General features: G+C 66.9%; 80 protein-coding genes and 2 pseudogenes (1 of these 82 running past the window's edge). 38 read left to right on the top strand and 44 right to left on the bottom strand.

What is annotated here, in order from left to right; genetic code table 11:
• Together ligA and ASF60_RS18670 are read left to right on the top strand one after the other, a co-directional pair.
• On the top strand, positions 1-541 hold the final stretch of the coding sequence (gene ligA, locus ASF60_RS18675) for an NAD-dependent DNA ligase LigA (protein WP_056188544.1). The gene continues 1,913 nt to the left of window position 1, outside the view; only the last 541 of its 2,454 coding nucleotides appear in the window; its start codon lies beyond the left edge, outside the window; its stop codon occupies positions 539-541.
• 88 nt (positions 542-629) lie between these two features.
• Positions 630-1,505 (top strand): 3'-5' exonuclease, encoded by an 876-nt coding sequence (locus tag ASF60_RS18670; protein WP_056188541.1) that lies wholly within the window; start codon positions 630-632, stop codon positions 1,503-1,505.
• A 65-nt stretch (positions 1,506-1,570) separates the two neighbouring features.
• Here ASF60_RS18670 and ASF60_RS18665 read toward each other — a convergent pair whose 3' ends face one another.
• On the bottom strand, positions 1,571-3,775 hold the full coding sequence (locus ASF60_RS18665) for a 3-hydroxyacyl-CoA dehydrogenase NAD-binding domain-containing protein (protein ID WP_056188536.1): 2,205 nt from the start codon (positions 3,773-3,775) through the stop codon (positions 1,571-1,573).
• A 119-nt stretch (positions 3,776-3,894) separates the two neighbouring features.
• Here ASF60_RS18665 and ASF60_RS18660 point away from each other — a divergent pair, with 119 nt between their 5' ends.
• Complete coding sequence (locus ASF60_RS18660) at positions 3,895-4,680, top strand: EAL domain-containing protein (protein WP_056188951.1); 786 nt, start codon at positions 3,895-3,897, stop codon at positions 4,678-4,680.
• A 104-nt stretch (positions 4,681-4,784) separates the two neighbouring features.
• Here ASF60_RS18660 and ASF60_RS18655 read toward each other — a convergent pair whose 3' ends face one another.
• The 3 genes from ASF60_RS18655 to ASF60_RS18645 form a co-directional block, all read right to left on the bottom strand.
• Positions 4,785-5,276 (bottom strand): hypothetical protein, encoded by a 492-nt coding sequence (locus tag ASF60_RS18655; protein ID WP_056188533.1) that lies wholly within the window; start codon positions 5,274-5,276, stop codon positions 4,785-4,787.
• A gap of 173 nt (positions 5,277-5,449) precedes the next feature.
• Positions 5,450-6,658 carry an acetyl-CoA C-acetyltransferase gene (locus ASF60_RS18650; protein WP_056188531.1) on the bottom strand — a complete coding sequence of 403 codons (1,209 nt, stop codon included), beginning with the start codon at positions 6,656-6,658 and terminating at the stop codon, positions 5,450-5,452.
• Between the two features lie 205 nt (positions 6,659-6,863).
• Positions 6,864-8,651 (bottom strand): acyl-CoA dehydrogenase C-terminal domain-containing protein, encoded by a 1,788-nt coding sequence (locus ASF60_RS18645; protein ID WP_056188529.1) that lies wholly within the window; start codon positions 8,649-8,651, stop codon positions 6,864-6,866.
• A gap of 307 nt (positions 8,652-8,958) precedes the next feature.
• Here ASF60_RS18645 and ASF60_RS18640 point away from each other — a divergent pair, with 307 nt between their 5' ends.
• Entirely contained in the window at positions 8,959-12,258 is a 3,300-nt protein-coding gene (locus ASF60_RS18640) for an SEL1-like repeat protein (RefSeq protein ID WP_156634291.1), read from the top strand.
• Between the two features lie 294 nt (positions 12,259-12,552).
• Complete coding sequence (locus ASF60_RS18635; RefSeq protein WP_056188523.1) at positions 12,553-12,990, top strand: DUF3429 domain-containing protein; 438 nt, start codon at positions 12,553-12,555, stop codon at positions 12,988-12,990.
• A gap of 16 nt (positions 12,991-13,006) precedes the next feature.
• Here the strand turns inward: ASF60_RS18635 and pdeM are convergent, their stop codons facing one another.
• Genes pdeM through ASF60_RS18620 form a run of 3 tightly spaced genes read right to left on the bottom strand, consistent with a single transcriptional unit; the run spans position 13,007 to position 17,362 of the window.
• Positions 13,007-13,720: a ligase-associated DNA damage response endonuclease PdeM gene (gene pdeM, locus ASF60_RS18630; protein ID WP_056188519.1), complete on the bottom strand. Its 714-nt coding sequence runs from the start codon at positions 13,718-13,720 to the stop codon at positions 13,007-13,009.
• Positions 13,721-13,760: 40 nt separating this feature from the next.
• Positions 13,761-16,484, bottom strand: a complete 2,724-nt coding sequence (locus ASF60_RS18625) for a ligase-associated DNA damage response DEXH box helicase (RefSeq protein ID WP_082508070.1) — start codon at positions 16,482-16,484, stop codon at positions 13,761-13,763.
• Positions 16,400-17,362 (bottom strand): alpha/beta hydrolase, encoded by a 963-nt coding sequence (locus ASF60_RS18620; RefSeq protein WP_056188515.1) that lies wholly within the window; start codon positions 17,360-17,362, stop codon positions 16,400-16,402. Before ASF60_RS18620 ends, ASF60_RS18625 begins: the two co-directional genes overlap by 85 nt.
• A gap of 214 nt (positions 17,363-17,576) precedes the next feature.
• On the opposite strand from ASF60_RS18620, the gene ASF60_RS18615 reads away from it, so the two are divergent.
• Positions 17,577-17,924: a DUF6460 domain-containing protein gene (locus ASF60_RS18615; RefSeq protein ID WP_056188512.1), complete on the top strand. Its 348-nt coding sequence runs from the start codon at positions 17,577-17,579 to the stop codon at positions 17,922-17,924.
• Between the two features lie 93 nt (positions 17,925-18,017).
• On the opposite strand, the gene ASF60_RS18610 is transcribed toward ASF60_RS18615, so the two are convergent.
• The 6 genes from ASF60_RS18610 to ASF60_RS18585 all read right to left on the bottom strand — a co-directional run bounded on the left by ASF60_RS18610 (position 18,018) and on the right by ASF60_RS18585 (position 24,263).
• Positions 18,018-18,680, bottom strand: a complete 663-nt coding sequence (locus ASF60_RS18610) for a L,D-transpeptidase (protein ID WP_056188509.1) — start codon at positions 18,678-18,680, stop codon at positions 18,018-18,020.
• Positions 18,681-18,873: 193 nt separating this feature from the next.
• Complete coding sequence (gene nadC / locus ASF60_RS18605) at positions 18,874-19,752, bottom strand: carboxylating nicotinate-nucleotide diphosphorylase (protein ID WP_056188506.1); 879 nt, start codon at positions 19,750-19,752, stop codon at positions 18,874-18,876.
• Positions 19,753-19,821: 69 nt separating this feature from the next.
• Positions 19,822-21,366: an L-aspartate oxidase gene (locus ASF60_RS18600; protein WP_056188503.1), complete on the bottom strand. Its 1,545-nt coding sequence runs from the start codon at positions 21,364-21,366 to the stop codon at positions 19,822-19,824.
• Entirely contained in the window at positions 21,363-22,424 is a 1,062-nt protein-coding gene (nadA, locus tag ASF60_RS18595) for a quinolinate synthase NadA (protein ID WP_244478503.1), read from the bottom strand. The genes ASF60_RS18600 and nadA overlap by 4 nt, the downstream gene beginning before the upstream one ends.
• A 151-nt stretch (positions 22,425-22,575) precedes the next feature.
• Positions 22,576-23,574: an NUDIX hydrolase gene (locus ASF60_RS18590; protein WP_056188500.1), complete on the bottom strand. Its 999-nt coding sequence runs from the start codon at positions 23,572-23,574 to the stop codon at positions 22,576-22,578.
• A gap of 125 nt (positions 23,575-23,699) precedes the next feature.
• Positions 23,700-24,263, bottom strand: a complete 564-nt coding sequence (locus ASF60_RS18585) for a sugar O-acetyltransferase (protein ID WP_056188496.1) — start codon at positions 24,261-24,263, stop codon at positions 23,700-23,702.
• Positions 24,264-24,406: 143 nt separating this feature from the next.
• On the opposite strand from ASF60_RS18585, the gene thiE reads away from it, so the two are divergent.
• The 3 genes from thiE to ASF60_RS18570 all read left to right on the top strand — a co-directional run bounded on the left by thiE (position 24,407) and on the right by ASF60_RS18570 (position 26,677).
• Positions 24,407-25,117 carry a thiamine phosphate synthase gene (gene thiE / locus ASF60_RS18580; RefSeq protein WP_056188941.1) on the top strand — a complete coding sequence of 237 codons (711 nt, stop codon included), beginning with the start codon at positions 24,407-24,409 and terminating at the stop codon, positions 25,115-25,117.
• Between the two features lie 25 nt (positions 25,118-25,142).
• Entirely contained in the window at positions 25,143-25,949 is an 807-nt protein-coding gene (thiD, locus tag ASF60_RS18575; RefSeq protein WP_056188493.1) for a bifunctional hydroxymethylpyrimidine kinase/phosphomethylpyrimidine kinase, read from the top strand.
• 98 nt (positions 25,950-26,047) lie between these two features.
• Positions 26,048-26,677 (top strand): helix-turn-helix domain-containing protein, encoded by a 630-nt coding sequence (locus tag ASF60_RS18570; protein ID WP_056188490.1) that lies wholly within the window; start codon positions 26,048-26,050, stop codon positions 26,675-26,677.
• A gap of 30 nt (positions 26,678-26,707) precedes the next feature.
• Here ASF60_RS18570 and ASF60_RS18565 read toward each other — a convergent pair whose 3' ends face one another.
• The 5 genes from ASF60_RS18565 to ASF60_RS18545 form a co-directional block, all read right to left on the bottom strand.
• Positions 26,708-27,328, bottom strand: a complete 621-nt coding sequence (locus tag ASF60_RS18565) for an ABC-type transport auxiliary lipoprotein family protein (protein WP_056188488.1) — start codon at positions 27,326-27,328, stop codon at positions 26,708-26,710.
• Between the two features lie 110 nt (positions 27,329-27,438).
• Positions 27,439-28,521: an MlaD family protein gene (locus tag ASF60_RS18560; RefSeq protein ID WP_056188485.1), complete on the bottom strand. Its 1,083-nt coding sequence runs from the start codon at positions 28,519-28,521 to the stop codon at positions 27,439-27,441.
• Positions 28,522-28,589: 68 nt separating this feature from the next.
• Complete coding sequence (locus tag ASF60_RS18555; protein WP_348528145.1) at positions 28,590-29,312, bottom strand: ABC transporter ATP-binding protein; 723 nt, start codon at positions 29,310-29,312, stop codon at positions 28,590-28,592.
• A 136-nt stretch (positions 29,313-29,448) separates the two neighbouring features.
• A complete protein-coding gene (locus ASF60_RS18550; protein ID WP_244477034.1) occupies positions 29,449-30,558 on the bottom strand; it encodes an ABC transporter permease in 1,110 nt (369 codons plus the stop codon).
• An 88-nt stretch (positions 30,559-30,646) separates the two neighbouring features.
• On the bottom strand, positions 30,647-31,894 hold the full coding sequence (locus ASF60_RS18545) for an MFS transporter (protein WP_082504209.1): 1,248 nt from the start codon (positions 31,892-31,894) through the stop codon (positions 30,647-30,649).
• A gap of 149 nt (positions 31,895-32,043) precedes the next feature.
• On the opposite strand from ASF60_RS18545, the gene ASF60_RS18540 reads away from it, so the two are divergent.
• Both ASF60_RS18540 and ASF60_RS18535 read left to right on the top strand, forming a co-directional pair.
• The gene (locus tag ASF60_RS18540) at positions 32,044-33,228 is read left to right on the top strand and encodes a hypothetical protein (RefSeq protein ID WP_056188479.1); all 1,185 of its coding nucleotides are present in this window, start codon (positions 32,044-32,046) and stop codon (positions 33,226-33,228) included.
• Between the two features lie 81 nt (positions 33,229-33,309).
• The gene (locus ASF60_RS18535) at positions 33,310-33,762 is read left to right on the top strand and encodes a DUF1489 family protein (RefSeq protein WP_056188475.1); all 453 of its coding nucleotides are present in this window, start codon (positions 33,310-33,312) and stop codon (positions 33,760-33,762) included.
• 94 nt (positions 33,763-33,856) lie between these two features.
• Here ASF60_RS18535 and ASF60_RS18530 read toward each other — a convergent pair whose 3' ends face one another.
• On the bottom strand, positions 33,857-41,467 hold the full coding sequence (locus tag ASF60_RS18530) for a hypothetical protein (RefSeq protein WP_056188472.1): 7,611 nt from the start codon (positions 41,465-41,467) through the stop codon (positions 33,857-33,859).
• A gap of 320 nt (positions 41,468-41,787) precedes the next feature.
• Between ASF60_RS18530 and ASF60_RS18525 the strand changes: the two genes are divergently transcribed.
• On the top strand, positions 41,788-42,102 hold the full coding sequence (locus ASF60_RS18525; RefSeq protein ID WP_056188470.1) for an Hpt domain-containing protein: 315 nt from the start codon (positions 41,788-41,790) through the stop codon (positions 42,100-42,102).
• A gap of 180 nt (positions 42,103-42,282) precedes the next feature.
• On the top strand, positions 42,283-42,603 hold the full coding sequence (locus tag ASF60_RS18520; RefSeq protein WP_056188467.1) for a 2Fe-2S iron-sulfur cluster-binding protein: 321 nt from the start codon (positions 42,283-42,285) through the stop codon (positions 42,601-42,603).
• Here the strand turns inward: ASF60_RS18520 and ASF60_RS18515 are convergent.
• Positions 42,572-43,030, bottom strand: coding sequence for a bleomycin resistance protein (locus ASF60_RS18515; protein ID WP_056188463.1), 459 nt, complete (start codon positions 43,028-43,030; stop codon positions 42,572-42,574). The genes ASF60_RS18520 and ASF60_RS18515 overlap by 32 nt on opposite strands.
• A 45-nt stretch (positions 43,031-43,075) precedes the next feature.
• The gene (locus ASF60_RS18510; RefSeq protein WP_056188461.1) at positions 43,076-44,251 is read right to left on the bottom strand and encodes a vWA domain-containing protein; all 1,176 of its coding nucleotides are present in this window, start codon (positions 44,249-44,251) and stop codon (positions 43,076-43,078) included.
• A 240-nt stretch (positions 44,252-44,491) separates the two neighbouring features.
• Here ASF60_RS18510 and ASF60_RS26300 point away from each other — a divergent pair, with 240 nt between their 5' ends.
• Positions 44,492-45,022 (top strand): hypothetical protein, encoded by a 531-nt coding sequence (locus ASF60_RS26300; RefSeq protein ID WP_244478502.1) that lies wholly within the window; start codon positions 44,492-44,494, stop codon positions 45,020-45,022.
• A 24-nt stretch (positions 45,023-45,046) separates the two neighbouring features.
• On the opposite strand, the gene ASF60_RS18500 is transcribed toward ASF60_RS26300, so the two are convergent.
• Positions 45,047-46,897 carry a cation:proton antiporter domain-containing protein gene (locus tag ASF60_RS18500; RefSeq protein ID WP_056188458.1) on the bottom strand — a complete coding sequence of 617 codons (1,851 nt, stop codon included), beginning with the start codon at positions 46,895-46,897 and terminating at the stop codon, positions 45,047-45,049.
• Between the two features lie 331 nt (positions 46,898-47,228).
• On the opposite strand from ASF60_RS18500, the gene ASF60_RS18495 reads away from it, so the two are divergent.
• The 7 genes from ASF60_RS18495 (at position 47,229) to ASF60_RS18465 (ending at position 54,875) form a co-directional block, all read left to right on the top strand.
• Positions 47,229-48,482: a hypothetical protein gene (locus ASF60_RS18495; RefSeq protein WP_056188455.1), complete on the top strand. Its 1,254-nt coding sequence runs from the start codon at positions 47,229-47,231 to the stop codon at positions 48,480-48,482.
• Positions 48,479-49,129, top strand: a complete 651-nt coding sequence (locus ASF60_RS18490; RefSeq protein ID WP_056188449.1) for a hypothetical protein — start codon at positions 48,479-48,481, stop codon at positions 49,127-49,129. The genes ASF60_RS18495 and ASF60_RS18490 overlap by 4 nt, the downstream gene beginning before the upstream one ends.
• 228 nt (positions 49,130-49,357) lie before the next feature.
• On the top strand, positions 49,358-50,209 hold the full coding sequence (locus ASF60_RS18485) for an AAA family ATPase (RefSeq protein WP_056188445.1): 852 nt from the start codon (positions 49,358-49,360) through the stop codon (positions 50,207-50,209).
• Between the two features lie 112 nt (positions 50,210-50,321).
• Positions 50,322-50,840 carry a SixA phosphatase family protein gene (locus ASF60_RS18480; protein ID WP_056188441.1) on the top strand — a complete coding sequence of 173 codons (519 nt, stop codon included), beginning with the start codon at positions 50,322-50,324 and terminating at the stop codon, positions 50,838-50,840.
• 217 nt (positions 50,841-51,057) lie between these two features.
• The gene (locus ASF60_RS18475; protein WP_056188439.1) at positions 51,058-52,260 is read left to right on the top strand and encodes a hypothetical protein; all 1,203 of its coding nucleotides are present in this window, start codon (positions 51,058-51,060) and stop codon (positions 52,258-52,260) included.
• A 134-nt stretch (positions 52,261-52,394) separates the two neighbouring features.
• Positions 52,395-53,834: a YcjX family protein gene (locus ASF60_RS18470; RefSeq protein WP_056188436.1), complete on the top strand. Its 1,440-nt coding sequence runs from the start codon at positions 52,395-52,397 to the stop codon at positions 53,832-53,834.
• Between the two features lie 21 nt (positions 53,835-53,855).
• Positions 53,856-54,875 carry a YcjF family protein gene (locus ASF60_RS18465; RefSeq protein ID WP_056188433.1) on the top strand — a complete coding sequence of 340 codons (1,020 nt, stop codon included), beginning with the start codon at positions 53,856-53,858 and terminating at the stop codon, positions 54,873-54,875.
• 3 nt (positions 54,876-54,878) lie between these two features.
• On the opposite strand, the gene ASF60_RS18460 is transcribed toward ASF60_RS18465, so the two are convergent.
• The 5 genes from ASF60_RS18460 to ASF60_RS18440 all read right to left on the bottom strand — a co-directional run bounded on the left by ASF60_RS18460 (position 54,879) and on the right by ASF60_RS18440 (position 57,653).
• Positions 54,879-55,430 carry an RBBP9/YdeN family alpha/beta hydrolase gene (locus ASF60_RS18460; protein WP_056188430.1) on the bottom strand — a complete coding sequence of 184 codons (552 nt, stop codon included), beginning with the start codon at positions 55,428-55,430 and terminating at the stop codon, positions 54,879-54,881.
• Positions 55,431-55,578: 148 nt separating this feature from the next.
• Positions 55,579-56,286 (bottom strand): DUF883 family protein, encoded by a 708-nt coding sequence (locus ASF60_RS24015; protein WP_082504224.1) that lies wholly within the window; start codon positions 56,284-56,286, stop codon positions 55,579-55,581.
• Between the two features lie 89 nt (positions 56,287-56,375).
• A complete protein-coding gene (locus ASF60_RS18450; RefSeq protein ID WP_056188424.1) occupies positions 56,376-56,768 on the bottom strand; it encodes a DUF3618 domain-containing protein in 393 nt (130 codons plus the stop codon).
• Complete coding sequence (locus ASF60_RS18445; protein ID WP_056188421.1) at positions 56,765-57,160, bottom strand: phage holin family protein; 396 nt, start codon at positions 57,158-57,160, stop codon at positions 56,765-56,767. The genes ASF60_RS18450 and ASF60_RS18445 overlap by 4 nt, the downstream gene beginning before the upstream one ends.
• A 10-nt stretch (positions 57,161-57,170) precedes the next feature.
• Positions 57,171-57,653, bottom strand: coding sequence for a hypothetical protein (locus ASF60_RS18440; RefSeq protein ID WP_056188418.1), 483 nt, complete (start codon positions 57,651-57,653; stop codon positions 57,171-57,173).
• A gap of 389 nt (positions 57,654-58,042) precedes the next feature.
• On the opposite strand from ASF60_RS18440, the gene ASF60_RS18435 reads away from it, so the two are divergent.
• The 7 genes from ASF60_RS18435 (at position 58,043) to glgB (ending at position 78,043) form a co-directional block, all read left to right on the top strand.
• Complete coding sequence (locus ASF60_RS18435) at positions 58,043-59,464, top strand: alpha,alpha-trehalose-phosphate synthase (UDP-forming) (protein ID WP_056188935.1); 1,422 nt, start codon at positions 58,043-58,045, stop codon at positions 59,462-59,464.
• A 68-nt stretch (positions 59,465-59,532) separates the two neighbouring features.
• Positions 59,533-61,632: a glycogen debranching protein GlgX gene (gene glgX, locus ASF60_RS18430; protein WP_056188415.1), complete on the top strand. Its 2,100-nt coding sequence runs from the start codon at positions 59,533-59,535 to the stop codon at positions 61,630-61,632.
• A 417-nt stretch (positions 61,633-62,049) separates the two neighbouring features.
• The gene (treZ, locus tag ASF60_RS18425; protein WP_056188412.1) at positions 62,050-63,852 is read left to right on the top strand and encodes a malto-oligosyltrehalose trehalohydrolase; all 1,803 of its coding nucleotides are present in this window, start codon (positions 62,050-62,052) and stop codon (positions 63,850-63,852) included.
• The gene (locus ASF60_RS18420) at positions 63,852-68,753 is read left to right on the top strand and encodes a malto-oligosyltrehalose synthase (RefSeq protein WP_056188409.1); all 4,902 of its coding nucleotides are present in this window, start codon (positions 63,852-63,854) and stop codon (positions 68,751-68,753) included. Before treZ ends, ASF60_RS18420 begins: the two co-directional genes overlap by 1 nt.
• A 172-nt stretch (positions 68,754-68,925) precedes the next feature.
• The gene (locus ASF60_RS18415) at positions 68,926-72,306 is read left to right on the top strand and encodes a maltotransferase domain-containing protein (RefSeq protein WP_056188404.1); all 3,381 of its coding nucleotides are present in this window, start codon (positions 68,926-68,928) and stop codon (positions 72,304-72,306) included.
• A 172-nt stretch (positions 72,307-72,478) separates the two neighbouring features.
• The gene (gene treS / locus ASF60_RS18410; protein WP_056188401.1) at positions 72,479-75,736 is read left to right on the top strand and encodes a maltose alpha-D-glucosyltransferase; all 3,258 of its coding nucleotides are present in this window, start codon (positions 72,479-72,481) and stop codon (positions 75,734-75,736) included.
• A complete protein-coding gene (glgB, locus tag ASF60_RS18405) occupies positions 75,737-78,043 on the top strand; it encodes a 1,4-alpha-glucan branching protein GlgB (protein WP_056188400.1) in 2,307 nt (768 codons plus the stop codon). It begins immediately after the preceding gene.
• Positions 78,044-78,258: 215 nt separating this feature from the next.
• Here the strand turns inward: glgB and glgA are convergent, their stop codons facing one another.
• Complete coding sequence (gene glgA / locus ASF60_RS18400) at positions 78,259-79,764, bottom strand: glycogen synthase GlgA (protein ID WP_056188396.1); 1,506 nt, start codon at positions 79,762-79,764, stop codon at positions 78,259-78,261.
• Positions 79,765-80,712: 948 nt separating this feature from the next.
• On the opposite strand from glgA, the gene ASF60_RS18395 reads away from it, so the two are divergent.
• A complete protein-coding gene (locus ASF60_RS18395; protein WP_056188393.1) occupies positions 80,713-83,190 on the top strand; it encodes a glycogen/starch/alpha-glucan phosphorylase in 2,478 nt (825 codons plus the stop codon).
• 144 nt (positions 83,191-83,334) lie between these two features.
• On the opposite strand, the gene ASF60_RS18390 is transcribed toward ASF60_RS18395, so the two are convergent.
• The 14 genes from ASF60_RS18390 to coxB all read right to left on the bottom strand — a co-directional run bounded on the left by ASF60_RS18390 (position 83,335) and on the right by coxB (position 97,963).
• Positions 83,335-84,279: a hypothetical protein gene (locus tag ASF60_RS18390; protein WP_056188389.1), complete on the bottom strand. Its 945-nt coding sequence runs from the start codon at positions 84,277-84,279 to the stop codon at positions 83,335-83,337.
• Between the two features lie 62 nt (positions 84,280-84,341).
• The gene (locus ASF60_RS18385) at positions 84,342-84,731 is read right to left on the bottom strand and encodes a hypothetical protein (RefSeq protein WP_056486648.1); all 390 of its coding nucleotides are present in this window, start codon (positions 84,729-84,731) and stop codon (positions 84,342-84,344) included.
• Positions 84,732-84,817: 86 nt separating this feature from the next.
• On the bottom strand, positions 84,818-87,715 hold the full coding sequence (locus tag ASF60_RS18380; RefSeq protein ID WP_056188383.1) for a sensor domain-containing phosphodiesterase: 2,898 nt from the start codon (positions 87,713-87,715) through the stop codon (positions 84,818-84,820).
• Between the two features lie 208 nt (positions 87,716-87,923).
• Positions 87,924-89,219, bottom strand: a complete 1,296-nt coding sequence (locus ASF60_RS18375; protein ID WP_056188381.1) for a M16 family metallopeptidase — start codon at positions 89,217-89,219, stop codon at positions 87,924-87,926.
• Positions 89,220-89,225: 6 nt separating this feature from the next.
• On the bottom strand, positions 89,226-90,638 hold the full coding sequence (thrC, locus tag ASF60_RS18370; protein WP_056188378.1) for a threonine synthase: 1,413 nt from the start codon (positions 90,636-90,638) through the stop codon (positions 89,226-89,228).
• Positions 90,639-90,704: 66 nt separating this feature from the next.
• Entirely contained in the window at positions 90,705-91,121 is a 417-nt protein-coding gene (locus ASF60_RS18365) for a DUF4864 domain-containing protein (RefSeq protein ID WP_056188375.1), read from the bottom strand.
• Between the two features lie 84 nt (positions 91,122-91,205).
• Entirely contained in the window at positions 91,206-91,970 is a 765-nt protein-coding gene (locus ASF60_RS18360; RefSeq protein ID WP_056188372.1) for an SURF1 family protein, read from the bottom strand.
• Positions 91,971-91,972: 2 nt separating this feature from the next.
• Positions 91,973-92,341: a DUF983 domain-containing protein gene (locus tag ASF60_RS18355; protein WP_056188367.1), complete on the bottom strand. Its 369-nt coding sequence runs from the start codon at positions 92,339-92,341 to the stop codon at positions 91,973-91,975.
• A 145-nt stretch (positions 92,342-92,486) separates the two neighbouring features.
• Positions 92,487-93,344 (bottom strand): cytochrome c oxidase subunit 3, encoded by an 858-nt coding sequence (locus ASF60_RS18350; protein WP_056188364.1) that lies wholly within the window; start codon positions 93,342-93,344, stop codon positions 92,487-92,489.
• A 136-nt stretch (positions 93,345-93,480) separates the two neighbouring features.
• Entirely contained in the window at positions 93,481-94,092 is a 612-nt protein-coding gene (locus ASF60_RS18345; protein ID WP_056188361.1) for a cytochrome c oxidase assembly protein, read from the bottom strand.
• 26 nt (positions 94,093-94,118) lie between these two features.
• Positions 94,119-94,292 (bottom strand): hypothetical protein, encoded by a 174-nt coding sequence (locus ASF60_RS25220; protein WP_056188357.1) that lies wholly within the window; start codon positions 94,290-94,292, stop codon positions 94,119-94,121.
• Entirely contained in the window at positions 94,289-95,239 is a 951-nt protein-coding gene (locus ASF60_RS18335) for a heme o synthase (protein ID WP_056188354.1), read from the bottom strand. Before ASF60_RS18335 ends, ASF60_RS25220 begins: the two co-directional genes overlap by 4 nt.
• A gap of 164 nt (positions 95,240-95,403) precedes the next feature.
• On the bottom strand, positions 95,404-97,035 hold the full coding sequence (gene ctaD / locus ASF60_RS18330) for a cytochrome c oxidase subunit I (RefSeq protein WP_056188350.1): 1,632 nt from the start codon (positions 97,033-97,035) through the stop codon (positions 95,404-95,406).
• 88 nt (positions 97,036-97,123) lie between these two features.
• A complete protein-coding gene (gene coxB, locus ASF60_RS18325) occupies positions 97,124-97,963 on the bottom strand; it encodes a cytochrome c oxidase subunit II (protein WP_056188348.1) in 840 nt (279 codons plus the stop codon).
• A 314-nt stretch (positions 97,964-98,277) separates the two neighbouring features.
• Here coxB and ASF60_RS18320 point away from each other — a divergent pair, with 314 nt between their 5' ends.
• The 6 genes from ASF60_RS18320 (at position 98,278) to ASF60_RS18295 (ending at position 105,495) form a co-directional block, all read left to right on the top strand.
• Complete coding sequence (locus ASF60_RS18320) at positions 98,278-99,186, top strand: LysR family transcriptional regulator (RefSeq protein WP_056188346.1); 909 nt, start codon at positions 98,278-98,280, stop codon at positions 99,184-99,186.
• A gap of 165 nt (positions 99,187-99,351) precedes the next feature.
• On the top strand, positions 99,352-99,825 hold the full coding sequence (locus ASF60_RS18315; protein WP_056188344.1) for a formate dehydrogenase subunit gamma: 474 nt from the start codon (positions 99,352-99,354) through the stop codon (positions 99,823-99,825).
• The gene (locus ASF60_RS18310; RefSeq protein ID WP_056188341.1) at positions 99,822-101,381 is read left to right on the top strand and encodes a formate dehydrogenase beta subunit; all 1,560 of its coding nucleotides are present in this window, start codon (positions 99,822-99,824) and stop codon (positions 101,379-101,381) included. The genes ASF60_RS18315 and ASF60_RS18310 overlap by 4 nt, the downstream gene beginning before the upstream one ends.
• 13 nt (positions 101,382-101,394) lie before the next feature.
• A complete protein-coding gene (gene fdhF / locus ASF60_RS18305) occupies positions 101,395-104,256 on the top strand; it encodes a formate dehydrogenase subunit alpha (RefSeq protein ID WP_056188338.1) in 2,862 nt (953 codons plus the stop codon).
• On the top strand, positions 104,243-105,112 hold the full coding sequence (gene fdhD / locus ASF60_RS18300) for a formate dehydrogenase accessory sulfurtransferase FdhD (RefSeq protein WP_056188335.1): 870 nt from the start codon (positions 104,243-104,245) through the stop codon (positions 105,110-105,112). Before fdhF ends, fdhD begins: the two co-directional genes overlap by 14 nt.
• Positions 105,113-105,204: 92 nt before the next feature.
• Positions 105,205-105,495 (top strand): formate dehydrogenase subunit delta, encoded by a 291-nt coding sequence (locus ASF60_RS18295; protein WP_056188332.1) that lies wholly within the window; start codon positions 105,205-105,207, stop codon positions 105,493-105,495.
• A 57-nt stretch (positions 105,496-105,552) separates the two neighbouring features.
• Here the strand turns inward: ASF60_RS18295 and ASF60_RS18290 are convergent, their stop codons facing one another.
• Entirely contained in the window at positions 105,553-106,446 is an 894-nt protein-coding gene (locus tag ASF60_RS18290) for a hypothetical protein (protein ID WP_244478501.1), read from the bottom strand.
• Positions 106,447-107,068: 622 nt separating this feature from the next.
• On the opposite strand from ASF60_RS18290, the gene gltB reads away from it, so the two are divergent.
• The 3 genes and pseudogenes from gltB to ASF60_RS26295 form a co-directional block, all read left to right on the top strand.
• Positions 107,069-111,784 (top strand): glutamate synthase large subunit, encoded by a 4,716-nt coding sequence (gene gltB, locus ASF60_RS18285; protein WP_056188326.1) that lies wholly within the window; start codon positions 107,069-107,071, stop codon positions 111,782-111,784.
• A 210-nt stretch (positions 111,785-111,994) separates the two neighbouring features.
• Positions 111,995-113,425: a glutamate synthase subunit beta gene (locus tag ASF60_RS18280; RefSeq protein WP_056188322.1), complete on the top strand. Its 1,431-nt coding sequence runs from the start codon at positions 111,995-111,997 to the stop codon at positions 113,423-113,425.
• Between the two features lie 306 nt (positions 113,426-113,731).
• Positions 113,732-113,839 (top strand): annotated as a pseudogene (locus tag ASF60_RS26295) (IS481 family transposase); the annotation flags it as partial.
• A 17-nt stretch (positions 113,840-113,856) separates the two neighbouring features.
• Here ASF60_RS26295 and ASF60_RS18275 read toward each other — a convergent pair.
• Positions 113,857-115,186 (bottom strand): annotated as a pseudogene (locus tag ASF60_RS18275) (IS701 family transposase).
• Positions 115,187-115,343: the final 157 nt, after the last annotated feature.

Here is a 115,343-nt window from a genome sequence, read left to right as displayed (position 1 = left end):
CGGGACGGTGGTTGACGCGGTCGAGGGGGACGAGGCGCAGCCGCAAGGCCATGTCCGCCTCTCCGCCCCCCAGCGCGCCAGCCTTGTGACCCATTACGGCGACGCGGATGCCATCGCGGCGGGCTTGGCGCGGGCGGCCGGGCAGCGCCCCGGCGATGCGTATCGCCACTTCGCCGACGATGGCGAGATCGGCCCGGTGGCGACGGATTCGCTGATCGCTTTCTTCGCCGAGCCCCACAACGACGCGGCAGTCCGGGCCCTGCTCGCCGAAGTGAAGACCGAGCCGATGGCGGCCCCGGCCTCCGCCACGGCCTTCGCTGGCAAGACGGTGGTGTTCACCGGAAGCCTCGAACAGATGACCCGCTCCGAGGCGAAGGCCACCGCCGAGCGCCTGGGTGCCAAGGTTTCGGGTTCGGTCTCGGCCAAGACCGACCTCGTGGTGGCGGGCCCGGGCGCGGGCTCCAAGTTGAAGGACGCCCAGAAGCACGGCGTCGAGGTCATCAGCGAGGAGGCATGGCTGGCGCTCGTCGCCAGCGCTTGAGCCGGGAATTGCGGGCGCCTAGACTCCGGTGATCATCTTTCCGAGAGCCTGGCTGCGTTCGGCCGGGACAGGCCCCCGCGACCCCCGCATGACCGTCATCGCCATCGATTTCGAGACCGCCAACGAGCGGCGCGACAGCGCCTGTGCCGTTGGGCTCGCCTGGATCGCCGGCGGCCGGGTGGTGCGGCGGGAATCCCGCCTGATCCGTCCGCCAGAGCTGCGCTTCTCGCCCGGCAACATCCGGGTCCACGGAATCGTGCCGGCCGACGTGCGCCACCGGCCGGACTTCCCCACCGTGATGGCGGAGTTTTTGCCCGACCTCGCCTCCGGCCTGATCCTCGCGCACAATGCCGGATTCGACATGGGCGTGCTGCGCGCCTCGCTCGCGGCTTATGGCGTGCAGCCGCCGGCCTTCGCCTATCTCTGCACCCTGCAGATCGCCCGGCGGGTATTTCCGGCGGAGGAGGGCTGCGGCCTCGGCAAGGTGGCGGCGCGCCTCGGCATCCGCTTCGAGCACCACGATGCCGGCGAGGATGCCTATGCCTGTGCCGAGATCGCGCTTGCCGCCGCGCGGCAGACCGGCGCGCCGGACGTGCCCGCCCTGGCGCGGGCGATCCACCTGCCGATCACTCGGTTGCCGGAAGGGCCCGATGCGGCTGCGCGCGCCCCGAGCCGCCCGGGCTCGCTCACGGACCGCGCCCGAATGGCGGCGGGTGCGCGCTCCGCTTCGTCGCCAGGCCTGCACTTCGCGGTACGCGGCAGCAGCGGCAACCGCTACGCCGTCACCCTCGAGGATCGCAGCACCGGGCCGCACCTGCGCTGCACTTGCATGGCCGGGCGCTACGGCACTCGCTGCCGCCACGTGAAGGCCCTGCTCGATGGCGACATCACCGACCTTCTGTCGAGCAACCACGACGACGTCGCAGTGCTGCGGGTTCGGATGACGGCAACTTCATCGGGGTGAGGCGCGGCGGCCGCCTGACCCGTCGTGGGGTCCGCCCGGAGACATGCCGGGCGGTAGTCTGCGGCCTACGCCGCCTTCTTCGCCGCCGCGTCGCCATAGAACGTGCCGCCCCGGGCGGCCATGTCCAGGAGGTTTTGCGGCACGGCGAAGCGCGGGCCGTGCTTGGCTTCCAGCCCCTGCGCCAGCGTCACGAAGGCCTGCGCGCCCATGAAGTCGATGTAGGACAGGGCGCCGCCGGTGAAGGGGGCGAAGCCGAAGCCCAAAATCGAGCCGACATCCGCTTCGCGCGGATCGGTGACCACGCCCTCGCCGACGGTGCGGGCGGCTTCCAGCGCTTGCACCACCAGCAGGCGCTGCTTCAGCTCCGTGAAATCCACCGCGTCGGGATCGACCTTGGTCGCCTGCAGGGCGGCGAGCCCGGGCCACAGGCGCTTCGGCGCGCCCTCGGGGTAATCGTAGAACCCCTTCTTGTTCTTGCGCCCCAATCGTCCCTCGCCCTCGACGAGGGTGGTGAGCAGCGCCTTCTGGGCCGGGTCGATGCTGCCGGCGCCGAGCTGCGCCTCCGTCGCCTTGACGATCTTCAGGGCGAGATCGACCGCGACCTCGTCGGTCAGCGAGAGCGGGCCGACCGGCATGCCCGCCTGGCGGCCGGCATTCTCGATCATTGCCGCCGGGATGCCCTCGTTGAGCATGGTGTGGCCCTCGAGCAGGTAGGCGCCGACGCACCGGTTGGCGAAGAAGCCGCGCGCGTCGTTGACGACGATCGGGGTCTTCTTGATCGCCCGGACGTAATCGAGGGCGGTGGCCAGCGCGGCGTCGCCGGTCTGGTCACCCTTGATGATCTCGACCAGCATCATCTTCTCCACCGGCGAGAAGAAATGGATGCCGACGAACTGCTCCGGCCGGGACGACGTCTTGGCAAGCCCGGTGATCGGCAGGGTCGAAGTGTTCGAGGCGAAGATCGTCTCCGGCCGGATCGCGGCCTCGACCTTGGCGATGACCTCGGCCTTGACCTTCGGGTCCTCGAACACTGCCTCGATGACGAGGTCGCAGGCGCCGAGATCCGCATAGTCGGCGCTGGTGCGGATGCGACCCAACAGGGCGTCGCGGTCGGCGGTCTTGGTCCGGCCCTTGTTGATCTGGTCGGTGACCAGCTTGTGGGCATAGGCCTTGCCCTTCTCGGCTGCCTCGATCGACTGGTCGACGAGCACCACCTCCATCCCGGCATTGGCGGAGACATAGGCGACGCCCGCGCCCATGAAGCCGGCGCCGACGACGCCGACGGTCTTCACCACCGTGGCGGGCACGTCCTTCGGGCGGCGCGCGCCCTTGTTCAATTCACCCATCGAGAGGAACAGCGTGCGGATCATCGCCGCCGCTTCCTTGGTGCGCAGAATATGGGCGAAGTAGCGGCTCTCGACGCGCAGGGCCTGATCCATCGGCAGCTGCAAGCCCTCGTAGACCGAGGCCAGGATCGCCTTCGCGGCTGGGTAGTTGTCGTGCGTCTCGCGCCGATAGATGGCGTTGGCCGGGGGCCAGATCATCATGCCGGCCGGCGAGTAGACCTTGCCGGAGGGCGCCTTGAACTTCGGCTGGTCCCAGGGGGCTACGGCCGAGCCACCGGCGGCGATCCAGGCCTTGGCCCTGGCGACGATCTCGTCCCTGGGCGCGACCTCCTGCGCGAGGCCCATGTTCTTGGCCATCGCGGGGCGGATCTGCTCGCCCTTGAACAGCATCTGCAGGGCGTCCCCGGTCTGCATCAGGCGGGCCACCCGCTGGGTGCCGCCGCCGCCCGGGAACAACCCGACCTTGATTTCCGGCAGGCCGACGCGGGTCTTCGGGTCGTCCGAGAGCACGCGGTGATGGCAGGCCAATGCCAGTTCGAAAGCGCCGCCGAGACAGATGCCGTTCACCGCAGCTGCGAAGGGTTTGCCGCAGGTTTCCAGCTTTCGGAATACCAGGGTGAGCTTGCGCGACTCGTCGAAGAAGTGGCGCATCGCCGCCTCCTCGCCACGTTCGGCCTTCAGCGCCTCGTAGGCGCGGCCGAGGCCCTGCAGCATCGTCAGGTCGGCGCCGCCCGAGAAGTTGTCCTTGCCCGAGACGATGACGCAGCCCTTGATGGCGGCATCCGCCACCACGGCGTCGATGATCTGACCCAATTCATCCATCACCGCGTCGGTGAAGACGTTCATGGAGCGGCCCGGCATGTCCCAGGTCGCCAGCGCGATTCCATCGGCATCGGTTTCGAGACGGAAATTGGTGAGATTCATCGCTGATCCTCGGATTCGTGACCGGTGGGCGGCTTTGGCTTGCGCGCTTAAGCCAATGTCAAAACTTGCGGATGCATGCCGAATTGCCGGGGGGCATGCTGCTGGGACAGGACAAGACCATGACCGCTCGGATCGGCTGCAAGGGCTGCAGCGAAGGAGCCGAACTCGACTTCAGCTTTACCATGGCGTTCCAGCCGATCCTCGACCTCGCCGAACAGCGCGTCTGGGGCTACGAGGCCCTGGTGCGTGGCGCGGGCGGAGAATCCGCCGCCTCGATTCTCGGACGGGTGACGCCCGAGACCGTCTACCGCTTCGATCAGGCGGCGCGGGTGAAGGCGATCGAACTGGCCGGGCGTCTGTTCCCGGCCGACGACGCGACCCGGCTGTCGATCAACTTCATGCCGAACGCGGTCTACGAGCCGGCGGCCTGCATTCGTTCGTCCCTGGAGGCGGCGCGCAAGGCCGGCTTCGCCCATGACCGGATCATGTTCGAGTTCACCGAGAACGAGAAGTTCCGCGACACCGCCCATGTCACCCGCATCGTGGCCGAGTACCGCCGCCAGGGCTTCCTGACCGCCCTGGATGATTTCGGCGCCGGCTTCGCCGGGCTGAACCTGCTGGCGAATTTTCAGCCCGACCTGATCAAGATCGACATGGACCTCCTGCGCGGCATCGACAGCGATCAGCGCCGCCAGATCATCGTGGCGGGCATCATCGGCATCGCCCGCTCGCTGGGCATTGCGGTGATCGCCGAGGGTGTCGAGACGGCGGGCGAACTCGACACCCTGCGGAGCCTCGGAGCGAATCTGTTCCAGGGCTACCATTTCGCCAAGCCCCATCTCGAAGCGCTGCCGCAGGTGTCCGGCTTCCCGGTGGCAGGCACCCCGAGACCCGCTTTGCAATGACCGGTTTGGCAATGACCGGTTTGGCAATGACCGGCTCTTCCGGGGGCGGGCTCCCCCGCGCGCAAGTGGCTTGAGCCGGCCATCGGGACGCCCGCCTTTCCGCCTCAGCGCGCCGGCATCGGCATCGGCGCGCCCGGCGCACCGGTGCCTTGCGAATCCCCGGCCGACGCGATCGCCAGCATGTTAAGGAGCTTCGTGACCGAAGCCTGCGAGACCGCCGTCACGGTGGAGGCCGGATCGGCGTTCACCGCCTGGAACTTCTGGTAGGTCTTGTTGCCGTAGATCTCGGAGAGGTGCTTCAACTCGTCGAGGCTGAACTTCTCCGCATAGGCCTTCGACAGGCCATCGAGCATGGTCTCGCGCTGCTTGTCGAACTCGGCGCGGATCTCCTTGCGGACCGCCTCGGCCTTGTCTTCCTTCATCGGCGCCACGGTCTTTTCGAGGGCCGCCGAGAAACCGACTTCCAGGTTCTTGAGCGTGGTCTTCTGAACCAGGTCCTTGGCAGCGGCGACCCGATCGGCCGCATCATCGGCGCGGGCGGCGATCGGCAGGCACAGGGCCGTGGTCAGGCAGAGGGTGGCGAGCAGGCGCGTCATCGTGGCGTGTCCTCGGAATTTCTCGGAAGCTTCTTGCTTGTGAGCCCATCGTCGAGCGACGGCGGGCGCCGCCGTCTAACCCACTTGGCCCCCCTTGGGGAGGCGACTCCCGCATCCGCATGGTCACGGCACGGTGTTCGCCAAACCCGCCGCATCCCGGATCGCCGCCCCGCTCACACCCGTTCGATGATGGTCGCGGTGCCCATGCCGGCGCCGATGCAAAGCGTGACCAGGGCGCGCTCCTTGCCGGTGCGCTCCAGTTCGTCGAGGACGGTGCCGAGGATCATGGCGCCGGTGGCGCCCAGCGGATGGCCCATCGCGATGGCGCCGCCGCAGACATTGATCCGTGCCGGATCGACATCGAAGGCCTGCTGGAAGCGCAGCACCACTGCGGCGAAGGCCTCGTTGACCTCGAACAGGTCGATGTCGGACAGGCTCATGCCGGCGCGGGCCAGGACCTTCTTGGTCACGTCCACCGGCCCCGTGAGCATCAGGGCGGGGTCCGAGCCGATATTGGCGAAGGCGCGGATGCGGGCGCGGGGCTTCAGGCCAGCCGCGCTGCCGGCTTCAGCCGAGCCGATCAGCACCGCGGCCGCGCCGTCGACGATGCCGGACGAATTGCCGGCGTGGTGGACGTGGTTGACGGTCTCGACATCGGGATGCGCATCGACCGCGACCGCGTCGAAGCCGCCCATCTGTCCCATCTGGACAAAGGACGCCTTGAGCTGGCCGAGAGACTGCATGTCGGTCGAGGGCCGCATGTGCTCGTCGGTGGCGAGCAAGGTGATGCCGTTGATGTCGCGCACCGGCACCACGGCATCGGCGAAGCGGCCCTCGGCCCAGGAGGCGGCGGAGCGCTTCTGCGACTCGACCGCGTAGGCGTCGCAATCGTCCCGGCTGAAACCGTATTTCGAGGCGATGAGATCGGCCGACACGCCCTGGGGCATGAACCACGACTTGATCGCGATGGCGGGATCCACCGGCCAGGCGCCGCCGGAGGCACCGAGGCCGACGCGGCTCATGGATTCGACACCGCCGCCGATGGTCATGTCGTGCTGCCCGGCCATGACCTGCGCGGCGGCGAAGTTCACCGCGTCGAGGCCCGAGGCGCAGAACCGGTTGATCTGCACGCCCGGAACGTGATCGCCGTAATCGGCCACCAGGGCGGACGCGCGGGCGATGTCGCCGCCGGCCTCACCCACGGGATCGACGCAGCCCAGGATCACGTCGTCGACGCGCCGGGTGTCGAGATCGTTGCGCTCCTTGAGCGCCCGCAGGGCCACTTCGGCGAGGCGCAGGGCGGTCACCTCGTGCAGCGAGCCATCGGGCTTGCCGCGTCCCCGGGGGGTGCGGACGTGATCGTAGATGAAGGCCTCGGGCATGCGCGCTTCCCTCTGGGTCGCTCCGATCGGGCGACGGCATTCAAAATCGTTCTCGTATCTCCGTCATTCCGGGGCCGCGAAGCGGAACCCGGAATCCAGAGCCGCAAACAGATCCAAGGTTTGCCGCGTCGGCGGTTCTGGATTCCGGGTTCGCTCTGCGAGCGCCCCGGAATGACGCGGTAGCCTGAAGGACTGTCGGTCCGGTCTAAAACGCCTCGGCGCCAAGCGCCATCGTCGTCTCGGCCCCAGCCTTGATCCGGACCAGCCGGGTCGCGGTCTCCGGCAGCATCCGTTCCATGTAGAAGCGCCCAACCACCAGCTTGGCGGCCATCGCCTCGGACGGCGCCTCGGCTTGGCGCGCCAGGGCGGCCTTGGCGATGCGGGCCCACATGTAGCCCAAGGCGACGAGGCCGAGCAGGTGCATGTAGTCGGTGGCACCCGCGCCAGCATTGTCAGGCTTGGAGAAGGCGTTCTGCATGAACCACATGGTGGCGCCCTGCAGGTCGTTGAGCCCGGCCTGGAGCGGCGCGACGTAGGGCTTCATCGCCTCGTCCTCACCGTGATCCTTGAGGAAGGTCTGGACCTCGCCGAGGAAGCTCATCATCGCCCGGCCGCCGTCCTTGGGCAGCTTGCGGCCGATCAGGTCCATGGCCTGGATGCCGTTGGCGCCCTCGTAGATCATGGCGATGCGGGCATCGCGCACGAATTGCGACATGCCCCATTCTTCGATGTAGCCGTGCCCGCCGAACATCTGCTGAGCCTCGACCGCGTTGGCGAAGCCGCGGTCGGTCAGCACGCCCTTCACCACCGGAGTCATCAGCCCCATGTGGTCTTCCGCCGCCTGGCGCTGCTTCTCGTCATCCGAGCGATGGCCGATATCGGCCTGCAGCGCGGTCCAGAGCACGAGGGCGCGGGCGGCCTCGTTGAAGGCGCGGATGCCCATCAGGGTCCGGCGCACGTCGGGGTGGACAATGATCGGATCGGCCGCCTTCTCGGGGGCCTTGGCGCCGGTGAGCGCGCGGCCCTGGAGGCGATCCTTCGCGTAGGCGACGGCGTTCTGATAGGCGACCTCGGACTGGCCCAGTCCCTGGATGCCGACCGCGAGGCGGGCCTCGTTCATCATGACGAACATCGCGTTCAGGCCGCGATTCTCCTGGCCGACCAGCCAGCCCTTGGCGCCGTCGTAGTTCATGACGCAGGTCGAGTTGCCGTGGATGCCCATCTTGTGCTCGAGGGAGCCGCACGAGACCGGGTTGCGCTCGCCCACCGAGCCGTCCGCGTTGACCAGAAACTTCGGCACCACGAAGAGCGAGATGCCCTTGGTGCCGGCCGGGGCACCCTCGATGCGGGCGATGACGAGGTGGATGATGTTCTCGGACAGGTCGTGCTCGCCGGCCGAGATGAAGATCTTCGTGCCGGTCAGGCTGTAGGAGCCGTCGCCGTTGGGCACCGCCTTGGTCTTGAGGAGGCCGAGATCCGTGCCGCAATGGGGCTCGGTGAGGTTCATGGTGCCGGTCCAGGCGCCCTCCACCATCTTCGGCAGGTAGAGCGATTTCTGCGCCTCGGAGCCGTGCACCTCCAGGGCGGCCATCGCGCCCTGGGTCAGGCCCGGATACATGCCGAGCGCCAGGTTGGCCCCCGAGGCGAATTCCTGGATCGCGCTGTTGAGGGTGTGCGGCAGGGCCTGGCCGCCATAGGCCTCGGGCATCGACAGGCCCATCCAGCCGCCCTGCGCGTAGGCGTCGTAGGCGGCCTTGAAGCCCTTCGGCGTCGTGACGCTGCCGTCCGGATGCCGGGTGCAGCCCTCCCGGTCGCCGACGGCGTTCAGGGGGGCCAGCACGGTCTCGGCGAGCTTGGCGCCCTCGTTCAGCACGGCCTCAATCACGTCGGGAGAGGCGTCCGAGAAGCCGCGCAGGTTGTCGTAGCGGTGAAACCCGAGCACGTCGTTCAGCAGGAACAGGACGTCCTCGACCGGTGCCTTGTAGCTGGGCATCGCGCATCATCTCCCCGAAACCGCTGCGGTCCTGACCGACCTTCCGGCCGCCGGCGCACCTGATGGTTCATATCTAAACCATTCTTTGACGAGTGCAATGGGCGTGAGCCCTGGCCGCGCACAGATTCGGAGTGCGAGCCGGTAGCGTTCCCCGGCTGTAAACCCGTAATCGACGGCATCTTAACCGGCTGTTTACCAAGACTACCAAATGTCACGGATGATGGATCTGACGTTAACCCGCCGTGTCGGTTCCAGCGGCGGGAGCATTCGCGGATCGAGCCATGGACTTCGCCAGTCAGGTTTGACGATGACACGCAACGCCACGCTCAACCTCGAAGGCTTCGATCCCGACGTTCTCGAGGCGGCGCGCGACGTCGCACGCCGCGCGGGCGTTCCGGTCGAGACTTGGATCGCCTCCATCGTCGAACCCAGCGCCCTCGTCGCGTCGCCGTCAGCCATCCCTTCCTCTGTCCACGTGCCGGCGCCCGAAAAGCCCCGTCAGGCCGAACCGGTCGACAGCCCGCACCCGATTCCGCCGGCGGAGGAATCACCGGCGTCGCCCCCCGGCATGAACGCGGCCCTCGCGGAGATGATGCGGCGTCTCGACGGCATCGACCAGCGCATCGCCTCGGAGACCAAGCCGTCCCCAAATATCGAGGCCCGGCCCGTCGCAGGCCTCGAGGAGTCCCGCATCGCTTCGGTCGAGACCGGTAGTCCCCCGGGCGACGCGATGGCCGAACGCCTCGCCGCGATCGAGCGCCGGATGAACGAACTCGGCGAGCAGATCGCCACGCCGCGTCCCCTCGGCCGTCGCGGCCGGCCGGCCGTCACCGAGGTCCGCGAAGCGGTCAGCGAAATCCGCCAGCGCCAGCGCGAACTCGCCGGTGGCGTCGTCGCATCCGCGCCGGTCGTCGCCCCCGAGCCGCGCTCCGACGCCGCAGTCGAGTCCGTCGCCATCGCCGAGTTGCAGACAGAGACGCTGCGGCTGCGCGAGTCGATTGGAAGCCTCGCCAGCGGCCGCGATGTCGGCGCCCTCGAGAAGGCGATGCACGCCCTCGCGGCCGACGTCCAGAAGGTCCAGGCCCCGTCCGACCTCGCCGCCATCGCGGCCCCCATCGAGGCCATCCGGGTCCAGGTCGAGCGCCTGGCCGAGGATGTCGCCGAGAACGTCCATGCCCGCGTCGCCGCCGATGTCGAGCGCCTGGCCGCCAAGATGGACGGTGTCGCTCCCGGCTTCGCCGAACAGGATGTGCTGGCCGGCCTTTTCCGCGAACTCGACGAGATCCGCCGCCTGATCGGCTCGCTGCCCGGGCTCGAGCGGATTCAGAGCCTCGCCGTCGGCCTCCAGTCGATCAGCAACCAGATCTCCCAGCTCCACGAGGGGATGCCGGGCGAGACCACGGGGCTCGCCGAGCTTCGCCCGCTCCTGGAGGAGATCCGCCTCGGGCTCCGGTCGCGGTCGGATGCCGGCATCGGCGAGCAGATCAAGAAGATGAGCGTCAAGCTCGATGCCCTCCGGGGCAGCGGCGAGACGGTGTCGTACACTGATTCCGACGCGATCCTTCATCGCATTGATGCCCTGGCCGAGACGGTCGAGCGGGTCAGCATCAACCCGGTCGGCGACCTGATCGGCCGCCTCGAAGATCTCGGGGCGACCCTGCGCCGACCCGCGATGCCGGACGAGAATCTCGCCTCCATCCACGGCATGCTGCACGAGCTGACCGTCAAGCTCGATCGCATCGGCACGAGCGAGGGTCCGCGTGACGAGGGCCTCGACGCCCTGGAGCAGCAGGTCCTGGCCCTGGCCGGACGCATCGACACCCGCGACGCAGACCCGGCGCTCGCCGGTCTCCAGCGGACCATGACCGACCTGCTCGATCAGGTCTCGGCCCTGCGGGCCGAGGCGCCGATCGAGGCCGCGGTGGAGCGCGCAGCGCGCAATGCCGTCGCTGAAACCATGGGGTCGGCGGCCGAAACCGGCGAAGTCGCCCTACTGCGGGCCAGCCTCGCCGACCTGCGCGCCCATCAGGTCGCGTCCGAGCAGCGGATGCAGTCGACGCTTACCGGCGTCTACGCGGCTTTGGAGCGTCTCGTCGGCCGCGTCGGTCCGACGGATGCGGAGATCGCGGCCCCCGCCACCCCCCGTCCGGGCAAGGACGCGCCTGACACGGAAACAACCGAGACCCTTGCCGCTGCGGCGAGACCGGTTCGGCGCCCGGCCGAGATGCGCGCCGGCCGCCCGGCCTCTGCCGGTCCCGACCTGCCGCTGGAGCCGGGCGCGGGGCGTCCGGGCCGCGAGCGCTCCGCCGATCGGCTCGGCGCCGACGAGACCCAGAGCGCCGGCGACAGCGACATCAAGACCAGCTTCATCGCCGCGGCCCGGCGGGCCGCCCAGGCCGCCCAGGCCGAGGCTTCGGGACAGTCCGCAATCTCGGCGGCTCAGGCGCAGCGGGACAACACCCAGGCCTCCGATCCGCGCGGCCGTCTCGCGCGCTTCCGCAGCGGCATCGACCGCCGCCGCAAGCCGCTCCTGCTCGGACTGGCCGCCGTGGTGTTGCTGCTCGGCGCCCTCCAGGCCCTGACCACCAAGAAGACCGCCGACACCGATCAGCTCGCGGGCGAGCCCGTCGCGGCCGTATCCACACCCCAGGGTGGCCCCGCCGGCGTTGCTGCGAAGACCACGCAGGGTGCTGTCAATGCCGATGGGGTGGCGGCCGCATCGAAGCCGCAGGACGGCCAGGGCACGGCGACGGCGATCCCCGATCCCCAGACCACGCAATCCCTTGGCGACAATCGCGCGTCCCCCGAGAGTTCCGCCCCCAAGCCCGCGAGCGCGATCGGACCGGGCGCGGCCCGCCCCCCGCTGCCGCGCGTCGCCTCCATGGCGACCCTGTCCTCCGAGCTCGGCGTCGTTCCGGCAACCTTGAGCAAGCTGCGCCAGGCCGCCCTCGAGGGCGATACGGCTGCGGCCTACGATCTCGCCAGCCGGGCCAGCGAGGGCCGCGGCATGGTGCGCAACCCGGTTCTGGCCGGGAAGATCTACGAGCAGGTGGCTGCGAGCGGCTTCGCGCCGGCCCAGTACAAGCTTGGAAACCTCTACGAGAAGGGGATCGGCGTCACCCGCGACCTCGCACAGGCGAAACTCTGGTACGGGCGAGCGGCGGACCTCGGCAACGCCCGCGCCATGCACAACCTCGCGGTCATTCACGCCGAGAACCCCGCTGCGGCGGGCAAGCCGGACTTCGCCACCGCATCCGGCTGGTTCAAGCGCGCCGCCGAATTCGGCCTGCGGGACAGCCAGTACAATCTGGCGGTGCTCTATGCCCGCGGCATGGGCGTGCAGCAGGATCTGGTCCAATCCTACCTCTGGTTCTCCGCCGCTGCGGCGCAGGGCGACGAGGACGCCGGGAAGAAGCGTGACGACGTGGCGGCCAAGCTGGAGCCGAAGGATCTGGCCGCCGCCCGCGCCCAGGCCGAGGCTTTCAAGGCGAAGGTGCCGGAGCCGAGCGCCAACGCCGTTCCAGCGCCGGCCGTGACCGAGAACACCATGAGCCTTCTCGGAGCACCGCCACCGACCACGGCGATCCCGCCCGGCCGCCGGACCTGACGCTGCATCTCGCTTCGAAGCCCATGCTTCAGGCCGGCTGCCGCTGGGCGCACGCCACGGTGCCGGGTTCGGCAGGCCTGCGAGCTTCTGCCGCCGTCTCGCAATGCAGCGAACCGGGCTTTTCGGGCGTTGGAAAATCGGTGATCCTTTAAAAGGAGACCGGTGACGGAGCTGCACGCCAGACCCGGCCCGGCTTTCCCATCCTGGTAAATCCACTCCGGAATCATCCATCCCGGAGATATCCATGCCGGAATACATGCCGCCGGTCGCGGCGTTCGGAAGAGCGGAGAACTGATGGCGCGCCTGACGTCGGTCCCACCGGCCGCCCTCATCCTGGGGATCGCCGGGCTGATTCCTTTCCTGGGGTTCGCGCTGCTCTCGGTCAGCGGCTCCGATGGCGGTCTCAGCACCATCGGCCTCAGCCCACGCCTCGTGCTCTCGACCTACGGCGCCGTGATCGCGTCCTTTCTCGGCGGCATCCGCTGGGGAGCGGCCGCCGCACGGAATTCCGGCAGCGCCGACTACGCCATCGCCATCCTGCCCTCGCTGATCGCCTGGGCGGCCTTGGCCGCACCGGCCCCCTGGGATCTGCGCATCCTCGGTATCCTGGTCCTGGCCTGGGGCTTCGTCGACCAGGACTTGCCCCGCCGCGGCCTGGTCCCGGTCTGGCTCGGGCGCCTGCGCCTCGTCCTGTCGGGCGTCGCCGGCGCGTCGCTGCTGATCGCGGCCTGATCGACCGGACCCCGCCTCAATCCTTGCTGAGCATCGCCTTGCCGATGGCGAAGACGCGGCCGTCGCCGAGGAGATGAGCGGTGAAGCCGGCGGGAAACAGCGGCTCGAAGACTGGGTTGCGGACGTTGAGACCGCCCGCGTAGGCGCCGAAGGCCGGCATGATCATCCGACGGCCATCGGTGACGAAGCAGCGGCGGCGCACCGCCCGGCCGCGCATCGCGACCTTGCCGCAGGGGTGGAGATGCCCGGCGATCTCGCCCTCGGGCGCGTCGGGGGTCGGCTCGTGACGCAGGGTCAGCCCGCCGAGAAGCAGCGTCTCGGCGTAGCGTCCGCCGACGCCCTCGCTCACCGCATGATCGTGGTTGCCGGCGATCCAGACCCAGTCGCGCCCGTCCTGGAGCGCGGCCACCATGGCGCGGTCGCCGGGCTCCATCCGCTCGGGGCCACGCGCATCGTGGAAGGAATCGCCGAGCGCCACGACGCAGGCTGGATCGAGGCGGACCACCGCCTCGTGCAGGCACGCCAGGGTTTCGCGGGTGTCGTAGGGCGGCAGGAACTGGCCCGAGCGCGCCGCGAAGGCCGAGCCCTTCTCCAGGTGCAGATCGGACACGATCAGGGTCCGGTGAGCGGCGAGCCAGAGACCGCCGCAGAGGTCGAGGGCCAGGGTTTCGCCGGCGAGGGTCAGGCCGGGGGCCTTCGTGGTCTTCTCAAGTCTCTGGCCGAGCGCCAAAACCGCATCCTCTGTCTTCGGGAAGGGGGGCCTCACCCGCTCAAGCCAGCGCTTCTTCAAGCAACTGCGCCTCGGCTTCGGCCAGGATCTCGTCCGCGCCCTCGCCGTAGACCCGTTCACGCCCGATTTCGAGCATCACGGAGACGGAGAGCGGCGAAACGCGATCGAGTGCCTTGTGGATGATTCGCCCCTGGATGCGCCTCAACATCATACCGAGGCGCTTCACGTCGAGGAGTCCGGTTGCCGCATCCTGGCGCGCGGCCCTGAGCAGAAGGTGGTCCGGCTGGTGCTTGCGCAGCACGTCGTAGACCAGATCGGTCGACATCGTGACCTGGCGTCCGGTCTTGGCCTGGCCGGGATAGCGACGCTCGATCAGGCCGGCGATGACCGCGCATTGGCGGAAGGTGCGCTTCATCATGGCGGATTCGTCGAGCCAGGCTTCGAGGTCGTCGCCCAGCATGTCCTCGGCGAACAAACCCTCGAGAAAGTCGGTTTCGCGCCCGATGCGCTCGCCGACATCCCGGTTCAGCCAGATCGCGATGCCGTAATCGTTGGCGGCAAAGCCGAGGGGCCGCATCCGCGCCCGCTCCAGGCGCCGGGTCAGCAGCATGCCCAGCGTCTGATGCGCCAGCCGCCCCTCGAACGGAAAGGCCGTGAGGTAGAAGCGCCCGGCCCGCGGAAACGTCTCGACCAGCAGGTCGCGCGCGCCCGGCAGGATCGAGCGGCTGCGCTGCTGCACCAGATAATCGGCCACCTGCTTCGGCAAACGGTCCCATTCGAAGGGATCGGCAATCAGCGCCCGGACCCGGTCGGCGAGGAAGGTCGAGATCGGGAATTTGGCGCCGGCATAGGACGGGATAGCGGGGTCGGTGCCGGGACCGGCGCGGGTCGCCAGCGCCTCGTCCTCGGCGAGGCCCTCGAAGCGCAGGACTTCGCCGGCGAACAGGAAGGTATCGCCCGGGGTCAGGGTGTCAGCGAAGTCCTCTTCGATCTCGCCCAGCACCCGGCCGCCCTTCGGCAGGATTGCCCCGGGCTTGCCGCGCACCCCGCGCGCCAGCCGGACCTTGACCTTGGCCGATTCGACGATGGTGCCGACGTTCATCCGGTACTGCTGGGCGATGCGGGCATCGCGCACCCGCCACAGGCCGTCCGGCCCCCGCAGGATCTTGGCGAAGCGCTCATAGGCGCGCAGCGCGTAGCCGCCGGTGGCGACGTAATCGACCACCGCCTCGAAATCCTCCCACGACAACGTCGCGTAGGGCGCGGCCGAGGTGATCTCCTCGTAGAGCATGACCGGATCGAAGGCATCGGCGCAGGCCATGCCGAGGACGTGCTGGGCCAGGACGTCCGGGGCGCCGAGGCGGGCATCCGGCGTGTCCTGGGCGGCCGCTTCCACGGCGTCGAGGGCCGCCTGGCACTCCAGCATCTCGAACCGGTTCGCCGGCACGAGGTAGGCCTTGGAGGGCTCGTCCATGCGGTGATTGGCGCGGCCGATGCGCTGCATGATCCGGCTGGCGCCCTTCGGGGCGCCGATATTCACCACGAGGTCGACATCGCCCCAGTCGATGCCGAGGTCCAGGGTGGCGGTGCAGACGATGGCCCGCAACTGCCCGGCCGCCATGGCGGCCTCGACTCGCCGGCGTTGCGTCGCGTCGAGCGAGCCGTGGTGCAGGGCGATCGGATAGTTCTTCTCGTTGATCCGCCACAACTCCTGAAAGGTGTACTCCGCCTGGAGCCGGGTGTTGACGAAGACCAGTACGGTCCTGTGCTGTCCGATCAGGTCGTAGATCGCGGGCATCGCCTGCCAGGCCGTGTGGCCGGCGAGTGGCAGGGTCAGGCCCGTGTCGAGCATGCGCAGGTCGGGCGCCGCGCCGCCCTTGACGACCACCAGTTCGGCCATGGCCGGCCGAGACTCTCCCTCCCTTCCGGGGGAGGGCGGTCGCGGAGCGACCGGGAGAGGGGCCACGCTAATCCCTTCGGATGGGGCGGTGCTTCCCTCTCGCGACTCCATCCGTGGGTCACCCTCTCCCCCAGAGGGGGGAGGGTTGGGCGCCTGCGGGACCAGATAGCGACGCAGCTCGTCCGGCTCGCGCACGGTCGCGGACAATCCGATGGCGGTCAGGCCCGGACTGAGCCGATGCAGCCGCGCCAGGGCGAGGGCCAGCAGATCCCCGCGCTTCGAGGTCACCAGGGCGTGCAGTTCGTCGAGGACGACGCAGGACAGATTGGCAAACAGGTCGGCCGCCTCGCGATGGGCGATCAGCAGGGCGAGCTGTTCCGGTGTGGTCAGCAGGATATCGGGCGGACGCGCGATCTGCCGGGTGCGCTTGTGCGAAGGCGTGTCACCGGTTCGCGTCTCGACCTGGATGCCGAGCCCCATTTCGGCAACCGGCGCGTCGAGATTGCGCGCGATATCGACCGCCAGCGCCTTGAGGGGCGAGATGTAGAGCGTGTGCAATCCGGACCGCTTGGCCGAAGGCGGTCGCTCCGCCAGGGCGGTCAGGCTCGGAAGGAAGCCCGCCAGGGTCTTGCCCGCGCCGGTCGGCGCGACCAGGAGCGCCGAGCGCCCACCCCGCACGATGTCGAGCAGGTCGAGCTGGTGCGGACGCGGCGTCCAGCCGCGCGATGCGAACCAAGTCGCGAAGCGCTGCGGAAGCAGGGACCTAGCCGGGGGCTTGCTCAGGCCAGGGCCATCAGGAAGCGGTCGATCAGTTCGAGGGCGCGCTCCGTCATGGCCCCCGGATACCGGACGAAGACGTGGCATCCGCCGGCATAGATCGCCGTGTGCCCGCCATTGCCGGCCGCGGCCCAGCGCGCTGACATGTAGAGCGTGTCGTCGAGGAGCGGATCGTGGGTGCCCACCGTGAACAGCGCCGGCGGCAGGCCCTTCAGGTCCGCATAGACCGGCGACACGTCGGGTCGACGCCGATCGATGCCGTCGCGGACGTAGACGTCGGCGAAGCGGGTCAGGTCTTCGGTGTTCACCACCAGGCGCTGGTCGCCCCAGTTGCGCACGCTCGGGGTCAGCCCGAGATCGAAGAAGCCCGCGTTGAGGTTGGCACCCCGAAAGGCGCGCGGCAGCCCGTGCCGGTCCCGCAGGCGCAGCAGCACCATCACGGCGAGTTGCGCGCCGGCGGACTCGCCGCCGACGGTCAGCGCGTTGACGCCGAACTCGGCGCGGCCCGGGCCGGCCAGCCACAGGGCGGCCGCCTCGCAATCCTCCAGGGCCGCCGGGTACGGGTGCTCCGGCGCCAGGCGATATTCCACCGACAGGCAGACGAAGCCGCACACATCCGCGATGCGCTCGAGCCACGGGTCCTGCTCGTCGGCGGAGCCCCACACCCACCCGCCGCGATGGATGTGCAGGTAGGCGCCGCGCAGCTTCGTCCACTTCTTCGGATCGGGGCGGATGACGCGCAGCGCCAGCGGTCCCGCCGGTCCGTCGATGGTCAGGATCTCGGCCCGTGCGCTTCGGGGCATGGCCGGAGAGGCCTGGGTGCCCTGGCGGCGGCGGGCGCGGACCTCGGTGATCGGGATCGTCCAGGGATCGGCCTGCGCCGCATGCGCCGCCACGATCTCCTCGTTGAGACGCTTGGTCTCGGGATCGATCATCGCCGGATCGAACAGGGCGTGGTCGATCATGAATCGGTTCGTTTCATTGACGCGTCAGTCGGCAGGGCGAAAATCTGATCGTAAGATGGGACCGTGCATGAAGCGGTGCCATCCATCCCATGTGCGAAACCGCCTAACGCGCACACATGCGATGGGTTTCGTCGGACCTGTGTCGCTTCCGTCACGGTTCCGCCGGCTTCCCCGCGTTGGACAGGCGGCACAGCCCCGTCTCAGGACAGACCGCATGACCCTCGACCACGATCCACGGCGCCCGCCGCCCTATCCGGGGCAGCCCTATGCCGGCGCGCCTTTCCCGGCGCACGACCGACGCTCGGCTGTGCGGCGCTTCCTCGGCGGCTCACCGGCGGCCGTGTTCCTGAAGCTGCTGTTCCTGTCCGTCCTGGTCGGTGCCGTGATGGCGATGCTCGGCGTCACGCCCGGCCTGCTGTTCTGGCACGCCTACGACGCGATGCGCCGCCTGATCGACCTCGGGCTCGACACCTTCCACGATTTCGGACGCTGGATCCTGGCGGGAGCGGTGGTGGTGGTGCCGCTCTGGCTCCTGTCGCGCTTCTTCGCGGTCTCGAAATAGGCTGGGCCGGCGCGTGAACGAAACAGGGGCCGGCGTTTCCGCCGACCCCTCGTTCCACCGAGCCCGTGAAAGGTCGCTGACGACCGGAGTCGATCAGCGCTGGACGATGACCTTCGCGCCGACCTTGGCGCGGGTGTAGAGGTCGGCCACGTCGTCGTTGGTCATGCGGATGCAGCCCGACGACACGGCGGTGCCGATGGTCTCCGGCTCGTTCGAGCCGTGGATGCGGTAGATCGAGTTGCCGAGATACATGGCGCGGGCGCCGAGCGGGTTCTCGATGCCGCCCTTCATGAAGCGCGGCAGATCGGGGCGGCGACGCAGCATCTCCGACGGCGGGCGCCAATCCGGCCACTCGCGCTTCATCGTGATGGTCTGAACGCCACCCCAGGTGAAGCCCGGACGGCCGACGCCAACGCCGTAGCGCAGGGCCTTGCCGTCACCCAGCACGTAGTACAGGCGGCGCTCGGCGGTGGAGACCACGATGGTGCCGGGCGCGTAGCTGCCGGCGAAGGCGACTTCCTCGCGCTGGATGGCCGACATCTGCGGCACCGCCGAAGCCGGGCTCATCGGGTCGGCAGGCAGGGAGGCGTTGGCGGTCGGCAGGGCGACGGGCTCGTTCTGTGGACGCACCCGGATCACCAGGGCGTTGTCGAGCGGCTGCCGGGTCAGGGGGTCGATCTCGTAGGCGGCAGCGGGCGACGCCCACGCGCCCAGCGCGCAGACGAGCCCGGTCAGGGCGGGGGCGAAACGGCGCATCGGAGCCTCTCGAAGGCGAACGAAATCTATGGAAACGATCTGGAAAACTTGACGCACGCTACGGCGCGAAGTGTGCCCAAGACGTAAACGCTCACGCTTCAAAGCCAAGCTCTATTCGCACCGCAACGACGCTTGCGCGCGCGTCGTGATTTCATGGCAACACCGTGGCGTCGTTGCTGCTGCGCGAGGTGGCTCAGGCGGCGTCCAGGCCCAGATCGATGATCGGTGCGCTGTGGGTGATCCAGCCGCAGGAGATCAGGTCGACGCCCGACGCCGCGACCGCCCCGACGGTGTCGCGGTTGATCCGGCCGGACGCCTCGGCGATGGCCCGCCCGTCGATCATCGCCACGGCCTCGGCCAGTTGCTGCGGCGTCATGTTGTCGAGGAGCACCGCATCGGCGCCGACCGAGAGCGCCTGGGCCAACTGTTCCAGGGTGTCGACCTCGACCTCGATCTTGACCAGATGGCCCGCATAGGCCCGCGCCCGCTCGATGGCCGGGACGATCCCGCCGGCCACCGCCACGTGATTGTCCTTGATCAGCACCGCATCGTCGAGGCCGTAGCGGTGGTTAGAGCCGCCCCCGGCGCGGACTGCGTGCTTCTCCAGCGCCCGGAGCCCCGGCGTGGTCTTACGGGTGCAGACGATGCGCGCCTTGCCGTGGGGGCGGGCCGCTTCGACGAGCGACGCGGTGGCGGTGGCGACACCCGACATCCGGCACAGGAGGTTCAGGGCGACCCGTTCCGCCGTCAGGATGGCCCGGGCCGGACCGGCGAGGCGGATCACCACATCGCCCGGCTTCACCCGCGCGCCGTCGCCGCGCTCGACGCTGACCGATACGCTCGGATCGATCAGCCCGAAGGCGATCGTCGCCGCATCGACGCCGGAGATGACGCCATCCTGGCGCGCCGCGATGACGCCTTCCAGCCGCGCGCTGGCCGGGACGATCGCGTCCGTGGTGATGTCGCCCGCCCGGCCGAGGTCTTCGAGCAGGGCCGCCCGGACGATGGGCTCCACCATGATGTGGGGCAGGGGCACGAGGTTGGTGCGGGCGGGGTTGGTGCGGTCGGGCATGATCCAGCTTCCGAAGAGGGGAACGAAGCGCGCGGCCGCCGCTTCGTGGCAGGGCGGAGCGCGCCGGTGTCAGGCGGCGACGACGTCCCGGCCCGGTTCGAGGGCGTCCGCCATCGCCCAGAGGTCCGATAACGACATCTCCGTGTGCGCCGGCGCCACCTGCTGGGGATGATCGCTGCGCCAATGCGCGCCGCGGCTTTCCCGCCGCGACAAGGCGGAAGCCGCGATCGCGAGGCCCGTCAGGGCCGCGTCGCAACCGGCCCTGGCCGCGAGCGCGAGATGGCGGACCGCCTCGGTGAGCCCGTCCGCGTCGCGCACGACGCCGGCCTGACGCTCCAGGATGCGGCGCAGAGCCTCACGATCCGAGTCGAGACGCCGCTCCATCGGTTCGGCGCGGGCATAACCCGGCGCCGCCACACCGGAGACCGCCTCGGCGATCCACGGCGCGAACGCCATCGCTTCGAGGAGGGAGTTGCTGGCCAGCCGATTGGCGCCGTGCAGCCCCGTCGAGGCGACCTCGCCGCAGGCGAACAGCCCCGCTACGGAGCTGGCGCCGCTTCCGTTCACCTTCACGCCGCCCATATGGTAGTGGGCGGCCGGTCGGACCGGAATCGCCTGTGTCCGCGGGTCGATGCCGGCCTCGGCGCAGAGGCCGGCCACGGTGGGGAACCGCAGCGGCATCCGGGCGCCGAGGTCGCCCCGGCAATCGAGGAACACCCGGGCGCCTCGGGCCAGGGCCTGGAAGATGCCGCGCGCCACGACGTCCCGGGGCGCGAGATCGCCGCCGGCGATACCCGCCATCACGGGCGCGCCGGTCTCGTCGATCAGGCTGGCGCCCTCGCCGCGCAGGGCTTCCGTCGCCAACGGCATGGGATCGGCGCCGGTGGCGATGGCGGTGGGGTGGAACTGCACGAACTCCATGTCGCGCAGAATCGCCCCGGCCCGGGCCGCCAGGGCGAGGCCGCGCCCGGTGGCTCCCCGTGGATTGGTGGTCGAGGCATAGAGCGCGCCGACGCCGCCGGTCGCCAGAACCACGGCGCGTCCCGGCAGGGCGAAACGCGCGCCGTCGCGTTCGCAGATCACACCGGCCACGGCCCCGGACGAATCCCGCATCAGATCGCGGGCCGAGGCCACCAGGACGGAGATGGACGCTGTCCGGCCGACCGCGCGCACCAGGGTCTCGAGCACGATCCGACCGGTGGAATCGCCACCCGCCCGCACGATGCGGCGCCGGGAATGGGCCGCTTCGAGTCCGAGGGCGAGGGCGCCGGCGGCATCCCGATCGAACGGCGCCGCCAGTGCGACCAGCCAGGCGATCAGGCCGGGGCCGGCGGCGGCCACGCGCAGAGCCACGTCGGATTCCGTCAGTCCGGCGCCCGCCGCGACCGTATCCGCCGCATGGAGAGCCGGCGCGTCGTCATCGCCCATGGCGGCGGCGATGCCCCCCTGGGCCCAGCCCGTCGCGGTGCCGATCCCCAGGGGAGCGGCGGTGACGAGCGTGACGGGGCGCGGCGCGAGGCGCAGCGCCGTGGCGAGACCGGCGATCCCGGCGCCGACCACGATGATCCGGTCCGAGGCCGGCAGCGTGAAGGAGAACGGGGCGTGCGCGTTCATCGCGTCCGCACCGCGAGCATGCGTTCCACCGCCATCCGGGCGCGCTCGGCGAGTTCGGGCTCCACCGTGACCTCGTGCGTCATGGTCTCCAGGGCGTGGCGGATGTTCTTGAGGCTCATGCGCTTCATGTGCGGACACAGGTTGCAGGGCTTGATGAACTCGATGTCGGGATTGGCCGCCGCGATGTTGTCGCCCATCGAGCACTCGGTCACGAGCACGACCTGCTTGGGGCGCTTCTCCAGCACGAAGTTCATCATCATCGCGGTGGAGCCGGAGAAATCAGCCTCGGCGACGACCTCGGGCGGACATTCCGGGTGGGTGATGACGGTGACGCCCGGATAGTTCTCGCGCACCTCGCGGATGTCGGCGGGCGTGAACTGCTCGTGCACCTCGCAATGGCCGGCCCAGGTCAGGATCTCGATCTCGGGGACCATCGCCTGGACGTTCTGGGCCAGGAACTCGTCCGGGATCATCAGCACGCGCGGTGCGTTCAGCGAGCGCACCACCTCGACCGCGTTGCCGGAGGTGCAGCACAGGTCGGATTCCGCCTTCACGGCCGCCGAGGTGTTGACGTAGGTCACGATCGGAACGCCGGGGTACTGGGCGCGGAGGCCGCGCACATCGGCTGCCGTGATCGAATCGGCCAGCGAGCAGCCGGCGCGCGTATCGGGAATGAGGACGGTCTTGCCGGGGTTCAGAAGCTTGGCCGTCTCCGCCATGAAGTGCACACCGGCGAGCACGATCACGTCGGCGTCGACCGTCACCGCCTCGCGGGCGAGCGCCAGGCTGTCGCCGACGATGTCGGACACCGTGTGGAAGATCTCCGGCGCCTGATAGTTGTGGGCCAGGATGACGGCGTTGCGGGTCTTCTTCAGTTCGAGGATCGCGGTGACATCCTCGGCCAGGGCCGGCCACTCGATCGCCGGGATATGACGGCTTACGCGGGCGTAGATGTCCGGCAGTGGGAAGCCGGCGGGGAGAGGTTGATTCGCAGGAACGCCCTGGCTCCCAGGAAGCCCCTGGAAAGTCGGCGTGATCGGGAGACTGGTCGCTGCCATTGCGCGTCCTCACTTATGCTCAATCTGAGCATTGTGCCGACTAACGTAGGCGGCGCCGGACCCGTTGTCCAGATATGCAGGGTTTGAGCATAACGTTTTTGCGGCGCGAAAATGACGCTGCACTGCAAATGTCATTGCGGCCTGTCGGGGGTCAGGCGGGGCGACGAACCGCGCGTAGACGGAACCCGGGGGCGGGGCGTTCGAGCAGGACTTCCCTCCGGAAGCGCACCAATCGGGCGGGTCGACCGGTCGCCCCGCTGGTGATCGCGTCCGTCTCTTCGACGAGTCCCTGCTGGGCCACGAGCCGTCGGAAATTCTGCTTGTGCAGGTTCGTGCCGGACAGGGCCTCGACGGTCCGTTGAAGCTGGAACAGGGTGAAGGTGGGCGGCATCAGCTCGAACACCACGGGTCGATACTTGATCTTGCCGCGCAAGCGCCCGATGGCCGTGGCCAGCACCCGGCGATGATCGAGGGCCATGGGCTGGCCCGTCGTTCTCCGGTCCCCGTCCTGCGCCTCGCCGGACTGGCCCTGGGCTTCCGGGATCAGCCCGGCCTCGAACAGGAGTTCGTAGCGCTCCAGCACGCGCTCTTCGTTCCAGGTGCCGCCGCACAGCCCGAAGGTCAGGGCGAGCCGGTCCTCGCGCCGGCGGCGCAACTTCGGATCGGTGGCCGTTTCCATCCAGGCCAGGAGCTTGGCCTCGATTTCGCCGAGCGATTCGGGACGGCCCTCCCGCCAATCCTCCCACGGCAGGTAGCGGTACCAGTTCCGCCAGGACGCCTCGGCCAGGCCCCCGGGGCGGACCTCGCGCACCAGGGCGAGATAGGCGACCGAGAGCGAGTGCAGTCCCCCGGCATCGTCCCCCTGCCGGTCGCGGTCTCCGAAGGTGTAGAGTTGCTCGACATAGCCGAGCCGCTGATGCGTCTGCCGCTCGACCCAGGCCCGCAGGCCACGCTCCAAAGTCGGGTGTTCCGGCACGAGCGGCCCCGCCGGCAGCCCATCGGAGCGGCCCTTCGCCTGCCCGCCGACCTGGACGGTGAGGGCGCGCGGTTCGCCATCGGTGGCCGCGATGATGACGGCCACCAGTCCCACGGCCGACGGATTGGAAAGAGCCCCCTCCTGGTGCCGCTGGGTCTCCTCCGCCGTGGTCACGCCGTCCGATCCTCGCCCGATCCGATTGGTCCGCAGTGCTCATCGCATATCGGGGACGCGTGATGAACGTGGAAAATCGACCGCGGACGGGCGGTCCCTGCGTGACCGGCCTTCGAGGACAGGATTCAGCCCTGAGGGCCGGGGAGCGCGCGGGCCGGGTTCCCGACGACGGTCGCACCCGGCGCGACGTCGCGGGTCACCACGCTGCCGGCCCCGACGATGGCGTGGTCGCCCACCGTGATCCCCGGCAGGATGATCGCGCCGCCGCCGATCCAGACGTTGCGACCGATCCGGATCGGCCGGGCGAACTCCAGGCCGGCTTCACGCGGACCCGGCTCCCGCGGGTGATCGGGCGTGAGGATCTGGACACCGGGACCGATCTGCGTGCGGTCGCCGATGCTGACGGGCGCGCAATCCAGGATGACGCAGCCGAAATTGAGAAACACATGCGCGCCGAGGCTGATGTGCAGCCCGTAATCGCAGTGGAACGGCGGACGGATCACCGCGCCCTCACCGACGGCGGCGAGGCGTTCGCGCAGGAGATCGCGTCGTATGGCGGGCGTTTCGGCGAGCGCCGCGTTGTAGCGCTGCATCCACGCCTTGCAGGCATGAGCGTCGGCGTGAAGCTCCGCGTCGTCCGGGTCGTAGATCTCTCCGGCCAGCATCTTCTGCTTCTGGGTTCGGCTCATGCGCGGATGCATCTCCAAGTCAGGCAGGATTGAACGCCAGCTGCGACGGAAAGGCTCCGCATCGCGGTGGGACCCCAGAGCTTCCGATGATCCGGTCCCGGTCCTACAATGCGGCATCGAGCGATGAAACGAGGACTCTCAGCGTGATCGGACGGGACGAAGCCATCGGCCGGGGGCGGCCGGTCGACCTGCGCCTCTACGGCCTTCTCGATACGGGGGTGTCCGGGCTGGATGGTTCGCGGCTGGCGGCGATGGCGGCCGAGGCGGTGCAGGGTGGCTGCACCCTGCTCCAGTACCGGGAGAAGGCGATCGGGGATGCGCGCGCGGCCCTGGCCCGCATCCGGGCGATCCATGCGGCCCTCACCGGATCGGGCGTGCCGCTCCTCGTCAACGACCGCATCGATCTGGCGCTCGCCGCCGGGGTCGAAGGCGTGCATCTCGGCCAGAGCGACCTCCATCCGGCCGACGCACGCCGCCTGCTCGGGGGCGACGCGCTGATCGGCCTGACGCTGAAGACCGGCAATCAGGCCGACGAACTCTACCGCCTGCCCGTCGACTATGCCTGCATCGGCGGGGTCTTCGCCACGACGAGCAAGGACAATCCCGATGCCCCGGTGGGCCTCGACGGCCTCACCCGCATCGTGTTTCGCGCTCGGCTCGCCCGCGGCGCCGCCTTCCCGCTCGGCGCGATCGCGGGCATCGACGCCGGCAACGTGGCATCGGTGATCGCGGCCGGTGCCGATGGCATCGCGGTCATTTCCGCCCTGTTCGCGCGCGAGTCCATCGCCGACGAGGCCCGCCATCTTCGCAGCCGGGTCGATTCCGCTCTCGCCGCCCGCGGCGTGGCAGCCTAAGCTCCGCCGGCGCCGAGGACAGACCATGACACCCATTGCCGTCACCATCGCGGGATCGGATTCGAGCGGCGGCGCCGGCATCCAGGCCGACCTCAAGACCTTTGCGGCCCTGCGCGTCTACGGCGCCAGCGTGATCACCGCCCTGACGGCGCAGAACACACGCGGGGTCCAGGCGATCCACGACGTGCCGGCGGACTTCGTCGCGGCGCAGATCGACAGCGTCTTCTCGGACCTCGCCGTGGGTGCGGTGAAGATCGGGATGCTGTCGCAGGTCGCGACCATCGAGGCGGTGGCGGCCGGTCTCGCCCGCCATGCGGGATCGATCCCGATCGTCCTCGACCCCGTGATGGTCGCCACCTCCGGCGACCGGCTGATCTCCGAGGCGGCGGTGGAGGCCCTGCGCCGGCACCTTCTTCCCCTGGCCGACCTCGTCACGCCGAATCTGCCCGAGACCGCGACCCTGATCGCCGAGCCCGATGCGACGAGCGAGAACGCGGCCGTCGCCCAGGGCCGTCGCCTTCTGGCGCTGGGCGCCCGCGCCGTCCTGGTGAAGGGTGGACACGGCGACGGCGACGAGAGCGTCGATCACCTCATGGGCGCCGACGGGACGCTCCGTCGCTTCGCGGCCCCGCGCATCCGGACCCGAAATACCCACGGCACCGGCTGCACCCTGTCCTCCGCCGTGGCGGCGGGGCTTGCCCGCAGGCTGTCGATGGTGGAGGCGGTCGCCGAGGCCAAGCGCTACGTCTCCGCCGCGATCGCGGCTGCGGACGGGGTCGCGATCGGACACGGGCACGGCCCGGTTCATCATTTCCACGCGGTATGGCGATAGCTTAAGCCTCGCGCGACCCTTGCGCCGACCCGCCGTTTGCGTTTGAAGTACCGTACAAGCGTCCGGTTAACGGAACGGGTGCGCGGAAGTCAGGGACAATGGACGACCAGTTGACGACGCCCGAGCGCGGGCGGCAGCGCGATATCCTCACCGGTGCGCAAGTGCTCTCGGGCCAGCTCGGCAAGACGATCCAGCGCCTGCGCAAGGCCTACAACCTGTCGCTGTCCGAATTGGCCGAGCAATCCGGCGTCGCGAAATCGATTATCAGCCAGATCGAGCGCAACGAGACCAACCCGACCCTGGCGACGATCTGGCGCCTGAGCCAGGCCCTCGACGTGTCGATCGAGCGGGTTCTGGCGACCAGCGACGAGGAACCCTTCATCGAGAAGACCTCGCGGGCCGATACGCCGATCCTGGTCTCCGACGACGGCAAGGTCCGCCTCGCCATCATCGGTTGGATCAAGACCGTCGAGTGGCTGCAATGGTACGACGTCGCCGCCGATTTCGGCGGCGTGCTCGATTCCGATCCGCACCAGCGCGGCTCGGTGGAATCCCTGACCGTGACGGCGGGACAGTTCGAGGTGGAGGTCGCCGGAACCGTCCAGCGGGCGCGCGCCGGCGAGACCCTGCGCTATCGCTGCGACCGTCCCCACACGGTCCGCTGCATCGGACCCGAGCCCGGCAAGGCGATCATGGTGGTGATCATGAAGGCCGCCGTGATGGAGTGATCGGGCGTACGACGAGGCGCCGAGATCGCCTCAGCGTCCCGAATTCACCCAGGCGACCATATCGGCGAGCACCCGCGCCAGGGCCGCATCGAGGCCGACGGCCGCATTCGCCGCGTCGACCTTCGACACCGGCAGGCGTGCGGTGAAGATGCGGGCGGCCACCACCTTGCCAGTGCCCTCGGCGATGATCTTGGCGGAGATGTCGACCACGGCCTCGCCCGAACCGGCGGCGATGTCGAAGGCCCGGATCTCGCTGATCAGCTGATACTCGGCCGTGATCTTGTCGCCGGGCCGGCTCACCGATTTCAGACGCCCCGAATTCTCCAGGCTCTGGATCAGGCGAGCCTGGATCAGGCGTGGCAGGCGATCGGCCCATTGGCCGCCGCCCAGGAACGACAGGGCCCCCCCCGGCTCGCGCACGATGATGCGATCCGCCTCGAAGGGCTGGAGGCCGGTCGGCTCCGTCACGACGAACGAGCGCGCGGTCCCGCCAACGCGTCCATTCGGGGGCAGAGCGGCGAGGTCGAAGGTGAGCGGCACGGCGCCGCCTCCGCACCCACCGAGACCGGCCGCCAGAAGCATCACGGCGAGCAGGCCGCGGGCCTGCGCGGGCGCCGCCCTGAAGCCCCTTGCCGTGTTGGTGATCGACATACGCATTCTGGAAAACCCATCGCTGCGCTGGAGCGCGGCGTGGCGGTAAACTAACCTAGCGCAGGATTGGTGGCGTGTGGCGCAGCACCGTCGGCTGCGGAAAACGCCGATCACCGGTTGCCGTTGTATTCCGGCAACGATGGCTTTCCGCCGAAGATCACCTGCGAAGGGTCGCGCTCGAGGCTCTTCACCGTTCGGTTCAGGGTGTTGAGCGTCCGCTGGCCATCGGTCGACAGGGCCTCGACCTCGCGCCGTCCCGTCCCGCTCAGGCGATTGAAGCTGGTGGCGATGTTGGAGGTGCGCTTATCGAGGTTCTCGGACAGCGTGCGGAACGCGCGTCCCGCATCGCGAACCGAGATCGCGGCCTCGCGCACTTCGGTGAAGGTGCTGGTCCCGGCGGAGCCCGAGGCCGAACCGAGGAAGCCTTCCGCGCCCTTGAGCACCGCGTCGACGCGATCCGCCGACGCGTTGAGCTTGGCGGCCAGGGAACGGGCGTCCTTCAGGGCCGCTTCGATGTCGCCGCTGCCGGCGGCGAGCGCGCCGGTGAACCGGTCGGTGTTGTCGATGACGCGATTGAGCTTCTGGCCGTCGATCGCCTTGACGAGGCCGCTGACGGCGGGTCCTGCATCCGCCAGCGTCTTCGAGAAGGCCTCGACATTGGCCAGGGTACGGTTGATCGCGCCCTCGTTGCCGGCCACCACCTTGTCGAGGCGCTGGAGCACGTCGTCGGCGCGTTGCGCGATCTGCTTGGCCGCCGCCATCATGTCCTGGATGTCGGAGCTGTCGGCGAAGATCGTCGGGATCTGATCGCCCGAGCCCGGCGTAAGGGCCGGCGCATCGGCGTTGCCGCCGGAAAGTGAGATCGTCGAGACGCCGGTCAGCATCGCCGAGTCGAGGCGCGCGCGGGTGTCGGCACGCAGGGGCGTGGTCCGCTCGACCTCCACGATGGCGACGACGCGGCGCGGGTCTTGCGGCAGAAGCCGCACATCGGTGACCTCGCCGACCTTGATGCCGTTGAAGGCCACGGTCGAACCCTTGGCGAGGCCTCCGACGCTGCCGGAGAAGACGATACGCACGGCCTGACGGACCTGGCTGCGGGAACCGCCCTGGAGCCAGAACACGAAGCCGAAGGCCGCCACCAGCACCGCGAGGGTGAAGGCGCCGATGAGGGCGTAGTTCGCGCGAGTCTCCATCGGATCAACGATACCTTGGCGGGATGGGTCTGATGCGGTGCGAGGCCACACGCCGCGCGTCGCTGGTCTCAGGCGGGCGCATGATGCGGACCCTTGGTGACGACGGCACGTCCGCGTTTGCCATGAAAGTAGGAGCGCAACCAGGGATGGTCGCTCTCCAGCATCTCCTCAATGGTCCCCTGCGCGATGATCTGCCCATCGCCGAGGGCCGCGATGCGATCGCAGGCGGTGTAGAGGCTGTCGAGATCGTGGGTGACCATGAACACCGTCAGCCCGAGGGTCTGCTTCAGCGTCGCGACGAGTTCGTCGAACTCGCCGGCACCGATCGGGTCGAGCCCGGAGGTCGGCTCGTCGAGGAACAGGATCTCGGGGTCGAGGGCCAGGGAGCGCGCGAGGGCGGCACGCTTGATCATGCCGCCGGAGAGTTCGGACGGCAGCTTGTCGGCCGCATCCGGCTTCAATCCGACCATCTCGATCTTGAGGCGGGCGAATTCGTCCAGCAGGCGCTCGGACAGGTCCAGGTGCTCGCGCATCGGCATCTGGATGTTCTGCTTCACGGTCAGGGCCGAGAACAGGGCGCCTTGCTGAAACAGCACGCCCCAGCGCTGCTCGATCTGCCGCCTGCGGGCCACGGTCAGGCCATCCATGTCCTCGCCGAACACCTCGATGGTGCCGGCCCGCTTCGGAACCAGCCCCAGGATCGTCCGTGTCAGGACCGACTTGCCCTGGCCCGACGGCCCGACGAAGCCCAGGATCTCGCCGCGCCGGATGTCGAGGTCGAGGCCCTTCATCACGATCTTGCTGCCGAAGCCCACGACGAGGTCGCGGACCCGGATGATCGGCTCGGGCGCGGCGGCGCTCGCCGTGGCGGGACTGGCCGTCCTGACGTTTGCCGGCGCGTGGGGGGCGGAAGCGGTCTGCATGGCCTCAGAAATCGATCGCGGCGAAGAAGACGGCAAACAGTCCATCGAGGACGATGACCATGAAGATAGACTTGACGACTGAGGCCGTGACGTGGCGCCCCAGAGACTCGGCCGAACCCTCCACGGCGAAACCCTCGATCGTCGCAATGATCCCGATGATGAGAGCCATGAACGGGGCCTTGATCAGCCCGACGGCGACGTGATGGAGCGACACGGCCGCCTGCAGGCGGGCCAGGAAGGCGTCCACGGTCATGCCGCCATAGAGGGAGGCCGTCAGGCCGCCGCCGGCCAGCGCCGCGAGTGACGCCAGGAAGGTGAGGATCGGCAGGCCGATGACCAGGGCGAGGATGCGTGGCACGATCAGGATCTCGATCGGGTCGAGCCCCATGACCCGCAGGGCATCGACCTCCTCGCGCATCCGCATCGAGCCGATCTCGGCCGTGAAGGCCGAGCCCGACCGGCCCGCCACCATGATCGAGGTGAGGAGCACGCCGAGTTCGCGCAGGATGAGCAGCCCGATCAGGTTCACCACGAAGCTCTGGGCTCCGAAGCGCTGCAACTGAAAGATGCCTTGCTGCGCGACGATGCCGCCCACGAGGAACGAGATCAGTACGATGATCGGCACGCCCCGGAAGGCGACCTGTTCGATCTGATTGATCAGCGCGGTGCCACGGAAGGTGCCGGGACGCGCGGCGACGCGGATGCAGGCGAGCACGACCTCGCCGAAGAAGGCGAGACCGGTGACGAGGTCCGACTTGGCGCCGACGACCCGCCGGCCGAGATCGTCCAGGAATCCGGCGATGCGCCCGCGCGACGCCGGGGCGGGCTCGGCGACCGGGAGCTTCACTTCGCTGAGGAGGATACGATGTTCCGGTGCGGCCCCGGCATAGGCGACATGTCCGCCCGCGGCCTCGACTTCGGCCCGGGTCCGTTCGAGCACCCACGCGCCCAGCGTGTCGAGACGTGCCACACGGCTCAGGTCTATGAGCAAGGTGATGCCCGGGGCGCTGGCGGCGATGCGGGCCGCTGCCCGTTCCACGGCCGCACCCTGGTCGGCGGTCCAACGTCCGGACAGGCCGATATGCCCGTTCTCGAGGAACGCGGCGTCGGCCACTTCCGGATTGGTCCTGATCTCGGCTCTACCCAATGACGCCGCACTCCCATGCCGCGATCATCTATCACCGCGTACGGTTACCGGACGGTCAAGGTTGATCCCGCGATCCGGTGTGCTGGCCCACAAACGTGGTGGTGTGAAGGCCGAAAGCGCGGGCGGATCGCGCGGCGCGTGCCACGAGGCACAAGCCGAGTCCGGCCAGCGGGGCCATCAGCGCGAAGGTGAGCGGGCCGCCTCCAGCCTGATAGGCGACCCCCGTCATCAGCGTGGCGGAGGCCGAGGCGAGGGCGCCGGCCGAGCTCACCGTGCCCTGCGCCCGGCCGCGCGCTCCGTCCGGTGCGAACCGGGACACCGCCGCCATGGCGCCGAGCTGGGTCGCCCCGAAGGTGAGGCCGTGCAGCATCTGCAGGACGATCACCGGCCCGAGCCGGTCGCCGAACCAGGCGAGGCCGAGCGCGCGCACCAGCGCGGCCCCGCCCCCAAGGGCGAGAAGGACGAACGGGTTGCGCCAGCGCGCCGGAAGGCGGCCGATCAGCGCGAACAGCACGATCTCCGATGCCACGCCGATCGCCCAGAGCGTGCCGATCCAGGCCGTCGAGATGCCGTGGGTCGTCCAGTGGATGCTCCCGAACGCATAGATCGCCGCATGGCTCGATTGGATCAGCGCGGCGGCCCCGATGGACAGCCACAGCACGCCGGGTAGGCGCGGGCGGCCACCGTCCGGGTGAGGCGGCGGCGTCGGTGGAGCATCGACACGCGCCAGCACCACGACCGCGGCGGCGATCAGCGCCAGGACGGTGAGCAGGAGCGGGACCGCCAGGCGCTCGCCCAGCGCCCCGAGGGCGGCACCGCCCGCGAAGTTCGCCAGCAGGAAGCCGATCGAGCCGGCCATGCGGATGCGGGCATATTCGAGGTGCCGGCTCCGCCGCACCGCGCTCAAGGTCAGGTAATCGATACTCGGCACCAGCGGCGCCGCCGCCACGGCATTGAGCGCGATCAGGAGCGCGAGCAAAGGCCATCCGATCGCTGCCCCCGCCGGCATCAGCACGTAGGTCGCCGCCAGGACGAGGCTCCCGACCAGGAGGATGCGAGGGGCCGCGATGCCCCGGTCGATGAGACCCACCAGCGGCGCGGTCGAGACGATGCGGATCGCGATCGGCAGAGCGAGCAGGGCGCCGATGACGGTGGGGTCGAGCCCGAGGGCGTTCAGCCAGACCGGCATGAACGGCATGGCGATGCCGATCTCCACGAAGACGACGGCGTACAGGACCGAGAGCCGGGCGGCGTTCGGCTCCGGATGGGCCTGGCGGGTGTCGGCAGAGGCGGTGTCGGACAAGTCGACCGGATCGGGGCGAGGGGGCCTGTGGATACGTCGCGTCAGGCGGAAGCTGCGTAAAGCCGGCGTTAAAACGATCCTGTCAACCTGCGGTGGCTTTGACCCAGGCACCACGTGCCGGTCACAGCACCGGCAAGGACGAGTGCTTGATGTCGAGTTCCCAATCGCTGACGTCGATCGACGTCTCCGAATACGACCGTATCGAAGCGGCGATGACCGAGAGCGAGCGTGGGCGCTGGTTTCTCGACGCCTACCTGCGCCGCAACCGCACCAGCGACACCGGAATTCTCCTCGACGCCATCGCCCGGCTCGAGGCTGCCGTGACCAGCGACCGGGACACCAGCCAGATCGGCCGGGTCCGCGGCGACCTGATGGACATGGCCCATGCCATCGCCCGCACGAAAGCCGAGATCGCGGCGATCAAGTCGCCCGATCAGGACCAGAGCAGCCTGGGCGGGGCTTCGGCGGCCCTCGACGCCATCGTGCGCTCCACCGAGCGGGCGACCTCGGACATCCTGAGTGCCGCCGAGAACGTCCAGGAAACCGCCTGGAACCTGCGCGAATCCGGCTCCGACGCAGCGGCCTGCGACGAACTCGACCGGCGGGCCACCGCGATCTACACCGCCTGCTCGTTCCAGGATCTCACGGCTCAGCGCATCGCCCGCGTCATCCACACATTGCGGTATCTGGAGGAACGCCTCGCCGCCATGATGGCGATCTGGGGCGATGCGCTCGATCCGGTGCCGACGGCGCCCGGCGGCTCCGCGACACCGGAGGTTCCGGCCGATCTCTGTCAGAGCGATGTCGACCGCTATATCGCGATGGACACCTCCGCCGCAGAACCGAGGGCGTCGACCCCCGTACCTCTGCCGGATGGACCGATGGCGGACGACATCGTCTTCCTGGAGGTGACCGATGCCGTGATGGAGCCCGACCGGGAGCCGGATGCGGTGGAGGTGCCCGATCTGGAAGCCTCCGATCTGGAAGCCCCCGATCTTGAATCCTCCGATCTGAATGCCTTCGAAGCGGACGCTCCCGAGATGGATGCTTCCGAAGGAGACGCTCCCGACGTGGATGCCTCGGGTCTCAGTACTGCGCTTCCCGAAGCCGCCGCCTCGTTCGACAAGCCCCTCGATGCCGATGAGGGGCGCGGCGACGCGCAGATCCGGCCGGACGCGGAAGACCAGCCGCAAGTCGCATCGGTCGACGATGTGGCCGACCGGATGAGCCCCCCCACGGTTCAGGTCTCGGAGAAGGCCCAAACCGATATCGCCACGGCCTTCGCCGAGATCGACGCGCTCACCGATGACGAGAAGCGGGCGCTGTTCTCCTAATCCGGAGAGGCTCGAGCGACGCGGCGTCGCGCGCCCCAACCAGCGCGCGCCTCGAAACCGGATGGCTGGTACAACGCCGCCATGGCCGCCCCTCAAACCCTCCACCTGCTGAAACTCTGCGTCGGCCCCGCCAGCATCGCGGAACTGGAAGCGCGGATCGCACATCATCGCGAAGACGCGCTGCGCCAGGGGCGTGATCCATCGCCGGTGCATACCACCCGGATGGTGCCGACCCGGGCCACCGACATCGCCGGACGCGGCTCGATCTACTGGGTGATCAAGGGGACGTTGCTGTGCCGGCAATCGGTCACCGCCATCACGCCGTTCACCGATGCGGACGGCATCGGCCGGTGTCGGCTGGTCCTCGAGCCCGCCGTAACCGCCGTCGCGCCACGGCCGTGCCGGCCGTTCCAGGGCTGGCGCTATCTGAAGGCCGAAGACGCGCCTGCGGACCTCGATGCCGGCACCGCCGGGGGCCTCGCCGAGATGCCCGAACCCCTGCGCCGTGAGCTTGCGAGCCTCGGCCTCATCTGAAGGCCGCATCCCGGTTCCCGGCTCGGAAAACGGAAACCCCCACCGTCCCGGAGGAGGGTGGGGGCTGCCGCTCTCGGCCGTGCCTGATCGGGGCTCAGGCCCCGTCGAAGCGCCCGCTGGCATGGGCCAGCATGGTGTAGACCTTGCCGGTCTCCGAGGTGAGGTAGGCATCGGCCCGCGACGAGTCGCGGTCGTTCTTCGAGACATCCCCGAGCAGGCGCTCGAACTCGCCCACGTAGCGATCCACCGTGCGCCGGAAATCCGCGTCGCCGGCGTAGCGGCGACGGACCTCCTCGAAGGTCTGCCGACCCTGCGCCGTGTAGATGCGGCGGTCGAACAGGTTCGGCTCACCCCGGCGATAGCGCTCCCACAGGTCCACCGCGGTCTGGTGGTCGATCATCTTGGCGATGTCGCTGGAGATCGTCTCCAGGGCGGTCCGGCCGCGCTCGGCCGCATTCTTCTGCGCCTCGCCCTGCGGGGTCGGCGTCGCCTTCACGGTGGGGCTTTGCGAGCCCAGCCCTTGCGTGCCGAGCCCTTGGGTGCCGAGCCCTTGCGCGTCCGTCTCCGGGTCCGCGTCGTCGTCGAGGGAGGCGCGCGTCAGCAGGTCGGAGAGCCAGCCGCGGTTCTCGGACCCCCGCGCATCCGGGCGTGGGGCGGTGCCGGGACGAAGCACTTCACCGGTCCGGGACGCCGGGGCGGAGACGACGTTGATCGACTGGCCGGGACGAGAGGCGGGCGCCGGCTTCGCCGGGGCCGGGGCCGGCGCAGACGCCTTGGCCGGCGCGACCTTGGTGGGCGCGGACTTGGCCGGCGCGATCTTGACCGGTGCGGACTCGGCCGAGACGGGCGCCGGGGCCTCGGGGCGTCGCGGCTCCGAGACTTTCGGTGCGACCGCATCCACCGCCCGCCCCGAGCTCTGCACCAGGGTGGACAGCTCGGTCAGGGCCTTGAGCTGCTCGGAGACCACGCGGCGCATCGCGCCGGTCGCCTCCTGCGTGTCGCGCGGGATCTCGAGGACGCCGCGCTGGAGATCGGCACGAGTCGCGTCGAGCTCGCGCCGGATCTCGGCCGCCATCTCGCGCAGGCCCGAGACCGACTCGCCGAAGCGGCTGGAGGCCGTCTCCAGGACGGTCATCATCTGCTGCGAGGCCGCCTCGATCGCGGTCCGCACGGCCTGGGCCGTCCGCTCGCTCTCGGTGTCGGCTCCGGCACGCAGGCCTTCGAAGGCCTGGGTGACGGTGGCGCCGGCGCCGGTCGCGGTCTCGGACAGGCTGGCCCCGAGGGCCTTCGTGCGCGCCTCGGCCGACCGAAGGGTCTGGCCGATCAGGGCGTCGAAGCGCGCGGTCTGCTCTTCCAAGCTCCCGGAGCGCTCCTCGATGCGCGACAGCACATCGGTGATGGCGCGCTCGCGCTCGGCGAGACGATCGCCCAGGCGCCCCTCGACGCTCTCGAGTTCGCCGGTGGCGCCCTTCAGCTGGCCCGCAGCACCTTCGAGCTGGCCGACGGCCTGACGCAGGATCCCGGCCTGGTTGCGGCCGATCTCGTTGAGCGCGCGACCCCGATCGTCGAGGGATGCGGTCAGCTCCGCCGCATCCTGCAGCGCCCCTTCGGCGACCGCCTTGAGCTGCGCGACCTGCTCGGCCACGCCGGTGCTGGCGCGCTCGGTCTCGCTGGCGATCGCCGAAAGCCCTTCGCGGATGTCGGCGATGCGACCCGACAGGCCCGCCTCGATCCGCCCAAGGTTTTCACCCGTTCCGGCCAGCAATTCCCTGAGGCCGTCATTCGCCCCGTCGATCCGCTCCAGGACCTTGTAGAGGTCGCCGCGCATCTGATCGTTGGCGTTGGTGAGCGCCGCGATCGCCCGCGCCGCGCCGCCGTCGATGGCCGACAGCAGGGCCTCGGCGGAGGCCCGGGACTGGGCCGCCAGGGCGTCTGTCCGCTCGCGGATGGCTGCGACCAGCGGGGCGCCGCTCTCGTTCAGGGCCCGCTCGATGGCGTCGCCGCGCAGGGTCAGAGCCTCGGCCAGCTGCGCCGCCGGCCCGTCCACGATCTCGCGCAGGCGCTCCGACTGGTCGGTGAGCGCGGTGACGACGGCCTTGCCGCGTCCGTCCAAGGTGTCGAGGAGAGCTCCGCCGCCCTCCTCGATGGCGCGCGTGATCGTCTCGGCGCTCTCGGCCAGACGCCGGGCGAGAGACTGCCCGCGGGCTTCGACCAGACCCGCCAGCGCCGTCGAGCGCCGGTCGAACGCCTCCGTCATGGCGCCGGTGCGGCTGTCGAGCAGGGACGCCACGGCCTCGTTGCGCTGATCGAGCGTCGCGGCCAGGGCCTGACTGTGGGCTTCGGCCAGGGTGGCGTGACGCGCGACACGCTCGTCGAGCGCCGTGAGCATCGCCGCGGTGCGCTCGTCGACCAGGGTCGCATAGGCATCTTGGCGATCGTCGAAGGCCGAGGCCAGGGCGTCGCCGCGCGAGGCGACGAGGGTCGCAAACACCTTCATCCGGCTGTCGATGCGGCTGGTGAAGGCGTCGGCGCGGCTGTCGACCGCTTCCACCAGGGCATTGCCCTGCGTGTCGATGGTGCGGGAGAGTTCGGTGGCCCGGGCTTCCACGAGGGCATCGAGGGCCGACAGGCGCTCGTCGAACAGCGTGGCGAGGGCGCGACCGCGGATCTCGGCCTGCTCCGCGAGACCGTCCGCCCGATGCTCCACAGTCTCGTCGAGGGTCCGCAACTGCGTATCGAACACCGAGGCCAGGTGCCGGACCCGCTCGTCGACCCGGTCGGTGAGCGTGCCGGTACGACCGTCCACGACCTGCGCGAGCGTGGTGAGGCGCTCGTCGAGGATCGCCACGAGAGTCCGGGTCCGGTCGTCCGTCTGGGCCACCAGGGAGGTCGCCCGATCCTCGACCAGATGGTCGAGATTGCGCAGCCGCTCCTCGAACAGCGAGACGAGGGTGTGGGTGAGGGCTTCGGCCTGCTGGCGCAGAGCGCGCGCCCGCTCGTCGACGAGCTGATCGAGGTGCTCGACCCGCGTGTCCATGAGCGAGACCAGCGCCTTGGCGCGGGCATCGACCTCGTCCGACAACGTGCCGGTGCGATGGTCGACCAGTCGGTCGAGGGCGCCGATCCGCTCGTCGAACAGCGTCGTCAGGCCGCGCGTCCGGGCCTCGACCCGATCGGTCAAAGCGTCCGTGCGGGTGTCGACCACCGAATCGAGGGTGCTCAGAACCTCGTCGAACAGGCTGCGCAGGCCGTGGGTCCGCGCGTCCAGGGCCTGATTCAGATGGGCGCCGCGACCGCCGATGATCTCATCCAGGGCGCCGATGCGCTCGGCGAGGAGATTGGCGAGGATCTCGGTCCGGTTCTCCAGGGTCTCGGTGAGGGTCGCGCCGCGGTGGTCGACGAGCTGGCCGAGAATGTTGATGCGATGGTCGAACAGGTTGGCCAGGGCCCGCGTCCGCTCGTCCACGGCCTGTGCCATCTCCCCGCTGCGGCGATCGGTGAGTTCGTCCAGGGCACCGATGCGCTGGTCGAAGGTCTCCGCCAGCGCCCGTGTGCGCGCCTCGACGGCGTCGGACAGAGTGCCGCCACGGCGATCCACCACTTCGTCGAGGTGTTCGATGCGCTCCTCGAAGAGCGTGGCCAGGGCCTGGGTGCGGGCCTCCACGGCCTCGGCCGCGCTGCCGAGGCTCGCCGTGATGGTGTCGACCAGGGCGCGGCCACGCTGATCGAGCGTGTCGTGCAGCGGAGTGAGGCGGTCGCTGAAGCTGGAGCCCAGGCTGTTGGCGTGGGTGTCGAGCAGAGCGCGGATCTCGCCGGTCCGGTCGTCGAGGAGCTGGTGAACGGTGCGAACGCCCTCGTCGAGCAGCGAACTGATGTCGAGGGTGCGGCGATCCAGGGTCGAGCCGAGGCGGCCTTCGCCGTCGGTGAGCTGGCGATCCGCCTCCGCCACCATCTCGCGCAGGCGGGCCAGGATCGACTCGCCGCGCTGCTCCAGCACCTCGCCGAGCGAGTTGCTGCCGAGATCGAACAGGCGCGCCAGTTCGGTGATCCGGCCGCCGAGGGCGCCGAACACGGCCCGGCCCTTCTCGTCGAGCTCCGAGCCCATCGCCGCCGTACGGGCGTCGATGAGGCGGACGAGTTCGTCGGCGCGCTCGGCGAAGGCCTGGCGGATGGCGCCGGCCTGGGTGTCGAGGGCCGTGTTGGCGCCGTCGGTCCGGGCGACGATCATGTCCACGAGTTCGCGGGTGCGGTTGGCGAGATCCTCGTCCACGGCCCGGGTACGGCTCTCGATCAGGCGGATCGCTTCGAAGGCCTGCGCCCCGAAGGATTCCTCGATCAGGCGGCTGCGCTCTTCGAGCGCGGTACCGATCGCCTCCAGGCGCCCGAGCACGCCGGCATCGAAGCGTCCGGCCCCCTCGTCGAGGCGGCGGGACAATTCGAGGGTCTGCTCGTCGAGGCGGCGGGCGATCTCGGCGGAGCGCTCGCCGAGCACGTCGCCGAGATCGGCGCTGCGCTGCGCGAGATCGAGCGCCATGGTGTCGGCGCGGGCATCGAGGGTCTGGACGAGGTCGCGGCCGCTCTCGACCATGACGCGCGCCATCTCGGCGGTGCGCACGATCAGCGCTTCGTTGAGGGCCGTGGCGCGGCCGCCGAGATGGCCGTCGATCTGGGCCACCAGATTGGCAAAGGTCTCGCCGATCTCGGTGGAGCGACGGTTCGAACGCTCCTCGAGGGCGCCGAGCTGGCTTTCCACGGCCGCCTGCGCTTCGCGCGTCCGCTCAGCGATGCGGTCGGCGACGGCGTTGCCCTGCACGGTGATGACGCGGTCCATCTCCTCCAGCCGCCCGGAGACGGATTCGGTGAGGGCGGCGGTGTCGCGCGAGATGCGGTCGGCGAGGATGTCGCCGCGGGCGATGGTTTCCTGAAGGGTGGCGAGCCGATCGTTGAGAACGCGGTCGATGGCCTGCACACGCGTCTCGGTGGTGTCGGCAAAGCTCGCACCGGTCTGGCTCAGCGCATCGTTGACGCGGGCTCCCTGAGCGGTGACGGCCAGCACGATGTCGCGGCCGGTATTCGCGAGCTGGGCCTGAGCCTCCTGGGCCTGGGCGGCAATCAGCGCGCCGAGGGTCTGGCCATGGCTTCCGAAGGCGGATTCGACGTCGCGAACCCGGGCGGTGAGATCGCCGCCCAGACCATCGGCCGCACGGGCGATCAGGCCGGCCGCTTCCTCGGCGCGCCGGACCAGTTCGTCGTTGACCGCGTCGAGCGTGGTCCGAAGGGCCTCGATCGAAGCCGTCGCGCGGGCGCCCACGGCGCCGCCGACGCTATCGGCGGCATGGCGCAGGAGTTCGGCCGCCTCGGCCGTCCGAGCCGCCAGATCCGCCGAGGTGGCGGAGAGTCGGTTCTCGAAGATCTGAACGGCTTCGACGGTGCGGGCTTCGAGTTCGCCCGTGGCGCTCGCCGAAGCGCGACGCAGGGCCTGCGAGGCTTCGGTCGTGCTGGCGCCGAGGGAAACGGTGGTCTCTTCGGCGCTGCGCCGGAAGGTTTCGGCGGCCTCCGAGGTCCGGCTGCCGATCTGCTCGTCGAGCGTCGCGGCGGTCGAACGCAGGCTTTCGAGGGCGCCGAGGGTCCGCGTCTCGAAGGCCTGACCGAGCCCGCTCAGGGCGCCGTCGAGAACCTCCGTCGCCTCCTGGGTCCGATGGCGGATGAGATCGCTGACCCGATCACCCGTGGCGCCGAGGGTGGCTTCCAAAGACTGCCCCTCGACGGAGACCGTCTGGTGCAGACGGTTCGCGACCGACTCGATGCGGTCGGCCAGGGCGCCGCCATGCTGGTCGAGGCCGGTGGCAATGCCTTCGACGGACCGGAGCAGGGTTTCGCGCAGGGCGTCCGCCCGCGTGCCGAAGGTCTCGACGATGGCGCTCGCCGCGAGGGCCAGCCCCGCCTGCGTGTCGCGGCCGCGCGTCTCGAACAGGTTCGAGATTTCGGAGCCATGGACCGTGATGGTCTCGTGCAGACGTTCCGCCGCCGTCTCGATGCGTCCCGCCAGGGTCCTGCCGTGATCGTCGATGCCGGACGCGATGTTCTCCACCGACCGCATCAAGTCGTCGCGCACGCCTTCTGCGCGGTTCGCGAAGGTCTCGACCACGGCACTCGCCGCCAGGGCGAGGCTGGCCTGGGCCTCGCGGCCCCGGGTCTCGATCAGGTCCGACACCTCGGTGCCCGCCGTCTCGATCTCGCTGCGCAGAGCGGCGCCACGGGCGGTGATCTCCTGAGTCAGGGCCGCGCCGGTCTCGGCGAAGCGGGCGGTGATCTCGCCGCCGGTGGTGGAGAACTGCGCCGTCAATTCGGAGCCGCGCGTGAGGAACGCGTTTTCCAGGCCGCGGGTGGATTGCTCGAAGGTCTCGCGAACCTCGCCGCCCTGGCGGTTGAGGGCTTCGATGACCTCGGAGCCGGTCTGGGCCAGGGTACGGGCGACCTGCCCGGCGTTTTCCGCCAGCGTGGTGGTGAGGATGCCGCCGGTGCGCTCGAAGGCGCGGGTGACTTCCTCGGCCCGGGTCTCCAGGGACTGGGTCAGGGCCGTGCCGACCTCCGCGAGGCTGCCGCGCACGCCCTCGCTGGTCGATGCCAGGCGCTGAACGAGATCGTCGCCACGGCCGGAGACCAGTTCGACGACGCGGTCGCCCGCCTCGCCGAGGGCCGCCGTGATCGCGTCGCCGCGCTCGCCGAGCGCCGAGGTGATCGCTTCGCCGCGCGCGTCCAGGGCGGTGGTGACCCGGTCGCCCGCGCCGTTCACCGCCGACACGATGCGCTCGGCTGCGCCGTCGAGCTCCGCCGTCAGGCTCTGATGCGTACCCGTGATGGCCCCGCGGACGCGCTCGGCATTGGCGATGATCGATTCCCGCTGGGCGATCAGCTCGTCGACCAGGGAGCGGATGCGGATCTCGTTGTCGGAATAGGCACGCTCCAGGGTGGCGATCTCGCCGCGCACCAGGGTTTCGAGCTCGCCGGCGCGCGCCAGGGCCCGCTCGACGCCGTCACCGACCGCCGCCACCTCGCGACGGACCGTCTGCGACATGGTGAGCACCGCGTCGGTGGAGAAATTCTCGGGCTCCGCGAGCCGGATCGCGACCTCGCCCACGGCGCGGGCGACGAGGCGCATTTCCTGGGCGCGGACCGCCAGCATGGCCATGATGGCGAACAGGACGACGGGGCCGACCAGCGTCGTCGCCGCAACGGCGCTCTGGATCGCGGTCAGGCCCTGGAAGAAGCCGCGCAGATCACCGCCGGACTGGCTCCAGGCGAGACCCAGCAGGCCGGCGATCCAGAGCGCTCCGGCGCCCGCCGCGACGAGGTAGGGGGCGCCCGACGGACGGACACGCAGGGTCTGTTGCAGGATGCCGATGTTCTGCCGGTCGTCGTTGGCGACCATGGAGCGGTCGGGCGGCAGCAGGCCGCCCTCCCGGCGCGGCCGGTTCCGGTCCGGCGGCGGCAGGTCGGAAGCCAGGGGCTGGTCGAGATCGAGGCGGGGCGGAGCCAGGCGTCCGGTGGGATCGCGCAAAGGATCGCCGTCGCCGACGTCGGGGAGCCGCGGCTCGACCCGCGATGCGTCGTCGCCCTGGGCGAACGCGTCGAGGTTGAGAGCCTGCTCGATCGCCGACAAAGCCGCCTCGGCCGGGTCCTTGAGCTTCTTTTCCGTGGCCATACAACGCCTCGTTACGCGTATCCCGACCGCCGGCCGCACCCGACGATCAAGGTTACTTTTACCAATTTACCAAGGAACTTTAGACTTCGGCACAGGGCTCGGATACCCGAGCCCGCCGCGGCGCCCAAAAAACCTTAACGGAATGGTTACCAAGCCAGGGGCCGGCGCCGCTCCGTCGTCTTTCCGCATGATGCCTCAACGCTTAAACGGAAGCGAACGGCCCCGAGCCTGAGCTGTGGATAGCCGGGAGGGCGCACGGGCGCGGTCTCGTTCGATCCCCGGAAGCCGAAGGACCCGACGTGCCGGATACCGACGCAGCGATGCTGATCGACCGCGAGTTCCTGGCGCGCCAGACCTTCGGGGATCTCGAACTCGCATCCGAACTGCTGGGCCTGTTCGCGGACCAGTGCCGTCGTCTCCTGCCGTTGATCGGGGAGGCGGCGCGTCCCCTGGGCGAGCGGGCCGATTTCGCCCACACCCTCAAGGGGTCGGCCCTCGGGGTCGGCGCCGGACGGGTCGCCGCGCGTGCCAGTGCCGTCGAGGACGCCCTGCGGGCCGGAGACGCCGCCGTTTCCACCGAGGCGCTCTCGGAAGCGGTGGCGGACACCCTCGCGGCGCTGCCGGCATCGTCCTGAAATCGGCACGCGGACGTCGCGTCGCGGAGGTCCGATGGAACGGGGCGGCCTCTGCGGCGTAAGCGCAAGAATCCTCAGCCGGCCGGCGAGCGCGCTTGCATTCGGAGGCCTGCCCCTTCAAGGCAGGCGATGCGCCGCACAACCGGCTGTTCTACGCGTTGTCCGAGCCCGGAGCCCCCGATGCCCAAGATCACCTACGTCGACCATGCCGGAACGGCCAGGACCGTGGAGGGCGACGTGGGATCGACCGTGATGGAAGCGGCGATCCGCAACAACGTCCCGGGCATCGATGCGGAGTGCGGCGGCGCCTGCGCCTGCGCCACCTGCCACGTCTACGTCGATGCGGCCTGGGCGGAGGTCGTCGGCCCCGCCGAGGCGATGGAGCAGGACATGCTCGACTTCGCCTCCGATGTGCGCGCGACCTCGCGCCTGTGCTGCCAGATCCGGATCACGCCGGACCTCGACGGGCTCAGCGTGACGACCCCGGCACGACAGGGCTGACCGGCCGGACCCCAAGGCTTTCCTGGAATCGCAGCAGATAGCCGTCCGGGTCCTGGATCAGGAACTGCCGGCAACCGACCTCCCGGGCTCCGACCCGATACCAGGCCTCGTGCGCCGGTCGGAAGAGCGGCCAACCGAGCGTTGCGAGGCGTTCGAGCATCGGGTCGATGTCGCGCACGGTGATCTGAAGGTTGATGCCGCGTCCGAACGGCCGGGCGAGCGGACCTGTTTCCCAGGCGCCGTTGATCCGGTTCAGCATCACCTGGCTTCCCGCGTGCTCGAGATAGGCGAAGCCGTTCTCGGGGCGCTGGTAGGCGATGTCGAAACCGAGGCCCTCGCACCAGAAGGCGAGGCTTCGTTCGAGATCCGTCACATCGAGTTCCGGGACGAGGGGGGCGAACCCGCCCTCCGGCATCCGGTCGAGCATCCGTCAGCCTCCGCTCCCGAACCGATTCGACGTTCCGGCGTCACCCTATCGGATCAGCGCCCGCATGGCTGCGTCGATGCCCTCGAGGTTGAGGGGGAACATGCGGTCGCCCACCAGCCGCCGCACCATGCCGATCGACTGGGTGTAGGCCCAGTGCTCCGGCGGCACCGGGTTGAGCCAGACCGCCTTGGGGAACCGCTCGAGGATGCGGCCGAGCCAGACCGCGCCGGGCTCCTCGTTCCAGTGCTCGACCGAGCCTCCCGCCATGGCGATCTCGTAGGGGCTCATCGAGGCATCGCCGACGAAGACCACGCGATAATCCGGCGGGTAGGTCCGCAGCACGTCGAGCAGCGGCAGCGTCTCGTCGTGCCGCCGGCGGTTCTCGCGCCAGACCCGCTCGTAGGGACAATTGTGGAAATAGAAGTGCTCGACATGCTTGAACTCCGAGCGGGCGGCGGAGAACAGCTCCTCGGCGAGCGCCACGTGCCCGTCCATCGAGCCCCCGACGTCGAGGAACAGCAGAACCTTCACGGCATTGCGTCGCTCGGGCCGAAGCTTCACGTCGAGATAGCCCTTCGCCGCCGTCTCCCGGATGGTGCCGTCGAGATCGAGTTCCTCGGCCGCGCCGGTGCGGGCGAAGCGGCGCAGGCGGCGCAGGGCCACCCGCATGTTGCGGGTACCGAGTTCGACGGTGTCGTCGAGATCCTTGAAGGTGCGCTTGTCCCAGACCTTCACCGCGCGGAAGTTGCGGTTGCCGTCCTGGCCGATGCGGATGCCCTCGGGATTGTAGCCGTAGGCCCCGAAGGGTGAGGTGCCGCCGGTCCCGATCCACTTGTTGCCGCCCTGGTGCCGCTCGCGTTGCTCGGCCAGGCGCTGCTTGAGGGTCTCGAACAGCTTGTCCCAGCCGAGCGCCTGAAGCTCCGCCTTCTCGGCCTCCGTCAGGTATTTCTCCGCGAGCTTGCGCAACCACGCTTCCGGGATCGCTGCAGGGGCCGTCGCTTCGCCGAGGGTTTCGAGACCCTTGAATACGGTCCCGAACACGCGATCGAACCGGTCGAGGTTGCGCTCATCCTTCACCAGGGCGGTCCGGGCGAGAAGGTAGAATTCCTCGACGCGCTTCTCGGCCAGATCCCGGTCCAGGGCACCGAGCAGGGTCAGGAACTCCCGGAGGGTGACCGGAACCTTGGCCTCGCGCAGGGCGGTGAAGAACTGGAGCAGCATGGGACGACAACGGAGGAAGCGATGCCCGGGGTCAAGGGGCCGCCCGGCCGGCGCGACGGGCCGACTGACATAGGTTAAACTGGGTATAACCCGGAATTTCTGTTGATAGCTCCTGTGGGAGGTTATTCCGGCGGAGAGGACTTGTCATCTGAATCGAACATCTTGGTCCCACGGTCTCGTGCAAGTCAGGGCAAGTCGTCAGGGCGCATGGTCTTTGGGTAGAGTAAAGGAGTGACCGACATGGCGCTCGCGCTGCGCTCGTTGAGCGATTTCAAACGGTTCCTGTCCGAGCCGGGCGCGACGATTCAGGTGGTGCGCAACACCTTCATCGATCGCCAGCCCGCCTCCTTCGCCGACGCCTATCGGGCCAAGGGGATGTACGAGCCGCGCACCATCCGGGCCGTCTCGAAGAAGGCGGCGATCTTCTCGGTCCAGGGCCACCCGACCACGATCTGGTTGTATTGGGACAAGGGCACGCGCAAATGGCGGTTCAACGACGATACGGTGACCATCCCGCTCGACACCGGTCTCGGGCCGCCCGACGAGATCGTGTATCGCTGTAGCTACGCCCCCGGCATGGACCCGAGCCTGAATCCGCCCGTGCGCCGGGCCAAACAGCGGACCCCGAAGCCGCCCGACGCCCTGAAGCCTGCCACTCCGAGACCTCCGCCCGCGCTCAAGACCGCTCCGGGCGGCACGTCGCCGTCGGCGGGCGCCACCGTGCTGCCGGCGCCCATGATGCCCCTGCGCGGGCAGGGCCGCCTGCTCTGAGTGATTCGTCCGCCCGCATGCGTCTCAGGCGCTCTTGATCGCGGGCTTGATGGCGGACTCGTCCGCGACGGCCGGCGTCTCCCGTCCCTCCTGGCCCTTGCCGACGGTGCGGCGCGCCCGGAACGCAGGACGGACCTCGGTCTCCTTCTTCCGCAACATCGCCCGGTACTCGTCGCGCCGCTCGTGGATCGAGGCGATCACGAGGCCCATCGGCACGCCGACATCGACGAGGACCGCCTCGGAGAGTTGCAGCGACGCCTCGATGGTCTCCGGGACCGCATCGTCCACACCCATTTCGTAGAGGGCGGTCGCGTGGCGGGCGTCGCGCGCCCGGGCCACGATGGTGATGTCGCGCCGCTCGGCCCGGGCCGCCTCGACCACCGCTTCGACGGCACGCGGCGTATCCAGCGTGACCACCAGCGCCCGCGCATTGGCGATGTCGCAGCGCCGCAGCAATTCGGGATTGGCCGAATCGCCGAAATAGACCGGGTTGCCGAGGCGGCGGTGTTCCGAAACCCGGGCGGCATCCGCGTCGAGCGCCAGGTACGGGATCTTGTGGCGGGTCAGCATCTCGCCGACGAGGCGGCCGACCCGGCCATAGCCGGCGATGATGACGCGGTTCTGCTGGCGATCGGGCACTGGTTCGGCCCGGGCGCGACCCAGCTGCGCGGTGGTGAAGCGCTTACCGAGGCGCCGGCCGACGACCGCGAGGGCGGGAATCGCGATCATGGTCACGGTGGTGACGATGAGGGCGGCCTGTCCGACCTCCTCGGGCACGAGCCCACCGGCGAGCGCCCCGCCGATCAGCACGAAGGCGAACTCGCCGCCCGGTCCGAGCAGCAGGGCGGCCTCGATGGCCACCGATCGGGAGAGTTTGAGAAAGCGAGCGGCCGCGACGATCACCGCGCCCTTGATCAGGATCAGCGCCATCGCCAGCCCCAGCACGGCACCGGGCGCCGACATCAGATGGGCCGGATCGAGGTTCATGCCCACGGAGACGAAGAACACGCCGAGGAGCAGGCCCTTGAACGGATCGATCGTGGCCTCGATGGCGCGGCGATACTCGGTCTCGGCCAGCAGCAGGCCGGCGACGAAGGCGCCGAGCGTCATCGACAGGCCGGCCGCCGCCGCGGTCACGGCCGTGCCGATGATGACCAGGAGACAGGCCGCCATGAACAGTTCGGGTGACCGCGTCCGGGCGACGAGCTGAAACAGCGGCCGGAGGGCGAGACGCCCCACCACCACGATCACCACGATGGCGATGGCCGCTTGGCCCAGAGCGAGGGCCAGGGCGCCGCCCACGTCGGAGCCGTCGTTGCGGCCCAGCACCGCGATGGCGAACAACACCGGGGCTACCGCGAGATCCTGGAACAGCAACACGGCGAAGCTGGCGCGGCCCGCCGGCGTGTTCAGTCGCTTCTGATCGGCCAGGACCGGCAGGACCACGGCGGTCGACGACAGGGCCAGGGCGAGGCCGACGATGATCGCGGCGGCCAGGGGAACCGAGAGCGACAACAGGATGGCGCCGATGACGGCCGATGAGGCCAGGACCTGGATCGAGCCGAGGCCGAAGACCAGGCGGCGCAGCGTCCGCAGGCGTTCCCAGGACAGCTCGACCCCGATCATGAACATCAGGAAGATGACGCCGAATTCCGCCAGATGGGCGATCTCCAACCGATTCGCGATCGTGAAGGTCGAAACCCAGGGATACGTCTCGGCGAAGCGCCCGAGACCGAAGGGGCCGAGCAGGGCGCCGGCCCCGATGAAGCCGAGGACCGGGCTGATCCGCAGGCGATGGAACAGCGGCACCACCACGCCAGCGGTGACGAGGAACAGAATCGCTTCCTTGTAGGAGCCGGCGTGCACGTCCGTCATCGGTTCGAGATGTCTCCTGAAGCGCGGAACCGCCGGGCGGCGTCGCGGAGAGCGGCCGGGTTCCTCGCCGCACGGTTCTTCGCAGCACGGTTCCCCGCAGCACGGTTCCCCGCAGCACGGTTCCTCGCAGGACCATGGCCGCTGGCGACCCGTCGACGCAACCGTGCACGGGGCGCGAAATCACGAATTGGCTGGCTGCGGCAATTGGAATGGGGGAGACCGTACCGTCGGCGTCTCTGATGCGGCGCAAAAACGGCACAATGCGCGCATAAGGCGAAGCGTTAACGAACGGTGAAGCGCGCGATGGCGCGTTTCGAGACACGAGTGCTCCATGCGAAAGACGCCGCCCAACCGGGACGTGCAGCGGGAAGCCCGCGAATGGCGCCGGGAATCCGAGCGCTGGACCCACGAGCGACACATCGAGAAGGGCTACCGCATCAAGTGGGGCTACGTCTCGATCGCCTACCTCGTCGAGTTCATGGTGATCGGAGCGTCGCTCTGGGGCGCCTGGCTGTTCGCGGGCGTCTACAGCGACGGTGATTCCAAGGCGTTCTACTTCATGCTCCTGGCACCGCTGGTCTATGCGGCGGTGGAGCTGTGTCGCGTCCCCCTCGGCATCCTGGCGCGGACGCAGCGCTCGTACGTGATCCGAATGCTGGCGATCGTCGGCATCATCTTCGCGGCAGGCGTGACCACCAAATCGGTGTCGCAACTCGGCGAGATGATGTTCCACCCCCGCCTGATGGATGCCGCGAAAGCCAAGACGGCGCTCAAGGATGCCCAGGCCGATCGCGGGACGATCGACAACCGGATCGCCGCGGCCGATGCCCGGGTGGCCCAATATACGACGGAACTGGATCAGATCGAGAAACGCAGCGCCGAGAATGCCAGCCAGCTCGCCGGCCTGCCGCCGCAGCGCTGCGAACGCGTCTACGGCACCAACAGCCGGGGCCAGCGCTACTCGAACATGAAGTGCGTCACCGATCCGCGGACCGCGACCCTGAATGCCAGCGTCGCCAAGGCTGGTACGGACCGCGGCGCGGTGATGAAGCTGCTGGAGGACGCCCGCAAGGCGCGCGGCGAACTCGACCGCGGCGCCGCCGAGCGCAAGGTCGCCGATGCCGAGCAGGCTTACCGCAATTCGGTCAACCGATCGCAGCTGCACTCCTTCACCGCGATGGTCTACGGCGTCGATCCGATCGACGTGAGCGAGGCGCAGGTCCACGCCTTCCTGCGGATCTTCGTGTTCGTGCCGGCCCTCTGCGCCGCCTTCGCGTCGACGATCCTCGCCCTCTGCGCCGTTTCGGTGCGCAAGACCTTTATGGACGAGGACGATCTCGGCGCCACCGTCGATCCGGCGGCGACGCCCTACATGCTGGATTCGATTACGGACGCCCTGCGCCAGGAAATGGCGCTGACCCAGCCGCGCCCCGTTCCGGAGGAAGCGGCGGTGCAGCCTGCGGCGGCCAGCGTCGCCCCGGTGGTGGCTCCGGCTCCGGCTCCGGCCGCAGCGCCGGGCGGCGCGGTGATCCCGATGGATCGGCGCCCGCCCGCCCAGGCCGTCAGCGCGGGAGCCGGCGCATGAGCATCCACACGCCCGGCACGCCGGAGAATGTCGTTCTCGCCCAGAGCGTGAACGGCCGCCTGCGGGCGGAAGCGCGGATCATCGCGGCGCGGGCCTTCCTGTTCCGCGCCCTCGGGGCAGGGGCCTTCACGCTCCTCGCCGGAATGGGGATCGGCGTGGCGTCCTACGGCTACGCCTATATGAACCAGTTCGACTCGGCGGCCGAGAAGATCGCCGCCGCGATGCAGGCGGCCCTCTCGGATGTGACGCTGAAGACCAAGGGCGAGGTCACGCTGACCGACAACGTCCTGAAGCTCGAGGGCGGCCTGCCCAAGGCCGGCGGGGCTCCGACTCCGACCAAGGCCCAGCTCGGCGCCGATGCGGCGCCCGCCTCGAAGGCTCCCGTGAACACCACCTTCACGGTGTTCAAGCAGGTGCCCTACATGGATGGCCAGATCGTCACCGGCTGGAACTTCCGCGCCAACGAGGAGCAGCCGTTCCAGCAATATTGCTATTTCTCTCGCCGCCAGAACGAGCAGAAGGGCCAGGTCGAGATCAAGATCGACCTCGCGATGGATGGCAAGACCCTGCCGCAGCCGCAGAAATCGGACGTCAACCTCGGCATCCTCGCGTCGAACTGCGTCTGGCACGACGGCAAGACGCTCTGAACGGCAAGACGCCCTGAACGGCAAGACGCTCTGAACGGCGAGACGCTCTCGGCAGCAAGCCGCTAGAGGCACCAAGATGCCTGAGATCGTCAGCGCTTCGAAACGGCTGATCTCTCAAGACGCATGGTCCCATCTCGGCTGCGCCGGGTGCCTTGCGGGGATGGCGGCCGCGCACTAACCCGGACGTGTCCGCGTCCTGTTTCCGGCCCCCCTCCCGCGAGTTCCGCCATGCGCTTCACCGGCACCGCCGACTACGTCGCGACCTCCGACCTGACCACGGCGGTCAATGCCGCGATCGTGCTGGAACGGCCGCTCCTGGTGAAGGGCGAGCCGGGGACCGGCAAGACCGTCCTGGCCGAGGAGATCGCCAAGGGCCTCGGCGCTCCGCTGCTGACCTGGAACGTCAAATCGACGACCAAGGCGCAGCAGGGTCTCTACGAGTACGACGCGGTCTCGCGCCTGCGGGACAGCCAGCTCGGCGACCCGCGCGTGTCCGACATCGGCAACTACATCCGGCGGGGCAAGCTGTGGGAGGCCTTCACGGCCCCCGAGCGGCCCGTGCTGCTGATCGACGAGATCGACAAGGCCGACATCGAGTTTCCGAACGATCTCCTGACCGAACTCGACCGGATGGAGTTCCACGTCTACGAGACCGGCGAGACGATCCGGGCCGAGCGGCGCCCCATCGTGATCATCACCTCGAACAACGAGAAGGAACTGCCGGACGCGTTCCTGCGCCGTTGCTTCTTCCACTACATCACCTTCCCCGATGCGGAGACGCTGAAGGCCATCGTCGAGGTGCATTACCCCGGCATCAAGCACCGCCTCGTGGAGGAGGCTTTGCGCGTCTTCCTCGAGACCCGCGGGGTCCCCGGCCTGAAGAAGAAGCCCTCGACCTCCGAGCTGCTCGATTGGCTCAAGCTCCTCGTCTCCGAGGACGTGACGCCCGAGACCTTGCGCGAGCGCGATGGCCGGAAGCTGATCCCGCCGCTGCACGGCGCGCTCCTGAAGAACGAGCAGGATGTCAGCCTCTTCGAGAAGCTCGCTTTCATGATGCGCCGGGATCAGCGCGGCGGCTGACGTCCAACGCCGTCGGGCATGGGCACGGCGCCGGACCAGGACGGGATTCTGGTTCTCGGCAGCCCTCGATCCCGGATCCCGTCCTCTCCTCGCGCCGAAAGCTGCTCCCCGCATGCGTCGCTTGATCCTCCTGCGTCACGCCAAGTCCGACCGCGCCCCCGGGGTGACCGATTTGGACCGTCCGCTCAATCCGCGCGGCCAGCGGGCCGCACCGCGCATGGGCGCCTACCTCGTCGCGGAAGGCCTGACCCCGGATGCCGTCGTCGTCTCGCCGGCGCTGCGCACCCGCCAGACCTGGGACGCCGTCCAGACCGTCCTGAAGGGTCCGGAGCCGAAGATCGTCGCGTCGATCTACGAAGCCCCGGACTCGGCGCTTCTCGCGGTGGTGCAGGCGACCCCCGACGAGGCCGGAAGCCTCCTGATGATCGGACACAACCCGGGGCTTCAGGAACTCGCACTGCGCTTGGCCGGCACCGGCGACAAAGCGGGGCGAAAGCGCCTGATGCTGGAGTTTCCGACCGCGGCCGTCGCGGTGATCGACTTCGACGCGGCACGCTGGAGCGCGATCGGCTCCGGCACCGGTCGCCTGGATCGGTTCGTCGCGCCGAAGGATCTCGATATCGACGATTGATTCCGGGCGGCCCGCAGTGGGAGCGGCTGCGCCAAGCGCGCGCGGTTGAACGGGTGCGGGCGGATCGAACCCTTGCCGTCCGATTGAACCCTTGCCGTCGGATTGAACCCTTGCCGTCGGATTGAACCCTTGCCGTCGGATTGAACCCTTGCCGTCGGATTGAACCCTTGCCGTCCGCCGCTCGTTTCACTGGTCCCCGGCAAGCTTCGCAGATCCCGTGCTCCTCACCACGCTTCTCGTTCTCACAACGTTGCTGCCGGGCCTCGAAGGGCCGGTGCGAAGCGTGTCGAAGAATGTCGCGGACTTGAGCGCCCGTTTGGCGCCACCTCCACGCGTCCTTCCGGTATACGAGGCCGAGACGCGCGTCGTTTCCAACTGGCAGTTCGAGGCCGGGGCCAGCCTCCAGCCGACGTCCCTCGCGCTCGTCGCGCGCTACGCCACCGCAGCCCCCGCCTTTGTGGCGCGCTGCGTCAAGCTGAACAACTACTGGTGCATCAAGCGCGCGCGCTGGTCCGGCGAAATCGGCGGTGACACCGAGGGGCATACGGGCTTCGCGACCGCCAGTGATGGGGCAGACGCCGCTGCGCAGTTACTGCGTCGTTACTATCGCGAATACGGACGCCGTACGGCACTCTCGATCGTAAGACGCTGGGCGCCGGCGGAATGTCGGATCGGCGGCGCTCCTCTTGCTGGACGTGTACCATCGACCAAGGTCGCCACCGACCTCGCACCGCGCGGCATCAATCGAACGCTGCGGGCCCGGTTTCTGGCCCGGCATCCGCGCGGTAGCGCGTCGCGGCACGCTAATACCAGTCGAGGCGGCCCGCTCCGCGTCCAGCCCTGGTCTCCCCTGGCTCGGATGGCCCGTTCGAAAGCGCCACAAAGTGGCTTATTGCTCAGGCACTCCGAGATTCTCGTTAAGCCCTCCACCCTGATTGCAAAGCCATCGATCCTGCTCGTGGAACCCGCTGCCGTTCTCGGTCAGTCCGTGCCTGGCAACAGGGCGGTGGAGAAGGGGGCGATGAAGAAGAAGGCGCGCCTGACGCCGGTTTCTCCATCCCGTGTCGCGTCGGATATTGGGCTGCAAGAGCGCTTCGTGATCGAATCTGCTCAGCTGCCGCCGGTCGTGGCAGGCTCTAACCTCCTGGATCTCAGCCCGCCCACACCGCTTTGCGGGAACGATGAGACGCGGATACGGAACTATGCCGCTCGAATCGCCGCAAGCGTCGGCCTGAAGGTCGAAGACGACCTCAAGCTCTTCGGTCCCGAGGGGCAGCCGCTGATCAATCTGCAGGCTGTCATGCTCGCCATGTCGAGCGTCGAACTTGGAACCCTGCGTGCCAGTCCGACCCTGGTCGGGGCTGCCATCGCTCGCATGAACGCGAACACACGCTCGGCAATTGCGGTCTCTGCGCCCTGACCATACGAGCAACCGGGACCGTCTTCACGCGGAGTCTTGCGCTGATCGGGTCCGGCCGCCACCTCAACGCCACGCTAGGCGCTTTCTTCGCATCGCCGTCTTAGGAAGCACCGTTACGCCATGAACAGGTTGCCATGAACAGCTTTGCCGCGCGCGCGGGTTCCGCGGTCAAGGCCTTCGCCGAAGCGTCGAGTGATCTTCTGATCCAGCCGACCCTTCGGCTCGGCGTCACCGGATTGGCGCGTTCGGGCAAGACCGTGTTCACGACCGCGCTGATCCATCATCTCGTAGAAGCGCATGCGTTGCCCGCCTTCGCGCCCGCGCATGAAGGACGGCTGCGCCGCGCGCGGCTGGTGCCTCAGCCGGACGACGATATCCCACGCTTCCCCTATGAGGAGCATTACGCAGCGCTGACCGAGCAGCGCCTGTGGCCCCGCTCCACCGACCGGATCAGCCAGTTCCGTCTGGCCATTGAGTACGAGCGCGCAGGCTCCTGGCGTTCCGGGCCGGGGACGTTGATGCTCGACGTGGTGGACTATCCGGGAGAATGGCTCCTCGACCTTGCGCTGATCGACCAGACCTACACCGCCTGGTCACGGGCGACGATTGCCGGCACACGGCGCAGTGGACGTGCCGCGATGGCTGGACCCTGGCTCGAAACCCTCAAGGGACTCGATCCACTGGCGCCCCTCGACGAGGTCGTGGCCGAGCATGCCAGCACAGCTTTCAAGACCTATCTGTCAGCCTTACGGGCTGGCCCCGAAGCGGTCGCGACCACGCCGCCAGGACGGTTCCTCATGCCGGGCGACTTGGCAGGTTCGCCGGCGCTGACTTTCGCGCCGCTCGACCGTCTCCCGGAGACCTTGCGTTCCGACAGCCTCGCCGGGCTGATGGAACGTCGCTTCGAGGCCTATAAGGCGAAGGTGGTGGAGCCGTTTTTCCGGAATCACTTCCAGCGTGTCGATCGCCAGATCGTCCTGGTCGACGTGCTTGCCGCGGTCGATGCCGGGCCGGCGGCCCTTGCCGAACTGGAGGAAGCGCTGGACTCAGTGCTGCTCAGCTTCCGCATCGGTCGCAACACCATCCTGTCGCGCCTGTTCGCGCCCCGCGCCGAGCGTATCCTGTTCGCCGCGACCAAGGCGGATCATCTTCATCAGACCAGCCATGACCGGCTCGACGCGTTGTTGCGGCTCCTGGTGTCGCGTGCGATGCGGCGAACCGAGGCGGCCGGCGCCCGGGTCGGGACGGTGGCACTGGCTTCCGTCCGGGCCACGCGGGAGACGACAATCCACGATGGCGACGAGAAACTCCGCGCGGTATCCGGGACACCAGAAGCTGGCGAAACGGTCGGCGACGACGTTTTCGACGGCCTGAGTGAAGCGGCGATCTTCCCGGGGGAACTGCCGCAGCGGCCGGAAGCGGTCCTGGAAGGCGCAGTGCCACCGGGTTCTCTACGCTTCCCCCGGTTTCGACCGCCCTTGGTGAAGGCCGATGCTCTCGGCCGGCCCGGTGATCTTCCGCAGATCCGCCTGGATCGTGCCATGCAGTTCCTCATCGGCGACAAGCTCGCTTAACGCTCGCCAGGACGCCCCGCCATGAGTTCGACCCAACGTCCCCGCGCTTTCCGAATTCCGTCCTCGACGACGGTCGACGCGGACGAGGGCGCGGTGCCGCCGCCGCACGTACGGATCGTCGACGAGCCGTTCGAGATCGTGGAGGCGGCCGATGGTGTCGCGGTTCCGGTGGCACCGCGGAGCCGGGCTCCGTGGCTCAGCCTGCTCTTCGTCGCTCTGGGTGGCCTCGTCTCCTTAGGGGTCGGCCTCTCGGTCGAGCGCATGATCGCCGATCTGTTCAGTGCTGCGCCCTGGCTTGGCGCAGTGGCTCTGGTTCTGCTGGCGATCGCCGCGATCGCGTTCCTGGCCATCCTCGCCCGCGAACTCTCCGGCATCTGGCGGGAGCGGCAGATCGAGCGGGTTCGGGCCAAGGCCGTCGCTGCCATCGCGACGCGCGATCATTCCTCGGCTCAGGCCGTGGTGCGCGACCTATCGGCGCTCTATGCCGATCGCAGCGCTCTGAACGCCGGCAGGATGCGGCTCGATACGTTGGGCGACGCCATTCTCGACGTGGACGATCGGATCGGCCTTGCCGAGCACGAGCTGCTCGCCCCCCTCGACCGACAGGCGCGCAATGCCATCGCATCAGCCGCGAAGCAGGTCTCGGCGGTGACGGCTCTGAGCCCGCGCGCCATCGTCGACGTCGCCTTCGTGGTCTTCGCCGCCGTCCGTCTCCTGCGCCGTATCGCAACGATTTATGGCGGGCGGCCCGGATTCCTGGGATTCCTCCGGCTCGCCCGTTCAGCCTTCGCGCATCTCACCGTCACGGGCGGCATGGCGGTGGGCGAAAGCATGGTCCAGCAAGTGCTCGGCCTCGGCATCGCGGCCCGTGTATCGGCGAAACTGGGCGAGGGTGTTCTCAACGGATTGATGACCGCTCGCTTCGGCCTCGCCGCTATGGCGGTGTGTCGGCCTCTGCCCTTCGTTCGGGAAGCGCCGCCGCGCCTGACCGACGTCGCTGGCGAATTGCTCAAACCTCTCGCTGAATCCGAGAAGCCCTGAACATCAAAGGGATTTCAGGAAACCGGCGAGCCGCATCAAGCCCTCCGGCCATGGGCCATGCCCGCTGGCGACATTGATGTGGCCCGACTCGCCGGCATCGACGACCACCGCGCCCCAGGCATAGGCGAAATCCTCGGCCCGCTCGTAGCTACAGTACGGGTCGTTTCGACTGGCAACCACCAGCGATGGGAAGGGAAGGGGCTCACGCGGAACGGGTGCGAAAGCCGTGACACTGGCGGGAAGGTTCGGCGTCGTCTCGACGTCCGGAAACGCGACCAGAAGGGCTCCGCGAACGACACCGGGTCGGAAATGCGGTGACGCCTGAACGGCTGCAACGACACCCAGACTGTGAGCGATCAGGATCACGGGACGAACTGCCGCATTCACGGCCTCCACGATCCGCGTACGCCATGCGTCGGGATCCGGGTGATTCCAGTCGTCCTGTACGATGATCCGCCCCGTCGAGAGCCGGTCCGCCCACCGCGCCTGCCAATGGTCGCCTTCGGACCCCGCATAGCCGGGCAGGATCAAAATTTCGCAATCGGCAATCTTCATGCAGTCAGTCGATAGTGGCTCTGCGAAGCGGCGTCGAGCCGAGATGCAGGCCCCCCCGACCGATTGCGTCACATCATGTCTCAAACGAAGACGAGGACAGCGCCAAGCGGCACTGTCCTCGTCTGAGGTTTAGAAGCGCGCCCGACGATCAGTTCGGCGCTGAAGTCCGATCGTGAGGGGTCGCCGAAGGGGTCTGATCACCCGAGCTGGCACGCTGGACGGCGGCATTCAGATTTTCAGGATCGAGTGCGCTCGCGACGAATTCGCGGCCGCGGTGGGTTACGTCACGGGCGTAACGCAGCCCCTGGTCGCGGACCTCATCCGCCCAGGGGCCGACATTCTGGTCCTCGGTTCGGGTTCGCGGCAGCAAGGCTCCGATCAGAAGACCGGCTGCAAGGCCGACGACGCCGACGAGAAGAGGATTCTCCGCCACGAAGTCCTCGACTGCAGACTTGCCGTCCTGGAGGCGAGCACTGCTGCGATCGCTCAAATCATTGACCCGGCGAAGTCCTTCCCGGTGCGTTTCCGAAGCCCATCCCCGTGCATCATCGTACACGTCCGAGGCGCGCTCCCGAAGGTCCTTTGCGGTGTCCGACAGACGATCGCGGGTGTCGCTCGCCGCGGTGGCAGCCCGATCCCGAAGGTCGCTTGCCCGCGCTGCGGCTTCGTCCGCCATGGACCCTTCATTGAAGCCACCCGTATGGATACTGTGAGTCTGGGTTCCCGTGTGATGGCTCGGGCTCGGGATGTCGTGCAAGGATCCTTCCGTTTGATGGCCGCGCGGCATCCCTGCGGCGAGAGCGATATCATCCGGAAGCGAACGGTGCTGGTCGCCAGGTTTCTGGGTCGAACTCATGGGAAACTCCTGATGGTCGGCGATGGTCTCTGAGGATCGGGTCACGGTGCCCACGAGGAGCAGATCAGCGTGATCCTTGGCTCAGGACCTCAGATCTGCGTTTCGCTCGACAGGGAATGGGCCGGGCGCTGTGTCGGAAGGTCGGGATCGTAGACGCGGTCGGCCCCGGTCTTCGTGACCGGAAGACCTTCGACGGCGAGGCGTCCCCGCCGACGCACCGCCGGCGCGGTCTGGTTCGTCGACATCCGGTGGAGCAACCAACCGATTCCGGCCGCAATCAGTAGAACCGGGACCGGATTGCGCCGCACGGCTTCGAGTGCGCCATCATAGGCACCGCTCAGAGGAGTCTGTCGGGCATTGCCCAGCATCTCGTCGACGATGCTGGAGACCGATAGTCTGTCCTGGATCTGATCGATCGTTTGATCGAGGCGAGCCCGGCTCGCTTCGATATCCTTCTCGAGGTCGTTCAACGACTCGGTCATCCTGATACCCTTTCGGACAAGGTGCGGGCATCCTGGCGGACCTGACGGGAGGTACGAACGGGCGCGAGGGTCGACAGGGACATCGCGTTCTTGCCGAACAAAGCGAGAGCGACGGCCACGATCAGCAGGATGCCGCCAACGATCAGTGCCGCGAGGGCTTCCGATTGCACAACGGTAGCCAGCCATTTCACGAGCGCGTCCACCAGGACGAACAGGGCGACGACCCCGAAAACGGCGGCGCCGACCAGGAGTCCGAGCCCGATGAAGAGCGCGCGGACATTGCTCGTCATCTCGTTTCGGAAGAGAGCGATCTCCTTCCGAGCCAGTTCATTCGTTTCGCGCAGGGCATCGCCGATGAGGCCCTGAATACTGGATTGCGGACCGGTGGTCATATCCCGAACCTCAAAGTCGATGGTGCGTCGGGTAGGTTTCGTTCAGGGGCGCAGCGCTCGTCGATTTGATGAAGCGCGCGACCACGAAACCGGTCAGGAAGGTGGCGACCGCCACCGCGACGGGAGAGCGGCGAGCGAACGCCTCAGCGTCCTCGTAGAACTCCGAGAAGCTGCGCTCCTCGATCGACGCTCCCAGGTGTTCCAGTCCGTCTGCGGCGCTGTCGAAGAAGGCGCGGATGTTGGGCTGAGCCTCGAAGGTCTTGCTCGACTCCCGCACGGACTTGGCGAGGTCCGTGACCGAACGGGCGGCGTCGCCTTTGCGCTGATCGACGTAGTCAGTGGCATGGGAACGGGCGGCATCGACGAAGCTGCGTCCGCGCTCGGCGGCGACGTCTGCGATCCCCTCGACATCGCCGCGCAGCGCTTTCCAGTCGGCCGTCGGGTTCACCGGCTCCGCACCCGTTGAGGGCCCTGGGGATTGATTTGCGGTCACGGAGACACTCCTCGGCACGGGTTGGGCAGATTACCAATTTGCCACGGTTCAACAGCCTCGGGAGAGGCAGGGTTCCGCTCTTCGTAACACCCTCGACAGCAAGAGCCTCAGCCGCCGTTCAGGTCGAACTCGCTAAACCGTCTAAGCTTGACCGTTGTAAACGGGCGGTCATGCATCTTATGCGCCGAAAGGCATCGCTGATCAGGGCGAGGTGAGGTTCAAGCTGCCGTTGTTCGCCGTGAACCCGAGGCATTCAGGCCTTGACCCAGATGCATCGAACGCGCTTGGCTGCATCGACGGATCGCGCTTGGCTTCCGCGCGTTCACCCAATGTATCATTTCGGTCGAACGCGCTTGTGCGTAAGACCCGTGAGGACCGGAGCCGGCTTCGTGGCACGTCTCGTCATCGTATCGAACCGCGTTGCAATCCCCGAGGAAGGGGGCAAGGCTGTGGCGGCCGGTGGTCTCGCCGTCGCCGTCAAGGAAGCGTTCACCGCTTACGAGGGGTTGTGGTTCGGCTGGAGCGGAAACGTCGTCGAGAACCCTTCGAGTGAGCCGACCCTGATCGACCGGGGGCATATCAGTTACGCCGTGGTCGATCTGTCACCCCAAGACCATCGCGAGTATTACAGCGGTTTCGCCAACCGCGCCCTTTGGCCGATCATGCACTACAGGCTCGGCCTCGGTGCATTCTCGCGCTCGGATTACGCCGGCTATCAGCGGGTCAATCGCATCTTCGCGCGCGCCCTGGCCAATCTCGTGGAGCCCGATGACATCATCTGGGTGCACGATTATCATCTTCTCCCCCTGGCTTCGGAACTACGTGGCCTCGGGATCGCAAATCCCATCGGCTACTTCCACCACATTCCCTGGCCGGCGGCCGACGTGTTCAACACGCTGCCGGCGAGCGGCGATCTGTTGCGCGGGATCGCCGATTACGATCTCATTGGCTTGCAGACCGATCCCGACGTCCACAACCTGACGCGTAATCTCATCGACGAACTCCGGGCGATTCCCCTCGGCGGCGGCTCGCTGATGGTGGATGGACGCCGTACCCGAATCCGCAGCTTCCCGATCGGCATCGATGTCGCTGGGTTCAAGGAAGCTGCCGAGAACGCCGGGTCGAACCGCACGGTTCGCGAAACGATGGCTGGATTGCGGACGCGAAAGCTTCTGATTGGCGTCGATCGGCTCGATTATTCGAAGGGCGTGCCTGAGCGGATGGAGGCCGTCGATCGGTTCTTCGCTTCCAACCCCGATCAGCGCGGTAACGTGGTCTATCTGCAGATCACGCCGAAATCTCGGACCGAAGTCCCCGAGTACGAAGATCTCAGCAGAGAGGTGAACGAGACCGTCGGGCACATCAACGGAACCCTCGGTGAACCGAACTGGACGCCGATCCAGTACGTCACCAAGGCCTATCCACGCCCTGTCCTGGCGGGCCTCTATCGTGCGGCGCGGGTCGGGCTGGTGACGCCGATGCGCGATGGCATGAACCTCGTCGCCAAGGAATACGTCGTCGCTCAAACCGAGGAGGATCCTGGCGTCCTCGTGCTGTCGAAATTTGCCGGTGCCGCGCGACAGTTGCCCGAGGCTCTTCTGGTCAATCCCTACGACCGGTTCGAGGTGGCGGAAGCGATCCGGACGGCGCTCTACATGCCGCGTGGCGAGCGCCTGGAGCGGTGGAAGCCGATGTTGGAGCGCATGACGCGCGAGGATGTCGACTGGTGGGCCCGCAACTTCATGGCGGAGCTCGAGAATTTTCGGACGATCGAGCGTGAGCCACCTCGCACGGCGGCCGCTGCGGAATGATCATCCGGCGTCGTCCTTCGGCGCCTTGAACCCGGGACGGCACCAACTTCTTGATGGCTACGGATAACATGATCGGCGTCGAAGACGGCGTGCCGGCGCCGTTCGGCGCCCATTTCGATGGGCGCGGCGTCAATTTCGCGCTCTTCTCGCAGCACGCGACAGCCGTCGATCTCTGCTTGTTCGACCACGGCGAACGCCATGAGACGCGCCGCATCCGCTTGCCCTGTCGAACGGACGACGTCTGGCACGGCTACCTGCGCGGCGTCTTCCCCGGGCAACTCTATGGCTACCGCGTCCACGGACCCTGGGACCCTGCGAACGGTCATCGGTTCAATCCCGCCAAATTGCTGCTCGATCCCTACGCGCGGGATATCCAGGGACGGATCCGCTGGCACGATTCGCTCTACGGCCACCGGCGGGGGCTTCAGCGGCTCGACCAGATCGATCGACGCGACAGCGCGGCGTTCATGCCCCGGGGCATCGTGACACCGCCGGAAGTTCCCGACCTCGCCGTCAGCCCAGTCCGGCGACCCTTGTCGCAGACCGTCATCTACGAAGCGCACGTCAAGGCCCTCACTCAGACCCACCCGGACGTTCCGGAAGCGGCGCGGGGTACCTACGCGGCCCTGGCCCACCCGGCGATCATCGAGCATCTGCTGAAGCTCGGTGTCACGGCGATCGAGTTGCTGCCGATCCAGGCCTTCGCCGACGACCGCTTCTTAGTGGAAAAGGGGTTGGTCAACTTCTGGGGCTACTCGCCGCTGAACTACTTCGCTGCAGACCCGCGCTATCGCGGGCCAGCGGGCATCGGGGGCCTGCGCGCTGCCATCCGGGAACTCGCAGCCGCCGAGATCGAGGTGATCCTTGATGTCGTCTACAATCACACGGCGGAGGCCGACCACAGCGGCCCGTCCCTGTCGTTCCGCGGCGTCGACAACGCCAGCTACTACAAGCTTGATCCGAGCAATCCTCGCGACACACTCGATTGCACCGGGTGCGGCAATACCCTGGACCTCGACCATCCGCGCGTCATGCAGTTGGTCCTCGATTCCCTGCGCCATTGGGTGACCGCTTACGGGGTTGCGGGCTTCCGTTTCGATCTCGCGAGCAGCTTGGCGCGCAACCCGCATGATTTCAGCGCAAAGGCCGCCTTCTTCCAGGCCGTCGCCCAGGACCCGATCCTGGCGCACGTCAAGATGATTGCAGAACCCTGGGACATCGGTGCCGGCGGCTATCAGCTCGGTGGTTATCCCCGAGGCTGGAGCGAGTGGAATGACCAATTCCGCGATAGCATCCGGGGTTTCTGGCGTGGGGATCGCGGAACGCTCGCAAAAGTCACACAGGGACTCTCCGGTTCACGCGAGATCTTCGCCGCCTCCGGTCGCTGGCCCCTCGCCAGCATCAACTTCGCGGCGTCCCATGACGGCTTCACCCTGGCGGATGTCGTCGCCTACGAGGAGAAGCACAACCTCGCGAATGGCGAGGACAACCGTGACGGACACGGGCATAACCTCTCTCGCAACTACGGAGTCGAGGGTGGAACCGACGACCTTGCCATTCTCAACCTGAGGAACCGCCAGAAGCGCAATCTCCTGGCGATGGTGTTCCTGGCTCAGGGTGTTCCAATGCTGCTGATGGGCGACGAGCGATCCCGCAGCCAAGGCGGCAACAACAATGCCTATGCGCAGGACAACGCCACCAGCTGGATGGATTGGGAGACCGATCCCGACCCGAGCCTCGCCACGTTCATCGGCAACCTGACACGGCTTCGCCGGGAGCAACCGGCGCTTCGCCGTCGGGCCTATCTCACCGGTGCGTTCACCGAGAGCGAATTCCTGCGCGACGTTCACTGGCTCGCGCCCCAGGGGGCAGAAATGGGGGATCAGGATTGGGTCGACCCTGAGCGCCAAACATTCGGGATGCAGATCGGCAATGATCTACCGCAGGCCGATCGGCTCCTGATCCTGGTGAACGCGGCCGATACGCCGTGCGACTTCACCTTGGCGCCGGTCATCGGCGGGCCGTGGACCCTGATCTTCGATACCACCCGTCAGGCTGGGTCCGTGCCCGCCGGACAGCCCCTGTTCCCAGTCGGCGCCGGTGTCCACCTCGAGGCTCAGGCGGTCTACGTTCTGCGGGCCCGCCCGGCATCGGCTTACCGGACTTAGGTCGGACAGCCGTCTTCTCGGCACAACTTTTGACCGGCGGAGCCAGTGAGGCAGCGATTCCGACCGCCTCTGCTCTGGGCTCCGGCCTACCTGCAGAGAGGTCTCAGACGCTCATGCGCCGGAAAGCTGTGACGTCTTGCGCTTCTGCGGTGACGCACACCACCGCCGCTGCGGCGCCGAAATTTCGATTCCTGCGCAGCCACTGAAGAGGCGCGCGCGCGGTCATCCGCAGACCCTGATGGTCTACCAACCGGTGCGGCGCACAAGAGATCGATGCCAGATGGTTGTCGCTTCCGAGCCACGCTTCGTCGCGCGGTCGAAGCCGAAGGGAACAAGAGGCGGCGGCCCGGCTTCTGCAAGGTGCGACGGACGCTCACTGACCCCTGGCGAACGCGAGACACGGAAGATGACAGTCTGATGCGGCGCGCCCACAGCATGGCCTTCGGCAGCGAAGTGATGAAGGATGGCGTCCGGTTTGCCCTGTGGGCGCCGACGGCGAAGGACGTGGCCCTCGTCCTGGACGGAACAGATCACGCGATCCCGGATGCTGGCGAGGGATGGCGTGAAGTGACGGTGCCGGGGACCCGAAGCGGCGCGCGATACGGCTACCGCATCGATGGCGACCTCGTGGTGCCGGATCCTGCATCGCGTTTTCAACCGGACGACGTTTCGGGGCTGAGCGAGGTCATCGACCCGCGAGCCTATGAATGGACCGATTCCGACTGGACCGGACGTCCGTGGGAAGAGGTGGTCCTGTACGAGGTGCATGTGGGCACCGCGACCCCCGACGGCACTTATGCGGCCCTTGAAGCCAAGCTCGACGATTTGCGCGACCTCGGCGTCACGGCGATCGAGCTTCTGCCGCTCGCCGACTTTCAGGGCACGCGAAACTGGGGCTACGACGGTGTGCTCCCCTATGCACCGGACGGTGTTTACGGTCGTCCGGAAGATCTTAAGCGTCTGATCGACAAGGCCCACAGTCTTGGCCTGATGGTGTTTCTGGATGCGGTGTACAACCACTTCGGCCCGACCGGGAACTATTTGAACGCCTACGCGAAGACGTTCTTCACCGAGCGCCATCAAACCCCGTGGGGCGCGGGAATCAACTTCGACGGTGAGACGAGCGGTCGTGTGGTCCGCGACTTCTTCATCGAGAATTCAATCTATTGGCTGGAAGAGTTTCACTTCGACGGCCTGCGCTTCGATGCCGTTCACGCCATTCTCGATGATTCCGATAAGCATTTCATCGGGGAGCTCGCGGAGACCATTCGCGCTCGACTTCCAGGGCGTCACATTCACCTGGTGCTGGAGAACGAGGCCAACCAGGCCCGGTGGCTGGAGCGGAACGCCGATGGGCAGCCGATCCAGCACACTGCCCAATGGGCCGACGACCTTCATCATTGCTGGCACGTGCTGCTGACCGGTGAGGATGCCGGCTACTATGCCAGCTTTGCCGACAAGCCGGTGGCGCATTTGGCTCGCTGCCTGTCAGAGGGCTTCGCCTATCAGGGGGAGCCGTTCCCGACACTCGACAATCACCCGCGCGGCGAGCCGTCCGCTCACCTGCCTCCCTCGGCCTTCGTCACCTTCCTGCAAAACCACGATCAGGTCGGTAATCGGGCGTTGGGCGAACGTCTCAACACTCTCTGCGACCCTGAAAAGCTTGCGCTTGCCCGGGCTGGGCTGTTGCTCAGCCCCCAGATTCCCATGCTGTGGATGGGCGAGGAGTGGTCGGCGACGGCTCCGTTCCTGTTTTTCGTCGATTTCGCGCCGGACGAAGACCTGAACAAAGCCGTCCGCGAGGGGCGGCGTCGGGAGTTCAAGAGCTTTGCAGCCTTTGCCGACGATACGTCGGTGATTCCCGATCCGACGGAGGAAAAGACCTTCACGGATTCCCGTATCGATTGGGCCGAGCGCTCCCAGCCTCCGCATCGCGCTGTGCTCGCGGACACGCGAAACCTCCTCCAGATCCGCCATCAATCCGTCGTGCCTCTCACCAAAACCCGCTACCTCGGTGCCGAAGTGACGCTCCCTCGGCCTGACGTCGTCGACTGCACGTGGAGATACGAAGGTGGCTTCCTGCGGTTCGTCGCCAATGTGGGGACGGACGACTTCGCGGTGAAGCGCGACGGCGGCCAGGTTATCTGGTCGAGCGGGACCGGAAACGGATCGATCGAACTCCCGTCCTGGACGGGTGTCTTCCTGACGGGTGTGAAGTGATGAGCCGCGACCTCGAACGCCTCGCCGACCTCCTCGGCGTCGCTGCCGGCTACACCGATGCCTTCGGCCAGCCCGTCGACACCTCGATCGAAGTTCGGCGCGGCATGATTGCGGCCCTGGGTTTCCCAGTCGGGTCGGACGCGGAGATCGCCGCGAGCCTTGCCGACGTCGAGGCCGTGCGCCGTGGCTTGATCCCGCCATTGATACCCGCGGAGGCACGCCGCGCTGCCAATGTGCCGATCCAAGTGCAAGGTGCCGCCGGAACATTGTCCTGGCGCCTCGAAGATGAGCGGGGACATCACCGCGAGGGTCGCGTCGCCGTCACGGGTCCGAGCTTCGAGCTGCCTCCCCTGACGCCCGGCTATCACCGTCTGAGCGTTCATCTCGGCGACCATCGGGCCGAGGCCTGGGTGATCTCTGCGCCGCAGCGATGCTGGCGTCCCCGGGCTTACGCAGACGAGGGCGCGCGGGACTGGGGACTGGCGGCCCAACTCTACGGATTGCGGTCGCCCCAAAATCTCGGGATCGGGTCCTACGTCGATGCGGGACGCGCAGCGCGCGACGCCGGCCTGCGGGGCGCCTCGTTCCTGGGGCTCAGCCCCGTGCATGCGTTGTTCGCGACGGATCGCACCAAGATATCGCCCTACTCCCCGTCGTCGCGGCTGTTTCTTGAGACGCTCTTCATCGAGCCCGGCGCGCTTCCGGGCTTCGTCGGCTCAAAGGCCGCGGAACTGCTTGCGTCGATGGCGGACCGGGTCGAGGCCCTGCGCGACGCCAAGCTCGTCGAACATGCGGGCATCTGGGGCGTCCTTTCCCCGGTCCTGCGCGCTCTCTGGCAGGAATCGGCGGCGCGCGACGGCACGGATGCCGGGTTCGCGGCCTTCCGTGCGGCGGGAGGCAAGGACCTCGAAGCGCATGGGACCTTCGAAGCCCTCGCCGAGCATTACCAGGCGGACGGTGCTCAATGGCTCGGAGACTGGCCTGACGAGATGCGCCGGAACGGCACCGAAGCGGTGCGCGCTTTCGCGTCCGAGCGGGCGGACGCGGTCACCTATCATATCTGGCTGCAATATCTGGCGGATCGACAGCTCGAAGACGCCGCCAACGCGGCACTCGCCACCGGCATGCGCCTGGGTCTCTACCGGGACCTCGCCGTCGGCGCCGATCGCGGCGGCTCCGAGATCTGGTCGCATCCCGAGCGTTTCGCCAACGGCGTGTCGATCGGTGCGCCGCCGGATCTCCTTGCTCCGAAGGGCCAGGATTGGGGCTTGCCTGCCTTCCATCCGTTGGAGATGGAGCGTGACGGGCTCGCCGCCTTCCGTGCGCTGGTGGTGGCGAACATGCGCCATGCCGGCGCGATCCGCATCGATCACGCTTTCCAGCTCGCGCGCCTGTTCCTGATCCCGGTGGGACGTTCGGCCAAGGAGGGCGCGTATGTCACCATGCCGTTCGAGCCGATGCTCGCGGTCCTGCGCCTGGAAAGCCACCGGGCCAAGTGCCTCGTCATCGCCGAGGATCTCGGTACGGCCCCGGAGGGGTTCTCCGACGCACTGATGCTGGCTGGCATCCTGAGCTATCGTATCCTCGCCTTCGAGCGGGAGGAGGGTGGTCGCTTCAAGCCGCCAGCTGCCTACCCGCGCGACGCCCTGACGGCGATCACCACCCATGACCTACCGACCTTTGTCGGTTGGTGGCGGGGTGTCGATACCGATACACGGCAGTCCCTGGGCCTGTACGATTCCGAGCGCGCCGACGCTGAGCGTCGCGAGCGCGTGGAGGAGCGCGCCCGTCTGACGGAAGCTCTTGCCGGCGAGCAGTTGCTACCGAGCTACGATCCGCCCGAGGCGGCACCCTTCGAGGCGGCTGCGCGCTATCTCGGCCGCGCGCCATCGATGCTGACGGCCGTGCAGTACGAGGACGTCGTCTCAGAACTGTCCCAGGCCAATGTCCCAGGCTCCACCGAGGGCTACCCCAATTGGCGGCGCAAGCTCGATCGCACGTTGGAGAGCATCGCGGCGCCGGGCGGCCCGCTGGCGAAGCTCGCGGCTTCGCTCTCGGCCGAGGAACGCGGCCCTCGGTCCGGTGCGGCACGGCTTGCCTCCGCACCACCGCGCGCGACCTACCGCCTCCAGTTCCATAAGGACTTCACGTTCGCGGACGCGGAGAAGATCGTCCCCTACCTCGCCAAACTCGGTATCAGCCACGTCTACGCGTCGCCGATACAGAAGGCGCGTCCCGGCTCGACGCATGGATACGACATCGTCGATCATTCGACGATCAACCCGGAACTCGGTGGAGAAGAGGGGTTCGCACGGTTCAGCGACGCCCTGCACGGTGCCGGCCTGAAGCTCCTTCTCGATATCGTGCCGAACCACATGGGCGTTGGCGGTGCGGACAATCCCTGGTGGCTGTCGGTGTTGGAATGGGGTGGCCTCTCACCCTCGGCCGAAGCGTTCGACATCGATTGGTCGCGCCTCGGTGCCAAGAACAAGCTCGTGGTGCCCTTCCTGGGCGACCGCTACGGCGAGGCCATGGAGAAGGGAACGCTGGAGCTGAAGTTCGACGCCGACAAGGGCGCGTTCAGCGTCTGGCATTACGAGCACGAATTCCCGATCTGCCCGCTGCAATACCCGACGATCCTGAATCGGTCGCTGGCGGCGCTGGGTGATATCGAGGATGCGGCGGCCCTGGAGGTTCTCGGGATCTCCGAACGTCTGCGCCTGATGGGCGAGGAGACCAACGACGAACGCCGTCGCGCCTTCCCGGCGGAAGCCGAAGAGCTGAAGGAACGCCTCGTCGAAGCCGTCGAAGCCTCGCCGGCCATCGCGGCGGCCATCGGGCGAACCCTGAAGCTGCTGAACGGCGCCAAGGGCCACCCGGACAGCTTCGGTCCGCTGCACCGGCTGCTGGAGCAGCAATCCTTCCGGCTCGCGCATTGGCGTATCGCGGCCAGCGACATCAATTACCGCCGTTTCTTCGACGTGAACGGTCTCGCTGGCTTGCGCGTCGAGAAGTCCGACGTGTTCCAGCGCTCGCACGAAACCATTTTCCGCCACATCGCGGCCGGACGCATCGACGGATTGCGCATCGATCACATCGACGGCCTCGCGGACCCTCTCGGATACGCCCGTGCCCTCCAGGCCGCCATCGGACCCGGCTTCTACGTGGTGGTCGAGAAGATTCTCGAGCCCGGAGAGCGCCTGCGCCCGTGGCCCGTGGCCGGCACCACCGGATACGACGTGCTCAACCATCTCGACGGCATCCTCGTCGACCAGGGCAAGCGCGCCGAAATTCGTAAGCTCTACGAGAGCCGGACGCAGTTCGACGAGCCGTACAAGTTCATGCTTCGGGCGGCGAAAGCGGAAATCCTGGAGATCAGCTTCGCCTCCGAGCTCGAGGTGATGACGTCCGATCTCAAGGCCGTGGCGGATGCCGACCGCCGCACCCGTGATTTCTCGGTCAACGCGATCCGCCGGGCGCTGATCGAGATCATCGCCCGCTTCCCGACCTATCGCAGCTACCTGCCCGGCGACCTCGACGAGAGCGATGTCGAGGACGAGGACGTCCGCCTGATCGAGACGGCCGTGAAGAAGGCTAAGCGCTGGAGCGCCCTGCCGGACCGCTCGGTCCACGACTTCGCCGCAGACGCCATGCTCGGACGCATCGACGTGACGGGGCCGGGTCGGCCCGATCCCGAGGTGATCCTGCGCTTCCGCCGTCGCTTCCAGCAGCTCACCGGTCCGGTCATGGCGAAGAGCCTGGAGGACACGCTGTTCTATCGGTTCGCCGAACTGCTCGCTCTCAACGAGGTCGGCGGCGACCCGGGCGAGTACGGTATCGATGCCGAGCACTTCCATGCGCTTCAGGCCGCGCGGGCTCGCGACTGGCCGAACGCGATGATCACCACCGCAACCCACGACACCAAGCGTGGCGAGGACGCCCGGTCGCGTCTGCTCGCCCTGTCGGAACTACCCGAGGACTGGGCTGCGGCCTGGGACATCTGGACGACGCTTACCCAACCGCATCTCACCGTGATCGACGAGGAAGCGGTGCCCGATGCCAACGATCAGTGGATGTTCTTCCAAGCCATTCTCGGAGCATGGCCGCTCGAACTTTTGGAACACGACGATGCCGGCGCCATCGAGGACTTCCGAAGCCGCCTGGACGCCTACGCCGAGAAGGCGCTTCGGGAATCGAAGCGTCGATCGAGCTGGGTCAACGTCGATGAAGGGTACGAGGGGGCCGTCCACGCTCTCTTCGCCAAGCTGATCGCGCCCGGCTCTGCCTTCCTGACACAGATGCGCCCCTTCGCCGGTCGTCTGGCCCACCTCGGCATGATCGCCGGTCTGGGGCGGACCGTTCTGAAGGTGACGCTGCCCGGCCTCCCGGATACCTACCAGGGCACGGAGTTCTGGGACTTCTCCTTCGTCGATCCCGATAATCGCCGCCCGGTGGACTATCCGGCCCTGTCCCGTGCGCTCGATCAGGAGACATCGGCGGTCGACCTGTTGGCGCATTGGCCGGACGGGCGCGTCAAGCAGGCGACGCTCGCCAAACTGCTGATGGACCGTGCCGCGCGTCCGAGCTTCTACGCGGATGCCGATTATCAGGCGATTCAGAGTTCGGGCCCCCGTGCGGATCATGTCATCGCATTCATACGTTCCGATGCGACAACGGGGGAGGGTGACCTTGTGGTCGCCATCCCGCGCCTGATTGCGGGGTTCGTCGGCGATGCGGTTTGGTCGAGCGGGCCTTTTGCCGGCACGAGCCTTTCGGTGACGGCGGGATCGGCCTGGGTCGATCTCGTGACAGGTGACGAGATCGTCTCGGACGACGGCCGGATCGAACTCGGACGGGCTTTTGCGCGTCTGCCCTACGCGGTCCTGAAGCGGACCCGCTGAGGATCGATTCGGTGCGTCCCGCAAGCGTGGGGCGCACTGCACGGATGAATACGGGGAAGCGTTCGGTCTTCGCCGTCACGGTTGCGCATCCTTCGGACTCGCCTCAAGCGCGTCCCCAAGTCCCTTCACGATGGGGCCTGGATGGTGATCGCAGGAACGAAATGGAGCACGCATGAACGCACCGAGCCCCGCCACGACCGCCGCCGCGCGGACCGCAGCCGGTCAGGTGCCGCTACCCGCCAGCCTTGCGCCGCGTGCAGAGGGGCCGCGGATTTATAACCTGTTCCCCCTCCTCGTCGGGCGCGTCTCGGCGTGGACCGCAGAGCTTCCGCGCATCGCCGCCCTGGGATTTGACTGGGTCTATCTGAATCCCTTCCACCAGACGGGTGGCTCGCGGAGTCTCTACGCGGTGGCCGACCCGGACCGCCTCGACGAGCGTTTCCGCGATCAGGACGGCACCTCGGACGATGAGCAGATCCGTCGCTTCTGCGCCGCGGCCAGCGCGCAGCGCCTGAGTGTGATGACCGATCTGGTCATCAATCACACCGCCATGGATGGTCCCCTGGCTGCCCAGCGGCCGGATCTGTTCGTCAAGGATGCGGAAGGCAACATCGAAAGTCCCTACGCCGTCGATCCGGATGATCCGTCGAAGCGCACGGTCTGGGGCGACCTTGCCGAACTCGATTACCACGCGGAGGCATCGCGCCGGGAACTCACCGGCCTGTGGTCGGCCTACGTCAACCGCCTGCAGGATCTGGGCGTGCGGGGCTTCCGCTGCGACGCCGCCTACAAGGTTCCGGCGACCGTCTGGCGCGAGGTCATCGCGGCCGCGAAGGCGCTGGAATCCGATTGCCTGTTCGCTGCCGAAACGCTTGGTTGCACGTTCGAGGAGGCTCAATCGACGGCCGGAGCGGGCTTCGACTATCTCTTCAACAGCTTCGCCTGGTGGGATCTGAAAGCCTCGTGGGCCCTCGAGCAATACGAACGTCTTCGCGTTATCGCGCCGTCGATCGCTTTTCCCGAGAACCACGATATGGCGCGTCTCGCGGCCGAGCTTGGCGATGATCCGACCGCCATCGCAATGCGGCTGAAGGCGCGCTACGCCTTGTCGGCGTTCTTCTCGTCCGGCGTGCTCATGCCGATTGGGTACGAGTGGGGCTATCGTCGATCCCTCCACGTGGTTGAGACGACCCCGGACACCCGTGAAACCGATACCGGGATCGACATTTCCGGATATGTCGCGGCGATCAACGCTTTGCGCGCGGAACTTCCCGCCGCCAATGTCGAGGGCGCCCAGGCCCGCATCTCATCGCCGGACGCGCCCTATGCGGCGCTGCTCCGCTTCGATACCGGCCACGGCGCGTCGGCCCGCAGCGCCACGCTGATGCTCTACAATCCGACCGACATCTCCGTGGCGGTCGAGCCCGGCGTGTTGCTTGCCCGCGTGGGCGGCGGGCTCGGTGATTTCATCGACCGCACACCGGAGGTGGCACCGATCACGTTCCAGCCCGGCGTCGCCATGGCCCTTGTGCCCGGTGAGGTCAGGATCCTGGCGGCTGATCTCGCTGGGGCGATTCAGGCCCCGGAGCTTTCCACACCCTCGGGGGAAGGGCGGGTGGTGATCGAGGCCGTGATGCCCGAGATCGACGGCGGTCGCTCCCCCGTCAAGCGCGTCGTCGGCGAGAGTGTCCAGGTCACAGCCGACATCTTCAGTGACGGACACGAGATCATCGATGCCGAAATCCTGTCCCGGGTGGTCGGTCAAAGCGATTGGCGCGCCGATCGGATGGTGTTCGTGGACAATGACCGGTGGGGCGGGCACTTTCCGCTCCTCCGTAACGCCCGCTACGAGTTCACCATCCAGGCATGGCGTGACGGGTACTCGTCATGGGTTCGCGATACGCTGAAGAAGCGCAATGCCGGCGTCGACGTCCGCCTCGAGACGATCGAAGGCGTGACCTTCGTGATGGGCGCGGCGGAAAATGCGCGGGGCTCCGACGGCGACCGGTTGAAGGCCCTCGTCGCGGATCTCGATGCGCAGGAAAGTGGCTCAGCCGCGCAGCTCGACCTGATGCTGGAGCCTGAGAACGCCAGTCTGATCCGCCGCCATGCACCGCGGATCAATCTCTCGCGCTACCCGGTGAACGTGCCGGTGATTGCGGACCGTCTCGCTGCGCGGTTCTCGGCTTGGTACGAAATCTTCCCCCGCTCGCAATCGATGGACGTCACCCGCCACGGCACCTTCGACGATGTCATCCGACGGTTGCCGGAGATCCGCGAACTCGGCTTCGATGTGCTCTACTTCACCCCGATCCATCCGATCGGAAAGACCAATCGGAAGGGCAAAAACAACACCCTGACGGCTCTGCCGGGCGATGTCGGTTCGGTCTACGCGGTCGGTTCGGAGGAGGGCGGGCATGAAGCTGTTCACCCGGACCTCGGCACGCTCGACGATTTCCGTCGTCTCGTGGCCGCCAGTCACGCCTACGGCATGGAGATCGCCCTCGATTTCGCGATTCAGTGTTCGCCCGATCATCCCTGGATCAAGAACCACCCGGAATGGTTCGAGTGGCGCCCGGACGGGACGCTCAAGTTCGCCGAGAATCCGCCCAAGAAGTACGAGGACATCTCGAACGTTCACTTCTACGGCGGTGCACTGCCATCCCTCTGGATCGAGCTGCGCGACATCGTGCTGGGGTGGGCCAAGCTCGGAGCCCGTATCTTCCGGGTCGACAATCCGCATACTAAGCCGATCCCGTTCTGGGAGTGGATGATCGCGGAGGTCAATGCCCGCTATCCAGATGTCATCTTCCTGGCCGAGGCCTTCACACGGCCGAAGATGATGAAGAAACTTGCCAAGGCCGGCTACCAGCAGAGCTATACCTACTTCACTTGGCGTGACACCAAGCCGGAACTCATCGCTTATTCGACCGAGCTCGCAGGCGACATGGGTGAGTATTATCGCCCGAACTTCTTCGCCAACACGCCGGACATCAATCCGATCTATCTCCAGACGAGCGGACGTTCGGGGTTCGTCATACGAGCCACCCTGGCCGCGACTCTCTCCAGTGTCTGGGGCATCTACAACGGCTTCGAAATGTGCGAGGCCGAGCCCTATCCGGGGAAGGAAGAGTACCTCAATTCCGAGAAGTACGAGCTGAAGGCCTGGGACTATCACCGGCCCGGCAACATCCGCGATCACATCATCAAGCTGAATCACATCCGGCGCGACAATCCGGCCCTGTGGGATTTCCGGAACGTTACGTTCACGGGCGCCTACAACCATCAGATCATCGGCTACGCCAAGACCACGCCTGACGGCGACAACTGCATCTTCGTTCTCGTCAACCTCGATCCGCGGAACCGGCAGGAATGCACCTATGAGGTGCCTCTGTGGCTGCTGGGCCAGCCCGACGACGGCACCGTCGAGGTCGAGGATCTGCTGCTCGGATACAAGTTCGAGCTGCGTGGGAAATCGCATCGGATCGCCCTCGATCCCGCCGAGCGTTCGACGGTGATCTGGCGCCTCCGGGCACCAACCCGGATCGCCTGACTCGCGTGGCGCCAACAGCAAAAAACCCGGCGATCGGATTCGATCGTCGTGGTATCGCCTCAGTGTCGGCGCCTACACACGCCGTGGACGGTACGCATGGTCGCCACCTTCAAGTGGCCGATGCGGAGACTCCGAAGACGCCCTTGAACTCGACGTATGAGGCAACGACGCGATGATCGATCGCAGCGATCCGCAATGGTACCGTGACGCCATCATCTACCAGATCCACGTCAAGTCGTTCTTCGACTCCAATAATGACGGGATCGGCGATTTCGAGGGCCTGACGCAGAAGCTTGACTATGTCCGTGACCTTGGCGTCACGGCCATATGGCTGATGCCGTTCTACCCGTCGCCGCTGCGTGACGATGGGTACGACATCGGCGACTATCGCGAGGTAAATCCCTCCTACGGGACGATGGAGGAGTTCCGGAAGTTCGTGGACGCTGCGCACGAGCGTGGCCTGCGCGTCATCACGGAGCTCGTCATCAACCACACCTCGGATCAGCATCCTTGGTTCCAGCGCGCGCGTGAGGCGCCGGCCGGCAGCCCCGAGCGCGACTTTTACGTCTGGTCCGATACCGATACGCCGTACTCCGACACGCGCATCATCTTCCTTGATACCGAGGTTTCGAACTGGACTTGGGACCCGGTCGCCAAGCAATATTTCTGGCATCGCTTCTACAGCCACCAGCCCGATCTGAACTTCGACAACCCGGCCGTTCTGGAGGCCGTGATCGAGGTCATGCGCTACTGGCTCGACATGGGTGTCGACGGCCTGCGTCTTGATGCGATTCCCTACCTCATCGAGCGCGACGGCACGAATTGCGAGAACCTGCCGGAGACCCACACGGTCATCAAGGCGATCCGCGCCGCCCTCGATGCGAGCTATCCGGATCGGATGCTGCTGGCGGAAGCCAATCAGTGGCCGGAGGAAACCGCCCAGTATTTCGGCGACGGCGACGAGTGCCACATGGCATTCCACTTCCCGCTGATGCCGCGCATGTACATGGCGATCGCCCGCGAGGACCGGCACCCGATCACCGATATCATGCGGCAAACCCCGGAGATCCCGGAGGGCTGCCAATGGGCAATCTTCCTGCGCAACCACGACGAGCTCACCCTCGAGATGGTGACCGCCGAGGAGCGCGATTACCTGTGGTCGTTCTACGCCGCTGAGCGTCGCGCCCGGATCAATCTCGGCATCCGGCGTCGTCTTGCACCCCTGCTGGAGAACGATCGGCGCAAGATAGAGCTGATGAAGTCCCTCGTCCTGTCGATGCCGGGCACGCCCGTGCTTTATTACGGCGACGAGATCGGCATGGGCGACAACATCTACCTCGGTGACCGCGACGGTGTGCGCACGCCGATGCAATGGTCGCCGGACCGCAATGGCGGCTTCTCCCGCGCCAACCCGCAGAAACTGTTCCTGCCCTCGGTGCAGGACCCGATCTACGGCTTCGACGCCATCAACGTCGAGGCGCAGACCCAGTCGCAGACCAGCCTGCTGAACTGGACGCGCCGCATGATCGCGATCCGCAACAATTCGGTCGCCCTCGGGCGCGGCGGGATGCAGTTCCTGTATCCGTCGAACCGGAAGGTGTTGGCTTGGATTCGCGAGTTCGAGGGTGAGCGCGTGCTGTGCGTCGCCAACCTGTCGCGCGCGCCGCAGGCGGTGCAGCTCGACCTGTCGGAACTGCGCAATGCCGTGCCGATCGAGTTGACCGGCGGTTCGGAGTTCCCGGCGATCGGCGAGCTGCCCTATCTGCTGACGCTGCCGTCTTATGGCTTCTACTGGTTCTCGTTGAGTGCCGCGAACACCGGCACCATTGGTCCGCAGCCGGAACTGCCGGAGTTGTTCACGCTGGTGCTGACGGGCGGTATCGAGACCCTGATGGCGGGACGCGAGCGGACCGCCTTCGAGCGTACGGTCGCGCCGCGCTTCATCGCCACCCGGCGCTGGTTCGCCGCTAAGGGCTCACGCATCAAGTCGGTTCAGGTCACGGACAGCGCGGCCCTGAAGGACAATGCCGGCGAGGCTCGGTTCCTTCTGCCGCGTGTTGCTGTCCATCTCTCGACGGGCGAGCGGCAGGATTATTTCGTGCCGGTCGCGGTCGACGAGGGCCGTGAGGAGGAGGCGATGCTGCAGCATGCCGTCGCGCGGGTCCGCCGCGGGCCGCGCACAGGCTTGCTGCTCGGCGCGGCCGCCTCGCCGTCCTTCGCCATCTCGATGATCGAGGGTATGCGCGAGGGACGCGAGATCGCCACCGAAACCGGGCGTCTGGTGTTCTCGACCACCTCGGCCTTCGATCCCGACATCACCTTCGAGGCCAGCGAGGTTCGCTCGCTGAATGCCGAGCAGAGCAACACGTCGATCGCCATCGGCTCGAAGATGATGCTCAAGCTCCTGCGGCGCCTGCAGACGGGTATCCATCCCGAGATCGAGGTTGGGCGCTTCCTCACCGAGACCGCGCATTTCACCAACACGCCCGCTTTGCTCGGCGTGCTCGAGCACGTCGATGCCAAGGGCACTCGGACGGCGCTCGCGGTGCTGCAGAAGTTCGTCCCGAACCAGGGCGATGCCTGGACGCTGATGCTGGAGGGCCTCCGGCGCGACTTCGACACGGTGGTGCTTGCGCCCGAGAGCGAGGCTCCGTCACCCGCCGAAGCCTTCGAGACGCATCTGCGCTGGGCGATCCTGCTCGGACGTCGGACGGCGGAGATGCACAACGCCTTCGCGGTCGAAACCGACGATCCGGCCTTCGCGGCCGAACCGTTCGACCATTCCGACCTGTACGCCCTCGGCGACGACACCCGTCGTCAGGCCGAGCGAGCGTTCCGCGGTCTGGATGCGCTCGCCGGACGCGCCTCGAACGCGGCCAGCACCGAATTGGCCGGACGGCGGCACGAGGTCGAGGCTGCGATCGAGACCCTGACCGCGCGGCCGCCGCTCGGTGCGATGAAGACCCGCATCCACGGCGACTACCACCTCGGTCAGGTGTTGGCGGCCGAAGACGACCTCATCATCGTCGATTTCGAGGGCGAGCCCTCGCGGCCGTCCGAGGAACGCCGCATCAAGTCGACGCCCCTGCGCGATGTCGCCGGTATGCTGCGCTCCTTCGCCTACGGAGCCGAGACGGTCACCCGTGGCATCGCCGCCCGCTTCTCGGATTCCGAGGAGAGGGCGCGACGCGCCTCGATCGCATGGCGCGACATGATCGATGCGGCCTACCTGGACGGGTATCGCGAGGCAGTTTCGGTGAGCCGGGCTGCGGTCACCGATCCGGAGACCGAGAGCCGGCTGCTGAAGCTCTCGATCCTCACGAAGGCGCTCTACGAAGTCGATTACGAAGCCAACAATCGTCCGGACTGGATCGAAATCCCCGCCCGTGGGGTTCTCAACATTCTGGATGAAATCAAGAGAGGCGTTTGAATGATGGGCATCGACGAGACGTTCGCGAGCAGGACCGGCCAGATGTCCGGCACCTCCGGATCGACGGACGTTACGCCCGTTGCCACCCGGTCGCCGCACGCAGCGGCGTCCGATACTGGGTCTCTGCACCCGGACGCCATCGCCGCCATCATGGCGGCGAACCACGGCGATCCCTTCTCGATCCTCGGCCCACATCAGGCCGGAACCGGACAATGGGAAGTGCGCGCGGTTCTGCCGGAAGCCAAATCCGCGACCCTTCTCGTCGGGGGGCAGCGGATTCCCTTCGAGCGCAAGCACCCGGATGGCTTCTTCGTCGCGCGCGTGCCGAGCGAGGGCCGTCCGCTCTACGAACTGATCGTGGAGACGTGGGATGGTGTCGAGCGCTCGCGCCATGATCCCTACGGGTTCGGATCATCGTTGCGCCAGGAGGATATCGACAATCTCCGTGAGGTTGGCAGCAATGTCACCTACCGCATCCTCGGCGCGCAGCATCGCTCGGTCGATGGAATCGATGGCTTCCGTTTCGCCGTCTGGGCTCCGAATGCACGGCGCGTCAGCGTCGTCGGCGATTTCAACAACTGGGACGGCCGGCGCCATCCCATGCGCCTGTGGCAGAATGGCGGAATATGGGAACTGTTCATTCCCGGTCTGACCGCAGGCGTTCACTACAAGTACGAGATTCGCGGCGCCGACGGGTCGGTCCTGCCACTCAAGGCGGATCCGGTCGCCTTCGCGGCGCAGAAGCCGCCGGAGACCGCGTCCGTCCTTCAGGGGACGAATGACCCGGATTGGCAGGACGCGCATTGGATGGCGACCCGGGGCGAGAAAGACCCGCGCCATATGCCGATCTCGATCTACGAGGTGCACCTCGGCTCTTGGGCGCGGGTCGCCGAGGAGGGCAATCGCTACCTCACTTATCGGGAATTGGGCGAGCGCCTGATCCCCTACGTGAAGGAGATGGGCTTCACCCATATCGAGATGCTCCCGATCACGGAGTTCCCGTTCGACGGATCGTGGGGATACCAGCCGGTCTCGCTGTTCGCGCCGACCAGCCGTTTCGGCACGCCGGACGATTTCGCGGCCTTCGTGGACGTCGCTCACGCGGCCGGCATCGGCGTGATGCTCGATTGGGTACCGGGGCACTTCCCGCTCGACGCCCACGGGCTTGGCCAGTTCGACGGAACGCACCTCTACGAGCACGCCGATCCGCGCCAGGGATTCCATCAGGACTGGGGAACCTACATCTATAATTTCGGTCGGACGGAGGTTTCGAGCTTCCTGGCCGCCAATGCGCGGTTCTGGCTTGAGCACTATCACCTCGACGGACTGCGCGTGGATGCGGTCGCGTCAATGCTGTACCTCGACTATTCGCGCCGGCAGGGCGAGTGGATCCCGAACCGCTACGGCGGCAACGAAAACCTCGATGCCATCGAGTTCCTGCGCAAGACCAATGAGGCGACCTACGCCCATGCCCCCGGGACCCTGACGGTGGCAGAGGAGTCGACCTCATGGCCGGGTGTGTCACACCCGACCTATACCGGCGGTCTCGGCTTCGGCTTCAAGTGGAACATGGGGTGGATGCACGACACCCTGAACTTCGTGTCCAAGGAAACCATTCACCGGCGCTACCACCATCACGACCTGACTTTCGGTCTGCTTTATGCGTTCTCAGAAAACTTCATCCTGCCGCTGTCCCATGACGAAGTCGTCCACGGGAAGGGCTCGCTCCTCGGCAAGATGCCGGGGGATCGCTGGCAGAAGTTCGCGAACCTGCGTGCCTATTACGGCTTCATGTGGGGTCACCCCGGGAAGAAGCTCCTCTTCATGGGCTGCGAGTTCGGCCAGGAGAAGGAGTGGAACCACAACCAGAGCCTCGACTGGCATCTCCTGAACGATGGGATGCACCAGGGCGTCAAGGATCTAATTCGCGATCTCAACCACCTCTACACCGCGACGCCTGCCCTGCACGAACGCGACACCGAAGCGGGCGGATTCCAGTGGTTGGTGGCCGACGACCAGGACAACAGCGTGATCGCCTGGGCCCGCAAGGGTCGGGAGCCCGATGCGCTCGCGATCGTGGTGTCGAATTTCACGCCGGTGCCCCGTGAGGGCTATCGCATCGGCGTTCCAGCCTCGGGGTTCTACCGGGAAGCGATCAACTCGGACGCGGAGCGCTACGGCGGCTCGAATGTCGGCAATATGGGTGGTGTTCACGCGGAAGCCGTCGAGAGCCACGGTCAGCCTTTCTCCGTGACACTGACGATCCCGCCCTTGGCGACCACGATCTTCGTGCGCGAGTCGCCTTAGGCCCAACCCAGGCGCCGGCCGGGTGTCCTGCGCCCGGCCGGCGTGTGACGTGTCGCTTCACGCGCCGGCGGACAAAACCGACACGGAGGACCGCCTGCCCCCGGTCGGTTGCAACCTGCGTCCGGTCTGCGGTCCTTTCAATGAACGCTTTCCGCGCAAGCGAGAACCGGCGAAGGATATTCGCCGGTTCTCGCATCGATCCGGTTCTGAAAGGATCAGGCTGCGCGAAGTCGCAGGCCGACCGCGTTGCCGAATGCGCGCGCGTAGAGCGACGAGTAGTTCTGAGCGGCCTGGTCCCAGGTGAAGTCACGCGACATGGCGTGGCGCCGCATCGCGTTCAGGCGCTTCTTCTGCGCGAAGGTGTCGAAGGCGCGTCGGATCGCACCGGAAAACCCACGCGGCGACGCCTCTCCGAAGGTGAATCCCGTCACGCCGTCCTCGACCGTATCGGCGAGGCCGCCTGTTCGATGAACGATCGGAAGCGAGCCGAAGCGCTGCGCGTACATTTGAGCCAATCCGCAGGGCTCGAAGCGAGATGGCATGAGTAGAAAATCGCTGCCGGCAAACATGCGGCGCGCATCCTTCTCCGCGAAACCGACATGAACGCCGACGGATGACGGATGGCGGCGTGCCAGATCCCGCAAGGCGCCCTCGAACCGACCTTCGCCTTGACCGATGACCACCAGCTGGCCCCCTTCGGCGATGATCGACTCCGCAGCCCCCAGGCTGAGGTCGATTCCTTTCTGATGAACGAGCCGGGATACGATTGCGAAGAGCGGTCCCCGTGAGACGGCGAGCCCGAACTGACGGCGGACCGTCTCCGCATTGGCTCGCTTGCCCTTCCAGTCATCGACCTCGAAACGGGCTGCGAGGTGCGGATCGGTGCGCGGATCCCAGCTCTCGTCGATGCCGTTCAGGATGCCGGCGAGGCGCCCCTGCGCCGCGCGGGTCCGCAGCAGGCCGTCGAGACCACATCCCGCTTCCGGTGTGATGATCTCCCGGGCGTAGGTCTGACTGACCGTCGTGACATGGGAGGCGTAGTACAGGCCGGCTTTGAGGAAGGAGATCTGGCCGTAGAATTCCACCCCGTCCATCTGGAATGCGTCTTCCGGTACACCGAGACATGCCAAGCTTTCCCGCGGAAACACGCCCTGGTACGCCAGATTGTGGACCGTCAGGATGCTGGGCACCTGCACGCCGCCCCAAGCGAGATAGGCTGGTGCCAAAGCGGCCTGCCAATCGTTCAGATGAAGCAGGTCGGCTGCCCAGACCGGATCGATCCCACGGGCGATCTCCGCGGCGGCGAGGCTCAAGCGCGCAAAGCGAATATCGTTGTCGTCGAAGTCACCCTGCGCAGTGCCGTAAGGGGTCCCGTCGCGCTGATAGAGATCGGCGTTCAAGATCACGTAAACTTGAAGTCCGTCCCCGGTTTCGACGAGGCCGAGTTCGCAGGGTGGAACCCCGGCATGACCTGGCAGGTGGGCGACGACAGGAATGTGTTCGAACTGATCGACAACCTGACGATAGCCGGGGATCAGTACGCGGACGTCGTAATGCTTGCGGAGAGCCCTCGGCAGTGAGCCGGCAACTTCGCCAAGACCACCCGTCTTGACGAAATCGGCCATCTCTGGCGTGGCAAAAAGAATACGAGGCTGAAGATGATGGCGGGATCGGAGATAAGCGTGGGCGTCGAAGTGATCGGAGCGATCCGATAGGTTCATAAAATCGTTCCCGCGTCGAGCGGTGGGCGGGAACGGACGAGAAGAGCCCAGCATCGACGTTACCCTCGCGAACGCCCGAGAACAGCCTTTGTTCCGTTGCGTCGCACAATTCAGGCCAAGTTCAGAAGTTATTTTGAACCTGCCGATGGATTCGGAGGAATACGGGGTCTTTCCCCACCGGGTCCCCTTCGGATGGAAGCGATGCAGGCGCCGGTCTTAAGAAGCGGTTCACGGTCATAGCGTGCCGCTCCGAGGTGGATCTCACGATCGTTCCCACCGTCTTTCGGCGATGCAAACGGGTTTGCGCACGCCGGCTTGATGCACTGCATCGACGATCGCCAGCGTGCTGGTTCTTGCAACCACGGTCGGGAATCCTGCCGCAAGAAAGGCCCCTGTCGGACGATCGATCCGCGTCGCTTCCGGTGCTCTGCCGTTCTGCCCGGCGCAGGCCCGCGTCCGGCACCGCTGACCTCGTTCAGACAATATTCCAACGTTGTGTCGTCTCATTCCCATGCGGACTAAGTCTTGCCGACGCAGCCGGGGTCTCGCAGTCTCGCGCGTGCGGTCTGGCCGGAAGGCTGGAGATCGGCATGGGACTGAATCGGACGTCATAGGGGGGCTGGATGAGGGCATGCTCGGACAAGCCACCGTCTGCATCCTGAGGGCTCAATGTCGGCGCTGTGTCTGAACAGGTCCGAGGAACCCCGGATGGCCGGGTGCGCGCGGTTCTTCTCGCGTGGTCGACGAAATCGGGATGGATCATAGGACACGACGAAGGAACGAGGCCGCGCACAGAACGGGACGGGGAGGCGGCATGATGGCCACGGGCGTCGCGCCGAAGCCTCTGTCCCCTGTGAACGGCTAAGATGGGGGGCTAGACACGTGTTGAATGACAAATTGATCCAACGGGATACTGGTGAGATCGGCGTACCGGTCGACGCCAGAGAAATGACCGGCCGAACGGAGAGGACGGGCGTACCGGACCGCCGTTCGCCGACGGCGCGGCTTTCGGGCGATCCCGTCGCCGACCTGCGCGAGGCGATTCTCGCCAAGCTGACCTATGTCATTGGCAAGTCACCCCGGACCGCCCGCGACCGGGATTGGTTTGCGGCGACGGCCCTGGCGTTGCGTGATCGCGTCGTCGACGCGTGCATCGACGGTGAATCCAGCACGCCGAACAAGCGCGTCTATTATCTGTCGCTCGAGTTTCTCATCGGACGTCTTCTCTCCGACGCCATGAACAATCTCGGTCTCGTCGAGACGACGCGCGCGGCTTTGCGCGACCTCGGCATCGACCTCGGAGACGTGGAGGCGGCGGAGCCGGATGCCGCACTTGGCAACGGCGGTCTTGGACGCCTGGCGGCCTGCTTCATGGAAAGCATGGCGAGCCTGTCGATTCCGGCTATCGGCTACGGCATCCGCTACGATCACGGCCTCTTCCGGCAGACGTTGGAGGACGGCTGGCAGAAGGAGGCGCCCGAAACCTGGCTGGCCGAGGGAAATCCCTGGGAGTTCGCGAGGCCCGAGGCGACCTACACGATCGGATTCGGCGGCCATGTCACCATGTCGTCGATCTCCGAAGGGATGATCCGCCGCCAGTGGCATCCGGCCGAGACGGTGAGGGCCGTGGCACACGACGTGCCGGTGGTCGGATGGCGCGGCCGTCACGTCAACACCCTGCGCCTGTGGAAGGCCGAGGCCGAAACCGCCCTCGAGCTCGAGCGCTTCAACGGTGGCGACCATGTCGGTGCCGTGGCGGGTCGTGCGCGGGCCGAGGCCATCTCCCGCGTCCTGTATCCGAGCGATTCGTCCGCCGAGGGACAGGAACTGCGTCTTCGCCAGGAATACTTCTTCACCTCGGCCTCGTTGCAGGATCTCGTCCGCCGCCATGTCGTCGAGCGGGGCGACGTGCGGTCTCTCCCGGATCACGCGGCGATCCAGCTGAACGACACGCATCCGGCCATCGCCGTACCGGAGCTGATGCGCCTCCTCCTGGAGGACCATGGTTTCAACTGGGAGGACGCCTGGTACGTCACCACCCATACGCTCGGCTACACCAACCATACCCTCCTGCCCGAGGCGCTGGAGACGTGGCCGGTGGAACTGCTGGAGCGTGTCCTGCCGCGTCACATGCAGATCATCTATCTGATCAACTGGATGCATCTCGAAGAGCAGGGCAAGCAGGGCCGCGGCAGCGCCGAGCAACTGGCCGCCGTCTCCCTCATCGACGAGTCCCATGGAAAGCGTGTGCGCATGGGGCATCTCGCCTTCCTCGGCGCTCGCCGCGTGAACGGCGTTTCGGCCCTTCACACCGATCTCATGCGCACCACGGTCTTCAAGGAACTGCACGCCCTCGACACCGACAAGATCGTCAACAAGACCAACGGCATCACCTTCCGACGCTGGCTTCACAACGCCAACCCGGAGCTGACCGCGCTCGCCGTCGAAGCGCTGGGACCCGAGGTTCTCGACACGCCCGCACTCCTGTCGACGCTGGCCGATGTCGCTTCGGACGCGAATTTTCAATCGCGCTACAGCGCCATGCGCAGGGCCCGGAAGATCGCGCTCGCCCAGGTGGTCGCCGATCGCACCGGTATCGCGATCGATCCTTCGGCTCTGTTCGACGTTCAGATCAAGCGCATCCACGAATACAAGCGCCAACTCCTCAACGTGATCGAGACGGTGGCGCTCTACCAGGCCGTCAAGGCCGATCCGAAGAAGGATTGGACGCCGCGCGTGAAGATCTTCGGCGGCAAGGCGGCGCCGAGCTATGTCCAGGCCAAGCTCATCATCAAGCTCGCCTGCGATGTCGCCAAGGTCGTCAACGCGGACCCGGACGTGGCCGGTCGCCTGAAGGTGGTCTTCCTGCCGAATTATTCCGTCAGCCTGGCCGAGACGATCATCCCGGCGGCGGACCTCTCGGAGCAGATCTCGACGGCGGGGATGGAAGCCTCCGGCACCGGAAACATGAAGCTGGCGCTCAACGGCGCGCTCACCATCGGCACGCTGGATGGGGCGAACATCGAGATCCGCGACCATGTCGGGCCCGAGAACATCTTCATCTTCGGGTTGGATGCGGCTGGCGTGCAAGCGCGCCTCGCCCAGCCCGGCTATGCCGCTGCGGCCATCGACTCTTCGCCGCGGCTCAAGGCAGCGCTCGACCTCATCGCGGGCGGGGCCTTCTCTCCCGAAGAACCCGCACGCTTCCACCCGATCGTCGAGGATCTGCGCCACAACGACCGTTACCTGGTGACCGCGGATTTCGACGATTACTGGCGGGCGCAGCGGGCCGTCGACGGAGCCTGGAGCAATCCATCGCTCTGGTGGCGGACGGCGATCCTTAACACGGCCCGGATGGCGTGGTTCTCGTCCGACCGTTCGATGCGGGAATATGCCGACGACATCTGGGGCATCCGCGTCCCTTGAGCCGCGTCCCCTGAGCCGTGTGCGTCCAGCCCTGCCACGCAGCGCTGGACGCGCAACCGCCGGATCGGCTCGTCAAACGCCACAGGGCGCATCCTTGCACGGGATGCGCCCTGTGGCGTTCAGGCTTCCGGATCGCGGCGCCGGTCAGATGCCGGCGTCGATCAGGATGGGATGACAGCGGGCGCCCATCTTGGCAGCCAGAACCTCGACCGCCCCGACCGTCGAGGCATCGCCGGCGACATGGACGACGTCCGTGCTGCGCAGCGAGGGCAGGTGCGCCGTCAGCGGACCGGGCCGCACTTCCGGGGGGCGTTGGCGGGTCCGGTCGGACACCGAAACGATCTGCGTGACTCCGGTGGCACGAAGCCAATCGAGCGCGGGGCGCATGTAGAGGTCGAGGGGATTGCGGGCACCGACGAGGAGAACGATGTCGCGGGCCGGCTCGATGTAACGAGCCGCATGCGCGATCGACCAGATCGGGCCGAAGCCGGTCTCAGCGGCCACAAGCACAAGACGTCCGCCGCCGGACCGGTAGAAGCCGCGCCCGACCGGGCCCTTGATTTTCACCGGCTGATCAAGCGCGAGGGCTTCGATCAGTTCATGCCCGAGGCCGAACCCATCCCGTTCCTGGCGGATGTGAAAAACGAGCTCGTTCAACTCGGCCGAGCCGTCGACGCGAAGGGTCGGGCTCAAGGTCACCGGGGCGAAGCCCGCGAAGGTGATCTCGACCCCGTGCCCCGGCTCCAGAGCCAGTCGGCGGGTGATCGTGACGACGACCTGGAAGGTCTGAGGACCGACGGCGGAGATCTCCGTCACGGTTCCGGCACGCTTCTGCACGGCGGCCGGTCGCGTCGGCAAGGCGAACCGTTGCGGTGGATCGATCGCGGCGGCGCGGGGCAGAGAGAGCTTGAGCGCCTCACCCCGATGCGCACGACTCTGGGCGCGACGCGGGGCGGGGCCTGCACCCTGACCGCCGAGCCCCGGGGCAGGGGCGATCATTCCATCGGCAAGGGCTGCTTCCAGCGGCGTATCACCCGTGGATACGCGGACGGACTTGCCGTTGACGACGAGCGAACAACGGGCGCTCATGGTCGTCCTTCGTTGAGAGAAATAGAGAGGGAGAGGCTTGGCGGGGTCCGCGAACCGACGCGTCAGCGTAGTTCGGTCAGGAGATGATCGACGAGGGCCGCCCAGCGATCACGCACGGCTTGCGCCTCCGGTGTGAGAGGCTCTGCGGCATCGATCCGGCTGATACAGGCGCGAAGCCGCTCGGCTTCGCGGCGCTCCGCGCCGAGAACCGCTTTCATCACCATGACTTCCGCCTTGAGCTGGGACGTTTCGGCGGAGGCCGAAACGCTCCTGCCCGCGGCCACGGCCGGGATGGACGTCGCAAGGGCTGGAGCGACGTCCTCGACGACGCGGATCGGACGCGCCATCAAGCGCCGAACGATGCCCGTGTCGATCTCATCGTCCACGATCCGCAACGCAGCTTGCGCCATCACGCCATCTCCTTCGGCTGGCTCATCGAGCTTCGCCGCCACTCTCTCGAGCGTGAAGGTGCCCGATCATGGTTAAAGGAGATTTAATTCGATCGGACGCATTTCGCGGAATTGAAATGCGGTTGTGATCAGGCTGCTTCTGGTGCGGCACCCAACAATTGTCGCGCCTGCAGCATCGACATCGGTTCACCGAAGGCGAAGCCTTGAGCGTATTCGCATCCGAGTTCGAACAGGACCTGTGTGTCCACTTCCGACTCGGCACCTTCTGCGACGATCGACAGGCCCAGCTCCTGTGCCATCTTGACGATCGAGCGCAGGATCGCCGTTTGCCCGGACGCGATCTGCCGCACGAACGACTGATCGATCTTGATGGTGTCGAAGGGAAAGCGCTGCAGGTAGGACAGAGCCGAGTAACCGGTGCCGAAATCATCGAGCGACAGACCGGCGCCGAGATCGTGGATCCGGTGCAGCATCTGGGCCGCGTATTCCGGGTTCTCCATCACCAGGCTTTCGGTCATCTCAAGCTTGAGCGAGCCCGGGATGACACCGGACCGGGCCAGGATCGTCTTGACGTCGTGCAGCAGGTCGTGCCGCAGCAGCTGACGCGAGGACACGTTCACCGAGGCGAAGATCGGTGGCTCGACGTCGAGCGAGCGTTGCCAGGCGGCAAGTTCGAGCGCGGTCCGCTCCAGGGCGAAGATGCCGAGATTGACGATGAAGCCGCTCTCTTCGGCGATCGGCAGAAAGGTCGCCGGCGTGATGCGACCGAGTTTGGGATGGTCCCACCGCAGAAGCGTCTCGAAGCCCGCGACGGTCCGATCTTCCAAGCGCACGATCGGCTGGAACAGCACCTTCATTTCGTTGCGTTCCAGCGACCGGCGCAGATCCGCTTCCAGCATCAAACGGTCGCTGCGCTCATTTCGCATCGTGGCGCGGAAGACCTCCGTGCGATCTCCGCCGCCGCGCTTGGCCTGGATCATGGCCATCTCGGCGTTCTTGAACACCTCCTCCCGCTTCAGGTTCGCCCCCCCCTCGTAGAGCGCGAGTCCCACCGACACCGTGAGGAAGATCTCCCGGTCGGCGTAGGTGATCGGTGTGGCGATCGCTTTGCGCAGCATTTCGGCGAACGCCAGAATGCGATCGGGTTCGCGCTCGGACAGCAGGATCAGGGCGAACTCATCGCCCGCGACCCGCGCCAGGGTGTCTTGCGGCCGCAGCAGACGCCCGAGCCGGCGGGAGAGCGTCAGCAGGATGGAATCGCCCGCCGAGAGACCGATCGCGTCGTTGATCGCCTTGAAGCGATCGATGTCGAGCACGATCGTGGTGGGGCGCAAGCGCGCATCCTGGCCCGCGAAGGCGAGGGCGGCATCGAGCCGGTCGTAGAACAATTCGCGGTTCGGCAGGCCCGTCAGACTGTCATGAACGGCATCATGGAGCAGGCGCTCCTCCGCGGTTTTCACCTCGGTGACGTCGCTGATGGTTCCGACGACACGGATGACCTCGCCGTCCGAGCCGATCACCGGGCGGGCTTTCAGGCGGTACCAGAAATACGGCCCGCCGGCGGAGCGGAGGCGAAAATCGTGAACGATCCGGCCGCGGCGCTCCTCGATGATCGTATCGAGGGCTGCGGAGTAGCGCTCGACATCGAACGGATGGACGAGGCCGAGCCAATTCGCGGCCGGACCTTCGAGCGTTCCGCGCTTGAGGCCGAGCTGCCCCTCCATTTCCTGCCCGGCGAAAACCCGGTCGCTCGACACATCCCAGTCGAAGACCACGTCACCTGCGCCCGTGAGCGCGAGGGCGCGACGCTCCGTATCCGAGACGAGCGCATGCGTCAGACCACCGCCCGCGAAGGCGTGCTGCATCACCGTGAAGCCGATCAGCATGACGATGAGGACGAGGCCGCCGATCAGCGCGGGCTGGACGAGGTCACTGCCGATCTGCCCCGTGATGGCAAAGCCCGCCGCCACCACCCAGACCATGAGCAGGCACCAGGTCGGGATCAGCAGGATGGCTCGGTCATAGCCGTTATGCGCCGCGAGATAGACGATCAGCAGCAGCCCGACGCCCGCCACGGCCGCGATCGAAATGCGCGCGACGCCGGCCGCCACGGGCGGATCGAACACCGCAAGGCCGACGAGGCAGGCGAGAAACAGGAGCCAGATGATTGCCACGTGGCTGTAGCGGACATGCCAGCGGCTCAAGTTGAGGTAGGCGAACAGAAACACCAGCAGGGTCGCGCCCAGGACGGCTTCCGTCGAGGCGCGATAAACGCGCTCTGCGACCTCGGTGATGGGGAAGACGCGCTGCAGAAATCCGAAATCGATGGACGCATAGGCCAGCACGGCCCAGGCCAAGGACGCTGCAGCCGGGAAGATAATCGCGCCTTTGACGACAAAAATGATCGTGAGAAACAGAGCTAGGAGACCGGCAATACCGATAATGATGCCCTTGTAGAGCGTCAGTCCGTTGGTCTTCTTGCGATAGGCTTCCTGGTCCCAAAGGTAGACCTGCGGGATGTTGGGTCCCTGGAGTTCGGCCACGTAGGTGACCGTCGCGCCGGGATCGAGCGTAATGACGAACTGGTCGGCTTCCGGGTTTTCGTCGCGTTCCGGCCGGATACCCTGACTGGCGGTGATCGCGGCGATGCGGGAGCCCCCGAGATCCGGCCAGATCACGCCCGAGCCGACGAGCCGGAAATGGGGCGCGACGAGGACCCGATCGACCTGCTCGTCGGTATCGTTGGTGAGCGCGAAGACCATCCAGTCCGGACGGGCGCCCGTGTCGCGGGCCTTCACGACGATGCGCCGAACGATGCCGTCCTTTCCGGGAGCGGTCGAGATCTGAATCAGATCGCCATCGGAGCGGTACCGCTCGATCATCGGTGTCAGATCGATCGCGGGTGCGTCGAGGGTCACCCGCACCGCCTCCACGGCGCATGCGGGCCCGCCCAGGATCAGAGCACCGAGGAGCGTCGCGACGAGAGCCGGAACGAAGGCGGCGAGGACAGAAGCGATTCTACGCAACGGGCGAGTGTTCCGGCCGGGCGAGGCATGATCGATGGAAGCAGGCGAAGGATTACGGCTCAGCTGTGCGTCCAGTCGTATCGGTGAGAACCTCGGCGAGCAAGGCGAGGAGCCGACCTGCGCGGAGACGTTCACCGTTTCCTAACCGTGACGCCATGCGGTTTCGATCGCCCGTCTTTGCGGCCAAAACAAGCCGCACGGGGCGGGCTCACCCCGCCTTCAAGGCCGCGCTGATCTGCTCGAGCCTCGGCAGCTTCTTGATCGGTCCGATCGCCGCCAGGGTCGGCGCCCCTTCGAGCAGGCGCTTGCCGGCCCTGCGCACGTCCTCGACGGTGACGGCATCGACCTTCGCGATCACTTCGCTGGCGGGGATGACGCGCCCCCAAGCCAGGATCTGGCGCGCATTGCGCTCGATGCGCCCGCCCGGCGTCTCGAGCGCGGAGAGGAGCGCGACCTTGAGCTGCGCCTTGGCGCGCGCGACCTCGACGGTGTCGGCCTCGGCAGCGGTCTTGATCGTGGTCTCGACGGTGACGTTCATCAGGTCGGCAAGATCGCCGCTGGAAGTCCCGGCGCCGATGCCGAACAGGCCGCAATCGTAGAACGACCAATGGAAGGACTGGATTTCATAGGCCAGGCCCCGCGTTTCACGCACCTCGTGCCAGAGGCGCGAGGTCAGACCGCCGCCGAGCACCTGGGCGAACATGTGGAGCGCGTAGTAATCGTCGTCGCGAAAGGAGATGCCCGGCAGTCCGAGGACGACGTTGGCCTGCTCCAGCTTCTTCTGCAGCCGCTTCTCGCCGCCGCCGTAGATTCCCGGCACGGTTTCGGGCGGCTGGCTCGCTTTCAAACCCCCGAAGTAGCGCTGGGCAGATTCGACGACCCGCTCGTGCCCGATCGCGCCGGCGGCGGCCAGCACGATCCGGTCCGGGGTGTATTCGCGCGCGAGATACGCCTCGATCGCGTTGCGGTCGAAGCTGTTGATGGTCTCGGGCGTGCCGATGATGGGACGACCCATCGGCTGATTCGGAAAGGCAGCCTCGGTGAAGGCCTCGTAGACGACGTCGTCCGGCGTGTCCTCGATCGCCGCGTATTCCTGCAAAATGACGCTCTTCTCGCGCTCCAGCTCGCCGGCATCGAACACCGAATCCGTCAGGATGTCGCCGATCACATCGAGGGCGACGCCGGCATCCTCGCCCAGCACACGCGCGGTGTAGCTCGTGCCTTCGGCGCTGGTGGCGGCGTTGATGTCGCCGCCCACATTCTCGATGTCTTCGGCGATGCGCCGGGCCGACCGTGTCTTGGTGCCCTTGAAGGCCATATGCTCGATGAGGTGGCTGAGGCCGCCCTCGTCGGCGCGCTCGTGGCGCGAGCCGGCGCCGACCCAGACCCCGAGGGTGGCGGTCGCCACGCCCGGCATCGCCTCGGTCACGACGGTGACCCCGTTCTCCAGCTTGGTGATCTTCAGGTCGGGAGAGGCGCCGTGCGTGGCGAAGTGCTGGTTCATGAGCGCTCAGGCTCCCCTGGTGATGCGGGCACGCTCGCGGATGAATGTCTCGACCGCAGCCTGATCGTTGGCCACGCGGGAGAAGCTTTCCGGGCGGTCCATGAGATCGGCCAGATGCGGCGGCAGTTCCGGGCGCCGGCCACCGATCGCCTCAGCGACCGCGTCCGGAAACTTGGCCGCATGCGCCGTGGCGAGCGCCACCACCGGTGTCCGGGGATCGCTGCGGAGCAATCCGCGGGCCGCATGGACGCCGATGGCACTGTGCGGATCGAGGACGTGGCCGGTCTCCGCATGGGTGCGGGCGATCTCGGCCTTCACGTCGGGCTCCGATACCGCCGTCGCGTCGAATTCCGCGCGTACCGTCTGGAGAACACCCGGATCGAGCTGGAACCCGCCCGACTGCTTGAGACCGGCCATCAGGCGGCCCAGGCTGGACGAATCGCGCCCGAGCGCTTCGAACAGCAGGCGCTCGAAATTCGAAGAGATCTGGATGTCCATCGACGGCGAGGTGGTCGGATGAACGCCTCGGACCTCGTAAGAGCCGTGCTCCAGGGTACGGGCCAGGATATCGTTGGCGTTGGTTCCGATCATCAGGCGTTCGATGGGCAGGCCCATGCGCTTGGCGACCCATCCGGCCAGGATGTCGCCGAAATTCCCGGTCGGGACCGCGAAGGAGACCGGCCGGTGCGGCGCGCCGAGGGCGACGGCGGCGGTGAAGTAATAGACCGCCTGTGCGGCGACGCGGGCCCAATTGATCGAATTGACGCCGGACAGCCGGACCTCGTCGGCGAAATCGGCGTGCTGGAACAGCGCTTTGACGATGTTCTGGCAATCGTCGAAGTTGCCGTCGATGGCGATGGCGTGGACATTGTGCGCCCCCACCGAGGTCATCTGCCGACGCTGCACCTCGGACACCCGGCCCTCGGGGAACAGGATGAAGACGTCGACCTGATCGAGGCCGCGGAAGGCCTCCACGGCAGCGCTGCCGGTATCGCCCGAGGTCGCCCCGACGATGGTCGCCCGCGCGCCGCGCGCCCGGAGCACGTGGTCCATCAGGCGTCCGAGCAGCTGCATCGCCACGTCCTTGAACGCGAGCGTCGGGCCATGGAAGAGTTCGAGCAGGAACAGGTTGTCGTCGAGCTGCACCAGCGGGCACACGGCCGGATGCCGGAAGGTGGCGTAGGAATCCTCAATCATCCGATCGAGATCCGCGTCGGCGATCTCCCCATCGATGAGCGGACGCAGCACGGTCTTGGCGGCGTCGGCATAGCGGACGCCCGCGAGACCCGCGATGGTCGGTCGGGCGATCTGCGGCCAGGTTTCCGGCACGTACAATCCGCCGTCGCGGGCAAGGCCGGCGAGCAGGGCATCGGAAAAGTTGAGGGGCGCCGCGGCGCCGCGGGTCGAAACGTGAAGCAAGGGGGCCTCCGGGAAGGCGCCCCGTCTACACGATGTCGACGGGCGTGTCGAAAGGGGCCACGGCGGTCAGGCCCGGCTGCCGGGCACTTTCAGGAGGCGGCATCCGGTGATGCGCCACGCGCCGTCCGGCTGCATCTCGAGACTGTACAGAGCAGCCCAGTCGACGCCGTCCTGATCCTGCAGGCTGACCCCGACGGAGAGACCGGCGTCACCCGCGTCCTCGATGCGGTCCACGCTGTAGCGCCGGGCGCGGTAGATCGCAGCGTAACCGTCCCGGACCATCGCCACGAAGGTGTCGGACGACGGGAACAGGCCTTGGATGGCGGGCGCGGCCTGGGCGTAGGCCGTGGCCGCATCGTCGCGCCGGAAGGCGTCGATCTGGCGCTCGACCGTCGCTTTCGCGGCCTCGCGCGCCGCGTCGTCGGCGGCCTGCGCGAAGCGCGGCATCAGCAGGAGGACGGCTAGCAACAGGACGCAGCGCATGACCCACCCTCCGGATCGTGATCGACCCACCGGATGCTAGACCGAATCGTCGGGGCCGACGAAGCGGGTTCTGACCCGCTCCGGTCACGATCGTGCGGGCTGCGGATCTTCGTGGAGGCGCCGCCAGGCGAAGACGCCGAAGACACCGACGAGGCAAGCGGCGATGCCGAACCACGTGAAGGCGTATTGCAGATGGTTGTTCGGCAGGTCGACGCGCAGCTGCCCGCCCTTCGGCCACCCGCCCGGATTGGGCGTTGCGTCGGCCTCGACCAGGTAGGGCCGGGGATCGGCGATCCCGCGCGAGGCGCTGATGCCGGCGATGTCGCGATTGAACCATTCGTTGCGGACAGGGTCCGGCGCGGGAACGAACATCGTCCGCGGCTCCGAGCCGCGCAGGATGCCGGTGACGGTCGTCTCCCCCTCGATCTGTCCGGCGGCGCGGCTGGCGGGCGCCTTCAGGGCGGTCGGTACGAACCCGCGGTTGATCAGGACGGTGCCGCCCTCCGTCAAACCGAACGGCGTCAGAACGTAGTAGCCCTGCAGGGCCCGGCCCGGAACTTCGCCGGCCGCAAGGCCGTGGACCAGCGTCTCGGCCTCATGCCGGAAGGTGCCGGTGATCCGGACACGCCGGAACTCGTCCCGCGCCGGGTCCCAGATCTGAGGTCCCGGGAGGGGCGCCGGTGGCTCGACCTTCGAGCGCTCCAGGATTCGGGCGATCAGCGCCTCTTTCTCGCTCTTCCGTTCGAGCTGCCAGACGCCGAGGCCGAGGAGGATAGCGAGGCAGATCAGGGAGACGAGACCGGGCGCCAGGATGCTGCGCCAGGCACCGGGGCGGAGGGTCGAAGCCATGGCTAGCGGAAACGTCCCTGTTCGGCTTTGTTGGTATATTGCAGCGCTGCCAGGACACCTTTCAGAGGGCGCACCAGCGCGAGACTCAACCCGATCGACAGGGACCCGGCCACCAAGGCGTGAACCCAGATCGGCGGCTCGTAGGTGATCTCGAGCCAGAGGGCGAGGCCAACCACGATGATGCCGACGATCGACATGACGAAGAAGGCAGGTCCGTCCCCGGAGTTGAAGCTGCCGTAATCCAGTCCGCAGACCTCGCAGGACGGCCGGAAGGTCAGGAACCCGTCGAACATGTGCCCCTCGCCACAGCGCGGGCAGCGGCCCCGCAAGCCGACGGAAACAGGGGATGGCGTCGCCCGCGATGCGTCCAAAACTGCAACTCCTCGACCGACTGGATGCCGGTCATCACGATATGGGCAGCGGGGAGACAGCCGAAACGCCGGAGCCATGAAAAAGGGCGGCTCGCGCCGCCCCTTCAACCCAGGCATGCAGCCGGTGACCGGCTCAGGGACCGTCTTAGTGAGCCGCGTGTCCGACGCCGGCGCCCCAGACGTAGATGGACGCGAACAGGAACAGCCAAACGACATCGACGAAGTGCCAGTACCAGGCCGCAAACTCGAAGCCGAGGTGCTGACGGGTGGTGAACTGGCCGAGATAGACGCGATAGAGGCAGATCGCGAGGAAGATCGTCCCGATGATGACGTGGAAGCCGTGGAAGCCCGTCGCCATGAAGAAGGTCGACGAGTAGATGCTGCCCGAGAAGCCGAAATGCGCGTGGGCGTACTCGTAGGCCTGGCAGGCGGAGAACAGGACGCCGAGGGCGATCGTCAGCCAAAGGCCGTACTTCAGGCCCTTCCGGTCATCGTGCAACAGGGCATGGTGAGCCCAGGTGATGGTGGTGCCCGAGGTGAGCAGAATGAGCGTGTTCAGCAGCGGCAGGTGCCACGGATCGAAGGCTTCGATCCCCTTCGGCGGCCATGTGCCCCCGGTGAAGTCGACGCGCGAGGCCTGGATCGGATCGGCGGTGTAGAGGGCGGCCTCGAAATAGGCCCAGAACCAGGCGACGAAGAACATCACCTCGGAGGCGATGAACATGATCATGCCGTAGCGATGGTGCAGCTGAACCACGCGGGTGTGATCGCCGGAATTGGCCTCGTGCACGACGTCTTTCCACCAGGCGAACATGGTGTAGAGCACGCCGAGTGTGCCTGCGCCGAAAATGTAGGGACCGGGGGTGAGCGTGCCGATCTGGAGGCTCTTCATCCAGAACACGGCGCCGAAGGCCATCAGGAAGCCCGAAAACGCGCCGATCAGCGGCCACGGACTCGGGGCCAGAATGTGGAAGTCGTGATTTTTGGCGTGCGCCTCGGCCATTGAACTGTTCTCCTACCCCCGACCGGAGGGCCGCTGCCGGCCCTCGATCCACTGAATGGCGATCTCGACCGGGTAGCCCCGGATTGTTGTGCCCCACCCTTAGCCAGGGTCGCGCGCTGTTGTCACGCTTGCGCGGTCAAAAATTCGACTTCGTCCCCGTGCCACCCGTTGTCGCAAGCGCGGCCGTAGGCTGGCCGTTCTTCGACGCGAAGTAGGTGTAGGACAGCGTCATCTCGGAAAGATGCGCCGTGTTCGAATCCTTGCGGACCTCGGGGTCGATGTAGAAGACCACCGGAAAGTCCATCGTCTCGCCGGGCTGAAGCGTCTGCTCGTTGAAGCAGAAGCACTGCACCTTGACGAAGAAACCGCCCATGAGGCCCGGCTGGACGTTGAAGGTCGCGATTCCCGTCGACGGGGTGGATCCGGTATTCTTCACCCGGAAGAACACGGTCTTGGTTTCACCGAGGCGCGCCTCGACCTTCGGCGACTCGGCCTGGAAGCGCCACGGCAGGGTCGACGACACGTTGGTGTCGAAGCGAACCACCATGCTGTCGTTGATCGCGGCCGCGGTCGGCGCGAGGCCGGTACGGGGCGTGCCGTCGTAGCCGGTCGCCTTGCAGAACATGTCGTAGAGAGGCACCGACGCGAAGGCGAGACCGATCATGCCGAACGCGAAGCCGGCGCAGGCCACAGCCGTGATGCCGGCTCGGCGGCCGGGTCCGCGCGGCGGATGTCGGGGGTCGACCATCAGAGGCGTCTCCGTGTGTGACGCGATCAGATCGGACGGTTCAGGACCTGGGGCCCGAGCTTCGCGATCGTCAGCACGTAAAAGATGGTCACCAGCGCGAACAGGACGGCCGCGATCGCGATGGAGCGCTTGCGGCGGCGCTGTGCCTCCTCCGGCGTCAGGGGGCGGGGCGTACCGGGAAGGCCGGGTCGTTCGCTCACAGGCTCACCGCGCGGAACAATCCAAGGCTCTGCTCGGCGAGGAGGGCTGCGAACATGAGGAACAGGTGGAGGATCGAGAAGCCGAACATGCCCATGGCGGCCTTACGCTCGGGCTCGCCGTCACGGTTGCGGAACACGTGAAGGCTGAAGGCGAGCATGCCCAGGCCCCCGAGGAAGGCGGTGACCGCGTAGAGCCATCCGCCGAAGCCGAGGGCGACCGGGGCGAGGCCGAGGGGGAACAGGACGGCCGAGTAGGCGATGATCTGGCGCCGGGTCGAGTCCGGGCCGGCCACGTTCGGCATCATCGGGATGCCGGCCTTGGCGTAATCGGCGGACTTGATCAGCGCGAGCGCCCAGAAATGCGGCGGAGTCCAGATGAAGATGATCAGGAACAGCACCAGCGATTCGATGCCGATCGTGCCGGTGACGGCGGCCTGGCCGACCATCGGGGGGAGGGCGCCGGCGGCGCCGCCGATGACGATGTTCTGCGGCGTGGCCCGCTTCAGCCACATCGAATAGACGACCGCATAGAACACGATGGTGAAGGCGAGGAGCCCGGCCGCGAGCCAGTTCGACGCAAGTCCCAGCACCAGCACCGAACCCACCGACAGGACGATGCCGAAGGTCAGCGCTTCGTCGGGACGGATCCGGCCGTCCGGGATCGGGCGCTTGGCCGTGCGGGTCATGACCGCATCGATGTCGGCGTCCCACCACATATTGAGGCAGCCGGAAGCGCCAGCGCCGACCGCGATCATCAGGAGCGAGATCGATCCGACGACGGGCTGGATGTGGACGTTCGAGACCACCATGCCGACCAGCGCCGTGAAGATGACGAGCACCATCACGCGGGGCTTGAGCAGGGCGAAGAAGTCCGAAACTTCGCCGCCCACCGGCGACAGAACTTGCGGCTCGGCGCCAGCGGATAGGCTGTTCGACAGGCTCGTCATGGGTACCTGAAAGGGTTTCGTGCTCGGGGGGCTTCGGATCGCGCCGTCTGGCGCCGCCCTTTGCGGGAGGTCACGGTCTTGCTCGATGGAGCGAGATCGGGGTCTCCGGGAAAGAGCGAGGACCGCTCGCGCGGCCCTCGCAATCCTTGAAGCGACTTCGTGTCTTAGTGGTGGCCCGGCTCGTCGATGATCCGGGGAAGGGTCTCGAACTGGTGGAAGGGTGGGGGAGAAGACAGCGTCCACTCCAGGGTCGTCGCACCCTCGCCCCACGGATTGTCGGCGGCGCGCTTGCTCGAACGGAGCGCCAGAACCACGCCGATGAAGAACACCACCATGCCGAGCGCGAAGATGTGCCCGCCCCAGGTGGAGACCTTGTGCCAGCCGGCGAACGCCTCCGGGTAGTCGGCGTAGCGGCGCGGCATCCCGGCGAGGCCGAGGAAGTGCATCGGGAAGAACAGGACGTTCGCGCCGATGAAGGCGAGCCAGAAGTGCAGCTTGCCGGCCCACTCGGGGATGATGTGCCCGGTCATCTTCGGGAACCAGTAGTAGACACCGGCGAAGATGATGAACACGGCACCGAGCGAGAGCACGTAGTGGAAGTGCGCCACGACGTAATAGGTGTCGTGCAGGTACTTATCGACTGCGGAGTTCGCCAGCACCACGCCAGTGACACCACCGACCGTGAAGAGGAAGATGAAGCCGACCGCCCAGTGCATCGCGGCCGTGAAGCGGATCGAACCGCCCCACATCGTGGCGATCCACGAGAAGATCTTCACACCCGTCGGCACCGCGATGACCATGGTGGCGAAGACGAAGTACGACTGCGTCTGGAGGCTCAGACCGACCGTGTACATGTGGTGCGCCCACACGACGAAGCCGACGACGCCGATGGCGACCATGGCGTACGCCATGGCGAGGTAACCGAACACCGGCTTACGCGAGAAGGTCGAGATGATGTGGGAGACGATGCCGAAGGCCGGCAGGATCATGATGTACACTTCGGGGTGACCGAAGAACCAGAACAGGTGCTGGTAGAGAATCGGGTCGCCACCGCCGGCCGGATCGAAGAACGTCGTGCCGAAGTTACGGTCGGTGAGCAGCATCGTGATCGCGCCGGCAAGGACCGGGAGCGAGAGGAGCAGCAGGAAGGCGGTGACCAGCATCGACCAGGCGAAGAGCGGCATCTTGTGCAGCGTCATGCCCGGCGCGCGCATGTTCAGGATGGTGGTGATGAAGTTGATCGCGCCGAGGATCGAGCCGGCACCCGAGAGGTGCAGCGCGAAGATCGCGAAGTCGACCGACGGTCCCGGGTGGCCCGAGGTCGACAGGGGCGGGTAGACGGTCCAGCCGGTGCCGGCGCCGTTCGCGCCGGGCGCACCCTCGACGAAGAGCGAGCAGACGAGGCTCAGAAAGCCCGCCACCGTCAGCCAGAACGATACGTTGTTCATGCGCGGGAACGCCATGTCGGGCGCGCCGATCATGAGGGGCACGAACCAGTTACCGAAGCCGCCGATCAGAGCGGGCATCACCATGAAGAACACCATGATGAGGCCGTGGCCGGTCACGAACACGTTGTAGGTGCCGGGATTGGCGAAGTACTGCAGGCCCGGCTCTTCCATCTCCATCCGGATACCGAACGAGAGGAACGCGCCCATGATGCCCGCGCAGAAGGCGAACAGCAGGTAGAGGGTGCCGATGTCCTTGTGGTTCGTCGACAGGAACCAGCGGGAGAAGAAGGACGGCATGTGGTGGTCGTGGGCATCGTGGTGCCCCGTATGTGCAGCGGCATTCGCCATGGATTGCAGACCTTAGTCCAGGTTTCTCGTGATCATCTCGAAGGAAGCGCCGGGCGCCGCTCAGGGCCCGGCCGCGCGGTCCGCGCCCTTACCGGGCGTCGGCGAACTTGGAAGGGTCGTCGATACGGGCGAACTTCGTCTTACCCTCGGCAAGCCACTTGGCGTAGGCCTCCTCGCTGACGACCTGGACGGTGATCGGCATGTAGGCATGACGCGCGCCACACAGCTCCGAGCACTGACCGTGATAGGTGCCCTCGCGCTCGGCCTTGAACCAGAACTGGTTCAGGCGGCCCGGGATGGCGTCGATCTTGAAGCCGAAGGACGGCATCGCCCAGGAATGCATCACGTCGGCGGCGGTGACCTGGATCTTCACGATCTTGTTCACCGGGACGACCATGTCGTTGTCGGTGCCGAGAAGCTTCGGCTGCTTGTCCTCGTCGAGGTTGGCGTCGAAGGTGAAGCCGCCACCGTTCTCCACGGCCGGGTACTCGTAGGACCAGTACCAGGCATGGCCGATGACCTTCACGAGGACGTCGGCCTTCGGATCGGAGAGCTGGGTGCGGAGCAGGCGGAACGACGGGATCGCCACGGCCACGAGGATGAGCACCGGAACGATGGTCCAGGCCACTTCGATCATGGTGTTGTGGGTGGTCTTCGAGGGCGTCGGGTTGGCCTTCTCGCTGAACCGGAAGACGCAGTAGAGAAGCAGCCCGAGCACGAAGAGCGAGATGCCGAACGACAGCCAGTGCATGCCGTGCTCGAACGAATGGATGTCCCGTGCGTTCTCGGTGACGGCGACCTGACGGTCCATCTGCCACGGAACCGGCTGGCCGATGCCGGCAGCGAGCGAAGACGACGTAGAAACGAGGAACGCGCCGAGCGCGGCAAGCCCCCATGATGTCCGGTGTTGCGCCTGCGACGTCCGCATGTGCCTCTCTTGGCTCCCCGTGATAATGATCGCCGATGCCGCGCGTCTTGCTGGGTTTGGTCTAAATCGCAAGTGCATTTCGCGGATCGCGGGCCGTTCGCGGGTTTGAGCCCACGTCTGGCCGATTGGCGTGTCAGACCACAAGGCCGGGAGGTGTGCAACCGCAACAGCGTCGCATCACACGGCTTCTTGGACGCGACCTGCCGGTTTTCCCATCGCTCTGCGGTCGCATTGCCGATGATTCAGAGTGATGCCGTGGATGGCCGCGGAGATGCTACAGGCTCCCGGCTCGCGTGTTGAGGTGAGGTTTTCGCGTGATCGACCGGTTGGAGTTCATCCTCGCCCTGGCACGCGAGCGTCATTTCGGACGAGCGGCCCAGGTCTGCAACGTGTCGCAGCAGACCCTGTCGGCCGGCGTCAAGCAGCTCGAGGAACGGCTGGGCGTGCTCCTCGTGCAGCGCGGCTCCCGCTTTCAGGGGTTCACGCCGGAGGGTGAGCGGGTTCTCGAATGGGCACGCCGCATCGTCGGCGATGCCCGCGCCATGCGGGAGGAGGTCACGAGCCTGCGCCGTGGCCTGTCGGGAAATCTCCGGCTCGCCGCGATCCCGACCGCGACCCCCATCGTGGCCGCGTTGACGACGCCGTTCCGGGCTCGCCATCCGAACGTGCGCTTCTCCGTGCAATCGACGACGTCCGGCGAGATCGGACGCCTCATCGCCGACCTCGAGATCGATGCCGGCATCACCTACCTGGAGAACGAGCCGCTCGGCCGGTTGACCGCGGTCCCGCTCTACCGGGAGCGCTATCGTCTGCTGACGGCCGTCGATGGCACCTTCGGGTCGCGGGACACCGTCACCTGGGACGAAGTCGCGAGCCTGCCGCTCTGCCTGCTGACACCGGACATGCAGAACCGCCGCATCATCGACCGGCAATTGCTGAAGGCCGGGACGGAATCCGCGCCTTTGCTCGAATCCAATTCGATGATCGTCCTCCTGACCCACGTGCGTACGGCCAAATGGGCGAGCATCATGCCGGCGGTTCTCGCGGATACCTTCCGACTGAGCGACCGCGTCCGGGCGGTGCCGATCGTCGACCCGGATGTGAGCCACCTCGTCGGCCTCGTCGTCCCTGAGCGCGAGCCGATGACGCCGCTCTGCGCCGGCCTCATCGTGGAAGCCAGGAACGCGGCGACCGGCATCGAGCAGATGATCGACGACCTCTAGAAAAATTTGAGACGACTCGCAAAACTTTTCAGTCGCTATGGATTTTTGCGTTGCAGCATCGGTTTCTGACAAAAAATCGTTGTCGGCCGACCGAACAGGGCGATTGATCCTCGGGTGGCGATATACCACCTTGGAACCAGAACAAGATAAGTCTGGGTAGGAACAATGGTGCCGAACGAGCCCTGGAGCGAGCCCCGCGCCGCCGGGATCATCGCCGAACATGTCCACCTCGAAGGTGCGACGCTCCCCATCCTGCACGCCTTGCAGGAAACTTTCGGCTACGTCGACGAAGGGGCGGTTCCGCTGATCGCGGACGCTTTGAATCTGTCGCGCGCGGAAGTCCACGGCTGCATCACCTTCTATCATGATTTCCGCAGAGCGCCGGCCGGGCGACACCAGGTGAAGCTGTGTCGGGCCGAAGCCTGCCAGGCGATGGGATCGGACGCGCTGCACGCGGAGATCCTCGGGCGGCTCGGGATCGACTGGCACGGGACCACCCCGGACGGACAGATCACCGTCGAGCCGGTCTATTGCCTCGGCCTCTGCGCCAACGGTCCGGGCGCTTTGGTCGACGATGAGCCGGTCGCCCGGCTGACGGCCGATTCCCTCGAAGCTGCTCTCACGGAGGTGAAGTCGTGAGCATCACGATCTACGTTCCGCGGGATGCGGTCGCGCTCGGTCTGGGCGCCAATCGGGTCGCGCGCGCGATCTTCGCCGGCGCCGAACGCCGCGGCCTCGACGTCACCATCGTGCGGACCGGCTCGCGCGGGCTGCTCTGGCTCGAGCCGATGGTCGAAGTCGCGACCGACGAGGGCCGGGTTGCGTACGGGCCGGTCACGGTTTCCGATGTCGACGCTCTGCTGGATGCCGGGCTGGCGACCGGCGGCGACCATGCGCTTCGCCTGGGCGACCCGGAGAAGATCCCCTATCTGGCCCGCCAGCATCGTCTCACCTTCCAGCGCTGCGGCGTGGTCGATCCGGTCTCGGTCGACGACTATCGGGCGCATGGCGGTTACAAGGGCCTGGAAGCCGCGCTGAAGCTCGATGCGGCCGGCATCGTCGCCGAGGTGCGGGAATCCGGTTTGCGTGGACGCGGCGGCGCGGGCTTCCCCGCCGGCATCAAGTGGAACACGGTGATGCTGGCGCAATCGCACCAGAAATACGTGGTCTGCAACGCCGACGAGGGCGATTCCGGCACATTCGCCGACCGCATGATGATGGAGGGCGATCCCTTCAATCTCATCGAGGGCATGACCATCGCGGGGATCGCGACCGGGGCCACCCGCGGCTACATCTATCTGCGCTCCGAGTATCCCCAGGCCTTCGCGACCCTCAAGGAGGCGATCGCCAACGGGATCAAGGCCGGATTCCTGGGCGACAACGTCATGAACTCGGGAAAGGCCTTCCACCTAGAAGTCCGTCTCGGGGCGGGGGCCTATATCTGCGGGGAGGAGACGTCGCTGCTGGAGAGCCTGGAAGGCCGTCGCGGCATCGTCCGCGCCAAGCCGCCCATTCCGGCTCTGAAGGGCTTTCTCGGCCAGCCGACCCTCGTCAACAACGTGATGACCTTCACGGCGGTGCCCTACATCCTGGAGCACGGCGCCAAGGCCTATGCGGAGTACGGCATGGGCCGCTCCCTCGGCACGCTTGCGATCCAGCTCGCCGGCAACATCAAGCATGGCGGCCTGATCGAGTACGCGTTCGGCATCACGCTGCGTGAGATCATCGAGGATTTCGGCGGCGGTACGCAGAGCGGCCGTCCGGTCCGCGCCGTGCAGGTTGGTGGCCCGCTCGGGGCCTACTTCCCCGACCACCTGCTCGACACGCCGCTCGATTACGAGGCGATGGCGGCGAACAAGGGCCTCGTCGGACACGGCGGCATCGTGGTGTTCGACGACACCGTGGACATGGCCAAGCAGGCCCGCTTCGCCTTCGAGTTCTGCGCGGTCGAATCGTGCGGCAAGTGCACGCCCTGCCGCATCGGCGCGACCCGCGGCGTCGAGACCATGGACAAGGTCATCGCCGGAATCCGGCCGACCGAGAACCTCGCCGTGGTCGCCGACCTCTGCGACGTGATGACCGACGGTTCGCTGTGCGCCATGGGCGGTCTGACGCCGATGCCCGTCATGAGCGCGATCACCCACTTCCCCGAGGATTTCCAGCAGCGCGGACCGATGTCCGTCGCCGCCGAATAAGGAGGCGCGATCCATGGCCCTCATCAAAGAGATCGACTACGGCACCCCGATCCGGGTGAACGAGCAGACCGTGACGCTCACCATCGACGGGATGAGTGTGACGGTACCGGCGGGCACGTCCGTGATGGCGGCCGCCATGCATGCCGGCACCCAGATCCCCAAGCTCTGTGCTACCGATTCGCTCGAGGCCTTCGGCTCCTGCCGTCTCTGCCTCGTGGAGATCGAGGGACGGCGTGGCACGCCGGCCTCGTGCACGACGCCGGCCGAGAACGGCATGGTGGTCTCGACCCAGACGGACAAGCTGGCCAAGCTCCGCAAGGGCGTGATGGAGCTCTACATCTCCGATCACCCCCTGGACTGCCTGACCTGCGCCGCCAACGGCGACTGCGAGTTGCAGGACATGGCCGGCGCGGTCGGCCTGCGGGACGTGCGCTACGGCTATGACGGGGCCAACCACGTCAAGCCGACCTCCGAGCAGTACCTGCCGAAGGACGCGTCCAACCCGTACTTCACCTACGACCCGTCGAAGTGCATCGTCTGCAATCGCTGCGTCCGTGCCTGCGAAGAGACGCAGGGCACCTTCGCGCTGACGATCTCGGGGCGCGGCTTCGACAGCCGCGTCGCCGCCGGCCCGACCGATTTCTTCAACTCGGAATGCGTCTCCTGCGGCGCCTGCGTCCAGGCCTGCCCGACTGCGACCCTCCAGGAGAAGTCGATCATCGAGCACGGTCAGCCGGACCACTCGGAGATCACCACCTGCGCCTATTGCGGCGTCGGCTGCTCGTTCAAGGCCGAGATGCAGGGCACCCGCATCGTCCGCATGGTGCCCTACAAGGGCGGCAAGGCGAACGAGGGCCATTCCTGTGTGAAGGGCCGGTTCGCCTACGGCTACGCCACCCACAAGGACCGCATCACCAAGCCGATGATCCGCGACAAGATCACGGACCCCTGGCAGGAAGTCTCCTGGGAGGTCGCGATCGATCGCGCGGCGTCCGAGTTCAAGCGCATCCAGGCCAAGTACGGCAAGGATTCGGTTGGCGGCATCACCTCGTCCCGCTGCACCAACGAGGAAGCCTACCTCGTTCAGAAGCTGGTCCGAGCGGCCTTCGGCAACAACAACGTCGACACCTGCGCCCGCGTCTGCCACTCGCCGACCGGCTACGGCCTGATGTCGACGCTCGGGACTTCGGCCGGCACCCAGGACTTCGCCTCCGTGGCGCATTCCGATGTCATCCTGGTCATCGGCGCGAACCCGACGGACGGCCACCCGGTCTTCGCGTCCCGCATGAAGAAGCGCCTTCGCGAGGGTGCGAAGCTCATCGTCGCCGATCCGCGTAAGATCGACCTGGTGAAGTCGCCTCACATCAAGGCCGATTATCATCTGCCGCTGAAGCCGGGTTCGAACGTCGCCTTCATCAACTCGATGGCGCATGTCATCGTCACCGAAGGCCTCGTCGACGAAGCCTATGTCCGTGAACGGTGCGATCTCGGCGACTTCGAAGCCTGGGCGCGCTTCGTGGCCGACGAGCGTCATTCCCCCGAGGCGCAGGCCACCTATACCGGCATCGATCCGGCCGAGTTGCGCGCCGCCGCCCGGCTCTATGCCAAGGGCGGTGCCGCCGGCATCTATTACGGCCTCGGCGTCACCGAGCACAGCCAGGGTTCGACCATGGTCATGGGCATGGCCAACATTGCCATGGCCACCGGCAACATCGGCATGCTGGGCGCCGGCGTGAACCCGCTCCGCGGCCAGAACAATGTCCAGGGCTCCTGCGACATGGGTTCGTTCCCGCACGAGCTGCCGGGATACCGCCACGTCTCGGACGATGCCACCCGCGAGACCTTCGAGGCGCTCTGGGGCGTGTCCCTCGACCAGCATCCGGGCCTGCGCATCACCAACATGCTCGATGAGGCCGTCGATGGCGCCTTCAAGGGCATGTACATCCAGGGCGAGGATATCGCCCAGTCCGACCCCGACACGCACCATGTGACGGCGGGCCTGATGGCGATGGAGTGCATCGTCATCCAGGACATCTTCCTGAACGAGACCGCGAAATACGCGCACGTCTTCCTCCCGGGCGCTTCGTTCCTGGAGAAGGATGGCACCTTCACCAATGCCGAGCGCCGCATCTCCCGCGTGCGCAAGGTGATGCCGCCGCTGTCCGGCGTCGGCGACTGGGAGGGCACGATGCTGCTCTCCAACGCTCTCGGCTACCCGATGAACTATAGCCACCCGAGCGAGATCATGGACGAGATCGCGTCTCTGACGCCGAGCTTCTCCGGCGTCAGCTTCGCCAAAATCGATGAACTCGGCTCGATCCAGTGGCCGTGCAACGAGGCCGCGCCGCGCGGGACCCCGATGATGCATGTGGACCGCTTCGTGCGCGGTCTCGGCAAGTTCATGATCACCGAGTACGTGCCCACCGAGGAGCGGACCGGACCGCGCTTCCCGCTGATTCTGACGACGGGCCGCATCCTGTCGCAGTACAATGTCGGCGCGCAGACCCGCCGGACGGAGAACTCGCGCTGGCACGAGGAGGATGTGCTGGAGATTCACCCCTTCGACGCCGAGGTTCGGGGCATCGTCGATGGCGACCTCGTCGCCCTCGAAAGCCGGTCGGGCGATATCGCCTTGAAGGCCATCGTCTCCGAGCGCATGCAGCCTGGCGTCGTCTACACGACCTTCCACCATGCCAAGACCGGCGCCAACGTGATCACCACCGATTACTCGGATTGGGCCACCAACTGTCCCGAGTACAAGGTCACGGCGGTCCAGATCCGGCGGACGAATCGCCCGTCCGATTGGCAGGCGCGATTCTTCGAGGAGGACTTCTCGTTGACCCGGATTGCGACCCAGCTGAATGCGGCCGAGTGATCCGCAGGGCCTGACGGCGAACGAAGAGGACGTGCCGGTCGAGACTGCCCGGCGCGTCTCCACCCTGGTCGTCGCCTACGACGATCCGGAACCCCGGACCGGAACCCGTCCCCTCGCGGTCGAGATGCCGGTCAATCTCGTCTACGGCACGGTGCCCTATGCCGTGATGATGACGACGCCGGCCGACCTCGTGGATTTCGCCTACGGGTTCAGCCTGACCGAGGGCATCGTCGCCTCGGCCGACGAGATCCGCTCGGTACGGGTCGAAGCGGACACGGCGGAAGGCGGCATGCGCCTTCTCGTCGACCTGGTGCCCGGGCGCTTGCGCGAACATCTCTCGCGCAAGCGCGCCATGTCGGGACGCACCGGCTGCGGCGTCTGCGGGATCGACGATCTGGCCTCGCTGCCGAAGGCCGATGCGCCTCTGCACGGGGCCGGACAGGTCACGATCGCGGCGATCCAGCGGGCGCTGCTGGCCATGGGCGACGCGCAGGTGCTGAACGCCGAAACCCGGGCGGTTCACGCGGCCGCCTGGGCCGACCTCGACGGCACCCTCGTGGCCCTCCGCGAGGATGTCGGGCGCCACAACGGCCTCGACAAGCTGATCGGCGCCCTGATGCAGCGGGGGACTGATCCGGCGGACGGCTTCGTCGTGATCACAAGCCGCTGCTCCTTCGAGATGGTGGAGAAGGCGGCGAGCCTCGGTGCCACGGTGCTGGTGGCGATCTCGGCGCCGACCTCTCTCGCCATCGACCGCGCCCGCCTGCACGGCATGACGCTCTGCGCCATCGCCCGCTCCGACACGCTGACGGTGTTCACCGGCCACGAACGCCTCGTCCTATCCGCGCTGCCCTGAAGGCGCGAGAATCTCGTTCCTTCGCGCATTCTTTCCTTCGCGAATCCCAGCCCTCACCGAATTCCGTGCCCCCCGAGAGAGTTGCCGAGCCCATGAGCGCCCTGACATCCGACCAGAAGCTGGTTCGCATGGCGAACCAGATCGCCACCTTCTTTCGGTCCTACCCGGACGAGGAGGCGGTCGCCGGCATTCACAAGCACATCGTCGCGTTCTGGACGCCGAAGATGCGCGCCGCTCTCGAGGCCTTCGGCCCGAAGCCGGAGAGCGGACTCGACCCGCTCGCGCTGCGCGCTCTTCAGGATACGCCACAGGCCGAGAGCCCGGTCCGTGCGGGCACCCGCGACCCTCATCTGCAGGGAGCGGGCGCCAGCGACGCCGGCTGAGCCCTTCGCGTCCGTGCTCCCGAAGGCCGGCGGATTCGAATCCCGTCGGCCCGGAGCCTATTCGGACTCCTTGGCGGTGGTGCCGGGAACGATCGTTGCGCCACCGATGACCCGGACCGGGCGCTTGGGCTCCGACGGAACATCCTTCCAGTTCTGCGCCACCGGCTTCTCGGGCGGCGGTGGCTGAACGGAGGCCGGCGTCAGGCTGCCGGGTGCTTCGACCTTGGGCGGTGTGGCTGCAGCTGATGCGGGAGCCCCGTCCGACTTCGGCTCGTTTTTCGCCGCCGCCGGCGGCACCTCCGAAAGCTTGGGCGAAAGCTTGGGTGCGTCCGGCATCGCGACGGGAGCGGCGGCCTTGGGCGGAGGGCTCAGGCGCACCACCCGTCGCGGACCCTCGGACTTCGGCTTCGCTTCGGACCCACCGGCATCGGGATTCAAGCCCATGATGTTGGAGTCCACCGATTCGGGTCGCGCCCGTCGGATAAACTGCTGTCGTTCGGCCGGATCGGGGCGCAGCCGACGCGCCGGCTCCTGCGGGAAGGGGATATCCCCGGGTGGAATGATCCGCTCGGCCTCCCGTATCGGGCGGCGGGGGGACTCGTCCTCCTCGGTCCAGCCATAGCCCGGCGTCCGGCGCACGATTCGGGCGGGCGCTTCGGGGACGATGTCGAGACGCTGCCGTCCGAGAATCCGGCCGTCCCGCGCGTCGACGAACAGACGCAAACGGTCGCCATAGGGATTCGAGGCTTCGACGATATACGCCTGCCCGTCGAATCGCGGCCGCGTCACCGCCGTGAAGCCGCGGTCGTTGAGGCGCCAGACGACGGCCCGTGGCGGCAGGAGAATGTCGGGCTCATAGGCGTATTGCGCCCGCGCCGTGTCGGCGCCCGTTATCGTGATGAGAATCGCCAGGCCCGCGAATCGAGCACGCAGGGATGGGGATGCACGCATGGAAGTCCTGCGAGACGAAACCATCGATCTGAGATCCCGAGTGAGGTCGGTTCGGAGGCCTGCTGTTGGCGCAGGTCCTCCGCTCCACGATCCGCCAGGGTCCAGGGAACCCCGCATGCCGCTTGTGCTCGGCCCACTGGGTAGACAGCCGGATTGGGGCAAGATTGCGGGCTCGTCGCCGATCAGGGATCGCAACGATGCAATGGTCGTGTCATCATCGTGGTATACAGCGGCATGGCGGCATCGACGCGCGCGGGGAACCATGCGCTGGAAAACCGCAGCGCGGGCACGGACGCGCTCTTGCTGGAGCCTTTAAAATCTGTCACTTTCCGCGGGTAGGACAGTAGAGCTGTCCCATTCCCGGCGGGATACCTGTCCGGAAGGCTGTGAGGATCTCGCTCAGGTGACGTTGCCGGCGACCAAACGAGATTCGAAGCCGGTCGCCATCGCGGCGATCCGGGCCCGCACGGCTTGAGATCAAGCCGGCGTCGAGCCCGCGAGTTGCGGGCGCTTCCTGACCGAAGAACCCGCCAAGAGCCGACGCTGTCGAGAGATGAAACCCGGATCCTTTCAGGATTTGGGCATGAAACATGCTCGCATGCGAGCAGGTCGGAGGCGAGAGATGGTGGACGTGGTCGCATCTTCTGAGTTCGGGGCACTCCAGGCGTCGGTTCCTGCGACCCGCGACGGTACCAAGCCGCTGATCGTGCGTGATACTGCTCTGCCGAAAGCTCAGGGCCTCTACGATCCGGCCCGCGAAAGCGATGCGTGCGGCGTTGGTTTTGTTGCAGACATGCACGACCGCCGCACGCACGCCATCGTCCAGCAGGGTCTGCAGATCCTGAAGAACCTCGACCATCGTGGCGCCGTTGGTGCCGATCCCAAGATGGGCGACGGCTGCGGCATCCTTGTCCAGATCCCCCACGCCTTCTTCAGGGCAGAGTGCGAGGCCCTTGGCATCGCACTCCCGGAGCTAGGTCACTACGGCGTCGGTCAGTTCTTCATGCCCAAGGACGCGGAGGCGCGTTCGCTGGTCGAAGACATCGTGGAGAAGGCCCTGGCCGACGAGGGCCTGCCTTTCCTCGGATGGCGCGATGTACCGGTCGATCCAAGCGATCTCGGCGTCATGGTCAGAGAGACCGAGCCTTGCCACCGGCAAATTTTTATCGGCCGACCCGCATCGGTGTCCGAGGAAGACGCCTTTGAGCGCCGCCTGTTCACCGCTCGCAAGGTCATCTCGAACAAGGTCTACGGACTGAAAGACGAGCGCGCGAATACCTACTATCCGGTTTCGCTCTCGACCCGGACCATCGTCTACAAAGGCATGGTACTGGTCGACCAGCTTGGCGAGTATTACCGCGACCTTCAGGATGAGCGCTTCGTCTCGGGGCTCGCCCTGGTGCACCAGCGTTTCGCGACCAACACCTTCCCGACTTGGCGCCTTTCGCATCCCTACCGGATGGTCGCGCATAATGGCGAGATCAACACCCTGCGGGGCAACGTCAACTGGATGGCGGCCCGTCAGGCCAGCGTTGATTCGGAGCTGTTCGGCAACGATATCTCGAAGCTTTGGCCGATCTCCTACGAGGGGCAGTCTGATACCGCGTGTTTCGACAACGCTCTCGAGTTCCTCGTGCAGGGCGGGTACTCGCTCGCTCACGCGATGATGATGCTCATCCCTGAGGCTTGGGCTGGCAACCCGCTGATGAGCGAGGAGCGGCGTGCCTTCTACGAGTACCACGCCGCTTTGATGGAGCCATGGGACGGCCCGGCCGCCGTATGCTTCACTGACGGCCGGCAAATCGGCGCTACGCTCGACCGCAATGGTCTGCGCCCAGCCCGCTACCTCGTTACTGACGATGGTCTCGTGGTGCTTGCCTCCGAGATGGGCGTGCTGCCGATCCCGGACGATAAGATCGTCGAGTCCTGGCGCCTGCAGCCGGGCCGGATGCTGCTTATCGACCTCGAGAAGGGCCGGATCGTCTCGGACGAGGAAATCAAGAGCGAGCTCGCAGCGGCACACCCCTATGCCGAGTGGGTGAAGAACACCCAAATTGTCCTGGAGGACTTGAAGCCGGTCATCCCGCGTGCGTCGCGCTCGGACGTGTCGCTCCTCGATCGCCAGCAAGCCTTTGGATATAGCCAGGAAGACTTGAAGCTGCTCATGGCGCCCATGGCGGTGACCGGGCAGGAGGCAGTGGGCTCCATGGGCACCGACACGCCACTCTCAGCGCTGTCTGACAAGCCGAAGTCGCTATACTCGTACTTCAAGCAGAACTTCGCGCAGGTCACCAACCCGCCGATCGACCCGATCCGCGAGGAGGCCGTAATGAGCCTCGTCTCGTTCATCGGCCCGCGTCCGAACCTGCTCGACATGGAGGGGGCCTCCCGCAAGAAGCGCCTCGAGGTCCGCCAGCCGATTCTCACCAATGGCGACCTCGAGAAGATCCGCTCCATCTCCCATTTCGAGGATCGGTTCGACACCAAGACCCTCGACATGACTTTCCCGGCCGAGACTGGCGCGGCAGCCATGGAGGGTGCCGTCGACCGCCTATGCGATCGGGCTGAGGTTGCCGTGCGTGGTGGCTATAACATCATCATTCTGTCGGACCGCGGCATAGGACCCGACCGCATTGCGATTCCGGCTCTCCTGGCAACGGCCGCCGTGCATAATTACCTGATCCGGAAGGGACTTCGCACCTCCGTCGGACTCGTAATCGAATCGGGCGAGCCACGGGAGGTGCATCATTTCGCGTGCCTTGCCGGCTACGGCGCAGAGGCCATCAACCCCTATCTCGCCTTCGAGACGCTGATCGCGATGAAGGATGAGTTCCCGCCGGACCTCACGCCCGACGAGATTGTCTATCGCTATATCAAGTCGATCGATAAGGGGTTGCTGAAAGTGATGTCCAAGATGGGCATCTCAACCTACCAGTCCTACTGCGGTGCCCAGATCTTTGACGCCATCGGCCTGAACTCATCGTTTGTCGCGCGCGACTTCTTCGGTACGGCGACGACCATCGAGGGCATTGGCATGGCCGAAGTCGCGCAAGAGACTGCGCGGCGGCACACCGATGCTTTTGGTGACTCTCCGATCTATCGCACAGCCCTCGATGTCGGTGGCGAGTATGCCTATCGCTTGCGCGGAGAGAGCCACACCTGGACTCCGGATTCGGTCGCGACCCTTCAGCATGCTGTGCGCCTCGGCCTGCCCGACCGCTATCGCGAATATGCCCGGCTGGTGAACGAGCAAGAAAATCACCTCAAGACGATCCGCGGCCTGTTCCGCATCAAGCAGGCGGCTGAACTCGGTCGGCCGCCGGTGGACATCGATCAGGTCGAGCCAGCAGCCGACATCGTACGGCGCTTCGCAACCGGTGCCATGTCCTACGGGTCCATTTCGAAGGAGGCGCACGAGACCCTCGCTATCGCGGTGAATTCGTTCGGCGGCCGCTCAAATTCGGGAGAGGGCGGCGAGGAGGTCGAGCGCTTCAAGCCGATGGCGGACGGCCGCTCGCGTCGCTCGGCCATCAAGCAGGTGGCTTCAGGCCGCTTCGGCGTCACAACGGAATACCTCGTCAATTCCGATATGATGCAGATCAAGGTCGCTCAGGGTGCCAAGCCCGGTGAGGGCGGTCAGTTGCCCGGTCACAAGGTCGACGCCAAGATCGCCAAGGTCCGCTATGCCACTCCTGGTGTCGGCCTGATCTCACCGCCGCCGCACCACGACATCTATTCGATCGAGGATCTGGCGCAGCTGATCTTCGACCTGAAGAACGTGAACCCCGAAGCGGACGTTTCGGTGAAGCTCGTCTCCGAAGTCGGCGTCGGCACAGTGGCTACCGGCGTCGCCAAGGCGAGAGCCGACCACATCACAATCTCGGGCTTCGATGGCGGTACCGGTGCCGCGCCCTTGACTTCGATCAAGCACGCGGGCGGTCCCTGGGAGACGGGTCTTGCCGAGACCCAGCAGACTCTGGTGTTAAGCCATCTGCGTGGGCGCGTCGTGCTCCAGGCCGATGGCGGCATCCGGACGGGCCGGGACGTCCTCATCGCAGCGTTGCTCGGCGCCGATCAGTTTGGCTTCTCGACAGCTCCGCTGATTGCCGCCGGCTGCATCATGATGCGCAAGTGTCATTTGAACACCTGCCCGGTTGGCGTGGCGACTCAGGATCCCGTTCTGCGCAAGCGCTTCAAGGGAACGCCCGAGCATGTGATCAACTACTTCTTCTTCGTAGCCGAGGAACTGCGCGAACTGATGGCCTCCATGGGCTTCACCAAGCTCGAGGATCTCATCGGCCGGGCTGATTTCCTCGACACGCTGGAGGTGATCAATCACTGGAAGGCGCGCGGCCTCGATTTCTCGAAGCTGTTCCACCGTCCGGAGGTGCCCGACCACGTCGCCATCCGGCACACCGAGAAGCAGAAGCACCCGATTGAAACGGTTCTGGACCGTCGTCTGATCGCTGGCGCTCAGTCGGCTCTCGACGGAGGTGAGGCGGTCGTGGTGCAGGACGTGATCAGGAACTCAGACCGTACGGCCGGTGCCATGCTTTCCGGCATGGTCGCCAAGCGCTATGGCCACGAAGGCTTGCCAGACGACACGATCCGGGTCGAACTCGCCGGCACTGCTGGCCAGAGCTTCGGTGCCTGGCTCGCTGCCGGCGTAACCATCGTGCTCACGGGCCATGCCAACGACTATGTCGGTAAGGGGCTGTCCGGCGGCAAGCTGATCATCCGGCCATCCGACGCCTTGAAGGCACCGGGTTCACACCTGATCATGGCAGGTAACACGGTGTTGTACGGAGCGATTGCAGGAGAGGCCTACATCCGTGGTTCAGCCGGTGAGCGTTTCGCGGTTCGCAATTCGGGCGCCATCGCGGTGGTCGAGGGCATGGGCGACCACGGCTGCGAGTACATGACGGGCGGTGTCGTCGTGTCGATCGGCGAAACTGGACGCAACTTTGCGGCCGGCATGTCGGGGGGCATTGCTTATGTGCTCGACGAGGACGGCTCGTTCTCCGCCCGCTGCAACCTCTCCATGGTCGATCTGGAGCCTGTTGAGGAGGAGGACGATCTCATGCGCCGCTTCCATCAGGACGGTGACCTGGAGACGAAGGGACGCGTCGACATCCTCGCTGACATGTCCGGCCATGACGAAGAGCGACTGTCTCAGCTCATTACTAACCATCTGAAATACACCGGCTCTCCGCGTGCCAAGGCGATCCTCGATGACTGGGCCGGTTACCGTACCAAGTTCGTCAAGGTGATGCCGGTCGAGTACCGCCGGGCACTGAGAGAGATGGAAATGGCGCGGATGCCAGTGGCAGCCGAATAGGGTTGAATCTTAGGCCGGTACACGAGGCTACGAACCGGTAATCAGAACGGGCTTCCAGGCTGGCGGTCGGCACTAAGACGCAGTCTCGCACGGGTAACTAGAGGGTGGATCGGACGATACGGCCGATCAATCCTGTTCAATAGCGGAATAGGCCGATCCGGCTGCCTTCCGCGCGACGGATCAGACAGACTCGCGAAAGACAGTCAGACGATGGGCAAGGTCACGGGTTTTCTCGAATTTGACCGGCAAGAGCAGAAGTATCAGCTCGCCGCCGATCGCGTGCGGCACTTTCGCGAGTTCACGCTGCCGCTCGACGAACATGATCTGAAGAAGCAGGCGGCTCGCTGCATGGATTGTGGCATTCCGTTTTGTCACGGCCCAACCGGTTGCCCGATCCACAATCAGATCCCGGACTGGAACGAACTCGTTTACCAGTCGGATTGGGAGGAGGCGGCGCGCAACCTTCACTCCACCAACAACTTCCCTGAATTCACTGGCCGCATCTGTCCGGCGCCGTGCGAGGAAGCGTGCACCCTGAATCTTGAGAACCAGCCAGTGGCGATCAAGACCATCGAGCAGGCAATTGCCGATCGTGCTTGGAACAATGGCTGGGTGAAGCCCGAGCCAGCTGAGCACAAGACCGGCAAGAAGATCGCCGTCATCGGGTCCGGTCCCGCGGGCATGGCAGCTGCGCAGCAACTTGCCCGCGTCGGACACGAGGTTCACGTCTTCGAGCGAGAGCCGAAGGCTGGTGGTCTGCTTCGCTACGGCATCCCCGACTTCAAGATGGAGAAGCGCCACATTGACCGGCGTGTGAAGCAGATGGAAGGAGAGGGCGTTCGGTTCCACTACGGAGTGAATGTTGGAGTAAACAAGCCGCTCCACGAACTCTCCGCCGAGTTCGATGCAGTGCTGTTCGCGGGTGGCGCTGAGGATCCGCGCAATCCGCAATTGCCTGGTCAAGAGCTTCAGGGCGTGCATTATGCCATGCCGTTCCTCGTACAGTCGAACCGCCGTGTTGGCGCCGAGCCAATGCCGGGGAATGGCGAACCACCAATCCTTGCTACAGCAAAGAATGTAGTCGTGATCGGCGGCGGCGACACAGCCTCGGATTGCGTCGGAACCTCGTTCCGGCAGGGCGCCCTCTCGGTGACCCAACTCGACATTCGTCCGCGTCCGCCGGAGCGCGAAGATAAGCTTTCGGTCTGGCCCTACTGGCCTACCAAGATGAGAACCTCATCGAGTCAAGCAGAGGGTGCGGAGCGCGAGTTCCAGGCCGCGACGCTTCGCCTTGAGGGGAAGAAAGGCAAGCTTACTGGCGTGGTCTGTACCCGCGTCGATGAGAAGCGTCAGCCAATCCCGGGAGGCGAATTTATCTTGCCTGCGGATCTCGTCTTCTTAGCGATTGGCTTCGCCGGCTCGATCCGCCAAGGGTTGTTGGAAGAATCTGGCGTTGTCATGGACAGGCGCGGCAACGTAACCGCCAACGAACTGGACTATCGGACTTCAAACGAGAAGATCTATGCGGCTGGTGATATGCGCCGTGGCCAGTCTCTCGTGGTTTGGGCTATCCGCGAAGGGCGTCAGGCCGCCCGCTCGATTGACGAGGCGCTTATGGGCGCAAGCATCCTGCCGCGTTGACACAGGTGCGCCTTGTCTCACCAACGATGGTGTTTCGGGCAATGACGGCTCTGCCGACTTAGTCTGGAACACACTTAAAAATTTCGTCATTACCCGCATGAAAATGATCAAAGTGGGACCTGTGCATGATAAAGCCCATGACGGAGCTGAAAATCAAACGCTATGCTGGCCCAGCAGGAGGCTGAGGTCGGCTAGATGTTTGATCCCTGAGTTTGATGGTACATTCTTCACGTCGGAGTGGGGGGACGCGCTATGGGCCAGGTTCTTCACGGCAACGCGGCAACGACTGAGGCGGTCCGTTGAGCGATCCTGCATAGTCAAGCGAGCCTGAGGGCTCCTTCGAAGCGCTACGGAATTAACCCAAAGACGGTCGCCAAGTGGAGGCAGTGGACCTCGGTCGCCCCGACTAGCACTACCTGGGCACTTTGATGTCAGAAGGCAGCCTGAAGTGCCTTCGGCAGTGGGGGCACAGGACGGGTGGGACGAGGTTGGCGAACAGCCGACCGATGATGGCCTGCCGCACGGCGGGCAGACTTGGCGATGGGGGCGGCCCTGGAAGGCGGGTCGTCATTTTTCCCCCGCCCCGTCCGACGGTGCTCGGCGAGGCGCAGGTGCTGCAGGTAGGCGCAGGCGATGCACGTCATCAGCGCGTGTCGATGCAGCCCGGTCCAGGACCGTCCCTCGAAGTGATCGAGGCCGAGTTCCTCCTTGAGTTGCTGGTGGGCCTGCTCACAGACCCAGCGCGCCTTGATCGTGCCCGCCAGGGCGCGCCGTGACGTGTCGGGCGGCAGGTTGGACAGGTAGTACTTGCGCTCGCCCGACGAGCGCCACTCGCCCACGAGCCAGACCTCCGCGCCCGGCAGGTGCCGGCCGTTGCCCCAGAGCGGACCGTCGCCGACCCGCACCCGGATGGCGGCGAACCGAGCCGAGAGCTTGCCCTTCGTGCCTTGACGCCACATCACGCGCCGCCAGGTCAGATCGGCCAGTACTGCCTCGGCCTCCCGCGGCTCCCGGTCCGGTGCGGGTTTGCGGGCGCGACCGGTCGGCGGCACAAGCCGCACGTCGGACGCGTAGACCTTCTGGTTCCTGACGATACCGACCGCCCAGCGCAGGCCCCGGGCATCCAGGCCGTGACGGAAGGCGGCGCTGACGCCGTAGCCTGCATCCGCCAGCACCGTGCCGAAGCGTAGCCCCTCCGCCCTCAGGCGATCGAGTTCGGAGATCGCGATCTCACCTTTGCTCCGCGGCGCGGGCGCGGGCTCGGGCACGCCGGTCTGCGCGTAACGCTGCGGATCGCTCGTCCACGCCTCGGGCAGGAACAGGCGCAAGCCCACCGGCACGGGCACCTCGCCCTGCGCCAGAGTAAGCGAGACCAGAGATTGGCAGTTGGCTTGTTTGCCCAGCGCACCGCAGTACTGGCGCGCCACCCCAACCGAGCGCGTGCCCTTCTTCGGCAGGGCGGTGTCGTCAATCACCAGGCAGGCCTCGGGGCCACCGACCAGCCGATCCGCCTGACGGGACAGTTCCCTCCAGAGCGGGCGATCGTCCCAGGCCGGGCTGGCGATGAAGTGCTGCAACTGGTCGTGACCCGACAGCCCGAGCCGTGCCGCCATCGGCTGAAGGCTCTTGCGATCCCCCTGACCGAGCAGGCCCCGGAGATAGAGCGGCCGCCCAGGTCCGTCGGGTCTTGCGCCCCATCACCGCAAGGAACGGCCCAAGCCAGGTATCGAGATTGTCCGTCCCCTCGCGATCCCAATCCATCGCTACCTCCCGAACCATCAGAGAGACAACGCATCACACCCCTTCGAAGTGCCCAGGTAGTGCTAGGGTCTGGACTCGATCAGCACCAGAAGGCGATGACGGCAGCGAGTGCGACGGCCGAGGCGTAGTTTCGGGCCAGCTTGTCGTAGCGGGTGGC

The organism is Methylobacterium sp. Leaf113 (assembly GCF_001423325.1).
Classification (GTDB): Bacteria; Pseudomonadota; Alphaproteobacteria; order Rhizobiales; family Beijerinckiaceae; genus Methylobacterium.
This window is presented reverse-complemented; position numbering and strand designations above follow the sequence as displayed.

What these genes read in the sequence shown, in the direction of transcription:
- ASF60_RS18670 (WP_056188541.1), top strand. Translation starts at nt 630, where the DNA reads ATGACCGTCATCGCCATCGATTTCGAGACCGCCAACGAGCGGCGCGAC.
- ASF60_RS18665 (WP_056188536.1), bottom strand. Translation starts at nt 3,775, where the DNA reads ATGAATCTCACCAATTTCCGTCTCGAAACCGATGCCGATGGAATCGCG.
- ASF60_RS18660 (WP_056188951.1), top strand. Translation starts at nt 3,895, where the DNA reads ATGACCGCTCGGATCGGCTGCAAGGGCTGCAGCGAAGGAGCCGAACTC.
- ASF60_RS18655 (WP_056188533.1), bottom strand. Translation starts at nt 5,276, where the DNA reads ATGACGCGCCTGCTCGCCACCCTCTGCCTGACCACGGCCCTGTGCCTG.
- ASF60_RS18650 (WP_056188531.1), bottom strand. Translation starts at nt 6,658, where the DNA reads ATGCCCGAGGCCTTCATCTACGATCACGTCCGCACCCCCCGGGGACGC.
- ASF60_RS18645 (WP_056188529.1), bottom strand. Translation starts at nt 8,651, where the DNA reads ATGCCCAGCTACAAGGCACCGGTCGAGGACGTCCTGTTCCTGCTGAAC.
- ASF60_RS18640 (WP_156634291.1), top strand. Translation starts at nt 8,959, where the DNA reads ATGACACGCAACGCCACGCTCAACCTCGAAGGCTTCGATCCCGACGTT.
- ASF60_RS18635 (WP_056188523.1), top strand. Translation starts at nt 12,553, where the DNA reads ATGGCGCGCCTGACGTCGGTCCCACCGGCCGCCCTCATCCTGGGGATC.
- ASF60_RS18625 (WP_082508070.1), bottom strand. Translation starts at nt 16,484, where the DNA reads ATGCCACGTCTTCGTCCGGTATCCGGGGGCCATGACGGAGCGCGCCCT.
- ASF60_RS18620 (WP_056188515.1), bottom strand. Translation starts at nt 17,362, where the DNA reads ATGATCGACCACGCCCTGTTCGATCCGGCGATGATCGATCCCGAGACC.
- ASF60_RS18615 (WP_056188512.1), top strand. Translation starts at nt 17,577, where the DNA reads ATGACCCTCGACCACGATCCACGGCGCCCGCCGCCCTATCCGGGGCAG.
- ASF60_RS18610 (WP_056188509.1), bottom strand. Translation starts at nt 18,680, where the DNA reads ATGCGCCGTTTCGCCCCCGCCCTGACCGGGCTCGTCTGCGCGCTGGGC.
- nadC (WP_056188506.1), bottom strand. Translation starts at nt 19,752, where the DNA reads ATGCCCGACCGCACCAACCCCGCCCGCACCAACCTCGTGCCCCTGCCC.
- ASF60_RS18600 (WP_056188503.1), bottom strand. Translation starts at nt 21,366, where the DNA reads ATGAACGCGCACGCCCCGTTCTCCTTCACGCTGCCGGCCTCGGACCGG.
- nadA (WP_244478503.1), bottom strand. Translation starts at nt 22,424, where the DNA reads ATGGCAGCGACCAGTCTCCCGATCACGCCGACTTTCCAGGGGCTTCCT.
- ASF60_RS18585 (WP_056188496.1), bottom strand. Translation starts at nt 24,263, where the DNA reads ATGAGCCGAACCCAGAAGCAGAAGATGCTGGCCGGAGAGATCTACGAC.
- thiD (WP_056188493.1), top strand. Translation starts at nt 25,143, where the DNA reads ATGACACCCATTGCCGTCACCATCGCGGGATCGGATTCGAGCGGCGGC.
- ASF60_RS18570 (WP_056188490.1), top strand. Translation starts at nt 26,048, where the DNA reads ATGGACGACCAGTTGACGACGCCCGAGCGCGGGCGGCAGCGCGATATC.
- ASF60_RS18565 (WP_056188488.1), bottom strand. Translation starts at nt 27,328, where the DNA reads ATGTCGATCACCAACACGGCAAGGGGCTTCAGGGCGGCGCCCGCGCAG.
- ASF60_RS18560 (WP_056188485.1), bottom strand. Translation starts at nt 28,521, where the DNA reads ATGGAGACTCGCGCGAACTACGCCCTCATCGGCGCCTTCACCCTCGCG.
- ASF60_RS18555 (WP_348528145.1), bottom strand. Translation starts at nt 29,312, where the DNA reads ATGAAGGGCCTCGACCTCGACATCCGGCGCGGCGAGATCCTGGGCTTC.
- ASF60_RS18540 (WP_056188479.1), top strand. Translation starts at nt 32,044, where the DNA reads ATGTCGAGTTCCCAATCGCTGACGTCGATCGACGTCTCCGAATACGAC.
- ASF60_RS18535 (WP_056188475.1), top strand. Translation starts at nt 33,310, where the DNA reads ATGGCCGCCCCTCAAACCCTCCACCTGCTGAAACTCTGCGTCGGCCCC.
- ASF60_RS18530 (WP_056188472.1), bottom strand. Translation starts at nt 41,467, where the DNA reads ATGGCCACGGAAAAGAAGCTCAAGGACCCGGCCGAGGCGGCTTTGTCG.
- ASF60_RS18525 (WP_056188470.1), top strand. Translation starts at nt 41,788, where the DNA reads ATGCTGATCGACCGCGAGTTCCTGGCGCGCCAGACCTTCGGGGATCTC.
- ASF60_RS18520 (WP_056188467.1), top strand. Translation starts at nt 42,283, where the DNA reads ATGCCCAAGATCACCTACGTCGACCATGCCGGAACGGCCAGGACCGTG.
- ASF60_RS18515 (WP_056188463.1), bottom strand. Translation starts at nt 43,030, where the DNA reads ATGCTCGACCGGATGCCGGAGGGCGGGTTCGCCCCCCTCGTCCCGGAA.
- ASF60_RS18510 (WP_056188461.1), bottom strand. Translation starts at nt 44,251, where the DNA reads ATGCTGCTCCAGTTCTTCACCGCCCTGCGCGAGGCCAAGGTTCCGGTC.
- ASF60_RS26300 (WP_244478502.1), top strand. Translation starts at nt 44,492, where the DNA reads ATGGCGCTCGCGCTGCGCTCGTTGAGCGATTTCAAACGGTTCCTGTCC.
- ASF60_RS18500 (WP_056188458.1), bottom strand. Translation starts at nt 46,897, where the DNA reads ATGACGGACGTGCACGCCGGCTCCTACAAGGAAGCGATTCTGTTCCTC.
- ASF60_RS18495 (WP_056188455.1), top strand. Translation starts at nt 47,229, where the DNA reads ATGCGAAAGACGCCGCCCAACCGGGACGTGCAGCGGGAAGCCCGCGAA.
- ASF60_RS18490 (WP_056188449.1), top strand. Translation starts at nt 48,479, where the DNA reads ATGAGCATCCACACGCCCGGCACGCCGGAGAATGTCGTTCTCGCCCAG.
- ASF60_RS18485 (WP_056188445.1), top strand. Translation starts at nt 49,358, where the DNA reads ATGCGCTTCACCGGCACCGCCGACTACGTCGCGACCTCCGACCTGACC.
- ASF60_RS18480 (WP_056188441.1), top strand. Translation starts at nt 50,322, where the DNA reads ATGCGTCGCTTGATCCTCCTGCGTCACGCCAAGTCCGACCGCGCCCCC.
- ASF60_RS18470 (WP_056188436.1), top strand. Translation starts at nt 52,395, where the DNA reads ATGAACAGCTTTGCCGCGCGCGCGGGTTCCGCGGTCAAGGCCTTCGCC.
- ASF60_RS18465 (WP_056188433.1), top strand. Translation starts at nt 53,856, where the DNA reads ATGAGTTCGACCCAACGTCCCCGCGCTTTCCGAATTCCGTCCTCGACG.
- ASF60_RS18460 (WP_056188430.1), bottom strand. Translation starts at nt 55,430, where the DNA reads ATGAAGATTGCCGATTGCGAAATTTTGATCCTGCCCGGCTATGCGGGG.
- ASF60_RS24015 (WP_082504224.1), bottom strand. Translation starts at nt 56,286, where the DNA reads ATGAGTTCGACCCAGAAACCTGGCGACCAGCACCGTTCGCTTCCGGAT.
- ASF60_RS18450 (WP_056188424.1), bottom strand. Translation starts at nt 56,768, where the DNA reads ATGACCGAGTCGTTGAACGACCTCGAGAAGGATATCGAAGCGAGCCGG.
- ASF60_RS18445 (WP_056188421.1), bottom strand. Translation starts at nt 57,160, where the DNA reads ATGACCACCGGTCCGCAATCCAGTATTCAGGGCCTCATCGGCGATGCC.
- glgX (WP_056188415.1), top strand. Translation starts at nt 59,533, where the DNA reads ATGATCGGCGTCGAAGACGGCGTGCCGGCGCCGTTCGGCGCCCATTTC.
- treZ (WP_056188412.1), top strand. Translation starts at nt 62,050, where the DNA reads ATGCGGCGCGCCCACAGCATGGCCTTCGGCAGCGAAGTGATGAAGGAT.
- ASF60_RS18420 (WP_056188409.1), top strand. Translation starts at nt 63,852, where the DNA reads ATGAGCCGCGACCTCGAACGCCTCGCCGACCTCCTCGGCGTCGCTGCC.
- ASF60_RS18415 (WP_056188404.1), top strand. Translation starts at nt 68,926, where the DNA reads ATGAACGCACCGAGCCCCGCCACGACCGCCGCCGCGCGGACCGCAGCC.
- treS (WP_056188401.1), top strand. Translation starts at nt 72,479, where the DNA reads ATGATCGATCGCAGCGATCCGCAATGGTACCGTGACGCCATCATCTAC.
- glgB (WP_056188400.1), top strand. Translation starts at nt 75,737, where the DNA reads ATGATGGGCATCGACGAGACGTTCGCGAGCAGGACCGGCCAGATGTCC.
- glgA (WP_056188396.1), bottom strand. Translation starts at nt 79,764, where the DNA reads ATGAACCTATCGGATCGCTCCGATCACTTCGACGCCCACGCTTATCTC.
- ASF60_RS18395 (WP_056188393.1), top strand. Translation starts at nt 80,713, where the DNA reads ATGACCGGCCGAACGGAGAGGACGGGCGTACCGGACCGCCGTTCGCCG.
- ASF60_RS18390 (WP_056188389.1), bottom strand. Translation starts at nt 84,279, where the DNA reads ATGAGCGCCCGTTGTTCGCTCGTCGTCAACGGCAAGTCCGTCCGCGTA.
- ASF60_RS18375 (WP_056188381.1), bottom strand. Translation starts at nt 89,219, where the DNA reads ATGAACCAGCACTTCGCCACGCACGGCGCCTCTCCCGACCTGAAGATC.
- ASF60_RS18365 (WP_056188375.1), bottom strand. Translation starts at nt 91,121, where the DNA reads ATGCGCTGCGTCCTGTTGCTAGCCGTCCTCCTGCTGATGCCGCGCTTC.
- ASF60_RS18360 (WP_056188372.1), bottom strand. Translation starts at nt 91,970, where the DNA reads ATGGCTTCGACCCTCCGCCCCGGTGCCTGGCGCAGCATCCTGGCGCCC.
- ASF60_RS18350 (WP_056188364.1), bottom strand. Translation starts at nt 93,344, where the DNA reads ATGGCCGAGGCGCACGCCAAAAATCACGACTTCCACATTCTGGCCCCG.
- ASF60_RS18345 (WP_056188361.1), bottom strand. Translation starts at nt 94,092, where the DNA reads ATGGTCGACCCCCGACATCCGCCGCGCGGACCCGGCCGCCGAGCCGGC.
- ASF60_RS18335 (WP_056188354.1), bottom strand. Translation starts at nt 95,239, where the DNA reads ATGACGAGCCTGTCGAACAGCCTATCCGCTGGCGCCGAGCCGCAAGTT.
- ctaD (WP_056188350.1), bottom strand. Translation starts at nt 97,035, where the DNA reads ATGGCGAATGCCGCTGCACATACGGGGCACCACGATGCCCACGACCAC.
- coxB (WP_056188348.1), bottom strand. Translation starts at nt 97,963, where the DNA reads ATGCGGACGTCGCAGGCGCAACACCGGACATCATGGGGGCTTGCCGCG.
- ASF60_RS18315 (WP_056188344.1), top strand. Translation starts at nt 99,352, where the DNA reads ATGGTGCCGAACGAGCCCTGGAGCGAGCCCCGCGCCGCCGGGATCATC.
- fdhF (WP_056188338.1), top strand. Translation starts at nt 101,395, where the DNA reads ATGGCCCTCATCAAAGAGATCGACTACGGCACCCCGATCCGGGTGAAC.
- fdhD (WP_056188335.1), top strand. Translation starts at nt 104,243, where the DNA reads ATGCGGCCGAGTGATCCGCAGGGCCTGACGGCGAACGAAGAGGACGTG.
- ASF60_RS18295 (WP_056188332.1), top strand. Translation starts at nt 105,205, where the DNA reads ATGAGCGCCCTGACATCCGACCAGAAGCTGGTTCGCATGGCGAACCAG.
- ASF60_RS18290 (WP_244478501.1), bottom strand. Translation starts at nt 106,446, where the DNA reads ATGCGTGCATCCCCATCCCTGCGTGCTCGATTCGCGGGCCTGGCGATT.
- gltB (WP_056188326.1), top strand. Translation starts at nt 107,069, where the DNA reads ATGGTGGACGTGGTCGCATCTTCTGAGTTCGGGGCACTCCAGGCGTCG.
- ASF60_RS18280 (WP_056188322.1), top strand. Translation starts at nt 111,995, where the DNA reads ATGGGCAAGGTCACGGGTTTTCTCGAATTTGACCGGCAAGAGCAGAAG.